Genomic DNA, 109,922 nt, shown 5'->3' on the forward strand with positions numbered 1-109,922 from the left:
GCCGACCGACCGCTAATCGGCACGAGCGCGCCCTTCGTGCGGCAGTAGCGGGCGCATGAAGGGCCGGAGAGGTCTACTCGCCCTCGGCCCACGCCGCGACCGGCAGCGAGAGGTAGACCCCAATCTCACAGGTGTCGGAAGTGGCCCGATGGAGCAACTACCGCGGCGTTGTTGTCACTGCCAAGGTGGTCGACCACCCAGACAGTCACCACAACACCCCGGCAGTCCTTCGCCACTCGACCCGGGGATCGCCGATCCCTCAGACAAACCGGACCTTGGCTGGGTCCGGTCTTCAGCATTCGGACCGTGAGCCCGCCTCCCGACGCCTAGGCGGGCAGGGGGTGCTCCCGCAGCAGGCGATCGAGGACGTCGGCGACGGTGTGGCGAGCCAGGGCCTCGGCGACGGCCCCCTCGACGTCCTCGTAGACCTCGGCCAGGGTCGGGGGGATCCCGAAGCCGACCGGGCAGTCCTGCTTCGGGGGATGCGGGTGCAGCGCGAAGAGCTGGTCGTCCCCGAGGAGGTCGTTCACCTCGCGGAGACTGATCTCCTCGGCGGGCCGGGCGAGTCGCCAACCCGTTCCGGGGCCGCGACCGACGACCTCGAGGAGCCCCGCATCGCGGAGCGGGGCGAGCGTCCGCCGCAGCAGGACCGGGTGCGACAACAGGCTGTCGGCGATCTCGGCCGACGTCAGCGTCGGGTTCCCGCGGCGCCGGGACAGCTCCAGCCAGCACAGGGCGTGGACGGCGATCGTCAGCCGGCTGTTGCTGCTCATCGACCTCTCCTGGACGGGGAAGCTCCTCACGCAGATTCTGCCTCACCCGCGGTATGTCCGCAGACCGGACTAGTCCCGGTCCCTCGTCCAGGTCATCACCCAGTTGGTCTCCCAGGTGGCTCCGTCGTCCGTCGAGAACGCCTGCTCCCACACCGCGGAATGGGGCGCGATCGAGTGCCACAGGTAGCGCGCGCGGATCTCCGTCCCGTCGTACACGTCAGGACCGGTCGCCACGAAGCGCTGTCCGTCCTCCTCCCACCGACCGAACACCGGCGGCTGCAGGTGACCGGTATCGCTGTTGACCCAGTAGATGGTCCACCGGTCGTCGTGCGGGGTGTGCACGCGGATCGAGGAGCCGGCGAACCCGAGCTCGGGGTACCACATCTCGTCGATGCTGATGGCGCCGTTGTGCAGGGTCCCGGACGTTGCGGTGGCGTGGGTCTCGTACCACTCGTCCGACCCGGTGAGCGGCGAGCGGAGCCGCCTGTTCGCCACGTTCCACCGCCCCACCAGGAAGTCGAAGCCGGACGTCCGCTTGGGGAGCCCGATCGGCTCGCGTGCGTCCAGGATCATCGCGTCGCCGCCTCGGTCCGGGCCGGCGCGGGCGCCGGGTGCTGGGAGCGGGCGGTCGGCTGGAGCCGCAGGTACTGGCGGGCACTGACGCTACTCGCCAGCCGGGGTGCGATGTCGTCCTGCCACGCCCGGCTCGCCTGGAGCCTGGCGCGCGCCGCGTCGTACTCGTCCTCGGTGCCGAAGGAGGCCGTCCACACGAAGACGTTGTCCGAGCGGACCGGAAGGGCGGGGAAGTCGTTCTCGGCGGACTCGGTGCGATAGGTGGCGACGGCGGCGCCGAGCTGGTCCTGGACGGCTTGGTGGAAGTCGGTCGCCAGCCAGGCCTCCAGGCCTGCGTCCGGGGGATACGCGTAGACCGTCACCGTCACCCACTCGTCGGTCGGCCGGGTCGGCCCGGTCGCCGAGGCCGGCGCCCGCTCGCCCGCTGGGTCCGGAGCGGGGTGGGCGGGCTCGGTGGGTCGGAGAAGGAGTACGTCGTCGCTGTCGATCATCGTGGCGTTGGCGGCGTCGCGGAACTCCTTCCAGACGGGGCCGTAGTAGAACGCCTCGAGCGCGCGCCGCCGTGCGTCCATGTCGGCGAATCCGCGGAACCACACGAACCGATCGGGGTCGTCCCGGTCGAGGAAGATGCCGCCGACGCGCATGCCGACGGCTTCCTGGGGCTCGATGAGCTCGCGCTCGAAGAGGCGGACCAGGTCGGACCGGGCTCCTGGGTGAAGCGTGTACTGGCGCAGCTCGACGACGTCGGCGGCGGACATGGTGACCGGGAGAGCCATGGGTGCTCCTTGTGGCGATGGGATATGTAACTCGAATGGTTACACACTCGCTCGGCGTCCGCTTACCGGGTGAGCGGCGGAATAAGTGGACGAAGCGTCCAGTTATGCGTGCACCTACGACACAGGAGGTCACGCATGCATCTTCTCCACCTGGACTCGAGTGCCCGGCGCGACTCGATCTCCCGGCGTCTCGGCGAGGAGTTCCGGTCCACCTTCGTGGCGGCCGAGCCTCGAGCCGCGGTCACCTACCGCGACCTGTGCGCGCCGCCGATCCCGCCCATCACGGAGGCGTGGACCCGGATCTGCGACAACCTGCTCCGGGACCAGATCGCCGATCTCGACGACCTGCACCGCGGGGCGCGGACTGCGGAGGAGAAGGTCGCGTGGGCCGTCGTCGCGCCCCTCCTCGCCGAGCTGGTCGCCGCCGACGTCGTCCTCCTCACGGCCCCGATGTACAACTTCGGCATCCCCGCCGCGCTCAAGGCCTGGATCGACCAGGTCACCTTCCCTCGCATGAACCTGGGCCACCGGCGGTTCGTGGTCGTTGGCGCGCAGGGCGGCAGCTACGCCCCCGGCCGTCCGCGCGCGCCGATGGAGCACCATCTCCGCTACCTGTCCGACTTCATCTTCGGTCACTACTCGGTTCCCGAGCCCCTCACCGTCGTGGCCGAGCTGAGCAATGCCCGGGTGGACCCGGTGCTCGCGCAGTTCAAGGGCGCCCACGAGGACTCGGTCGCCGCAGCGCTCGCGTCCGTCCGGAGCGCGGCGCGTGAGGTCGCGTCTCTCGTCGAGGCACGGTGATGGTGGGCCCGTGGGTGTGGCTGCTCGCTGCCGGACTGGTGGAGGTGGCCTGGACGCAGAGCATCAAGCCGACCGAAGGGTTCACCAGGCCGGTGCCCACGCTCGTGTGCTTCCTGCTCGGCGTCTCGTCGGTCTACCTGCTGACGCGCGCGATGGACGGACTTCCCGTCGGGACCGCCTATTGCGTCTTCACGGGCATCGGCGCGCTGGGCGCGGTCGCTCTCGGTGTCCTCTGGAGCGGTGACCGGGTCTCAGCCCTGAGGATGGCCGGCCTGGCGCTGCTCGTCGCCGGGCTGCTGGTCGTGCGGCTGGACGAGCAATGAGCCGGGAGGACGCAGAGGGGCGTGCCAGCAGCCGTCATGCTCGTCATGGCAGGAGGCCCTCGATCGTGCGGCGCAGGGTCTCGAGAGCGTCCTGGTCCCCGCGACGCAACGCGATGTTCACCGCGCACAAGGTCGCGTCGAGCTGGAAGGCGGCCAGCTCCACGTCGAGGTCCGACGACGTCTGACCGGCCTCCTTGGCGCGGCCGAGCTCCTTCGCCAGGACCCGCACCCAGTCCCGCTGGTCCCGGAAGAGTGCGTCCCGGACGGCGCCGGGCCGGCCGTCGAACCGCGCCATGTTCGCGACGCGGAAGCAGCCACCTGCGAACAGGGGGGTGGTGGCGTACGCCACCCACCGGTCCAGCAGGGCGTGCAGGCGCTCGGCGCCGTGCGGCTCGTGCCGGACGGGGTCCAGCACGAAGGCGATGAACATCTCCCGCGCGTGCTCGACCACCGCCAGCTGCAGTGCCTCCTTGTGCTTGAACTGAGCCTGCACCCCGGCCTTGGTGAGGCCCACCGCGCTGGCGAGGCGGCCGAAGGTCACCTGGTCGAGGTCGTCCTCCGACGCGATGTCGACCGCGACGTCCAGCACGGCGCGCCTGGTCCTGGCGCCGCGGAGCAGCCGCTTGTCCGTCACCGTCGTGTCCGTCATCGCGAGACCGCCCGATGGTCCCTGATCAGTGCGGCGAGGCTCTTGACGTACTCCGCAGCGAGGACCGCCTGGCCCGACGAGCTGAAGTGGATGCCATCGGCGCTCACCAGGTTCGGCCGGTCGTTGATCGGGTGGTCCCACATCTCGACGACGACAGCCCCGCGGGTGGAAGCGACCGAGCGGACGATGTCGTTCAGGCGGCGGATGCGGTCCGTCCAGTCGGCGAAGGTGGGTACGACGAAGGCCCGTCCCAGCGTGAAGGTCATCAGCTGCGCGCCGGTGTCCGCCGCCTGGGCGTACAGCCGGTCGAGGTTCCTCTCGATCGCCGGGTAGTCGGGCGTCCGCGTCAGCAGGTCGTTGGGCCCGCTCGGGACGTGCAGGAGATGAGGAGCGAATGCGCGGATGCGGTCGACCTGGTCCCTCAGTGCGTCGACCGTGGTGGCGCCGACGCGGGCGATGTTGGAGTACTCCAGGTCGGGAGCGACCAGGCGCAGGGTGGTGGCGACGCGCTCCGGCCAGCCTTCGGGCGCGTAGCCGGGGCTCGGGTCCCCGACGCCGGCGGACAGGCTGTCCCCGATGACGCCGAAGCGGCGCCAGGGCGCCCCGGCGAGCAACCCGCCGGCACCGCCCGGGGAGAGGCAGTAGGGATCGGTGGCTTCGGTGAGATCTGAATGCGGCACCAGTTCAGTATACGGTCGACCGTATTGTCGAACCACGTTGCCAGAAGAGAAGAGGTCTCGGATGAACAACACCCCACCGCCCGACGCCCGGCCGGAGCCGGAGATCCGCGAGCTTCCCGGCGAGCAGATCGACGTCGTCGAGCCGCTGTGGCTCTCGCTGGACGCCGAGCACCGGCGGCTCGGTCCCGCGTGGGCGCCGTGGTGGGACCCGGCGACGACATGGGAGATCCGACGTGAGCGCTACCGACACTGGCTGGCCGAACCCGACGCCTTCGCGCTCGCTGCGTACGACGACGGCGCGGAACCCGTGGGCTATCTCCTCGCCCACTTCCTGGCCGGCCCGGACGACACCTGGGTGACCGGGCCGCGGATCTGCTCGATCGAGTCGCTCTCCGTGGCGCCCTCGTGGCGCGGCCAGGGGGTCGGCGGCCGGCTGCTGGCGGCCGCACGAGCGCGGATGGCCTCGGTGGGCGTGCAGGACCTGTGGGTGGGCGTCGTGCACGGCAACGAGGACGCGCTGCGGTTCTACCGTCGCCACGGCCTCCGCCCGCTCATGGTGACCGTCGGGTCGATGCCGGGACCCCCGTCGTGGAATAAGTGAGACGACCGTCCAGTTAGCCCCACCTCGCCCTCGGAAGTTCCTGAGGCCCGATGAGAGAGGTCGTTCGCCATGGTCGAGCATCATCAGGTCGGCATCGTGTTCGGCAGCCTGACGCCACCCGAGGACCTTCCCGCGGGCGCCGCCCTCGCCGAGGAGCTCGGCTTCGGGGAGCTCTGGTTCTCCGAGGACTGCTTCTTCACCGGAGGCATGTCCGGGCTCACCCAGCTGCTCTCCTCCACCTCGCGCATCCCCGCCGGGCTAGGGCTGGCCAGCGCCATGACGCGGCACCCGGCTGTCCTCGCGATGGAGCTCGCGGGCATCGCCCGCCTCTACCCCGGACGAACGCGAGCGACGATCGGACTCGGCAACCGCCACTGGCTGGAGCAGATGGGGCTGCTCCCGGACCGCCCGTTGTCGACGGTGGTCGAGACCGTCGACGTCGTACGGCGTCTCTTGGCGGGCGATGCGGTCGACACCGAGACGCGCCAGCACCGGTTCCGCGACATCAGGCTGTCCTTCCCGCCCGCCGTCCCTCCGGAGCTGTGGGTCGGTGCCGTGAACGCGCGAGCCCTGGCGCGGGCAGGCGCCGTGGCCGACGGCGTCCTGCTCTCGGTGCTGTCCAGCCCGGCGTACGTCCGCTGGGCCACCTCCCTCGTCGCCAAGGGTGCCCGCGAGGCCGACCGCCCGAGGCCGAGGGTCACCGCTTTCGCGCTGGCCGCGATCGACGACGACGCCGGTCGAGCCCTGGACGCCGTCAGGGACGCGGTGGGGTTCTTCGTCGGTGCAGAAGCGCAGACCGCTCTGGTCACCCGGTCGCCCCTTGCCGAGGAGATCGCGCGCCACCTGTCCGCGGATCCCGACGCGGCAGGAGGAGTGCGGCCGGCCGACCACTGGGTCCGGGAGCTCGCAGTGACCGGCGATCCCGGCACCGTGACGGCCCGGATCGACGAGCTGCTCGACGCGGGCGCGGACAGCGTGGGGCTGTGGTTGTTCCCGCCGCAGGACCTGGGCGAGGTCATGCGTCGCCTCGCCCGCGAGATCGGACGGGTCCACTAGCCTCCGAGTGATGAAGATGCAGCGGGCGGATGCCGCACGGAACACCGAGCAGCTGCTCGCGGCCGCGGCGCGGCTCTTCGCGGAGCGGGACCCGGCCGAGGTGACCATGGAGGAGATCGCCCAGGCGGCAGGCGTCGGGAAGGCGACCCTCTACCGGCGGTTCCCGGACCGTGCCTCCATCGCTGCGGCGCTCCTGGGCGAGCACGAGACAGAGCTGCAGGAGGCGATGCTCCGGGGGGAGCCGCCACTGGGACCGGGTGCTCCTCCCGGTGAGCGCCTGGCCGCCTTCTACGGAGCCATGGTGGAGCTTCTCGAACGGCACGGCCGGCTGGTGCTCGGCACGGAGGTCGGGCACGAGCGGTTCTCCGTGGGCGCCTACGGGTTCTGGCGAGCGCACGTCCTCGCCCTGCTGCGGGAAGCGGACTGCCGGGACCCGCAGGCCATGGTCGACCTGCTCCTGGCTCCGGTGGCGCCGGAGGTCTACCTCTACCAGCGGCGGCGGCTCCGGGTCGCCAGCGCCCGGATCCGGACGAACCTGGAAGAGCTCGCGCGTCGCATGCTGGGATGACGTCGCGGCGTGACGCCGGCCCTGCGGGCCTCAGGCAGGCTTGAGGGCCGGCTGGGTGGCGCCACCGCCGCCGAGGGCGGCCGCCATGCGCGTGACGGCCTCGGTGAGGACCTCGCTCGAGCAGGCGAAGTTCAGGCGCACGTGCCCCGCGCCGCCGGGCCCGAAGTCGGCCCCGTCGCTGACGGCGACCCGGGCGGCCTGCAGGAAGAACGCGGCGGGCGGGGCGGGCAGTTCCCACTTCCGGAGGTCGAGCCAGGCGACGTAGCCGGCGTCCGGGCGTCGGAAGCGGAGCCCCGGCAGCAGGTCGGAGCTCAGGCCCTCGAGCAGGCGCGCGTTGGCCTCGACCGCATCCAGGAGGTCGTCCAGCCACGGAGCACCCTCCCGGTAGGCGGCCTCCGCCGCTCGGAGGCCGAGGTGGCCGACGCCCCACGGGAGCTCGTGGGGGAGCCCGGACGGGATCACGGCGGGGTCAGCCGCCACGATGAGCGAGCACTTGAGCCCGGCGAGGTTCCAGGCCTTCGACGGGCTGTGCAGCGCGAGGCCGGTCGCGGCGGCGTTCTCGCTGACCGAGAGGTACGGCGTGAACTCCGTCCCTCGCGCGGTCAGTGGCGCGTGGATCTCGTCCGAGATCACGAGGGCGCCGTGCTCGGCCGCGAGGTCGGCGATCCGCAGCAGGTCGGCGTGTGGTGCGACGTGCCCGGTCGGGTTGTGCGGGTGGCAGAGGAGCAGCACCTTCGCGCCGGCTTCGAAGGCGTGTCCGATGCCGTCGATGTCCAGCCGGTATGCACCGCGGTCCTGCGCCAGGGGTACGTCGACGCACTCGGCGCCGGCCGCGGCGATCCACTTGTAGAAGGGCGGGTAGACCGGCGGCGTGACGACGACCTGCTGCCCGTGTGCGAGGAGCCTCATCAGCTCGGTGCCGCCGGTGGCGACGTCCGCACAGGCCTTGAAGGCTGCACCGGACGTCTCCCAGCCCCAGCGCTCGCGGGCGAAGCCGCCGAATGCCTCCGTGAGGCGTCCGATGTCACCGGCGTAGCCGGTGTCCGACTCCGCGATGGCCCGGTGCAGCTCACGGGCGATCGGAGCGGCCAGGTGCACGTCCATCTCGGCGACCGGCAGGGGCAGCACGTCCTCCGGGTAGGAGGTCCACTTGGCGCTCCGACGTTGCTGGAGCTCCTCCAGCGGCACGTTGAACAGGCTCTGCATGCTCCTAGCCTGTCAAGTGCGGTGCAGGATGGGGCGGTGACCCTCCTCGCCGACCGCTACCGACTCGGTGACCTGCTCGGCCGCGGTGGCGTCGCCGACGTCTACCGCGCACGGGACCAGGTGCTCGACCGCGACGTCGCGGTCAAGGTGCTGCGCGAGACCGTGGACGACGTCGATCGCGACCGGTTCATGGGTGAGGCCCGGCTGCTGGCGCGGCTGTCCCACCCGGGGCTCGTCACCGTGCTCGACACCGGCGTCTGGGGGATGCAGCCGTTCCTCGTGATGGAGCTCGTCGAGGGCTCCCCGCTGTCCGCTGCCCTCAGCGAGGGCCCGCTGCCCCTCGACCGCGTCGGGGACGTCGGTGCCCAGCTCGCCGCGGTCCTTGCCTACGCCCATGCCCAGGACGTGGTCCACCGGGACGTGAAGCCGGCGAACGTGCTCCTCGGCCCGCGCGGCGAGCTGAAGCTCGCCGACTTCGGCATCGCCCGGCTCGTCGGCGACATGGTGCGCCACACGAAGACCGGGACGACCATCGGCACTCCTGCCTACGTGTCGCCCGAGCAGGCCAGGGGAGCGCCGGTCGGGCCGCCCACCGACGTCTACTCGCTCGGCCTGGTGCTGATCGAGGCCCTCACGGGTGAGCGCTGCTTCACGGGGACGCCGATCGAGTCCGCCCTCGCGCGGCTGCACCGGGCGCCCGACATCCCGGAGGACCTCCCTGCCGACTGGCGGGAGCTGCTCGCCGCCATGACCGCGATGGACCCGGCCGACCGGCCGACCGCAGCGGAGGTCGCCAGCCGGATCCAGGGCTCGGGGGCACCGCCGGCCGCCACCCGTGTCCTGGAGGTGGGTTCCGCGGTGGCTCCCGTGGGGGCGGCCGCCGTAGGCGCGGACGACGCGCCGACCGAGCGCATGGACCCGTCGTCCGGGGCTGTTCCGGGCAGGTCGCTGAAGGCCGTGGCGGCGGTGGCCGCCGCCGCCCTGGTCGTCGTCGCGCTCTCGGTCGCTGGCCTCCTCCTCGGTGACGGGGCCCAAGACGACGACGGTCCCGGGCCGCCCGCGACGTCGCCCGCCACGACGGGCGACACCGAGCCGGAAGAGCAGGACACGGGCACGGTGTCCGACGGCGTGCAGGACGAGACGAGCCCTCCCGTCGACCAGCCGGACGACGGTGACGACCGGGAGAAGGACAACAAGGACAAGGACAAGGGCGACGACAAGGACACGGACAAGGGCAAGGGTGAGGGCAACGATAAGAACAAGAACAAGGGCGGCGGCAAGGGCAAGGGCTAGCCGGGCGATCGTCCGTTGTTCGGCCCCAGGCTGGATGCATCCGCACACCACGGGTACCGGTCCCCACACGGCAAAGTCGAGGCTGCAGACTCGACCTTTCCGAGGCCCCCGGGGTTGAGCCCAACGCCCTGGGGGCCGACCCTTGTCACCCCCCGGTCAGGTTGCGCCCTCGCCGGTTGCTCGCGGCGATGAACGCGGCCTCCTCGGCGGCGTCGATCAGGTAGGTCCAGCGGATCCGGCCGCGCGGCACGTAGACGAGGTCGATGGCGAGCACGTGCCGGCCGTCGCGATGCCGAGCCGCCGCGCATGGGGCCAGTCCTCCGGCGTACCGGCTTTCCACTGCACGTAGCCGACCGCGGTCAGCAGCCGGCGACGGTGTACTCCAGCCAGCGGTCGGTCTTCGGGCCGAACACCGCCTCGAAGCTGCGGACGGAGAGCAGCGGCCAGAGACCACCGATGCCGCCGCTCCCGATGTGCGCCGTCGGCTACTTGGCCTTCCTCTTCGCGGCCTTGCGCTGGGCGCGCAGGCGGCGCTCCTCGGCGTACGCCGCAGCCGCCTCCTCGATGGTGGGCGCCGAGCCGCCGTACTTCTGGGGCAGCCACCAGGCGCCTTCGGGACGGTCCTCCTCGGCGAGGATCAGCCGCTCCAGCATGGACTCCATCCGCGAGCGCAGCTCCGCGGTCTCGGCGACCGGGTCCTCGCCGGTGGGGCGCATCGGCTCACCGACCTCGATGCCGATCCGCTGGTGCCGCGACAGGTCGACCTTGCGGCCCTTGGTGAAGATCCGGTGGGTGCCCCAGAGGACGATGGGGATCAGGGGTACGTCTGCGCGTGCTGCGATCCGCACGGCGCCTGTCTTGAGGTCCTTGATCAGGAAGCTCTGCGAGATCGTGCTCTCGGGGAAGATCCCGACGACCTCGCCCGCGCGGAGCGCGCTCTCGGCCCGCTCCATCGACTCCAGGCCGGCCGAGCGGTCGACGCTGATGTGCTTGAAGGTCCGCATCACCGGTCCGCCGACCGGGTGGTCGAAGACCTCCTTCTTCGCCATGAACCGGGTCAGCCGGCCCTGGCGCTCGCCGGGGAAGCCGGCCATCACGTAGTCGACGTACGACAGGTGGTTGATCGCGAGCAGGGCGCCGCCCTCGCGCGGGATGTTCTCCACGCCGGTCATGGTGATCTTCATGTCGCTGAGGCGGAACCACGCCTTCGCGGCGGCGATGGTGATGGGGTAGGTGATGTCCACGACGCCGTCCTACTTCTTGACCGCGCGGACCAGGAGCCGCAGCAGGACGGTCGCGATCGTCTTGGCGACGGCCTTCTCGGCCAGCGGGAGCCGCTGGTCGGCGGAGATCGACCACGCGATCTGGGTGCCCTCACCGACCGGCGAGAGCTCGACGAGGCCGCGGTAGTTCTTCAGCGGTGCCCCGGCGAGCGCCTTGTAGCCGAGCGCGGTGCCGGGATCGAACCGGGTGATCTCCTCGATGACCGCAGGCGCCGGGCCGGCCGCCGCGATCTTGCGGACCGCGCCGACGCCGTTGCGCTCGGCCACGCCTTCCTTGGTGACGGTGACGGTGACGCCCGGGCCCCAGGACGACATCGCCTCGTGGTCGGCGAGCACCGCCCAGACCTGGTCGGGTGGGACGGGAACGACGGCAGTGGCTACGGCACGCATGTCGCGCACAGTAGCGGCCTCGTCACTCGGCCGGTCTGGAGCGGTCGAGCAGCGAACGCAGCAGGTCGACCAGGCTGGTGACCGGCAGCTCGGGGTCGAAGGCGCGCTGGACGCCCAGCCCGATGCCGAGCGACAGCAGCTGGACGGCGGCATCCTCCGCAGGGAGGGGGAGCGTCAGCCCGAGGTCGGTGGCCTGCTGCTCGATCAGGTCGGCGACGGCCGCGGTGAGCTCCCGACGCCGGCCGGCGAGGGCCTGGTCGATGCCCTTCACGTGGCGGTTGCTGGTCGCGAACTCGACCTCGAGCGCGGTCCAGCCGACGTCGCCGATGTTGTCCTCGGCCCAGCGGGCGAACGCCTCGATCCGCTCCTCGGCGGTCTCGGCGTCCCTCACCGCCGCCGCGAGCGACATCGCCCGCTCCAGGTGCAGCACGTCGAGCACGGCGAGGCCGAGCTCGTGCTTGGTGGCGAAGTTCGAGTAGACGGCTCCCTTGGAGAACCCCGCCTCGGCGGCCACCTTGTCGAGCGAGGTCGCGTTGTAGCCGTCCGACAGGAACAGCCGGTGGGCGGTCTCCACCAGGCGCTCGCGCGTCTGCGCGTGCGACTCCTTGCGCGTGACCCTGCCCACGGCGACAGGATAGCGGCCTGGGGTACCGCTGGTATTCGAATACCGTTAGTATCCGAAACATGACGCAGCGACGCGCGCTCGCCATCGGCTGCGGCGGCACCCTCGGCTTCACCTGGACCGCGGTGGCCCTCCGCTGCCTCGAGGAGCAGCTCGACTGGGACGCCCGGAACGCCGACGTCCTGCTCGGCACCTCTGCCGGCGCGGAGGTCGTCGCTGCTCTCGGGTTGGGCCGCACGCCGCAGGACCTGCTCGACGCGCTCGCCTCCGAGGACGGCGCCGACCCACTCCTGGCGCGCCACCTGGCCATCCACCCCGGCCACCTGCCCCCGCTCCCGGCGCCGGGGCTGCCCGGGCTCGGACTGGTCCGCAGCGGCATCCGGCAGCGGTCGGCGTACGCCGCGCTCGCAGGTCTCCTCCCGCGCGGCCGCGGTGACGCCACCTGGCTGAGGGAGTACGGCGACGCGCTGGCCGGTCCCGACGGCTGGGCCGGTCACCCGGCGACCTGGACCGTGGCGGCGGAGGTCGCGACCGGCGAACGGGTCGCCTTCGGCTCGCCCGGCGCACCGCGGGCCGGCCTCGGCGAGGCGGTCGCCGCCTCGTGGGCGATCCCGGGCTGGTTCCCGCCGGTCGAGATCGCCGGCCGGCGGTTCATCGACGGCGGCGCCGTCTCGTCGGTCTCCGCCGACCTGCTCGCCGACCTGCCGCTGGACGAGGTGGTCGTGGTCGCCCCGATGACCTCGGAGGGCGGAGCGCCGGCGCGCGGCGTCGAGCGGGTCGAGCGGCTGCTCCGATCCGCGATGACCCGCGGCCTCGACCGCGAGGTCGCGACCCTCCGGGCCGCCGGCATCCGGGTGATCCGGGTCGAGCCCGGACCCGACGAGCTGGCCGCCATGGGCCCCAACTTCATGGACCTGTCCCGACGCGAGGCGACGCTCGCCGCCGCCCGCGCGCACGTCCCGGGCCGGGTCGCCGCCGCGATCCGGGTCTCGACAGGCTCGACCACCAGCCGCGACGAAGGAGCATCCGCATGACCCGGTCGAACGCAGGGCACCACGAGGTCGTCGTCATCGGAGCCGGGATCTCCGGCATCGCCGCAGCCATCAAGCTGCGGGAGGCCGGCCTGACCGGCACGGACGACGTGGTCATCCTCGAGAAGGCCGAGACCTACGGTGGCACGTGGCGGGCCAACACCTACCCCGGCTGCGCGTGCGACGTCCCCTCGGGCCTCTACTCGTTCTCGTTCGCGCCCAACAGCGACTGGTCGCGGGTCTACGGCACGCAGCCGGAGATCCTCGCGTACGTCGACCGGGTCGCCCGGGACCACGGGCTGGAGGAGGTCACGCGGTTCGGCGTGGAGGTGCTCGGCGCGTCGTGGGACGGCGAGCAGTGGCGCGTGGAGACGACCCACGGCGAGCTCACCGCGCGCTTCCTCGTCGCCGCGGCCGGTCCGTGGAACGAGCCCAAGATCCCCGACCTGCCGGGCCTGGCGGACTTCCCCGGCGAGGTCTGGCACTCCGCGCGCTGGAACCACGACTTCGACCTCGACGGCAAGCGGGTCGCCGTGATCGGCACCGGCGCCTCGGCCGTCCAGTTCGTGCCGGAGATCCAGGAGCAGGTCGCCGACCTGCACCTCTTCCAGCGCACCGCGCACTGGGTGCTCCCGAAGGTCGACCATCCCGTGCCGGCCGCGGAGAAGTGGGTGAAGCGCCGCATCCCGCTCCTCGACCGGACGCTGACCGCGGTCGAGTATGCCGCGATGGAGGGCGTCGGGACGGCGTTCCACCACCCGCGCCCGTTCATGCACGCGCTGCAGAAGGTCGGCGAGGCCTACCTGCGGGCCGCGGTCCGCGACAAGGCGCTGCGGGAGAAGCTGACGCCGGACTACCTGCTCGGGTGCAAGCGGATCCTGTTCTCCAACAGCTACCTGCAGTCGCTCACGCGGCCGAACGTCGAGGTCCACGCGACCGGGGTCGCCCGGGTCGAGGGCTCCACCGTAGTCGGCGCCGACGGCAGCACGGCCGAGGTCGACGCGATCATCCTCGGCACCGGCTTCCACATCCTCGACATGCCGGTGGCCGACCGGCTGCGCGGCGCCGACGGCCGCACGCTGGCCGAGCACTGGGCCGGCTCGCCCGAGGCCTACCTCGGGACGGTCGTCGCAGGGTTCCCCAACGCGTTCCTCGTGCTCGGCCCCAGCCTCGGCACCGGCCACAGCTCGGCGTTCACCATCGCCGAGGCCCAGGTCGCGATGATCGTCGACGCGGTCACGACAGCCCGCGGGCAGGGATGGGCCGCGCTCGCCATACGTCCCGAGACGCAGACGGCGTACGTCGACGAGGTGCAGGCCGCGCTCGCCGGCACCGCCTACACCGCGACGAGCTGCCACTCCTACTACATCGACGCCAACGGCCGGAACAGCTTCAGCTGGCCCTGGTCGACCGGCGCGCTCGTCCGCCGGGTCAGCCGCTTCAACCCCGCCGACTTCGAGATCACCAGGATCCCGCTCGTCGAGCCCGTCGAGACCCTGGAGGTCACCTCATGAGCCGCTACCCGAAGATCGACCTCGACGGCGCCCTCGTCGCCATCACCGGCGCCGCGCGGGGGATCGGGCTCGCCACCGCGAAGGAGTTCGTCGCCGCCGGGGCGAGGGTCGCGCTCGGTGACCTCGACGACGCCCTCGTCAAGGAGGCCGCAGGCGGGCTCGGCGCGAGGGCCAGCGGCCACCGGCTCGACGTGAGCGACAAGGAGTCGTACGCCGGCTTCCTCGCGGCCGCCGAGGCTCAGCACGGCCGTCCGGTCGACGTGCTCGTCAACAACGCCGGCGTGATGCCCAACGCGCCGTTCCTCGAGCAGGAGGACCGGATCGACCGGCTCACGATGGACGTCAACGTCTACGGCGTCATCCACGGCATGCGGCTCGTGCTGCCGGCGATGGTCGAGCGCGGTCGGGGCCACGTCGTCAACGTCGCTTCGCTGGCGGGCAAGTTCCCCCTGAAGGGACTCGCCGTCTACAACGCCAGCAAGTTCGCCGTGGTCGGCCTGACCGCGGCCACCCGGCTCGAGCTGGAGGGCACCGGCGTCTCGATCACCGCCGTGCTGCCGAGCGCCGTCCGGACGGAGCTGTCCTCGGGCATCGACTTCGGGATGCTGCCCGCGGTCGACCCGGAGGACATCGCGGAGGCAGTGGTCAAGTCGGTCCGCAGTCGGCGCGCCGAGATCGCCGTCCCGTCGTACGTCGGCGCGGCGACCAAGGCTGCGCCGCTGGTGCCGGAGGGCGTGATGCGCCGGCTCCGGAACCTGGCGCACGACGACGCCGCGATCACCCGCGTCGACGACGACGTGCGCCGGGTCTACCTCGACCGGATCGAGAACCAGCGGTGACTCAGCCCGACGCGATGTCGAGGCCGAGCGCGTCGTCGGCGGCGTAGGGGATCGACAGGACCACCCGCGACGCGAGGCCGTCGAACCGCTCGCGCACGGCCGCGCCGACCCGATCGAGCTCGCCCACGACCGCGAGCGTCGTGAGCACCTCGTCGTCCACCAGGTCGCCGAGCTCGGTCCACCGGCCGGCCTTGGTGAGCGCATGCGCCTCGCCGTGCAGCTCGCCCCACCCGTGGTGGTCGAGCACCGGCTTGTAGGCGGGCGTCGAGGCGTAGAACCCGATCTGCTTCTTGGTGCCGGCGACCGCCGCGGCGTAGGCCTCCTCGGTCCGGCCGGTCGCGACCATCGCCATCGCGGCGACGGTGATCTCGCCGGCGCCCGTGCCCGCCCGGCCCTCGGCCAGCTGCGGGCGCAGCACCTCGGCCAGGTAGCTGCGCGACAGCAGCGGGTGGCAGAGGAACCCGTCCGCCACGGCCCCGGCCACGGCGACCATCCGCGGCCCGACGCCGGCGAGCCAGATCTCCGGCGACGGGAACGGCAGCGGGCCGGGGTTGAACAGCGGCGGCATCAGGGTGTGCGTGTAGAAGTCGCCGCGGAAGTCGAGGGGCACACCGGTCTGCCAGCTGTCCCAGATGGCGCGGAGCGCGGCGACGTACTCCCGCATTCGGTCGGCCGGCCGCGACCACGGCATGGAGTAGCGCCGCTCGATGTGCGGCTTGATCTGGGAGCCGAGCCCGAGCACGAACCGGCCGCCGGACAGCCGGTGCACGTCGTAGGCGGGGTAGGCCATCGCCATCGGAGACCGGGCGAAGGCGAGCGCGATCGACGTGCCGAGCCGCAGCCGGTCGGTCTGCGTCGCCGCCAGCGTCAGGTAGACGAACGGGTCGTGCGCGCCCTCGGGCACCCACAGCGCTCCGGTGCTGCCGCGCTCCTCGATGGCTCTCGCTGCGGCGGCGATCCCCGCCGGGTCGCCGTGGTAGGTCACGTCGATGTCGACGGTCACCACACGACTCCCCGGTCGACGACGAGGTTCGCGCCGGTCACCGATGCCGCCGCGTCGGAGGCGAGGAACAGCAGCGACTCCGCGACGTCGGCGGGCGGCATGAAGCCCGGCATGACCGACTGGCTCTTGGCGACGAGGTTCCAGTCCGCCGCGGCCGGCAGCCCGGCCGCGGCCGCATGGATCATCGGGGTGTCGATGCCGCCCGGCGAGACGCAGTTGACCCGGACGCCGTGGCTGCCGAGCTCGACCGCGAGTGCGCGCATCCCGAGGAGGAGCGCCGCCTTCGATGCGCAGTACTGCGTGTTGTAGGGCTGGCCCATCACCGCCGAGATCGACGCGACGGAGACGACGTTCCCCCGGCTGGCGATGAGTGCCTCGGCGAAGGCCTGCGCGAGCAGGAGCGGGGCGAGAGCGTTGACGTCGAAGTGCCGGCGCAGGCCGGCGGCGGTCAGCGCGCCGAGCTCGGCGAACTGCTGGACCCCGGCGACGTTGCAGAGGACGTCGAGGCCGCCGAGCTCCGCGAGCGCGTCGGCGATGAACGCCTCCCGGGCCCCGTCGTCGGCGAGGTCGCACGCGACGACGCCGTCGGCCGGTGCCACGTCGGTCGCGACCACGCGCGCACCCTCGGCCCGGAACATCGCGGCCACCACCTGGCCGACTCCTCCGGCCGCGCCGGTGACGACGACGCGCCGGTCCAGGAAGCGCTGCGCGCGGGCGGGCTCGGTCATGGCGGTCTCCTCGGTCGTGGGGCGGGTGCTGCGGGTTGACACCCGGTGCCGAGCAGATTAGAACACGTTCTACCGCGGGTGCGATCGTTCCGCCGGTCACAGGAGGAAGTCGTCGTGGAGAAGATCGACCTGCTGATCTGGGAGGACGCCGCTGCCGAGGCGGCGGCGACGCTCCGGGTGCCGGGCCTGCGGGCCGTCCAGGCATCGGTCGCCGCCGACCTGCCGGGCGCGCCGCTCCTCATGGGCAAGGGCCCAGCCCTGCGGGGGCTCGCGGAGATCTGGGTCGACTCCGTCGACGTGTGGCCGGAGATCGTCGAGCAGGTTCCTGGTGACGCCTACCTGGTGACCGAGTCGGTGCCCCAGGCGGTCGCCCCCGGCGACTGGCTGACCCACTTCACCTGGTTCCCCAAGCCGGACCGGCTGTCCGAGGAGGAGTTCTTCCACGGCTGGCACGCCGTCCACACGCCGTCGTCCGCAGGGCTCCACCCGCTGCGCCAGGGCTACGTGCGCGACGCCGTCGCCCGGACACTGACCGCAGGCTCCGCGCCGATCCGCGCGATCGTCAGCGAGTTCTTCGACGAGGCCGTCTACCTCGACCCGTCGCGGCTGTTCGGATCCCGGGAGGCGCTCGACCTGACGGTCGAGGAGCTGCCGCTGTACGCCGACCAGGCCGACCTCTCCAGCTGCCCGCTGCGACGGGTCTCCACGTGAGCCTGGAGGTCGGGGTCGCCCTTCCGCAGATGGCGCGCCACTACGCGCCGGAGACCACCGTCGACTGGGCGCGGGCCATCGACGACGGACCGTTCTCCAGCCTGTCGGCCGGCGAGCGGGTGACCTTCCCCAACCCGGACATGGTCGCCTCCCTCGCCGCCGCGGCGGCGGTCACGAGCAGGGTCCGGATCATGACGAACGTCTGGGTGCTCCCGGCTCACCCGATCGCGATGGTCGCCCAACAGGTCGGCACCCTCGACCAGCTCGCCGGTGGCCGGCTCGTGCTGGGCGTCGGCATCGGCGGCCGCGACGGCGACTACGACGCGCTGGGCGCCTCCACGCACCGCCGCCACCAGAGGCTCGACGAGCAGGTGCGCGAGCTGCGGCGGCTGCTCGACGGTCAGCCGCCGTACCCGAGGGCGGACCCGGTCGGGCCGGCGCTGGCCGACGGGCGGACGCCCGAGCTGCTGGCCGGAGCCCTCGGGCCGAAGGCGCTGGCCCGCGCCGCGCGCTGGGCGGACGGCGTCACCGGGTTCAGCGTGACCGGGGCGCGTCAGGAGTTCGTCGACGTCAACACGCGCGCGGACGCGGCGTGGGCGGCCGCCGGGCGGGGGACGCCGCGGAAGGTGACGGGCTGCTTCTACGCACTCGGCGTGCCGGATCCCGAGGAGGTCCTGCGGGACTTCGCCGAGCGCTACCTCGGCTTCCTGGGCCCCGAGCTCGCCACGGCGTTCGCCGGCCGGATGACCGCGCACTCGCCGGACCGGGTCCGCCGGGTCCTCGACGATGCCGAGGCCGCCGGCTGCGACGAGGTCGTGCTCGTGCCCGCGAGCGTCGACCTGCGCTGCCTCGACGCCGCGGCGGAGCTGGTGGCCGCGCGCTGAGACGGCGACCTGCACACGATCTTCACGAGTCGTCCCGGCTTCCCGGCGCCGGTCGCTCCTACGCTCGGGGCATGACCGGACCCACCCGTCGGATCCTCGTCGTCGAGGACGAGCCCGTGATCAACGGCGCCGTCACCGACCGGCTGACGGCCGAGGGGTACGACGTCGCGCAGGCGTACGACGGACCGGCCGCGGTGCGGGCCTTCGAGGAGCAGGGGCCGGACCTCGTCGTGCTCGACGTCATGCTGCCGGGATTCGACGGGCACGAGGTGTGCCGGCGGATCCAGGCGGTGCGTCCGGTGCCGGTGCTGATGCTCACCGCCCGCGACGACGAGACCGACATCCTGGTCGGCCTCGGGGTAGGGGCCGACGACTACATGACCAAGCCGTTCCGGATGCGCGAGCTGGTGGCGCGGGTTGCGGCGCTGCTGCGCCGCGTCGACCGGGCCGCCCAGCTCGCCGGCTCCGGGACGGACGGTGTCACCGACCTCGGCGACCTGCGGATCGACGGCGGCGCCCGCCGCGTCTGGGCCGCCGGCGAGGAGGTGCACCTGACACCGACGGAGTTCGACCTGCTGGTCTGCCTGGCGGCCGAGGCCGGCACGGTGCTCACCCGCGAGCGGCTCCTCGCCGACGTGTGGGGCTGGCCGGGCGCGTCCGGCACCCGCACGGTCGACAGCCACGTCAAGGCGCTGCGCGCCAAGATCGGCTCCGATCGGGTGCGCACCGTCCACGGTGTCGGCTACGCCCTCGAGACCGGCGCCCGATGAGCCTCCGGGTCCTCGATCCGGTCCGGTCGGTCAAGGTCAAGCTCGGCCTCCTCGTCGCGGCCAGCGTCGTGGTCGCGGTGGCCGTCGCGACGATCGGCGAGGCCGGGGGAGTGCCGCTGTGGCTCAGCATCCCGGTCACCGTGGCGCTGGCCCTCGCGGTCACCCAGCTCCTCGCCGTCGGCATGACCTCGCCGTTGCGCGAGATGACGAGCGCCGCCCGCCGGATGGCGTCCGGCGACCACGACGTCCGGGTCACCGCGACGTCGCGCGACGAGGTCGGTGCGCTCGCCGCCGCGTTCAACCGGATGGCCGAGGAGCTCGCCGCCGTCGACCGCCAGCGGCGCGAGCTGGTCGCCAACGTCAGCCACGAGCTCCGCACCCCGCTGACCGCCCTCAACGCGCTCCTCGAGAACCTCGCCGACGGGGTCGCCGAACCGGACCCCGTCACCCTCCGCGCCGCGCTCGACCAGGGCGAGCGGATGGCCGGGCTCGTCGGCGACCTGCTCGACCTCTCCCGCGTCGACGCGGGCAAGGCGCCGCTCGCCCGCGAGCAGGTCGAGGTACGCCGGCTGCTGGACGCCGCGGTCGCCGAGTCCCGGGTCGCCGCCCGCGACGTGACGTACGACGTCCGCGTCGATCCTCCGGACCTGTCCGTGGAGGGAGACCCCGCCCGGCTCCGCCAGCTCGTCGCCAACCTGCTCGACAACGCCTCCCGGCACAGCCCGCCCGGCGGCACCGTCTCCGTCCGCGCTCGTGCGAGCGGCGATCGCTGGCTGCTCGAGGTCGCCGACCAGGGCCCGGGCGTCGCGCCCGAGCACCGGGAGCGCGCGTTCGAGCGGTTCGGCACCCTCAGCGAGGTGGACGGGGGAGGCGGGACCGGCCTCGGCCTGGCGATCGCACGCTGGGTCACCGACCTGCACGGCGGCACGATCCGCTTCGTCGACCCCGAGCCGTGGGGGTCCGGAGCGCGGGTCCGCGCCGACCTCCCGACCGTCCCTCCCACTTCCCCGACCCCCCGAGACGAGACCCCGATGCCCCACCCCGCCCCACCGCCCGTCGCCGTACCCCCGCAGCGGCCGCCGACCGCCGCCGCCCCCTCCCTGACCGAGGCCACCTTCGGCGACTTCTGGCCGGAGCGCGGCCTCCCCGGCAACCTCCGGGTGCTCCTCGGAGCACTCGGTGTCGGCCTCCTCGCCGGGATCGTGCTGCCCTACCGGGACCTCGGCCTCGGCGTCTTCGTCGTGCTCGTGGCCGCAGGTGGCGTGGTGCTGGCCGCCAGCCGCAACCGTCACGACCCGTTCACCCTGACCTGCGCGGCCCTGTGCCTGGCGCTGGCGTCCGTGGTCGTCGTCCGGGACGCGGAGTGGATCGCCGTCCTGTGCCTGCTCGCGGGCGGCGGCCTGTGTGCGGTGGGGCTGGTGCGGGGGCGCACGGTCCCCTCGTTCGTCGTGTCCGTGATCGCGTGGCCGCTCGCCGGCCTGCGGGGCCTGCCGTGGCTGGGGCGCACCTTCCGGATCGTCACCGGACTCGGCCACAGCGCCGCCCTGGCCCGGACGGCGGTGCTCTCGCTGGTCGGGCTCGCCGTCTTCGCGCTCCTCTTCGCGTCGGCCGACGCCCTCTTCGCCGAGTGGGTCGGTGCCCTTGTGCCCGACCGCGGCTGGGACGGCGTCGCGCTCCGCCTGTTCGTCACCTTCTTCGTCGGTGGCGTCGTGCTCGCCGGCGGCTACCTCGCGCTCAACCCGCCCGAGGTCGGCGCCGGGCCGCGCGTCCAGCGGCCGGTGGCCCACCGCTTCGAGTGGCTCGCGCCCGTGCTCGTCGTCGACGCCGTGTTCGTCCTCTTCCTCGTGGCCCAGGCGGCCGTGATCTTCGGCGGCCACGACTACCTCGAGCGCACGACCGGCCTGACCTATGCGGAGTACGTCCACCAGGGCTTCGGCCAGCTCACCGTGGCCACGGCGCTGACCCTGCTCGTCGTCTGGGCGGCCACCCGCAAGGCGCCCCGCGAGACGCCGGCCGACCGGGCGTGGATCCGCGGCTCCCTCGGCCTGCTGTGCGTCGCCACCCTGGTCGTGGTCGCGTCCGCGCTCTACCGGATGAGCGTCTACCAGGACGCCTACGGCTTCACCCGGCTCCGCCTGCTGGTCGACGTCTTCGAGGGCTGGCTCGGGCTCCTCGTGGTGGCGACCATGGCGGGTGGCGTCGCGCTCCGGGCCGCCTGGCTGCCGCGGTTCGGGCTGGTCTCCGGGGTGGCGCTGCTGCTGGGGATCGCGGCCCTCAACCCCGACGCCTGGATCGCGCGGCAGAACCTCGACCGCTACGAGGCGTCGGGCGAGGTCGACTGGGCCTACCTCGCCGGGCTCTCCGACGATGCGCTGCCGGTGCTGACCGACCTCCCCGACGACCTCGAGGAGTGCGCGATCCACCTCGCCGACCGGCCCGACGACGACTGGCTCGAGTGGAACCTCGGCCGCGCCCGCGCGGCCGACTTCGCGGCCGAGCACGAGGAGACGTGGCAGCACCGCACGGACTGTCCCGGGCAACGGTGAGATGGTTTTGCGCGTCAGATCTTGAATCATTCCAGAAAAGGAGTATGGTCGCTGTCATGACGACGGCGCCCGACTACGAGCAGATGCTCCGTGGCGCCGACCTGCGCGTGACCCGCCCGCGGGTCGCCGTGCTCAATGCCGTGCACGCACTCCCGCACGCCGACACCGACGCCATCATCGGCGCGGTCCGGACCGAGGAGGGCGACGTCTCCCACCAGGCGGTGTACGACGTGCTCCGCGCCCTCACCGCGGCCGGCCTGGTCCGGCGGATCCAGCCCTCCGGGTCCGTCGCACGCTACGAGTCACGCGTCGGCGACAACCACCACCACGTCGTGTGCCGCTCCTGCGGCGCGATCGCCGACGTGGACTGTGCCATCGGTGAGGCCCCTTGCCTCAGCGCTTCCGACGACAACGGCTTCGTCATCGACGAGGCCGAGGTCATCTACTGGGGCACCTGCCCCGACTGCTCCACCGCACGACCCTGACCCGACCAGATCCGTCCCCCGAAAGGTGTTGTCCCCAATGACCGACCAGTGTCCTGTCGACCACGGCGTGACCAGCCAGGGCAGCGAGAGCGAGAACCCGGCCCTCGACTCGCCCACCCCCAAGGCCCACAGCCCGCGCTCCAACAAGGACTGGTGGCCGAACCAGCTGGACCTGTCCGTGCTGCACCAGCACGGCCCGGCATCCAACCCGCTCGGCGCGGACTTCGACTACGCGGCGGAGTTCGCGAAGCTCGACGTCGAGGCTGTCAAGCGGGACATCGTCGAGGTGCTCAACACGTCGCAGGACTGGTGGCCCGCTGACTTCGGCCACTACGGCGGCCTGATGATCCGCCTCAGCTGGCACGCGGCCGGCACCTACCGGATCTACGACGGCCGCGGCGGCGCCGGGTCGGGCGACCAGCGGTTCGCCCCGCTCAACAGCTGGCCCGACAACGGCAACCTCGACAAGGCCCGGCGGCTGCTCTGGCCGGTCAAGAAGAAGTACGGCCAGAAGATCTCGTGGGCCGACCTGCTCGTGCTCGCCGGCAACGTCGCGCTCGAGGACATGGGCTTCGAGACCTTCGGCTTCGGCTTCGGCCGCGAGGACGTGTGGGAGCCCGAGGAGATCTTCTGGGGCCCCGAGGACGCCTGGCTGGGCGACGAGCGCTACAGCGATGAGCGCGAGCTCGCCGAGCCGCTCGGCGCGGTCCAGATGGGCCTGATCTACGTCAACCCCGAGGGCCCCAACGGCAACCCGGACCCGATCGCCGCGGGCCGCGACATCCGCGAGACGTTCCGCCGGATGGCGATGAACGACGAGGAGACCGTCGCCCTGATCGCCGGTGGCCACACCTTCGGCAAGACCCACGGCGCGGGCGACCCCGACCTGGTCGGTCCGGAGCCGGAGGCCGCCCCGATCGAGGAGCAGGGCTTCGGCTGGAAGAGCGCCTACGGCAGCGGCAAGGGCGCCGACACGATCACCAGCGGCCTCGAGGTCACCTGGACCACGACGCCCACCAAGTGGGGCAACGGCTTCTTCGAGATCCTCTTCGGCCACGAGTGGGAGCTCTCGAAGAGCCCGGCCGGTGCCCACCAGTGGGTCGCGAAGGACGCCGAGGCGATCATCCCCGGTCCGACCCCGGACTCCCCGAAGCGCCTGCCCACGATGCTGACGACCGACCTCGCGCTCCGGTTCGACCCGATCTACGAGCCCATCTCGCGCCGGTTCCTCGAGAACCCCGAGGAGTTCCGGCTGGCGTTCGCCAAGGCCTGGTACAAGCTGCTCCACCGTGACATGGGCCCGGTCGAGCGCTACCTCGGCCCGTGGGTCCCGGAGCCGCAGATCTGGCAGGACCCGGTGCCGGCCGTCGAGGGCCCGCTGGTGTCCGACGAGGACGTCGCCGCGCTCAAGGCGAAGGTGCTCGACAGCGGCCTGAGCGTCCAGCAGCTGGTCTCCGTGGCATGGGCCTCGGCCGCCACCTTCCGCACCACCGACAAGCGCGGCGGCGCCAACGGTGCGCGGATCCGGCTGGCTCCCCAGAAGGACTGGGACGTCAACAACCCGGCCGAGCTCGCCACCGTGCTCAAGACCCTGGAGCAGATCCAGGGCGAGTTCAACGGTGCCGGTGGTGCGCAGGTCTCGCTCGCGGACCTGATCGTGCTGGCCGGTGGCGCAGCGATCGAGAAGGCCGCCGAGGACGGCGGCGTCGACGTCACCGTGCCGTTCCGGCCCGGTCGCACCGACGCCTCGCAGGAGCAGACCGACGTCGAGTCGTTCGCGGTGCTCGAGCCGCGGGCCGACGGGTTCCGCAACTACGTGCGCGACGGCGAGAAGATGCCGCCGGAGACCCTGCTGGTCGACCGTGCCTACATGCTCGGCCTGTCGGCGCCCGAGATGACGGCGCTGGTCGGCGGCATGCGGGCCATCGGCACCAACTACGGCCAGACCGCGCACGGTGTCTTCACGGACCGGCCCGGCGTGCTGACCACCGACTTCTTCACCAACCTGCTCGACATGAGCGTGGAGTGGAAGGCGTCGGAGTCGGCCGAGAACGTCTACGAGGGCCGCGACCGCGCCACGGGTGAGGTCACACGTACGGCGACCGCCGTCGACCTCGTCTTCGGCTCGAACTCGCAGCTGCGGGCGCTCGCCGAGGTCTACGCCAGCGACGACGCGACGGAGAAGTTCGTCGGCGACTTCGTGGCCGCCTGGACCAAGGTGATGGAGGCCGACCGCTTCGACGCCTGACCTGGTCCGACCCAGGTTCGACCAGTCGACGGCCCGCCCCGGCACATCCACGCCGGGCGGGCCGTCGCGTTTTTTCGGTCGACCCCGGCCGGCCGCGGCGAACCCGGAACCCGAGGACGCGGATGGTGGTGCAGATGTCTAGACCGCGCTATGGTCAGGAGAAGTGGCAGGTTTGACCGGCTTTCAGCCGGGGTATCTGCCGACCAGACGCAGTTTGCGTGGCCCAGCCAACCGCCACGCCTCGCTCCCGACCTCGGAGTGTGTGAACGTGTCTACTTCAACCCTTTCGGAGCCCGCTCATCCCCTGACCAAGACAGAGCCGGAGCCGGTTCCCCCGGACGAGCGCAAGCGTCGTACCGCGGAGCTGATCGCCCTGGCTGCTGAGTGTGAAGGAGAGGAGCGGCAGCGGATTCTCGATCAGGTCATCGTCCTGAACATCCCGGTGGCCCATGCATTGGCGTCCCGCTACCGCAACCGCGGACAGGCGCGGGACGAGCTCGAGCAAGTCGCGTGCCTGGCCCTCACCAAGGCCGTGCACGCGTACGACCCCGCGCGGGGCGACGACCTCCTGGTCTTCGCCGTGCCGAGCATCCTCGGCGAGCTGAAGCGCTACTTCCGTGACGTCACCTGGACCGTGCGGCCACCCCGCCGGATCCAGGAGCTCCGCCCTCGCCTGACCGAGGCGGAGGAGGCGCTCACGCAGCAGCTCGGACGCCCGCCGCGGCCCAGCGAGATCGCTGACGCCGTCGGGTGCACGGTCGACGACGTGCTCGAGGCACATGAGTGCGCGACCTGCGCGTCCCCCGACTCGCTCGACGAGTCGCCGCCGGGAGAGTCCGGCTTCGCCTGGATCGACCGGCTGCCCGCCGCGGAGTTCGGCTTCGGCCGTGCCGAGGCGGTTGCCGTGCTCGCACCGGCCTGCCGGCGCCTGAAGGCGCGGGACCGGCGGATCCTGCACATGCGCTTCTACGAGCAGAAGACGCAGCAGCAGATCGCCGACGAGCTCGGTGTCACCCAGGTGCAGGTCTCTCGCCTGCTGCAGCGGATCCTGACGGATCTGCGGCGCGCCATCACCGGGCGCAACACCACCCCGGCCAAGGCGGCCTGAGCCACGGTCGAGTTCCGGCCCTGACCGCCTCGCGCAGCGCGGTCAGGGCCGGAGCACGTCCGGGTCAGGGTCGGAACACGACCTTGACCATGCCTTCCTTCTTGTCCCGGAAGTCCCGGTAGGCCTCCGGCGCGGCGTCCAGCGGCAGGTGGTGGGTCGCGAAGTCCTCGACGCCCAGCACATCCTCGTCCTGGAGCAGCAGGTCGAGGATGTCGTCCGACCAGCGCCGGACGTTGGCCTGCCCCATCCGAAGCTGGACCTGCTTGTCGAACATCTCCATCAGGGGCATCGGGTCCATCGCGCCGCCGTACACGCCGACGACGGAGACCGTCCCGCCCCGGCGCACGGCGTCGAGGGCCAGGTGGAGGGCGGCGAGGCGGTCGACTCCCGCCTTCCTGAGCATGGGCTCGCCGAGTCGGTCGGGGAGCAGCCCGATCGCCTTCGTGAGGCCCTCGATGATCGGCGAGCCGTGGGCCTCCATGCCGACCGCGTCGATCACCGCGTCGGCGCCCCGGCCGGACGTGGCACCGCGGACGACGTCGAGCACCTGGTCGTCGGGGCCGAGCATCGGCAGCGTCTCGGCGCCGTACGACGCCACCCGGCCCAGCCGGTCGGGGACCGGATCGGCGACGAGGACCCGGCAGCCGCGCTGGAGCGCGATCCGCGCCGCCATGTCCCCGATCGGGCCGGCCCCGAGGACGAGCAGGGTGTCGCCCTTGTCGACGTCGGCGTACTCCACCGCCTGCCAGGCGGTCGGCAGCACGTCGGAGAGGAACAGGAACCGGTCGTCGGGCGGGCCGTCCGGCACCTTGATCGGCAGCGTGTCGGCGAACGGGACCCGCAGGTACTCCGCCTGGGCGCCGGGCACCGCGCCGTAGAGCTTGCTGTAGCCGAAGAGGCTGGCGCCCGTGCCCTGGTCGACGTTCTGGGTGGTCTCGCACTGGCTCTGGAGCCCTTGCTCGCACATCCAGCAGGTCCCGCAGCTGACGTTGAACGGGACGACGACCCGGTCCCCCTTCGCGAGGGTCTGCACGTCCGGGCCGACCTCGAGGACGACGCCCATCGGCTCGTGCCCCACGATGTCGCCCGGCTCCATGAAGGGTGTCAGCGGGTCGTAGAGGTGCAGGTCCGAGCCGCAGAGCCCGGTGGAGGTGATCGCGATGATCGCGTCGTCGTTGCGCTGGAGTGTCGGGTCGGGGACCTCCTCGACGCTCATCTTGCGGCGTCCTTGCCAGGTCACTGCCTTCATCGTGCCTCCTGTCGCTATTGGGGCGCCCTGATCAGGGGTCGGGAGCGGGACGCGGCGCCTTGTGGGAGCTGTCGCACCAGGGCAGCCGGTCGGAGCGGTGGCACCGGCACAGCGCGACGACCGGGCGCTCGACCGGGTGGAGGTTTCCGTCCTCGTCGCGGACCTCGGTGGCACCGCGCAGCAGCATCGGCCCGCCGGGGCAGAGGGTCACCTCGAGCCGGGCGCCGTCGGCCGCGGTCACGACGCGATCCGGTCCGGCTGCTCGCGGAGCCGTGCCAGGAGCCGGTCGGCGGCCAGCGTGTCGATGGTGAGGCACGCGGCCGCGCCCAGGATCACGTCCGCAGCCAGGTCCGGCTCGGCGTCGACCAGGTTGCCGCACAGCCCGGTGATCGCCACCTGCTCGTGCACGGAGTCCGCCTCGACGTGCTCGACGTAGTAGTCCACGACCGAGGCCGGGAGCGCGAGCCGCTCGGCGCCGTCGGCGATCAGCCGGCACGGGATCGAGCTGGTCGCCTCGAACGCCGCCAGGTGCCCGGCGGCGGCCCCGCGGAGCCGGCGGTGCAGGTTGAACAGCGTCGTCACGTTGACCGACGCCAGGGTGAGCGCGTCCGCGTCGTCGACGTACGACGCCAGCCCGGTCGGCATCCCGAGGTCGGCCAGGGCGCGGGCGAAGATGTCGGCGTGCAGGCGGTCCGGCCGGCCAGCCCCGAACTCGTCGTACAGGATCTCGGCGAGCGCGGTCTTGGCCCCTCCGCCGATCCGCGGCAGCAGGAAGCACTGGGCGTCCGACTCGCGCAGGTGATAGACCGCGCGCTCCGCGAGGTAGTCGAGGAACTGGTCGTGGCTCGCCTCCCGCGCGAGGAACGCCGGGAGCTCGGGCTCGGTGCCGCTGATCGTCATCCGGCGGAGCTCGGTGGCGACCTCGGACGAAGTGGTCGGCATCGGGTCGGGGAGCTCGACCAGGTCCCGGACTGCGGTCTCGAACACCGTCTCGAGCCGGCGCCGGGCGCCGAGGAGATCGGGATCCCACTCGAGGGTGTCGTCCACCCCGGCGAGGCCCCGGTGATGAAGCTCGTAGAGGACCCACAGCGCGAGCTGGAAGTCCCGGTCGTGCACCGGGTCCGTCACCGCGCGCACGTCGGAGTCAGTCGGGAACGACCGTCGTCCGGCCGACGCGGTCAGGCCGGAGACGACGGACTCGGACAGGGTTCCGCACGGGGTCGGAAGGGTCATCGGGCCGTTCGGCGGGGCCTGCTTGCCCTCGCTGTCTGCGGACCGCGATAATTGACGGCGCAGGGTGTGGCGGCTGCTCATCGGTCGGCCTCCTCTGGTGCGGTTCCCGATACCCGGGGGGATCCGACCGCATACGGTGGCTCGGGGCGATGAAGGAGGTCGGGGTTGGAGCGTCAGAACACGCCTGCAGCGCGTCGCGAGCAGAGCCTGGAGGCGGTGCCGGAGACGATCGTGCACCCCTACGAGGACGAGGACGTCCGGCAGACCGGCCGGTTCGCCTACGACGTGCGCCACGACCGGTGGGAGTGGGACGACGACGTCTTCGCCATCCACGGCTACCAGCCGGGGGAGGTCGAGCCGACGACCGAGCTCTTCTTGAAGCACAAGCACGACGGCGACCGCGACCGGGTGGAGCAGACGTTCAAGCATGCAATCGCGACCGGGGAGCCGTTCAACCTCTACTACCGGATAAGAGCCAGCGACGCCGAGCGCCGCGTGGTCGTCGTGGGGGAGGGCCTGCGCGACGCGGACGGCCTCGTCGAGAAGCTTGTCGGCTACTACCTGGACCTCACTCCGGAGTTCGCTGCTGAGAACGCCGCTGCAGCGGACGCGGCGGTGGCCGCCGCGGCGGCCGCTCGCGACACGATCGAGCAGGCCAAGGGCGTGCTCATGCTCGGCTACGGGCTCGACGCGGACGCTGCGTTCGCGATGCTGCGGTGGTGGTCACGCAACCGCAACGTGAAGGTGCGGGAGATCGCGGAACGGCTGATCGAGGTGGCCCGGCAGGGCCACTTCAGCCATCCAGGTCTCCGCGGGCTGCTCGACGGCCTCATCCACGACCTGACGACAGCACGTCAGAGGCCGGCCGACCGCCCAGGTACCAACCACGACTGAGGCGGGAAAAGCCTCGTCGGCCAGGGCGGTCGACCGGCGTCTCTGGGTGTCCCCCGGGGAGGGGACGGTGGGAACCGCGCACCACGGGGGGTGCACCGGGTTCTACGTCAGCGCGGTCCCCACCAGCAACAGTGCGCCGAGCACGACCACCAGGACGATCACGAAACCCACGACCATCAGGGGACGGTTGCTGGACCGGATCGTCGTCATGCGTTCAACCTCTCGCGCAGCAGCTCCTTGGCGAGCTCTGCGCCTTTCTTGCTGTCGGTCTGAGCCTTGGTGAACAGCTCGACCAGCTTGTCGTCGCCGTCGGCCTCGGCGTCGGCGATGTACTGCTCGAGCCGCAGCGCGTTGGACAGGCAGGCCTGGAGGAACCACACCAGGTCGTAGTCACGATCCCGGGTGCCGGTCACCTTTCCTGCGTCGACCAGGCCGGCGTCGGTGACATCCGGATCGAAGGTCGTCATCAGGAGCTCTCCTCTCCGTTGTTCCTCGAGCGTCGTTTCTCTCGTCAGGGCGGTACCCCGCGGTGCGGGCGGCATCCGGTGCAGCGCGGGAGCCGTCCCCCGAGGGGGACCCGATGCGAGTGAGAACATCGCGCACGGGTACCGGCGATCTCATGAGCGACGTCCAATTCCCAGCCCAGCAGCAGGAGCCGCCCGGCCTCACCGGCGAGATGCGACCGGAGCCGGACCACGGCGAGCAGAGCTACGTCGGTCACGGCCGGCTCGAGGGTCGGATCGCCCTGGTCACCGGGGGTGACTCCGGGATCGGACGGGCAGTCGCGATCGCCTACGCCCGCGAGGGCGCGGACGTCGCGTTCACCTACCTGCCCGAGGAGCAGGAGGACGCCGACTCGACCGCGACCCTCGTGCGCAACGCCGGGCGGACGCCCCTGCAGCTGCCGCTCGACCTCTGCGAGCGCGCAGCCTGCGACGAGGCCGTCGAGCGCACCGTCAGCGAGCTCGGCGGGCTCGACATCCTCGTCAACAACGCCGGCTACCAGATGGCGCGCGACCACGCGATCGAGGAGTACGACGACGAGCGGATCGACCGCACGTTCAAGACCAACCTCTACGCCCTGCTCTGGCTGTGCCGGGCGGCCGTGCCGCACCTGCGGAAGGGCCCGGGGTGCATCATCAACAACACCTCGATCCAGGCGTTCGAGCCGTCGCCGAGCCTGTTGGACTACGCCGCGACGAAGGCCGCGATCAACAACTTCACGGTGAACCTCGCGGCCCAGCTCGGCTCGGACGGGATCCGCGTCAACGCGGTCGCTCCCGGTCCGATCTGGACGCCGCTGCAACCCGCGACGCAGGAGCCGGAGAAGATCGAGAAGTTCGGCGCCGACACCCCGCTCGGGCGTGCCGGGCAGCCGTCGGAGGTCGCGCCGGCGTTCGTCTTCCTCGCCTCGCCCACCGACGCGTCGTACGTCTCGGGCACGGTCCTCGGCGTCACGGGGGGCAAGCCCGTCTTCTGATGGCATGCGCGCCCGGGGAGTGGGTACCTCGGGGCCATGACCACGCTGGACGTGTCGACCGAGGTCGCCCAATTCGGCGAGCTTCGGATCCTCTGGGACCGGAGGGTGCTGCGGCCGCGGCCGTGGACGACGGCACAGAGTCACTGGGCAGCGGCGCTGTCGCCGTACTGCCCGGACGGTCCCATCCTCGAGCTGTGCTGCGGGGCGGGCCAGATCGGCCTCCTCGCGGCATCCCTGACCGGTCGATCGCTGATCCAGGTCGACCGTGACCCCGTGGCTGCTGCGTACGTACGCCGGAACGCGGCAGCCACGGGGATCGCTTCCGATGTGCGCACGGCTGCGCTCACCGACGCCCTGGGCGACGACGAGCGCTTCGGGCTCGTCATCCTCGACCCGCCCTGGGTCCCCTCCGCGCAGGTCGAGGAGCACCCGGAGGACCCGGTCGGCGCCATCGACGGCGGCATCGACGGGACCGACCAGCTGGTGCTCGGTCTCGGGGTCGCGCTGCGCCACCTCGAGCCCGGGGGCCATGCGATCGTGCAGGTCGGGACCGAGGAGCAGGTAGAGATCGTCCGCGCGCTGCTCGACGGTGTGGACGGCCGCGAGGCGCGCTGGGCGGTGCTGGAGGTGCGCGACTACCGGCCCGGCGGCCTGCTGCTGGACATCGGACACCGGACGTGAGCCTCGACGAGTCCGAGAAGTCCGCGGACCCCGACGAGCGGCCTTCCGAGCAGATCACCCGCAACTGGAACGAGCTCCTCCAGGAGCTGCGCGTGCTCCAGACCGGCGTCCAGATCCTCACCGGCTTCCTGCTGACCGTCCCGTTCACGGACCGGTTCGCCGATCTCGATGACCGGCAGCGCACGATCTACCTCGGCCTGCTGGTCGGGTCGGTCATCACCACCTGCCTGATCGTCGCGCCGGTCTCGTTCCATCGCGTCCTCTTCCGGCAGCGCCAGCGGCCGTGGCTGGTCTACGCCGCCCACCTGTGCGCGCGCGGCGGGCTGACCGCAATGGCCCTGGTCTCCGCAGCCGTCGTCCTGCTCGTCTTCGACGTCGTGGTCGGCACAACCGCGGCGACCATCGCGGCGATCGCTGTGCTGGCGCTGTACGTCGGCCTGTGGCTGGTCGTGCCACTCTTCGCGCGGAACTGAGCGGTCGTCCGGCGGGGGAGGTCGTTGGCGGCTCCCGGTGGTGGGTACTGCTCACGGGTCGTCGAGACGAGGAGGCGCACCATGCCCCGGAGCAAGCACGGACCCAGCATCAAGGACAACGAGACCTACGAGGCGCTCCGCCGCGACGGGGCGAGCAAGGAGAAGGCGGCGCGGATCGCCAACGCGCAGGCGGCCGAGGGGGAGAAGACCGTCGGGCGGCGGGGTGGCAAGGCCGGGTCCTACGAGGACTGGTCGGTCGAGAAGCTGCGGAAGCGGGCGGGCGAGATCGGGATCGAGGGCCGGTCCAAGATGCGCAAGGGCGAGCTGATCGACGCGCTCCGCAACCACTAGGCACCAGAGGTGACCAGCTAGGAGCAGTGCTCGGCCAACCACGCGCCGAACGGCGCGTCACCGGCGTCGTGGCCGTGCTCCTCATCGCCGTGCTCCTCGTGGCCGTGCTCGTCGTCCTCGCCCTCGGGAGCGACGTCCGCAGGCTCCGACGGCGCCACCGAAGGGGTGAACGACGCGTCGACGCTGGCCTGGATGTCGTCGAGGACGGCGTTGAGCTCGGTGTAGCCGGACGGGTCCAGGCTCTCCGGGACGCCGAGGGCCCGGAGCGCCTCGACGGCCTCGATGACGGTGGCGGAGGATGCCGGGCCCGGGTCGGCGACGTACTGCCCCTGCACGGCGACCACGTGCATCCAGCCGGCACACCACGCCACGTCCGACACGACGGGAGGCGCGGACGCCGTGGGTTCGGGGTCGGCGCCACTCGGCGTCGCCCCGTCGTCCCCGCCGCGCGCCAGGAGCAGCGCAACCACCACGACGACCAGCGCCCCAGCGACCACGACCAGGGCCACCCTGTGTCTCGACATCGTCACACCCATCGTGAGAACCAGATCCGATCGAGCCACTCGCTGCTGGTCAGGAGCCCGTTGGTCCAGATGGGCCAGAACCAGGCGTAGTTCACCAGCACGAGTACGACGAACGCCCCGCTGACGATCACCCCGATCGTGCGACGGGTCGACGGCAGGCGCGACGGCCCGATCAGCGTCCCGATCGACAGCGTCAGCGCCATCACGATGAAGGGGAGGATCGCGATGGCGTAGAAGTAGAAGATCGGCCGGTCGTCGTACTGCATCCACGGCAGCCAGCTGGAGAGGGTGCCGACGATGGCGACCCCGTATCTCCAGTCACGCGCGCCGAGCCACATCACCAGCGAGAACAGCAGGGCGATGCAGCCGCCCCACCAGATCATCGGCGTGCCGATCAGGAGCACCTGCCGGATGCAGTCGCTCCCCGCCGGGGCATCGCAGTCCTCGTCGCGGACCGGGTCCGGGTTGTCCTCGGGCGCCGGCGCATCCGGCGGGAGGATGTCGTTGGTCACCGCCACGCCCACCGGACGGTTGATGAGCAGCCAGCTCGACGGCTTCGACGCGTAGGTGTGCTCGGAGCAGTTCAGGAAGTGGGTGTGGAACGTGTAGACGTCCTGGTGGTAGTACCAGAGCGACCGCAACGACTGCCACGCCTCACCGATCCCGCTGGCGTCGTTCTCGGTCGCGGTCGGCCACCGCTTGCTGTCGTCGAGGTCGGTGGCCACGAACGAGTCGTCGTCCTCCGCGCAGTGGCCGTGGCCCGTGAACTGGCGGTACTGGGTCGAGCTCAGGTGCTCCTCGTACTCGCCCGCGTTGGCCAGCCAGCCGCCCCACGTCGCGATGTAGGCCAGGATCGCGATGACGACCAGGTGCAGGAACGCCGGCACCCCGTCGACGAGCGCGGACCTCAGGACGGGCCACCGGATCCCGAAGCTGCGGCGCCCGCCGGCCGACCAGAACCACACGACCAGGCCGAACGCCGCCAGCGGGTAGACCGCTGCCCACTTCGTGCCGATCGCGAGCCCGAACGCGACACCGCCGGCGAGCAGCCACGGCCGGAACAGCACGGACCGCACCGGGCCCCAGCGCCATTCGGCGGTCGAGCCTGTCGAGACCTCGTTCTCGGCGCGCGCGGCCAGCCGCCGCCGGAAGTAGTCCCGGTCGGCGACCACGCAGTGCACCGCGCAGAGCAGGAAGAACGCCAGGAAGATGTCGAGGAGCGCCAGCCGCGACAGCACGAAGTGCAGGCCGTCGAACATCAGGAGCAGCCCGGCGATGCAGCCGAGCACCGTCGAGCCCGTCATCCGCCGCAGCAGGCGGCACATCACGAGCACCATCAGCGCGCCGACGACGGCCGACGCGATCCGCCACCCGAACGGGTCCATCCCGAAGGCCTGCTCGCCCAGCGCGATCAGCCACTTGCCGACCTCGGGGTGGACGGCCATGGACGGGTCGCCGGTCCACACGTCCTGGACGTGCCCGGCGAGGATGTCGTCGTCGATCTTGTTCTTCTCGTTGCCGTCGACGTCGGTGAGGTAGGTCTGCGCGTAGCCGTTGTTGAGCAGCGACCAGGCGTCCTTGGCGTAGTACGTCTCGTCGAACGCGAAGCGGTCCGGCGTGCCCAGCTTGTACATCCGCAGCGCGAACGCCAGCACCGCGACCGCGATCGGCGCCAGCCAGCCGAGCGCCCGGTCGCTGAGCCGGAGGCCGCTGAAGGTGTTGCGCGCCCGCTCGACCGCGGGCGGCACCGGCCATCCCGCCGCGGTCCGCGACAGCCCGGCCCACCAGCGGGTGGGCTCCTGGTCGGTCGCGGTCACGAGCGTGAACTCTACGGTCCTGTGCACGCCGCTGGTTGAGGTGCGAGCGCAGCGAGCCTCGAAACCAAGGCGCGGGGTGGGGTTGTCGGCCGCTGGTTGAGGTGCGAGCGCAGCGAGCCTCGAAACCAAGGCGCCGTTCGGTGGAGACGGCTCAGTCGCTGAGCCGATCCTGTCCGTCGAGAATCCGGCGTCGGGCGGCCGGACGCTTCGCGAGCAACGGCAGCGCGTCCCACTCGCCGCGGATCAAGGCTTCGCGCTTCTTGCGGCTCCACCCTTGTACCTGCTTCTCGAACCAGTACGCGTCGTCAATCCGCTCGTACCACCCGCTCCAGGCGAGCTCGACCGGCCGTCGCCGGCGGGTGTAGACGGGGCCGAGATCGTCGCTGCTGTGCTCCGACAAGCGACGGTCGAGATCGACAGTGCTGCCGACGTAGTAGGAGCCGTCCGAGCAGCGCAGGATATAGGTCCAGGGCATGCGGTCAGGGTTGGCAGCGCAGCTGGGCTCGAAACGGCGCATGTGCAGGCCTGTGGACGACCACGGGTCAGGTGGTTTCGAGGCTCGTCGCTGGCGAGCGCAGCGAGCCTCGAAACCGAGGCGCGGGGTGGTTTCGAGGCTCGTCGCTAGCGCTCCTCGCACCTCAACCACCGGGTAGGCACCTGCAATGATCGGGACGTGACCTGTTCGGGCGTGCTGGTGCTGGCGGCGACGCCGATCGGGCGGGTGACCGATGCGCCGCCGCGGCTGGCGGAGGAGCTCGCGGGTGCGGACGTGGTGGCGGCGGAGGACACCCGGCGGCTCCGGCGGCTCACCACGGAGCTCGGCGTGGAGATCGGCGGGCGGGTGGTGTCGTACTTCGAGGGCAACGAGTCCGCCCGGACGCCGCAGCTCCTCGAGGCGCTCGAGAACGGCGACCGGGTGGTGCTGGTGACCGACGCCGGCATGCCGTCGGTGTCGGACCCGGGCTACCGGCTGGTGGTGGCGGCCGTCGAGGCGGACATCCAGGTGACCGCGGTACCCGGCCCGAGCGCCGTACTCATGGCCCTCGCGGTGTCGGGCCTGCCCGTGGACCGCTTCTGCTTCGAGGGGTTCCTGCCGCGGAAGGGCGGTGAGCGCTCGCGGCGGCTCGCCGAGCTCGCAGCCGAGCCGCGGACGATGGTGTTCTTCGAGGCGCCGCACCGCACCGGCGCGGCGCTGTCGGCGATGGCCGGCACCTTCGGCGACGACCGGCCGGGGGCGGTCTGCCGTGAGCTGACCAAGACCTACGAGGAGGTACGACGCGGGCCGGTTGGCGAGCTCGCCGAGTGGGCAGCAGACGGGGTGCGCGGGGAGGTCACGATCGTGGTCGCCGGTGCCCCACCGGCGACCGGTGGCGACACCGACCCGGCTAGCCTGCGGTCCGCCGTCGACGCACTGGTCGACGACGGGCTCAGCCGCAAGGATGCGATCGCCGCGGTCGCGAAGCAGACCGGAGTGCCGAAACGGGAGGTCTACCAGGTGGTGCACAGTGAGGACTGAGCGACGGATCAGCACGGTCGAGCGCGACGGGCTGGTGTTCGACGTGCTCGACGAGGGGCCGCTCGACGGCGAGCCGATCGTCCTCCTGCACGGATGGCCCGATCGCCCGACGACCTGGCGAGAGGTCACGCCGATCCTCAACGCGGCCGGCTACCGCACGTTGGCGAAGGACCGACGCGGGTTCGCGCCCGGTGCCCGCCCGAGGCGGCGACGTGACTACCGGCTGCCGGAGCTCGCCGCCGACGTGGCCACGCTGATCGACGAGGTCGGCGGGAGCGCCCACGTGGTGGGCCACGACTGGGGCGCCGCCACCGCGTGGGCGGTCGCCGGCCTCCACCCCGACCACGTCCGGACGCTGACCGCTGTCTCGGTGGCTCACCCGGCGGTCTTCATGGAGTCGATGCTGCGGTCCAACCAGCTGCTCAAGTCGTGGTACATGGCGCTGTTCAACCTCCCCGTCCTCCCCGAGCTCCTCGTCCGGACCCTTCCGGAGTGGTTCGACCGACAGCTGGTCAAGGGCGGCATGCGCCCCGAGGACGTCGCCCGGTTCCGTCACGAGATCATCGAGGAGGGCGCGCTGGCCTCGTCCCTCGGCTGCTACCGCGCGGTGCTGCTCACCGACCCTCGCGTCACCCGGTTCCGGGTGTCCGCTCCCACCACGATGGTGTGGAGCACCGATGACGTCGCCCTCGGCCGCTGGGGCGCCGAGCACAGCGAGGAGTGGGTCGACGGGCCGTTCGAGCTGGTCGTGCTGGACGGCGTGTCCCACTGGATCCCGACCGAGGACCCGGAAGCCCTGGCCGACGCGATCCTCGCTCGGGTGGCCCGGTGACCGCAGCCGACGAGCACGACCTCCCGCCGGTCCCGGAGCCGCTCCCGCACCCGGTCGTCGACAGCCACTGCCACCTCGACATCGGTCGCGGTGGCGAGCCCTGGGAGGCAGTGAAGGCGATCGAGGCGGCAGCCGCCGTCGGCGTACGACGGATCGTGCAGATCGGGTGCGACCTGCGGAGGGCGACCTGGGCGATCGAGGCCGCGCGGAAGCACCCCGAGATCGTCGCCGGAGTGGCATTGCACCCCAACGAGGCGCCGCGGCTGGCAGCGGTCGACGGCCTCGACGCCGCGCTCCAGGCGATCGGCGAGCTGGCGGCCGCGCACCCGCGGGTCCGGGCGGTGGGGGAGACCGGGCTCGACCACTTCCGCACCGGTCCGGAGGGGCGGGCCGCGCAGGTCGCCTCCTTCGCCTGGCACATCGACCTCGCCAAGCGGCTCGACAAGACCCTCGTCATCCACGACCGCGACGCGCATCGGGAGGTGCTCGACGTCCTCGACGCCGAGGGAGCGCCCGACCGGTGGGTGATGCACTGCTTCTCCGGCGACGCGGCGTTCGCCCGCGCCTGCCTCGACCGCGGCGCCTACCTGTCCTTCGCCGGCACCGTGACGTTCAAGAACGCAGCGCCGCTCCGCAACGCGCTCGTCGTCACGCCGCAGGACCGGCTGCTCGTCGAGACCGACGCGCCGTACCTCACGCCGCACCCCTACCGCGGCCGCACCAACGCGTCGTACCTCGTCCCGATGACGGTCCGGACCATGGCCGACGTGCGGGCTGACGACCTCGGCGAGCTCTGCGCGGCGATCGACGCCAACACCGAGGCGGCGTTCGGCGGCGCCTGGTAGCAGCCTGCTAACTGTAGTTAGCAAACGCCTGTGGTTCCTGGGGTGAAAGTGACCTGATCCGGGTGACTCGAGTCACCACGTGAGCGTGGAACGGGCGCCGCGGAGTTGCATTTGCCTGCTTGCTCTTGTTCTCGTAGATGCCAGACAGCCGGGATCGGGTGCACCACCGGCCAGCATCGGCACCGTCCGCCGTACGTATGAGGTACGACGGGGAGCCGCCTCGCTCGGGGGATGAACGCTGGCCAGCCCGAGGCCCGGGGAGTACGAAGTTCGGAGAATCGTGCCCGTTCACGAGCACCAGTCCCAGCACCTCCCGTCCGCAACCCCTGACTCGCCTCAGCCCTCGCTGAGGGCCCGCGCCGCCGCCGTCCTCGGCAGGGCAGCGCGTAGCCGGGTCGCCCTGATCGCCACCATCGCCGTCGTCCTGCTCGCCGTCGGCGGCGCGACCTACGGCTACACGACGATGAGCACGTCCGTCACCTTGTCGGTGGACGGCGAGGAGCGCGAGGTGCGCGCTCTCGGCGACACCGTCGGCGACGTCCTCGAGGCCGAGGGCATCGAGCTCACCGAGCACGACCTCGTCCAGCCGGACGTCGACGAGAGCATCTCCGAGGGCACTCGCATCGCCGTCCGCTACGGCCGCGAGGTCGAGCTGACCGTCGACGGCAAGACGACCAGCCACTGGGTGACCGCGACGTCGGTCGACGAGGCGCTCGGCCAGATCGGCGCCCTCTACCGCGGCGCCCGGCTGTCGACCAGCCGCGGCACCACCATCGACCGTGGCGGTCTCGAGCTCGAGGTCGTCACCCCGAAGAAGCTGACCGTCACGCTCGCCGGCAAGAAGGCGAAGAAGGTCTCGGTCCCGGCGCTCACCACGGCTGCCGCGCTGCGCGCGCTGGACGTGAAGGTCGACAAGCACGACCAGGTCTTCCCGAAGCTGGACAAGAGGCTGAAGGACGGCGACAAGGTCCGCTGGGTCGACATCGAGATCAAGACCAAGCGCGTCAAGGGCGAGTCCTTCTCGGCCGAGACGATCGTGCGTGAGGACGACTCCTCGCCCGAGGGCACCGAGACCGTCGTCCGCTCCGGTGAGTCCGGCATGCGCGACGTGGTCTACCGGATCCGCTACCGCAACGGTGTCGAGGTCAAGCGCACCACCGTCTCCGTCGACGTGACCGACAAGGCGGTCGCCGAGATCGTCGAGGTCGGCACCCAGGAGGAGGTCGCCACGACCAACTTCGCCAGCGGCGGCACCGTCTGGGACGCCCTGGCGCAGTGCGAGTCGGGCGGCAACTGGGCCATCAACACCGGCAACGGCTACTACGGCGGCCTGCAGTTCTCGCTGTCCACGTGGCAGGCGTACGGCGGCCCCGGCTACCCGCACCAGCAGAGCCGTGAGACCCAGATCGCGATCGCGGAGAAGCTCCGCGCCGCGACGGGCGGCTACGGATCCTGGCCGCACTGCTCGGCGCAGCTCGGCCTGCCCCAGTAGTGGGGTGCAGCAGTCGAGTGCAGTGATGCGGTTCTGAAGCGAGGCACTAGCCTCCCCTGCATGAACACCTCCGCCGGTCCGAGACTCCTCGGGCCGGCGGAGGTGCGTTCGCTCGCGGCGAGCCTCGACCTCCGGCCGACCAAGCAGCGCGGCCAGAACTTCGTGATCGACGCCAACACGGTGCGCCGGATCGTGCGCGAGTCCGGCGTCACCGGTGGCGACGTGGTGCTCGAGGTCGGGCCGGGACTGGGATCACTGACCCTGGCGCTGCTCGAGACCGGCGCGTCGGTGACCGCGATCGAGATCGACCCGGTGCTCGCGGGGGCGCTGCCGGGCACGATCGCCGAGTTCGCTCCCCAGCAGGCCGACCGGGTGCGCGTCGTACTCGCGGACGCGCTGCAGGTCGCCGACCTCCCCGGCCCGGCGCCGACCGCGCTCGTTGCCAACCTGCCCTACAACGTCTCCGTGCCGGTGCTGCTGCACCTGATGGCCCTGCTGCCGTCGCTGGAGCGCGGCTTGGTGATGGTGCAGTCCGAGGTGGCCGACCGGCTGGCGGCGCCGCCCGGCTCCAAGACGTACGGCGTCCCGTCGGTCAAGGCCGCGTGGTTCGCCGACGTACGCCGTGCCGGCGCGATCGGGCGCAACGTCTTCTGGCCGGCCCCCAACGTCGACTCCGGGCTGGTGGCCTGGACCCGGCGCGACCCGCCGACCACCGAGGTCACCCGTGAGCAGGTCTTCGCGGTCATCGACGCCGCGTTCGCGCAGCGCCGAAAGGCTCTCCGGGGCGTGCTGCGGGGTCTCGCCGGGTCGGCCGCGGCGTCCGAGGCGGCGCTGGTGGCCGCCGGCATCGACCCCCTCGCGCGCGGGGAGTCGCTGGGTATCTCGGATTTCGTGCGGATCGCCGAGGAATTGGCAGGATCGCCCCTGTGAGCGCCGCGCTGCTGCCCGACCCGATCTCGGTGACCGTCCGCGCGCCCGCGAAGATCAACGTCTACCTCGGCGTGGGGAAGGTGCGCGACGACGGGTTCCACCCGCTGGAGACCGTCTACCAGGCCGTCTCGCTCTACGACGACGTCACCGTGACCGACGCGGACGAGTGGTCGGTCACCACTCTGGCCGACGGAGTCCACGTCGACAGTGGAGCGATCCCCGACGACGACACCAACATCGCGATCGTCGCAGGCAAGGCACTCGTCGCGCACCACCGCATCGACCGCTGCGCCGAGATCGAGATCCGCAAGAGCATCCCGGTGGCCGGCGGCATGGCCGGCGGGTCTGCCGACGCCGCCGCGACGCTGGTCGCGCTCGACCGGCTGTGGAACCTCAACACCTCCGACGACGACCTCCTCGCGATCGGCGCGGAGCTGGGCTCCGACGTGCCGTTCGCGCTGGTCGGCGGAACGGCAACTGGCACCGGTCGTGGCGAGGTCGTGACGCCGGTGGAGGACAACGGCACCTGGTGGTGGGTGGTCGTCTTCAACGACGAGGGCCTGTCGACGCCGTCGGTGTACGGCGCCTACGACCTGCTCGAGGGCGGCGACCACGACTACCGGATCAAGCCGGCGATGCTCGACGCGCTCCGGGAGGGCGGCCACTCCGACTCGCTCGGCGTCTTCATCTACAACGACCTCGAGGACGCCGCCTTCCACCTGCGGCCGGATCTCGAGCGCACGGCCGAGGCAGTGCTGGAGTGCGGTGCCACGATGACCGTCCTGTCGGGGTCCGGGCCGACGATGCTCGGCATCGCCACCGACGCCGACGACGCGCGCACCATCGCGAGCCGGCTCGCGGCCCGCGGCTACGAGCGGACCGCCGTCGTCCACGGGCCGGTGGCCGGCGCTCACGTGGTGGCCTACTCGTGAGCAACCTCCTCAACCTGGAGCGCGTCTCCAAGTCGTACGGCGTCCGCCCGCTCCTCACCGACGTCTCCCTCGGCGTCGGGGCGGGCGAGCGGATCGGCATCGTGGGGCGCAACGGCGACGGCAAGACCACGCTGCTGCGGATCATGACGGGGGAGGAGGAGCCCGACGCGGGCCGGGTGTCGCGGCAGCGCGGGCTGCCGATCGGCTACCTGCGGCAGACCGACGACTTCTCCGACACCCACACGGTCCGCGAGATCGTCCTCGGCGGACGGTCCGACCACGAGTGGGCGGCGGACTCCCGGCTGCGGGAGATCGTCACTGTCCTGCTGGCCGGCGTCGAGCTCGACCGCGCGGTGGCCGGGCTCTCCGGTGGCGAGCGGCGCCGCTGCGGGCTGGCGGGGCTCCTCATCGGCGAGCACGACCTGATCGTCCTCGACGAGCCCACCAACCACCTCGACGTCGAGGCCGTGGCCTGGCTGGCAAGTCATCTCGCCGGGCGCTCGTCGGCGCTCGTCGTCGTCACCCACGACCGGTGGTTCCTCGACGCGGTCTGCCAGCAGACGTGGGAGGTGCACGACGGCGTGGTCGACGCCTACGAGGGCGGCTACGCGGCGTTCGTGCTCGCGAAGGCGGAGCGGCAGCGGCAGGCGGCCTCCTCGGAGGTACGCCGGCAGAACCTCGTGCGCAAGGAGCTCGCGTGGCTGCGGCGCGGTGCGCCCGCCCGCACCTCCAAGCCGAAGTTCCGGATCGACGCCGCCAACGCGCTGATCGAGGACGTGCCTCCGCCGCGGGACCGGCTCGAGCTGCAGCGGTTCGCGACCCAGCGGCTCGGCAAGGACGTCCTCGACGTCGAGGACGTTGATCTGCGGCGCGGTGACCGGGTCCTGCTCGAGCACGCGACCTGGCGGCTCGGGCCCGGCGACCGGGTGGGAATCGTGGGCGTGAACGGCGCCGGGAAGACGTCGGTGCTGTCGCTGCTCTCCGGCGAGCTCGCGCCCCAGCACGGCAAGGTGCGGCAGGGGCGCACCGTCGTACTCCAGCACCTGACGCAGGCCCTCGAGTTCGACAACCCCGAGGGGCGGGTGCTCGACACCGTCGAGTCGATGCGCCGGGTGGCGCGGACCCTCGACGGCGAGGTCTCCGCGAGCGTCCTGCTCGAGCGGTTCGGCTTCACCGGCGACAAGCTCACCGCCCGCCTCGGCGACCTGTCCGGTGGCGAGCGCCGGCGCTTCCAGCTGCTGCGGCTGCTGCTCACCGAGCCCAACGTGCTGCTCCTCGACGAGCCCACCAACGACCTCGACATCGAGACCCTCAACGTCCTCGAGGACTTCCTCGACGGCTGGCCTGGCACCCTCGTCGTCGTCTCCCACGACCGCTACTTCCTCGAGCGCGTCACCGACTCCGTCTGGGCCCTCCTGGGCGACGGCCAGATCTCGATGCTCCCCCGCGGAGTGGAGGAGTACCTCGAGCGTCGCGCCTCCTCCGTTGAATCGGGACCTGTGGCCCACCACCAGACCGGATTCGGCCCACCACAAGACCCGATTCAATTGAAGGCGCGGGCGGGCTCCGCCGAGGAGCGTACGGCGCGCAAGGCCCTGGCGCGGCTCGACAAACAGCTCGAGCGGCTGGCCGACCGCGAGGCGGAGCTGGCCGAGGCGATCGCGACCCACGCAACGGACCCCGAGCGGCTCAGTGCGCTGGCGGCGGAGATGACCGCGCTCCTGACCGAGAAGGAGACGGTCGAGACGGAGTGGCTCGAGGCCGCTGCGGTGCTGGAGTGACCGGCTACCACTCGCGTCGGTCGGTCAAGGAACGGACCAATCGTGGGCTCCCGCGACCGAGCGCCGCCTCGTAGGTCCCACAGATCCCATCAGCACCGAACGGTCCGTTCGTCGACCGGCGTTACGGCTACTCCCCGGCGAAGGGCACCAGCAGACGCCGCAGCAGTCCGGCCAGCACCTTCTGGTCGGCAGCGGACAGGTCCGCGAGAAGGTCCCGCTCGGCGTCGAGCAGCGCGCTGAACGCCCCGTCCACGGCCTCCTTGCCCTCCGGCGTGAGCCGGACCAGCACTCCGCGGCGGTCGGAGGGGTCCGGGTGGCGCTCGACCAGCCCGCGGGTGGCCAGCCGGTCGACCCGGTTGGTCATCGTGCCGCTGGTCACCAGCGTCTCCCGAAGCAGTCGCCCCGGCGACAGCTCGTACGGCGCACCGGCCCGCCGCAGCGCCGCCAGCACGTCGAACTCCCACGGCTCGATGTCGTGCGCGGTGAACGCCGCGCGGCGTGCCCGGTCGACGTGGTGGCCGAGCCGGGAGATGCGGCTGAAGACCGCGACCGGCCCGAGGTCCAGGTCGCCCCGCTCGCGCGCCCATGCGTCGAGCAGCGCGTCGACCTCGTCCCGTCCCACCATGGCGGTAGGTTACCGGACCAGTCGAGAATCTTGACGTCAAGATAATGCGGACGTAGGGTCACCACCGTGGACCAGCTCACCATCGACCTCGACCAGCTCCGGATGGCGTCGCTCGCCTGGGGCCCGGTCGCCGATCGCGAGGCGCCGCTGGCGGTGCTGCTGCACGGCTTCCCCGACACCGCCCACACCTGGCGGTACCTCGGTCCCGCGCTGGCCGACGCCGGCTACCGCGTGGTCGCCCCGTTCACCCGCGGCTACGCGCCGAGCGGCCTGCCCGCCGACGGCAGCTACCACGTGCCGGCCCTGATGAGCGACGTCCTCGAGCTGCACGCCGCGCTCGACGGCGACGCGCGCGCCGTACTCATCGGGCACGACTGGGGTGCTATCACCGCCAACGGGCTCGCCGCCGCGGAGGACAGCCCCTTCCGCCGGGTCGTCTCGCTGGCGGTGCCGCCGTTCCCCGCGATGAACCCCTCCCGCGACGACGTCGGCCGCTGGGTCGCGACGATGGCGCGGCAGGCGAGGCTGAGCTGGTACACCCTCTTCAACCAGCTCCCGGCCCTCCCCGAGGCCACCTTCGACCGGCTGGTGGCACACCTGTGGCGCCAGTGGTCGCCCGGGTACGACGCCACGGCCGACCTCGCCCACCTCGCCGCCTCGGTCTCGACGAAGGAGCGCAAGGCCGCGGCGCTCGGGTACTACCGCGCCCAGCCCCGCCAGTGGCGGCTGCCGGGTCGCTATCGGCACCTCGCCCAGGCGTGGGTCGGCTCGCCGCGGGTGCCGCTGCTCTACCTCCACGGCGCCGACGACGGGTGCCTCGACATCCGCTGGGCCGCGCGGGTCTCCGCCCGGCTTCCCAGCGGCGGGCGGAGCGCGGTCATCACCGGCGCCGGGCACTTCCTCCAGCTGGAGCGGCCCGACGTCGTCAACGCCCGGATCCTCGAGTTCCTCGCAGAGGAGACGCCATGACCCACACCTGGGACCCCGACCGCTACCTGACCTACGCCGACGAGCGCGGTCGTCCCTTCGTCGACCTGATCACCCGGATCGCGGCCACGGATCCCCGGACCGTGGTCGACCTCGGCTGCGGGCCCGGCAACCTGACCTCCCTCCTCGCCGAGCGGTGGCCGCAGGCGCAGGTCGCCGGCGTCGACAGCAGCGCCGCGATGATCGAGCGCGCCCGGCGCGACGTCCGTGGCATCGACTTCGAGGTCGGCGACGTCCGCGAATGGACCGCGCCCGACGGCGTCGACGTCCTCGTCTCCAACGCCACCCTCCAGTGGCTGCCGGACCACCTCGAGCTGCTGCCGCGGCTGGTCGAGCAGGTCCGCCCCGGCGGCTGGCTCGCCTTCCAGGTCCCCGGCAACTTCGACGAGTCGAGCCACACGATCCGCACCGAGCTCGCGGCGGAGTCGGCCTACGCACCTCACGTCGCGGACGTCGCCGTGCCGTCGTCGTACGACGCCGCAACCTATCTGCGAGCACTCCACGCGCTCGGCTGCGAGGTCGACGCGTGGGAGACGACGTACCTCCACGTCCTGCACGGCGAGGACCCGGTCTTCACCTGGGTCTCCGGCACCGGCGCCCGCCCGACGCTGCAGGCCTTGCCCGACGACCTGCGGCCGCGGTTCGAGGACGAGTTCAAGCGCCGCCTCCGCGACGCCTACCCGGACGACGGCCACGGCGTCGTGCTGCCGTTCCGCCGGATCTTCGTCGTCGCGCGGCGGAGCGCATGATCCTCCACCACGTCCAGGCGGCCTGCCCGCCCGGCGGTGAGCCCGCCGCCCGCCGCTTCTCCCCGCGGCCCGGCTGCAGTCGCTGGGGTTCGACGGCGCCGGAAACCGGGTCGAGGTGATGGTGCCCGACAGTGACTAGGCACGGCGGAACCGTGAGCACCCGCCCGCCGGGCACAGGGCGCAGTCGGTGCCGCGCCGCAGGTGCTCATGCGCCTTCCGAGGATGCCCGCACACGCACAGATCGTCCGGATGGCGCCGCGGGACCATGCGACCCAGCAAAGACGTGTAGACCAAGGCGCGACCGAGTTCCTGGTCGCTTGTGGGGCTCGCCACCGCTCCATCTCCCTCCGTGGCACCGGTCCACCACGGGCGTGCGGGTAACGCGCTCCCCCACGCTCCGGCGCCGCATCTCCGGATCCCCGCCCGAAGACCCCACGGCGTCGCTCCATGGAACACCGGATGGGGCAGTCTTGCACGATCCCGAGCGGGTACGGGCAAACTTGTCCCGCTATCGGCCGTCTAGTTGCAGTGTGGCGTCTAGGCGGGCCGCGTCGGCAGACCAGATCAGCGTGCGACAGGAAGCGGGTGCGAAGCCATGGGGATGCGACACGCGCGCTGGTGCCGGGCCGTTCCGATCTTGGCCTGTGCGGGCCTGCTCCTCGGCTGCTCGTCGGCTCTCGACGGGGACGGTGAGGAGTCCTCCGCGGGATCGCCGCCGCCGGGTGAGGCCGTGGCCCCGTCCGGGCCGGTGAAGAGCCTCCCCATCGGGGGGTCGGTGGAGTGGCAGGGCGCCCGGACGAGCGTGACCGCTGTGCGCCGCCCGTTCGGCGGAGCCTCCAGAGCGCCGGAGGGCGCCGGCCAGGAATGGCTGGGTGTGCGCGCGGTGACGTGTGCAGGTGACGACCCCGTCGAGGCGGGGTGGTACCTGTTCGCCGCCCACGGTCCTTCGTCCGAGCGCTATCCGGCTCCGGTGTGGGAGGAACCGTCGTGGCCCCGGCCGCAGTACCCGCAGCGGATGGTCGATCCCGACCAGTGCGTCGACGGCTGGCTGGTGATTCCGATCGTCGTCGCGGCGCCGGTCGCAACAGTTCGCCTCTCCGACCCGGACGGCATTCCCCTCGGCGAGTGGCGGCTCCCGGAGGAGGTCAGCGGGTGAGATCGCTCAGACGCGGCATTCGTCCGCTCCTCGCCGTCACCGCGGTTGCTGTCGCCGTCAGCGCTGCGTCCTGTGACGCCGACGCGCCGGGGGAGTCGGACGGACCGGGAGGAGGGAGCGGGTCCTCGTTCGACCCGCAGCTGGGCGTGGACCCGACCGCGCCGGTCGAGGAGGGCGAGCTGCCCGAGCCCGGGCCGACCGACCTCGCGCAGCTCGACGACGATGCCCGCGGGCTGGCGCTCGGCGACGAGCACGTCGTCGGTGGCAACCATGCGACGCTGCTGGAGGTACGACGACCGCTCCCGTCATCTGTCGACGCTCCTCGCCCGGGCCCGGGTCACGAGTGGGCGGGCGCTCGGGTGAGGACGTGCTTCGAGTCCGACCTCGATCGACAGCTGGAGATCGGGTCGTACCTGTTCTCCGCGGTCAGTGAGGACTCGATCTCCTACCCCGGCGTCCAGCCAGAAGCAGCGGGATGGCCGGTGCCGCAGTACCCGGGCTACGGACGGCTGGCGCCCGGGCAGTGCACGAGCGGCTGGATCGCGATCCCGGTGCCGGTCGACGCGACACTGACCTCGATCGTGCAGAGCGCGGTCACCACGGACCCGGTCTCGGAGTGGACCATCCCTGGCGACGCGTGGTGAGGCGGGCGTCTCAGCGAGGGGCGAACACCCACACCTCGTCGTTCGCGTAGGCGACCGTCCACTCTGACGAGGACTCCAGCGCTGCGGCCAGGTCGAGGATCGCGTCCCCGGGCAGCGCGCCGTAGTAGCGCGTCTCGTCCTCCATCGACCGCGAGAGCACGAGGAAGACGCGATCACCGAACTCCGCCACAACCTCGTCGCGGAGATCTGCCGTGGAGAGGTTGAGGAGCCGACCCCGCTCGAACTGGGGATAGTCGATGATGGCCGGGTCGTTGATGGTGTGGAGCGGGTTGCGGCGGGAGTAGCCCGCAGAGATGCGTCCCGGGAACGTCCGGGTCAGATGCACGATCGTCGACCCGGGTGGCGTCCGCTCGGAAAGCCAGCGGGACGCGGCGACCTCGTCGTCGGAGATGCTGAGGAACGGGTACATCCCGAACGACGACGCCTGGGCGCTGGCGAGGAACGTACCGACGGTGAGCGCGCCCACCATCGCGACGGCGGCTGCGCGGTGCTCCGCCAGGTCGGCCACCCGCTTGGCGATCAGCGCGCAGAACCACGGGGAGGCGAACAGCCACACGCGGTACGGCGCCTCGCCGCCGTAGTTCCCGGCGAGCAGGACGAACGCGGGCATCACTGCGAACATGACAGGTACGAGCACCGTCCCGAACCGACGGAGGTAGGAGAGGGCGGCCAGAGTGCCGCCGCCGAGCACCAGTGCGGCCACGACGCGTGCTGCCGTCGCAGCGAGCTCCTGCGCGTCGGAGGAGGGCCCGGTGACCAGGCTCTGCGCATTGGCGAAGCTGAAGCCGGTCAGCGCCGTGTTGGTGCCGAGGACCTCGTTGTGGAGATAGAGCCAGACGAACGGCAGCATCGCCAGCACGGCGTACCCCCAGCGCCACCGTCCGAACAGCCATCCCGCGAGAGCCGCAGGCGCTAGCTGGAGCACCAGGACGTACGGCGTGATCTGGTGCGAGACCACGACCAGCAGGTAGGTGGCCACGACCGTCGCGGCCAGCACACCACGCGCAGCGGGTTCCAGTGGCTGCGGCGGGGACAGGTCGCGCAGGGCCCAGCTGCAGGAGCGGCCGAACCACCCCGTGCGTAGGCGGTCCTGGGGAAGCGACCGCAGGAGGGTGACCACGTGCGCGAGGCAGAGCAGCACGAGCGCGAAGCAGAACGTCTGGGGCGAGAAGTAGAACTGCCCGGCCCACATGGTGCAGAGGAAGAGCAAGGTTGCGACCATCGGCGTGACGAGATCGCCGAACAGCCGGTGGACGGCCACGCCGAGACCGACGGCTGCCATCCCGACGAAGAGCGGCTGGGCGAAGTTGGCGTAGGTCAGCAGATCCGCCCCGGAGACCGCCTGGACCTGTGCGGCGACCGCGAAGAACCCCGGCCACTGCTGGTAGAGGTCGCGAGGGTCCTGCAGCGGCTGCTGCTGGACGATGAGATCGACGACGCCGAGATGCTTGTACGCCCACCCCGCGAGCAGGTTGTGGTCGAAGAGGACCCGCGGTGGCGTGAACAGGAAGGCCACCGCGATCAGCCCGGCGGTACCCAGCCGGACCGAAACGGGACGTATCAGCACGGCGACGACGACGGCTGCGACGGCGAGCGTCACGGCCGCCGCGAACCACGGTCCGAGCGCGGGGAGGAGGCCGTATTCGCCGACGGGCTCCCGCCTGCTCCCGATCAGGCAGACGACGTACGCCGCCGCGCTCGCGAGGAGCAGCAGGCAGCCTGCCCGGACACTGGTGCGGACGCCCGACCGTGGTCGCGGGGTGGTCGGGGAGACGAACCGGTAGGGGGATGTCCGGCTTCGCCGGATGGCCACCGCCGCGCCCGTCAGTGCCGGGGCCACGAGGGCCCCGTACTGGACCAACGGCAGCTGGTAGGTCGTCCATGCGGCCAACAAGGCCACCACGCCGGCCCAACACACGCTCAGGAGGATCGTGGTCACGCCGCGATCCGGGCCGGCCGCCCGACCGAGCGCCAGCACGATGCCGAGACCAGGCCCCACTGCCGACACGGCCACCACCGCGACCACGGCGAGCGGACCGCCTTGGCCCGCGACGATCAGGGCGGTGCTGACGACGATCCCGGCGACGAGCGTCCAGGCGACGCGAGCTGAGGCCGCTTCGGCAGGACGGCGGGCGACCGCGGCCGAGGACTCCGCTGCCCGCTCCCGAGCCAGGGCGACGATGCGCGACGCCTCGGCCTGCGCCGCCGCCACGATGACGCGAGCATCCTCATCGGCGGCAGCGAGCCTGCGGCTGACCCGTGCATGGCTGGAACGTCGGACCGCGGCGGCTTCGTCACGTGCCGAGGCCATGCAAGCGGCGGCATCCGCCGCGGCGGCGTCACGCGTGGCGCGCGCCCGTCGTCGGAGGGCCTCGGACCTGCGGCGGGCGCGCAAGGCCTGGATGCGATCGGACGCGTGGTCGTCCGCATCCGGTCCGGCGTTGTCGGTCGAGGTCACCCCGCAGTCACCGAGCCCTTCGCTCGCCGGCGATCTCAGGTCCGCGTCTTGCGGAGCAGGCCGCGCCGGCTCCCGGCGTCGCCCCGCCGGTGCTTCGACCCCCTCATCGCCTCGTCAGGGTCCGTCGACGCCGGGTCGGCCACCTGGGCGGGGACCTGGTGCGGCCACTGCAGGACCACCGAGGGGGAGACGACGCTCGAGGTGTCGACGTCACCGGGCAGCTGGGCGAGGTTGCGTCTCGCGGACGCGACTTCGGCGCGGACCCTCTCGAGCTCGTCGTCGAGGGTCACGGCGACGCGTTCGAGAGCCTCGATCATCCGGACCGCCTCCGCCCGGGTGGCGAGCAGCTGCCGCTCACGCTCCGCCTCCCCGCTGCGCACCCGCTCCAGCTCCCTCTCCGCCGCCTCGACTGTCTCCTTTGCGCTGGACCGCAGGTCGGCGGCGTCGTGGCGGAGGGCGGCGACCTCCGCGTGGGCCTCCCTCGTGATCCGGGCGGCCTGGTCCTGGGCCTCGAGGAGGAGTCGGTCCGCCTCCTCGCGGGCGGTCGCGATCCGCTGTGCCGCCGCCGTCGCCGCCTCCTCCTCGGCTCGAGCCGCGGCGTGCTCCGCCTCGCGCACGAGGGTTTCGGCGCGCTCGAGGGCCGAGCGCTTCGTCTCGAGTGCCTCGGCGACCAGCGCGTCGGCCTCCTGTTGCAGAACGAGCGCGGCGCGCAGGTCCTCGATGCTCGCAGCGTCCGTGGCGGGTGGGTCGGGCACGATCGGCACGACGCCAGGAGTGGGGTTCAGCGGGGAGTCGGTCATCGTCTTTCGCCTTCGGATCCGGGGGCTGATGGGGGTCGGGCGTCGACAGCGCCGGGCGGGGGTTCGTGGAGAAGGGACCTGAGCCAGCGCACCGTGACGGGCAGGACGGCGAGTCCGCCCACGGTCTGGGTGGCGCAGTACACCGCGCCCACGCCGGCGAGACCGAGGGTCTCGCCGTACGCGACCACGGCGGCGAGGACGCACCCTGCGGTGGCGACGTTGGCCAGCAGGACCGGCCACGGGCGCTGGAGGATCAGGCAGAGTGCCCAGAACAGGAGGAGGGCCGCCGTTCCCGGCAGCGCGAGGCCGAGCCAACGCAGGAGTCCTTCGGCCTCGTGTGCGAAGTCGCCGCCGAGGAGCGCGAGGGGGACCTGGGGCAGCAGTGCGCAGCCGGCCGTTCCAGCCGCCACCAACGCGGCCTCCAGCCGGAGCTGGCCCCGGAGAACCGTGGGCGCCGCAGCTGGGTCGGCGACCGCCTCCCGCACGGCCGTGATGAGGACATTGCTCAGGAGCAGCGTGCCGATGGCGATCAGCATCCACGGCACGTAGAAGTAGCCGCCGGCCCGAGGCCCCATCGTGAACGTCACGACCGCTGGGAGAAAGGTTGCCACGGCTGTGACGACGGCGGTGTTCGCCGACTCGACGGCGACGAAACGGCGGAGCTCGTGCGGCTCCGGCAGTCGCGGACGTCCGTGTGCGCGAGGAGCCAGTCTGCCGAGCACGATGGCGTTGAGAACGACCACCGCAGTCCCCATGGCGATGCCCCAGGCGAGCACGGCGTACCCGGAGGTCGCCGCCACCAGTCCACAGAGGGGAAGCAGTGCGAGGCGCGCGACACCCATGGTCACGTTCTCCAGGGGGACCCACGCTGCCTTGCCGAGCCCGATCAACCCCCCGTCCTGGATCAGGAAGATCGCACTCAGGACGACGAGAACGGCGAAGCCGACCGCCCCGATACCGGTCGACGCCGCCGATCCCCAGGGGGTTGCGAGGAAGGCCAGGGCGGCCAGGGCTGCCGCGCACCCAGCAGCCAGGTAGCTGCGGCCGATCAGTCGTCCGGTGAGCTCGCCCGCGCCCGGAAGGAACCGCGCGAGCACGTCGGTGAGGTTCAGGCTGGCGGCGCTCCCCAGGAAGGTGATCGTGGCGATCTGGGCGGCGGCCGCGCCGACCACGTCTGCGCCGTCGCGCCGGGCGACGACCACCCAGAACAGGTAGGTCGTCGCTGCGGTGCCGACGGCCGACGCGATCAGCGCGAACGACGACGTCGCCGCCGCTCGGCGCGCTTCGGTGTGACGATCCGGGTTTCCGCCTGGCTCGCGGCTGCCCCGACCGCTGTCGAGGACGGTCATCCGGGCCGTCCTCGCTGGATCGTGCATCGTGCCCAGGCGTACATGACGGGCCCGGCCGCGAGGGCGGCTGCCCGGCGGACCCGCGGGACCTCCGGTGGGGTGTCGCCAGGGCCCGATCCTCGCCTCGCGCGATCTCGCAGGGACCTGCGGGCGACCTGGAGGAGAGCTGCGGTGAGTGGCCGGATCCGTGCCGGATCCCGCGCGAGGAGCGCGGTGTAGTAGGCGCCGAGCCCCCGTGAGTATCCGGTCAGCTGGTCGGCGAGCGAGGCCTCGTCCGTGCGATGGAAGTGCCACGTGATCGCCTGGGGGGTGTAGACGAGCGTGTGGCCGGCCAGCATCACCTCGGTGAGTGCCAGCGTGTCCTCGCCACCTCGGGTGGGGGTCCCGGCGCCCAGGCAGGGGTCGAACCCTCCGATCGCAGTCAGCGCGTCGAGCCGGAAGGCCATGTTCGCGCCCGCACCGAAGGTCGGCCGGGGATAGACCGCGGGTTGCACCGAGCGCTGGTACGACGGATCCACGGCCGTGCGCACGAAGCCTCGTCCCTTGGAGTGGCCGCCCCACCGCTCGAACCGCACTTGCGGCATCGCCGACAGGTCCGCCGGGAGGACCAGACCGGTGACCGCCGCCACCTCGGGATCAGCGGTGAATTCCTCGACGAGAGCCGACAGCCAGTGCCGGTCGACGACCTCGTCGTCGTCGACGAACGCGACGAGCTCGCGGTTGATCTCCCTCAGCGCTCGGTTGCGCGCGCGGGAAAGTCCTGGAGCCGCCTCACGCACATAGTCCACGGGTCTCGAACCCACGGGTCGGTCGCGACAGACCTTCTCCGTGGCGCTGTCCACGGGTGCGTTGTCGACCACCAGCACGTGGACGTCGCGGTAGTCCAGCCGGTCGAGGCTGTCGAGGCAGCGGCGGAGCTGGGTCGGACGGTTGCGCGTGCACACCACCACGGTGATCCCGGGTCCCTCCAGGGCGAGGCTCTCCCGGCGGGCCGCGACCGGGCATCGCCCGTGAGGCAACCCGTCTGCCGTCACGGTGCCTACGGTGAGCCCGTGGGTCGACGCCTCTGCCCGCAGGAGCGCTCCGATCTCGGTCTTGATCCGCGTGGCGAGGACGCCGGCGGTCGCCGAAGCCGGCACCGACAGCATGCCCAACGGACGGCCGCACAGGGCGACGAGGACGACAGCGTCGTCCGGCTCGCCTGGTTGCGGGTCCGGCAGGTCACGAAGCGCGGTGGCGAGGTCGACGGTGAGGACCCGCGCGGGGCGCGTGAAGGACGGTACACCGGGCGTGCCCTGCGGACGTCGGCCGGACGCGTGGTCGGTCCTCGTGCGCTGGCGACGTCCGGTTCGCAGCAGGCTTCCGGCGAAGCCCAGAGCGGCGGCCACCAGCCCGAGCACGATCACAGCCGCCCTCAACGGGCCCCCGATCCGCCCGCGGAGAGGATCGAGGAAGCCGGACAGCACCCCCTGCGGCAACACCTTCAGCAGGTAGTGACGCTCGGTGGCCAGTCCCCGTCCGGGCCCGGCGATCCGGGCCAGCTCGGCCTTCCCGGCGCCCTCGGCGCGACACCTCCTCCAGAGGAAGCGCAGGGTGGTGCGGTCGAGGGGGACATAGTGGCGGACCACGGCTGCGGGTTCGATCCACCATCGTCCCCCCGGGCGGAGCTCCGCCATCCGCAGGCAGAGCTCGGTGTCCTCGGGGCGTGAGGCGTCGTCGACCTTCCCGAAGCCCTCGCGGAAGCCGCCGGCGAGCCAGAAGTCGGCAGCGCGCACGGCCATGTTCTCGCTCCACCCGTTCCGAACCTCGCCCGGGAGCTGCGGCAGCCCCGTGTAGCTGGCGCCGACCACCCAGCCCAGCTCCATCGGGAACCAGACCGGGCGACCGTCCGCCCAGTTCGGCTCGACCCAGCCACCGACCCCGACTACCGAGGGATCGGCGTGGAGCGGGGCGACCAACCGCCGCAGCCACCCCGGCGTCGCCTCCGCGTCGTCGTCGAGGAACGCGAGGATCTCCCCGGTCGCCGCCCGCGCGCCGGCGTTCCTGGTGGCCGATGCGCCGCGAGGGCCTTCATTGAGCACGACGCGCACGTGGGAGAAGCGCCGGCACGCGATCCGGTGCAGACGGTGGTCGTTGTCGATGGCAACCACCACCTCGACGTCCGGCGCCTGCGTGACTGCCGACGCCACAGCCCGCGCGAGGAGCGGCATTCTCCCCTCGTCGAAGGCCGCGATCACCACGGAGCAGCTCGTCATCGCCCCACCCTCGAGCCCTGCTTCAGGAGGCGACGACGTCGGTCGGGCGGGAGTGCCCCATCTCCGGCAAGCGGGGGGCGGTTCGGCCCTCCACCCGTCGGGTCAGCGTCCGCGCCCTTGCGGCCTCGGCGTACAAGGTGCGCAGCACCCGACACCCGTCGGTGAGGGCGTTGAGGTTGCTGGTGCCGTGGATCCTGGCGAGCTCGACGCTGGGGACCTCGACGATGCGCAGACCGGCGGCCGCGATCCGGCAGTTGATCATGGTCTCCACCTCGAAGCCGTCACCCCACCGCATGGCGCCATTGGTGAGCGGCGGGAGCGCGGGGTCCGGGAGGTCGAGGATGTCGACGATGTCGGTCCAGAACGCGTTGTAGCCGTAACAAAGGTCGGTGTAGCTGGTGCCGAACAACAGGTTCGCGGTGCGGTTCAGACCAGCGTTGCCGAGCCGCCGGGTGGGGGTGATGTCGGCACTGCCGCCGCAGCTGAGGAAGCGCGATCCCTTGGCGAAGTCGGCCCCGTCGACCAGCGCATCCACGAAGAGAGGGATCTCTCGGGGGTCCGCACTGCCGTCCGCGTCGAACATGACGACGACGTCGCCGGTGACGTCCGCGAAACCGACGGCCAACGCGTTGCCCTTCCCGCGCCGGGTCTGGCGGCGCACCCGGATGTCGGGTCGGAGTCGGCGGGCGACGGCAACCGTGTCGTCGACCGACCCGCCGTCGACGAGGATCGCCTCGTGCACGGGTGGCAGACGAGGGAGGACCTCAGCGAGGTTCCGTGCTTCGTTCAGTGCCGGAATGACCAGGCTGATGCGGGGTCGGGATGGGCGGGAGCGTCGTGTCAGGTCGTGCCGGCGACGTCGTGCGGGCGTGGTTGTAGGCATCATCGGAGTCCCCTGGTGGGAATTCAGTTGGGAGCAGTGACGCCGGCGAGCACGACGCCGAGTCGCCGGTGCGGGCCAGCAAAAAGGTCGTCCCAGGAGCAGGCGCGATCTTTGTAAAGCCATCGGGTACCCGCAGCGCGCCGGAACATGCCCGGAATAGACAAATCTTGTCAAAATCCTCGGGCAGATCGAGTCAGCCGGCTCAGGGGGAGGTTGTCTGCCGTTCGAAGGCGCCGGCGTCGGCGGCGGCGCGCCCGTCGCCATTGCCGTCGACGGGTGCGGGAGCGTTCCAGATGTCGCTCGACCAGGACGGGCCGCCGATGTCGACGGCGGGGGAGCCCGGCGGCAACCGGAGGCCCCCCTCGGAGAGGTCGAACGAAACGGCCGCTCGTACGTCCGTCCGGACCGTGCGAAGTCCGTACCAGCCGTCGCCGAGGAGGTCGTCGTAGACGTTGTGGCCGATGCTGATCGACGCGAGCGAGCCGTCCGGCGCCTCGGCGTATCCCACGTCGGAAGCCTGGATCACGTTGCTGCCGATCTGCAGGATGCTCGCCGTGCAGTTGGGGTGGCAGGAGATGCCCTTCGCGCCCGGGCCGGTCAGCCTGACCGAGTTGTGGGTCGCCACCGTGTCGTGGACCGGGCCGAACGTCGACGCGCCCCGGGTGATGAGGAACGACGCTGTGGGATGTTCCGAGCTGACGGAGTTGTAGTGGATGCGGGTCCCTGTCGTGCTCGAATGTCCGAGCTCGATGAAGGCAAGGTTGTCCCGCGCCACGTTGCGGTGCACGCGCGTGCCTGTTGCGCCGTACACCTCGATCGCCGTGCCGTCGTGACCGTAGTCCGGCGACAGGGCACGGTGTCCCTCGATGAGGTTGTCGACGATGAGGGCGCCGGCTCCGCTCACGACGACGCCGCTGGCGCCGTAGTCGTCGTCGGCACCCGGTGTGTTGGACGCCATCCGGTTGTTGTGGTGGAGGTGGCTGGACCGCACCACGGTGTTCGCCGACCCGGGCTCGATCGCGACGCCCACGATGTTGCCGGTGGCCTCGATGTCGCGCAGCTCCACGTTGTTGCCCTGGACGCGGAAGCCGGAGAAGACGCAGTCTTTCGCGAGGATCGAGGAGATCCGCCAGTAGCTGCCTTCGACCTGGACGCAGTCCGCTCCCTGCACGACCGGGCGCCCCCCGGCGCCGTAAGAGTCGATGACGATGGGCTGCCGGGAGGTGCCGCTCTGTCGGACGATGAGCGTGCCGTGGTGGACCACCCCGGCGCGCAGCCGCACCCGGTCGCCCGGCCGGAGGTCCAGCAGCGCGACCTGCGACAGCGTGCGCAGAGGCGCCAGCGTCGATCGTCCCGACGCTGTGTCGTCGCCCCTGAGCGGGTCGACGTAGAACACTCTCGCGACGGTGAGCTGCTGGCCGGCGACCCCGTCCGGCGCAGCGATCGCGGCGCCCGCCGCGCACCACAGGACGGCGGCCAGGATGACCACCGTTGCAGCGCGCACGAACCCAACCACGTCTTCTCCACCCGGGACCGATCGATCGTCGGGCGGGATGCGCGACGCCTCAATTTGCAGCTGGATACATCGTGACGGCGCGGCGACCGGAAAACCGGGGAAAACCGAGGACGTGACCGAAGGATCTCCGGACGTGGTCCCAACGGGCCAGTCCGGCCCGCCCCAGCGGACGAGAGCGGCACCACCGCGGTTGCCGACGTGAGTTACTCATGAGTAATATCACCGCATGAGCCAGGTCCACAGCCTCTGGAAGACCGCGTCCGGCCTGCCGGTCGTCGGTGGTGTCGTCGGCAAGCGGGCGTTCTCGCTCGCGTTCGCCCAGAAGGCGCCGTACTTCGCCTCCATCCACCCGCGGTTCACGGTCGTCGAGCCCAACCACGTGGAGCTGGTGATCCCGAAGCGTCGCAGCGTGCAGAACCACATCGGCACCGTGCACGCGATCGCCCTCTGCAACGGCCTCGAGGCCGCCATGGGAGCGCTCGCCGAGGTGACGATCCCCAAGGACAAGCGCTGGATCCCCAAGGGGATGGAGGTCTCCTACACCGCCAAGGCGACCAGCGACATCACGTGCGTCGCGGAGACCGACCAGGAGCAGTGGGACACCGCCGACGGTGACCTGCCGGTCCGGGTCAAGGGGGTACGCGACGACGGCACCGTCGTGATCGAGGGCGAGATCCGGCTCTGGGTCACCCCGAAGAGCAGGTAGCGCGCGCCGTCACGTCCGCTGGGTCACGTGGGCCTCGCCGACCATGGGCACCTCGAGGACCTTCTTCTCGCCGACGTAACGCTTCTGCAGCCAGTTCGCGAGCAGCGTCAGGAGGAGGTTGACCGCGATATAGGCGGCCGCCAGCACGATTGCTGTCGGCACCTGGTTGACCCGGAACTCGATATAGATCTGCTCGCCGATGTAGGTGAGGCCAGGGGCACCGATCGCATAGCCGAGGCTGGTGTCCTTGAGCGCGACGATGCACTGGCTGACCAGTACCGGCAGCATGATCTTGACCGCCTGCGGCAGCTGGATGGTCGTCATCACCTGGGTCTTGCGCATCCCCAGGGCGTACGCCGCCTCCACCTGCCCAACCGGCACGGCGAGGATGCCGGCGCGGAACGCCTCCGCGAGAACCGCGCCGTTGTAGAGCGTCAGGGCGATGATCACGCATTGGAGCGGACTGAGCGGGCCGTCGCCGAGCGACAGCAGCATCCACCAGAAGATCATGGACAGTAGGACCGGAACGGCTCGCCAGAACTCCACGACCAGCCAGCAGGGCCAACGCACCCATGGGTGGTCGGAGAGCTTCCCGACGCCGAAGAGGACGCCGAAGACCACAGCGCCGAGGATCGCCCCGAACGCCATCAGCAGGGTGTTGAGCAGCCCGTCGACCAAGAGCGCCTCGATGTACTCGGGCGTGAGGAACGGCTCCCAGAGCGCGTACTCGAACTGTCCCTTCTCCTCCAGCTTCAGCACCACGAGGGCGGCGAGACCGGCGAGTGCCAGCACGGAGAGCACCGAGTAGATGCGGTGCCGGGCGATGGTGCGGGGCCCCGGCGCGTCGAACAGGACGGATCCAGCCATGTCAGGCCACCTTCGCCCTGCGCTCGAGCATGTGCGAACCGAACGAGATGATCTCCACGATCACGATGTAGCCGAGCGCGAACAACAGGAAGATCTGCACCCGCTGGTCGGCGTAGTTGTTGTTGAACGCCCGCATGGTCGCCGTTGCTTCGGCCATCCCGAAGACAGCCGCGACGGAGGTGTTCTTGGCGAGCGCGATCTGGACGCTGGCCAGCGGCGGGATCACCGCTCGGCCGGCCTGGGGGAGGATGACGTGCCGCATCGACTGCAGGAAGGTCATCCCGACCGCCCGGGCAGCCTCTGCTTGACCGAGCTGCACCGAGTTCACCCCGGACCGGATGCCCTCGCAGACGAAGGCAGAGGTGTAGAGCGTCAGCGCGATGCACGCCCTGGTGAAGTACGCCGACACGTTCCAGCCGGCGATCTCGACATCCTCGACGAACCGGAACGTGTAGCCGAGCTTGGGCGCCGCCACCGCCATGAAGATGAAGATCACGAGCAACGGGGTGTTGCGGAAGACCGTCACGTACAGCCCGGCCGCGCCCCGGAGGACGCTGACCGGGCCGACGCGCATCGTGGCGAGGACCAGTCCTAGGACCATCGAGGCCAGTCCGGAGACCGCGAACAGGGCGAGCGTCACGCCGAAGGCGTCGAGATACTCACCGAAGTTCGAGAAGACTGCTTCCATCGGGTGGCGGCGCCCCGGCTCGTCAGGACGCGGGGCAGGGGTCGAGCTCGGGCTGCTCGGGCGTCTCGACGCCCGCCTCGCCGAGGGTCAGGTTGAACGCCTCTTCCCACTGACCGTTCTCGAAAGACTCCTCGATGGTCTCGTTGATCCACTCGCACATCTCGGGGTGGTCGAGCGAGTAGCCGACGCCGTAGCGCTCCTCGGAGAACGGCTCCACGACCACCTTCAGGTCATCGGGCTGCTCCGCGGCGTATCCCAGGAGGATGGCTCCGTCCGTGGTCATCGCGTCGACGGCCCCGTCCAGCACCTGGCTCACGCACTCGCTGTAGGTGTCGAACCCGCGGGGTGTGGCGCCCTCGGCCTTGATGTTCTCCAGGGATGTCGAGCCGGTGACCGAGCAGACCTCCGTGCCCCTGATGTCGTCGAGGCTGTCGATGTCACTGTCGGCGCGCACCAAGAGCTGCTGGCCGGTCACGTAGTAGGGACCAGCCTGGCCCACGACGGCACGGCGCTCGGGCGTGATCGAGTACGTCGCCAGCACGAGGTCGACCTCACCCGCCTCGAGGAACGGCTCGCGGTTGTCGGAGATCGTTTCCTTCCACTCGATGTTCTCGGGGTCGATGCCCAGGTCAGCAGCGAGGATCTTGCCCATCTCGACGTCGAAGCCCGACGGGGCGTCGTCGGTCGCGCCCTTGAACCCCAGGCCGGGCTGGTCGAACTTCACGCCGATCGTGACCTTGCCCTCCTCGGCGAGCTCGCGCATCCGGGTGCCTTCGTCGAAGTCCTCGGCGGCGTCTTCCTTGACGTCGACGTCCACGCCTTCGTTGTCGTCGTCGCCTGCCTCGCCGCACGCGGTGAGTGATCCGGCCAGGAGTACCGCAACTGCGGCCATCCCGAGCTTCATCCTGCGCATTCCCTACTCCTTAGTGTTTGAGGATCTTGCCGAGGAAGTCCTTGGCTCGATCGCTCTCGGGGTTGGTGAAGAACTTCTCGGGGTTCGTGGTCTCGACGATCGCGCCGTCGGCCATGAAGACGACCCGGTTGGCCGCCGTACGCGCGAAGCCCATCTCGTGGGTGACGACGATCATCGTCATGCCGCGCTCGGCGAGGTCGACCATGACGTCGAGGACCTCCTTGATCATCTCGGGGTCCAGGGCCGAGGTCGGCTCGTCGAAGAGCATCACCTTGGGGTCCATCGCCAGCGCACGCGCGATCGCGACCCGCTGCTGCTGGCCGCCGGAGAGCTGGGCGGGGTACTTCGCCGCCTGGTGGGCGACGCCGACCCGCTCGAGCAGCTCCTTGGCGCGCGCCTCGGCCTCGGCCTTCGACTTCTTGCGCACCTTGATCGGCCCCAGCGTGACGTTCTCGAGCACGGTCTTGTGGGCGAACAGGTTGAAGCTCTGGAAGACCATGCCGACGTCGGCGCGCAGCCGCGCGAGGCCCTTGCCCTCCTGCGGCAACGGCTGGCCGTCGAGGAGGATCTCGCCCTCGTCGATCGTCTCGAGCCGGTTGATCGCCCGGCAGAGCGTCGACTTCCCGGCGCCCGACGGGCCGATGACCACGACCACCTCGCCGCGAGCGACGTCGAGATCGATGTCCTTGAGCACGTGCAGGTTGCCGTAGTGCTTCTGAACGCCGGCAAGTCGCACCAGCGGCTGCCCGGATCCACCTGCAGGCGTGGCAGCGTGTTCCTCCTGCACCGTCATGGCCGCGACGCTAGCCGCGCCCAGACCGTTCGGCTAGACCACGCGCGGCGTCGAGGCCGATTCGTTGCACTCGCCGCTTAGGAGACCGGCACCGCTGCGCCGTACCCTTTTGAGCGTCATGACCAGTGCCCGCACCTACGAGGTCCGCACCTACGGGTGCCAGATGAACGTCCACGACTCCGAGCGACTCTCGGGGCTGCTGGAGGACGCGGGCTACGTCCGGCATCAAGCGGGGGCCGACGGCGACCAGGCGGCCTGTGCTGATGTGGTCGTCTTCAACACCTGCGCCGTGCGGGAGAACGCCGACAACAAGCTCTACGGCAACCTCTCCCACCTGGCGCCGATCAAGGCCGCCAACCCGCAGATGCAGATTGCTGTCGGCGGCTGCCTCGCCCAGAAGGACCGCTCGACCATCACGGCCAAGGCGCCCTACGTCGACGTGGTCTTCGGGACCCACAACATCGGCTCGCTGCCGGTCCTGCTCGAGCGCGCGCGGGTGCAGGAGGAGGCTCAGGTCGAGATCCTCGAGTCGCTCGAGGTCTTCCCGTCGACGCTGCCGACCAAGCGGGAGAGCGCCTACGCCGCGTGGGTGTCGGTGTCGGTCGGCTGCAACAACACCTGCACGTTCTGCATCGTCCCGAGCCTGCGTGGCAAGGAGAAGGACCGCCGGCCGGGGGAGATCCTCGCCGAGATCGAGGCCCTGGTCGCCGAGGGCGTCTCCGAGATCACCCTGCTGGGCCAGAACGTCAACAGCTACGGCGTCGAGTTCGGCGACCGGCAGGCGTTCTCCAAGCTGCTGCGCGCGTGCGGCGGCATCGAGGGACTGGAGCGGGTGCGCTTCACCTCGCCGCACCCCGCCGAGTTCACCGACGACGTCATCGAGGCGATGGCCGAGACGCCGAACGTGATGCCGCAGCTCCACATGCCACTGCAGTCCGGCTCCGACCGGATGCTGAAGGCGATGCGCCGGTCCTACCGGCAGTCGAAGTACCTCGGCATCATCGAGCGGGTCCGGGCTGCGATGCCGGACGCCGCCATCACGACCGACATCATCGTGGGCTTCCCGGGCGAGACCGAGGAGGACTTCCAGGCCACGCTCGACGTGGTCCGGCAGGCGCGGTTCTCCGGCGCGTTCACGTTCCAGTACTCCAAGCGCCCTGGCACGCCGGCGGCCGTCCTCGACGACCAGGTCCCGCCCGAGGTCGTGAAGGACCGCTACAACCGGCTCGTCGACCTCGTCAACCAGATCGCGTGGGACGAGAACAAGCTCCTCGTCGGGCGCGAGGTCGAGCTCATGGTCGCCGAGGGCGAGGGACGCAAGGACGCCGCCACCCACCGGCTCTCCGGCCGCGGCCCCGACAACCGGCTCGTCCACTTCGAGGCGGACTTCTCCGCGGTTGAGGGCGAGGCCCGGCCCGGCGACCTGGTCACGGTCGGCATCACGTACGCCGCCCCGCACCACCTGGTGGCGGACGGACCCGTGCGCGCGCTGCGTCGTACCCGCTCGGGCGACGCCTGGGCCCCCCGGCAGGGCCGGGCCGCACCGGTCGGTGTCGGCCTCGGCATGCCGACCGTCGGCGTACCCGCACCGCTGCCCGACGCGCCTGCCTGCGGCTGACCTGCCTACGATCGGCAGGTGCCTGCCGACGCTCCGACGATCCTCGCCACCTCAGGTGGCGCCGTGCCCGCCGACCGGATCCGGTGGTCGGTCGGCCCGCTGACCCGCTACGCGGTCGAGCTCTCGGGCGTGACCGGTCGTGCCCCGCGGGTGTGCTTCCTGCCGACGGCCAGTGGGGACAACCCGCAGCTCGTCCGCGACTTCTACGACATGGCGCAGGAGGCGGGGTTCCGCGGCTCGCACCTGCAGCTCTTCACCATGCCGAACGTCGAGGACATGCGGGAGCTGCTGCTCGGCCAGGACGTGATCTGGGTGTGGGGCGGCAGCGTCGCCGGCCTGCTCGCGATGTGGGAGCTGCACGGCGTCGGTGACCTGATGCGCGAGGCGTGGCAGGCGGGCGTCGTGCTGACCGGGGTGTCGGCGGGCTCGATCTGTTGGCACGTCGGCGGCACGACCGACTCGTTCGGTCCGGACCTGCGGCCGGTCACCAACGGGCTCGGGCTGGTCCCCTACTCCAACGGCGTGCACTACGACTCCGAGGAGCAGCGACGCCCGGTCTTCCAGTCGCTGATCGCCGACGGCACGCTGCCGAACGGCTACGCGACCGACGACGGCGTCGGCGTGCTCTACCGCGGCACCGAGTTCGTCGAGGCGCTGACGGAGAAGGAGGACAAGGCGGCCTACTTCGTCGAGCGGGGGCCGGACGGCGCGGTCGAGACGCGGCTCCCGACCCGGCTGCTGCGCTGATGGATCCCTTCTCGGCCGCGGGCGTGTCGCTGACCCCGCTCGAGGGAGGCTGGTCGGGCGAGACGTTCCTCGCCGAGGCGGGCGGCGAGCGGACCGTCGTGCGCATCTATGCGGACCCGCGGCACCCGGAGCACGCGGCCGAGATCGCCGCCTCGCTGCTGCGGCTCGTACGCGGCCTGCTGCCGGTGCCGCAGGTGCGGGAGGTACGACGACCCGACCCTGCTGCCGGCATGCCCGCGCTCCTGGTGACCGAGCTCCTCCCGGGGGAGCGGGCCGACCTGCTGGTCCCGGCGCTCGACGCCGACGGGCTGGGCCGGGTCGGCGCCGCGCTGGGCGAGGTGGCCGCGGTGCTGGCCGGGATGCCGACCTTGCGTGGCGGGATGTTCGTCGACCGCGACCTCCGCATCGAGCCGTTCGACATGGACCTCGTCGGCTGGGTCGAGCGGCATCGCGACGACCTGGAGCGGATGGACTGGCACCGTGGCGAGGTCGAGGACCTGCTGCGGATCGCGGAGCGTGCGCAGGCGCGGCTCGACACGGTCGACCGCACGAGCCTGGTCCACTCCGACCTCAACCCGAAGAACGTGCTCCTCGATCCCGGGACGCTGGCGGTGACCGGGGTGCTCGACTGGGAGTTCACGCACAGCGGCCACCCGTTCACGGACCTCGGGAACCTGCTGCGCTTCGAGCGCGCGCCGTCGTACGTCGCGGGCGTGCTCTCCGCCTGGGAGTCCCGGCACGGCACCCCTGCCGACGACGCGCTGGACCTCGCCCGGGCAGCGGACCTGGTGGCGCTCGTCGACCTCGCCGCCCGCAGCGGCTCGAACCCGGTCGCGACCCGCGCCGAGACCCATCTGCGCGCGATCGTCGACCAGGCCGACTGGCACGCCGTCCCGGACTGAGGTTGTTCTAGAACCCGTGGTGGGTCAGCGGTGGCACCGCGCCGGCGCGGAGCGCCTCGAGCACGACGAGCTCGTGCGGCACGACCGGCTCGGGGAGAGCGTCGAGCGGGAACCACCGCAGGTCGGCGCACTTGGCGGGCTCGACGATCCGCGGCTCGCCCGACCATGAGCGGGAAGCGAAGAAGAAGTCGATCCGCTCGTCGATGGGCAGGTCGTGCGCCGTACGCTGCATCGCGGTCAGGAACTCCAGGCCGAGGTCGGCGACGTCGACCTCCTCCTGTGCCTCGCGCCGGGCGGCTGCCTCAGCGGTCTCGCCGCGCTCGACGTGGCCGGCGGCGGCAGCCGCCCAGTGCTCGTCCATGTAGCCGGTGCCGCGCCGCAGCTGGAGCAGCACCTCGGTGACCGCGCGGTCGATCTCCCGCAGGAAGAAGACGTACGACGCGGGGACGACCACGAAGCGTTCCGCGCCTGTGGCCGGGTCCTGAACAGTCACCGGCCAACCGTAGACGACCTTGGCAGACTGCCCTCATGGAGCCGGTGATCCCGATCGTGGCCATCGTCGGCCCCACCGCGGCGGGCAAGACAGGCCTCTCGCTCGACCTCGCGGAGCGGCTCGGTGGCGAGGTCGTCAACACCGACGCGATGCAGCTCTACCGCGGCATGGACATCGGTACGGCGAAGCTCCCGGTCGCCGAGCGCCGCGGCATCCCGCACCACCTGCTCGATCTGCTGACCGTGCGCGACCCGGCGACGGTCGCGGAGTTCCAGGGCTGGGCGCGCACCGTGATCGCGGACCTGCGTGCCGGGGGCAGGCCGCCGGTCCTGGTCGGCGGCTCGGCGCTCTACACGCGAGCGGTGCTTGACCGGTTCGAGTTCCCCGGCACCGACCCGGAGCTGCGCGCGAAGTGGGAGGCCGAGCTCGCCGTACGCGGTGCCGCTGAGCTGCACGCCCTTCTCGTCGAGCGCGACCCCGAGGCGGCCGCGCGGATCCTCCCCGACAACGGCCGCCGGATCGTCCGCGCGCTGGAGGTGATCGAGCTGACCGGCCGGCCGTTCTCGGCGACCCTGCCGCAGCGGGAGTACGTCGACCCCGCGACCGTGCAGATCGGCGTCCGGATCGACCGCGAGCTCTTGGAACAGCGGATCGAGCAGCGGGTGGCGGAGATGTTCGACGCCGGCCTCGTCGACGAGGTCCGTCGGCTGCTCGACGAGGGCCTCGCCGAGGGGCGTACGGCGTCCCGCGCGATCGGCTACCAGCAGGTGATCGCCCACCTGGCCGGTGACCTCACCCTCGACGAGGCCCGGGAGCGCACCGTCATCGCCACCCGCCAGTTCGCCCGCCGCCAGCTCGCCTGGTGGAAGGACGACCCCCGCATCACGTGGATCGAGCACGACGCCCCGGACCGGGTCGAGCAGGCGCTCGCGGCAGTGCGGTCGTCCTTGCCAGAGTGACCCAGGGACCACGCTGGCAATGACGACCGCTGGCTGCGCAAGAACGATCAGGCGCGCAACGCTCGCGCGGGGTGAGACTGGTCGGCATGAAGGACACCCCGCGCGACCGATTGCGCGAGCTGCTCGACGCCGTGCTCGACGAGGACAACCGCACCCTGGGCGACATGGCGGGTGACGCCTACGCGTCGCCGTACCACTTCAACCGGCTGCTCTCCCGCAGCGCCTACGAGGCGCCCGTCGCGATGCGGCGCCGGGTGATGCTCGAGCGGGCCGCGTGGCAGCTCCGCAAGGGGTCGAGCGTGACCGATGCCGCGTGGGACGCGGGGTACGAGTCGGTCGAGGGCTTCAGCCGCGCGTTCACCCGCGCGTTCGGCCATCCGCCGAGCACGCCCGCCGGGAGCCACTGGCTGCCGGCGCCCAACGGGATCCACTTCCACCCGCCCATGTCGCTGTGGGTGCACACCACGGAGCAGCCGATGAATCCCCTGACCGAACAGCTCATCGAGCACGACCTCGACGACACCCGCCACCTGATCGAGGTCGCCAAAGGCCTGCCGGAGGAGGAGTACCGCAAGGAGCGGTTCCCCGGCCAGACCGTCCTGCGCTGGGACGGCGAGGACTCCTCGATCGCGAAGGTCCTCGAGCACCACGTGTTCACGAAGGAAGTGTGGCTGGCCGCGATCGAGGGAGGCGACCTCCCGACCGACCGCGGCGACACCCCGGCGGCACTGCTCGAGCGGCACGACGACGCCGCGGCACGCTGGCTGAGCGTCGTACGCGACATCGACAGCAAGGGCGCCTGGGACGACCGGCTCATCGACGCGCTGTGCGACCCGCCCGAGAGCTTCCAGATGGGCAGCGTCGTGGCACACGTGCTGACCTTCGCCGCCCACCGCCGCCAGCTCACCCGACAGATGCTGCGCGGCGCCGGCGTCGACCCTTCGTCGGTCGGCCACGGCGACCCGATCAACTGGCTGCGCGCCCGGCGCGGCGAGACCGAAGGAACGGACGCATGACAACGCACACCCCGAAGCTGACCTACTACACCGCCACCACGCTCGACGGCTACATCGCTGACCCCGACGACTCGCTCGAGTGGCTCTTCCGGCAGGACCAGGACGGGAAGGGGCCGCTCAACTACGACGACTTCATCAAGGACATCGGCGCGATCGTGATGGGCGCGACGACGTACGAGTGGGTCCGCGCCCACGACCCCGACCAGTGGTTCTACTCGATGCCGTCGTGGGTGATGACCCACCGCGACCTCAAGCCGCCGGTCATCGACGGAGTCGAGGCCGACGTGCGGTTCGCGCAGGGCAGTGTCCGCGAGGTGTACGACGCCATGGTGGCTGCCGCGGGCGGCAAGGACCTCTGGGTGGTCGGTGGGGGAGACCTGGTGGGCCAGTTCGCCGACGAGGGGCTGCTCGACGAGGTGATCGCCTACATCGCGCCGGTCACGCTCGGCGCGGGTCGGCCGATCCTGCCGCGACGGCTCGACCTCGAGCTGCTCGAGGCCACCCAGAACAAGTCGTTCATCGCCGCGCGGTACCGGTTCGTCGGTCCGCTGAAGGAGGACCGGGCCGGCTGAGGCCATCGCGACACGCGGTCGTCGGGCTCCCTCGACAACCCGCGGCCGCGCAGGCAAGGTGAGGGGAGGTCCAGACTCTCGGGAGGTCCCCCATGCCCCGTCCGACCGCGCTCGTCGCGTCGTTCGCTCTCGCCCTCGCCCTGCTCGGCACGTCCCCCGGCCTCGACGGGGCCGGCGCGGCGCCGCAGCCCTCGGCCGACCGGTCCGGAGCTCCGCCCAAGGCACCGACCGCGGTCGGCCGTGGCGGCGCCGTGAGCTCGGTGGACCCCTATGCCTCGCGGATCGGCCGCAACGTGCTGGCCCGCGGCGGCAATGCGGTCGACGCCGCGGTCGCGACGGCCGCGGCGCTCGGCGTCACCGAGCCCTACAGCGCCGGGATCGGCGGAGGCGGCTACTTCGTCTTCTACAACGCGAAGACCGGCAAGGTGAGCACCATCGACGGCCGCGAGACCGCGCCCGCGGCGATGCAGCCCGACGCGTTCATCGACCCGGCCACCGGCCAGCCCTACCCGTTCTCCCCGGACCTGGTCACCAGCGGTGTCTCCGTCGGCGTGCCCGGGACGCCCGCGACCTGGGCGAAGGCGCTGCGCAGGTGGGGCAGCCTGTCGCTGCGCTCGGCGCTGAAGCCGGCTGCGAGGCTGGCCCGCGACGGCTTCGTCGTCGACAAGACCTTCCGCCTCCAGACGAAGGAGAACGCCCACCGGTTCCGCACCTTCGAGCCGACGTTCGACCTGTTCCTCGACGACGGCCTGCCGGTGGTCGGCAGCCTGTTCCGCAACCCCGACCTGGCCCGCACCTACGAGCGGCTCGGAAGGCGCGGCACGGACTGGTTCTACGACGGGCGGCTCGCGGCCCAGATCGCGGCGACGGTCCAGGAGCCGCCGCTGAGCGGCCGGACCGACCTGCCGGCACCGCCGGGAAGCATGACGAAGGCCGACCTCGCTGACTACCGAGCGCTGCTGCAGGCGCCGACGCGGGTCGGCTACCGCGGCTACGACGTCTACGGCATGGCGCCGTCGTCGTCCGGTGGCACCACGGTCGGCGAGTCGCTCAACATCCTCGAGCAGTTCGACCTCGGCGCGATGCCGCGGCGGGACGTGCTGCACCACTACCTGGAGGCGAGCGCCCTCGCGTTCGCCGACCGCGGCGAGTACGTCGGCGACCCGGCGTACGTCGACGTCCCGACCGAGCACCTCCTCGACGACACCTTCGCCAAGGAGCGCGCCTGCCTCATCGATCCCGACACCGCAGCCACCAAGCCGGTCCCGCCCGGCGACGTATCGTCGTACGACGGCGTCTGCGGCACCGCTGCCGACGGCGTGGCCGAGCCCGACACCGAAGGTCGATCGACGACCCACCTCACGACGGCCGACCGCTGGGGCAACGTGGTGGCCTACACGTTGACGATCGAGCAGACCGGCGGCTCGGGGATCGTGGTGCCGGACCGCGGCTTCATCCTCAACAACGAGCTGACCGACTTCTCGACGGTCTACGACGAGGACGACCCCAACCGGATCCAGCCCGGCAAGCGGCCGCGCAGCTCGATGTCGCCGACGATCGTGCTGCGCGACGGGAAACCGGTGCTCGCGCTCGGCTCCCCGGGCGGATCGACCATCATCACCACCGTGCTGCAGGTGCTCGTCAACCGGCTCGACCTCGGGATGAGGCTGCCGCGGGCCGTCGCGGCGCCGCGCGCCACGCAGCGCAACCGCGAGGCCGTGACCGCGGAGCAGGCCTTCATCGACAGGTGGGGAGCGGTGCTCGAGGGCTACGGCCACGAGCTCGTCGTCGCGGGTCCGCCCGGCACCAGCGCCGCGGAGATCGGCGCGGTGGCCGCGATCGAGCTCGGGCCGCGCCTGAGGATGACGGCCGTCGCCGAGCCGACGCGGCGGGGCGGTGGATCGGCGTACGTCGTCACCCCCACCTACCCTTGAGGGGTGACCGCACCCGTCTGGACCGAGATCGCCGACGCCGCCGCGCTCACCGCGCTCCTGGGTGAGCCCGGCGACGCGGCGCGCGGCAAGGAGCGGACGGCGTTGGCCGACGTGGACCGCGACTGGCTGGCGGCATCGCCGTTCTGCTTCGTCGCGACGTCCGACGCCGACGGCAACCTCGACGTCTCGCCCAAGGGCGACCCCGCGGGGCGGCTGGCGCACGTCATCGACGACACGACGATCGCGATCGCCGAGCGGCCGGGCAACCGCCGCGCCGACGGCTACCGCAACATCCTGCAGAACCCCCGGGTGGGACTGAACTTCGTCATCCCCGGCCGCAGTGACACGCTCCGCATCAACGGCCGCGCGCGGCTGGTCAGCGACGCGCCGTTCTTCGACGCGATGGTCGTCAAGGGGCACCGGCCGTTGCTCGCGGTCGTCGTCGAGATCGACACGATCTTCTTCCACTGCGGGAAGGCGTTCCTCCGGTCGCAGCTGTGGGACCCGGACACCTGGGACCCCGACGGTGTCGTCCCGCGACGCGCCGTGATCTCGCACCGGATGGAGAAGCCGGACCAGAGCGTCGCCGAGCTCGACGCCTACTACGGCGAGAGCTACCTGAGGAGGCTCTATGAGTGACTCCTACGCCTTCCTCAAGGGGCACGGCACCGAGAACGACTTCGTGCTGCTGCCCGACGACGACGGCTCGGTCCACGGCGACCTGGACGCCGGCCGGGTTCGGGCGCTCTGCGACCGGCGCGCCGGCATCGGCGGTGACGGCGTTCTCCGGGTGATCCGCACGACGGCGCTCGAGGCCGGGCGCGGGCAGCCGGCCGAGTGGTTCATGGACTACCGCAACGCCGACGGGTCGCTGTCGGAGATGTGCGGCAACGGAATCCGGGTCTTCGGGCGCCACCTCGCGCTGGCCGGCCTGGTCGACCCGACCGGCCCGGTCCCGGTCGCCACCCGCGACGGGGTCAAGACGCTGACGTTCGCAGGAGGCGCTGCCGACGGCGAGATCACCGTCGACATGGGCGTGCCCAAGGTCCTGGAGGAGACCGAGGTCGCGGTCGGCGCCGGCTCCTGGCCGGCCCTCCACGTCGACATGGGCAACCCGCACGCGGTCGCCTGGGTCGAGGACCTGGCGGACGCCGGACCGCTGCTGGACGCGCCGACCTACGACACGAGGGTCTACCCCGACGGCGTCAACGTGGAGTTCGTCGTACGACGCGGACCCGCTCACGTCGCCATGCGCGTGCACGAGCGCGGGTCCGGGGAGACCCGCTCGTGCGGCACCGGCGCGTGCGCCGTGATGGTCGCAGCGGCGCTCGCCGACGACGCGCCGCGCGACACCGACTACCGGATCGACCTCCCCGGCGGCACTCTCCGGATCCGCTGGACCGCCGACGACCGGGTCCTGATGACCGGTCCGGCCGTGCTGGTCGCGGAGGGCACGACCTCCCTCTGATCCGGCCTGCACGCGGCACGGATGAAGCGCCCTGTGATGGATACCACTCCGTTGAGCAATTGGAGGGAGCAGCACGTGTCCGAGGAGACGAAGGATCCGCCGCGCAGGCCCGAGCCGGTCGCCGAGCCGCCGCCGCCACCGCCCGGGGGGCCGCACGCCGTGCCGACCGTCGGTGGGGTCGGGCCCTACACCCGGATCGCCCGCGACCCGGACCCCAAGCACAACCCGGAGACCGACAACGAGCTCCCGGAGGAGACGACCGAGCCGGAGGAGACCGGGACGGAGGCCACCAAGGGCGGTCCCGAGACGCCCTCGGAGAGCGAGCCGCCGGAGTAGTCATGGTCCTCGGTGGGTGGTGTGGAACTCGTTCTCGCTAGAGTCCGCGGCATGGAACTCACCGGATCATCCGCCATCGTCACGGGCGGCGCTTCGGGCATCGGCGCCGCGTGCGCCCGCCAGCTCGCCGCCCGCGGTGCGACCGTCGTCGTCGCCGACCTCCAGGCCGACAAGGGCGAGGCCCTTGCCGAGGAGATCAAGGGCGTCTTCGCCCAGGTCGACGTCACCAACACCGAGCAGATCGCCGCAGCGGTCAAGGCCGCTGCCGACATCGCGCCGCTCCGTGCCGTCGTCAACTCCGCCGGCATCGGCTGGGCCCAGCGCACGATCGGCCGCGACGGCACGGTCGAGTCGGCCCACTCGCTCGAGGCCTTCCAGAAGGTGATCGCCATCAACCTGGTCGGCACCTTCGACATGGTCCGCCAGGCCGCCACCGCGATGAGCCTCAACGAGCCCGACGAGGACGGCTGCCGCGGCGCCATCGTCAACATGGCGAGCGTGGCCGCGTTCGACGGGCAGATCGGCCAGGCGTCGTACTCCGCCTCCAAGGGCGGCGTCGTCGGCATGACCCTCCCGGTCGCGCGCGACCTGTCGGCGGCCGGCATCCGGCTCAACACCGTGGCCCCCGGCCTGATCGACACCCCGATCTACGGCGAGGGTCCGGACTCGGAGGCGTTCAAGGCCAAGCTGGGCGAGAGCGTGCTCTTCCCGAAGCGGCTGGGCGTGCCGGACGAGCTTGCGTCGATGGTGATGGAGTGCCTCACCAACTCCTACATGAACGGCGAGGTCATCCGCGTCGACGGCGGCATCCGGATGCCCCCCAAGTAGCTCCCGCCCAATAGTCGCCCAGCGTCCGCCGGCTTTCCGCCGAGGCACGCCGCCACGTCGCCGTGCGCCGAGAGCGCACGGCGACGTGACGCTTCTGTGAGACGTGACGTTTCTGTGAGACGACCAGCCCAGGCTCGGCGAGCTGCGCGTCGGACGGCGGCCCGACCGGCGTACGGGCCGGGGGTTGTCCGCCGTTCCCACGGGTTGTCCGCTTCTGCAGTGGCCGACAACCCGTGGAATACCCGGTCGACCGGGTATTCCACGCCCCCGCCGCGCCCCGATCAGTCCTCCAGCCCGGCCCGCTCCTCCGCGGTGTAGGCCTCCATCATCGGCGCGGGAGCACCAGCAGGCGCGGCCATCCGGGCGGCGCGCATCTTCGACAGCTTGGCGGCGCTGACCTTCATCGCCTCGCTGGTCTTGCTGCGGCCGTAGGTGACCGACGCGTCGGCGGAGACGCCCAGGGAGGCGCCGACCTCGATCGCGTCCTGGTCGGCCCCCATGTAGAGGAACTGCCAGGCGTAGTCGCTGGTCTGCTGCTCCACCAGCGCCTTGATCGCGGGGTGGGTCCACTCCTGGCTGGCGTTCTCGTAGCCGTCGGTCATGATCGCGACGATGACCGTGCCGGGTCGCTGGTCCTCGGGCATCGCGGCGAGCTCGGCGCCGGCGGTGGTGACCAACCGACCCATCGCGTCGAGGAGCGCGGTCGAGCCGCGCGGCTGCAGGTCGAGGGGCGGGACGTCGGCGAGCGGCTTGCCGGAGTAGACGACGTCGTACTCGTTGTCGAACTGCGCCAGCGTCACCCGGCACTCGCCGGCGGTCTTGCGCTGCTCGTCGACGAACGCCGCGAAGCCGCCCTCGGTGTCGGTCTTGATGGACTGCATCGAGCCGCTGCGGTCGAGCAGGAAGTACAGGTGGGTGAGGTCCGCTCGGGTCATGGTCACTCCGTCCCGGGAGCGATCCCCGACCGCTCCCTACTGTGTGGGTCGACGCGGCTTGAACCGCATCGGGGCGGGCGCCGCCGCCGGTTGCCGTGGCACCCCTGACTCCAGGTCGTACTTCGCCCGTTCGACACCCGCCGCCGTCACCCGGCCGCGTTCGTCGGCGTAGGCGCCGAGGGTGACGGTCCGGGCCAGCCGCGGACCGACGGCGTTCTCCGTCAGTCCGGCCTGAGCCCCGGCGCTCCGGAGAGACGCCTGGCCGGTCAGCACGGCGCCCGCCATCGACTCGTCGATCAGCTCGGTCAGCCGGTCGGCCGCTTCCCGAAGGTAGGGGAGGGCTCCGACGGAATCCTTGCCCTCGGCTTCGTCGAGAGCACGGCGTACGGCGGCCAGCCCCTCCCTGTCGGGCCCCTGGCCCTGCTTCGGGTCGACCGGTCGATCCTGGGTCATGCGGTGCACATTACCGCATAAACTGCGGCACCGCAAGAAATGCGCCACCGCACTTGATGCGGTCGCGACCGGGCGGCGGATAATCGGGAAGCCTTCGGGGCACTGCGTGGTTACGCTGGACAGACATATGACGAACCACGCAGAAGACTTCACCCTCGACACCGAGCTTGCGCAGACCGCCGCTTGGGACACCGACGACGACTTCGAGTCGGGCTACGCGGACCCCGACGACACAGACCCGGAGGAGGTCACCACCGGTGACCTCGACCTCGCGGCGCGCCACGAGCTGCGCCGGGTCGCGGGCCTCCGCACCGAGCTCGAGGACATCACCGAGGTCGAGTACCGCCAGCTCCGGCTCGAGCGCGTCGTCCTGGTCGGTGTCTGGACCGACGGCACGATCGAGGACGCCGAGAACTCCATGGCCGAGCTCGCGCTGCTCGCCGAGACCGCCGGCTCGGAGGTGCTCGACGCGATCTACCAGCGCCGGCAGAACCCCGACCCCGCGACGTACGTCGGACGCGGCAAGGTCGAGGGTCTCGGCGAGATCGTGCAGGCGACCGGTGCCGACACCGTCATCTGCGACGGTGAGCTGGCTCCCTCGCAGCTGAGGAACCTCGAGGACCGGCTCAAGGTCAAGGTCGTCGACCGCACCGCGCTGATCCTCGACATCTTCGCGCAGCACGCGAAGTCCAAGGAAGGCAAGGCGCAGGTCGAGCTGGCCCAGCTCAACTACATGAAGCAGCGGCTCCGTGGTTGGGGTGGCAACCTGTCCCGCCAGGTCGGTGGTCGGGTCGCGGGCGGTGCCGGCATCGGTGGCCGCGGCCCCGGTGAGACCAAGATCGAGACCGACCGGCGCCGGATCAACGACCGGATCGCCAAGCTCCGCCGCGAGCTGAAGGCGATGGCCGGCACCCGGACCACGATGCGCCAGGAGCGGCGACGCAACGCCGTACCCTCCGTCGCGATCGCGGGCTACACCAACGCGGGCAAGTCGTCGCTGCTCAACCGGCTCACCGGAGCGGGTGTGCTCGTCGAGAACGCCCTGTTCGCGACGCTCGACCCGACGACGCGTCGCACGCAGGCGACCGACGGCCGGGTCTACACGATGAGCGACACCGTCGGCTTCGTGCGCCACCTGCCCCACCAGCTCGTCGAGGCGTTCCGCTCGACGCTGGAGGAGGTCGCCGACTCCGACCTGATCGTCCACGTCGTCGACGGCTCGCACGCCGACCCCGAGGGCCAGATCAACGCCGTCCGCGAGGTGCTCGCCGAGATCGGCGCGGCGGACATCCCCGAGCTCATCGTCATCAACAAGACCGATGTCGCGGACCCCCTCGTCGTCGCCCGGCTCAAGCAGCGAGAGCCCCACTCGGTCGCCGTCTCGGCCCGCACCGGGGAGGGCATCGCCGACGCTCTCGCCGCCATCGAGGCCGAGCTGCCGCGGCCGCAGGTGGAGTTCGACGCGCTGGTGCCCTACGCCCGCGGTGACCTGGTCGACCAGATCCACCGGCTCGGCGAGATCGACTCCCTCGAGCACACCGCCGACGGCACCCGGATCGCCGGCCGTGCCACCGAAGCGCTCGCCGGAGAGCTCGCGGCCTACGCCGTCTGACTGACGGGGCATCCACCGCAAGACCGATGCGGGGACGGCTCGACGGGGTGACGATGAGTCATGCGCTTCCTCGTCCTGACGTTGGTCTCGGTCTCACTCGGGGTGGTCCCGGTCCAGCTGCACAGCCCCGCGGCGGCGTACGGCGGCGCCACCTGCGCCGGCCTCCCCGTCACGATCGACCTCAACGACCCGGACCACCCGCGCGTGCACCGGCCGCGGTCCGACGTCGTGCTCGGGACACCGGAGGGAGAGTGGATCGGTGCCGGTCGCGGCGACGACGTGGTCTGCGCCGGGGGTGGCAACGACTTCCTGATCGGCAGCAGGGGTGACGACGTCCTTCGCGGCGGACCAGGGACGGACGGGGTGAGCTATCGCCAGTCCGTCCGCCCGGTCCGCGTCGACCTCGCCGTCACCAGGCCCCAGCGCACCGGGGTCGGAGTGGACACGCTGGTCGGGGTCGAGGAGGTCAGCGGCTCGCGGACCCAGCCGAACGACATCCGTGGCAACGCCGAGCGGAACCGCATCACCGGTGGCGACGCCGCCGACGTCCTCGTCGGCAGAGGGGAGGACGACTACGTCAGCGACTGGGAGCAGGCCGATGCCGGCAACGATGACGACGACGACCTGCTCCGCGGTGGTGACGGGGACGACTACCTCTATGCCGGCGGCGGCGACGACCTGATGTACGGCGGTGCGGGCTCCGACCTGCTGATCGCCGATTTCGGCATCGACGTCCTGTACGGCGGTTCGGGCGTGGACATCCTCGAAGCCTGGGGCCGTGCGACCGACAGCGAGCCGGACCGGATCGATGGCGGCGCGGAGCCGGACTTCCTGGCGGCTGCCTCGGGCCCCCAGCTCTACGACGGGGGACCTGGGTCCGACATCATCGACTTCGCGGGGTTCGGGTTCGCCGGCGCAACGATCGACCTGGCCGTGGACGGGCCCCAGGACACCAACGTCGCCGGGATCGACGAGTTCGTCTCCGTCGAGGGCGTGTACGGGAGCTCGGGCCCCGACACCATCCTCGGTGACGACGGGCCGAACTTCCTGAGCGGCGAGGGCGGCGCCGACGAGATCGACGGACGCGGTGGCACGGACCAGTGCGAGGTCGAGCCGACGGACTCGGTCGCCGGCTGCGAGGAATTCCTGTGAGCGGGGGTCGGACAGCTCCATCGCCTCCGTTCTGACAACGGTTTCGGCGTTCGCCGGACAGGGTCGGCTCCGACGCCGCACCATCTGCTGGTGCGCATTCGGGGAGCATGGTTCGTGGCCGTCGGCGTGGTCGTCGCCGTCGTGGCGACCGCCCTCCTCCTGGTGACCCGGGCCGGTGCCGACACCGACCGCTGCACCCGCTTCCGGGACGCAGCCGACGACCGGGCCGGGCTGGTCACCGGAGTCGGCGCGGATCTGCTCGTGATCGGCGACTCCTATTCCGTCGGCCTCGGCGTCGGCGCCGCGGAGAGCTGGCCGACGCGGCTGCCGGGGCGGGTCCGCGTGGGCGGGTTCTCCGGGTCCGGCTTCAGCCGGGGCGCGAGTCCCTGCGGTGACGTGTCGTACGCCGCCCGGGCGGCCCGCGACCTCCCCGAATCCGAGATCGTGGTGGTCGAGGGTGGGCTCAACGACTTCGACCAGCCGGCGGCCGCGGTGGAGGACGGGTTCGAGCGGCTGCTGGCCCGGCTGGACGACCGGCGGGTGCTGGTCGTGGGGCCGGCTCCCGCGCCCGAGCGGGCGGCCGCCGTACCGGCTGTCGATGCGTTGCTCGCCGACCTCGCGCGTGAGCACGGAGTGGGCTACCTCTCGATGGCCGAGGCCGACCTGCCCTACCTCGACGACGGTCTCCACCTCACGGTCGAGGGACACCGGCAGTTCGGGGACCTGGTCGCCGGGGCGCTGTCCACAGCGCGGCAGCCCGGGCGGTAGTCCTGTCGCACCTGCGGTCTAGGGTTCCGGGCATGTCCGGGGTCGACCACGACGCTCTGCGCGCGACGCTCGCCGCGGCCGTCGAGGCGCTCGGCGGCAGCGAGCGGGCGGGCCAGATCGCGATGGCCGAGGCCGTCGCCGAGTCCATGGCCGGGTCGTCGGGGCTCCGGCACCTCCTCGTCCAGGCCGGCACCGGCACCGGCAAGTCGCTCGGCTACCTCGTCCCCGCCCTGCACCACGACAAGCGGGTCGTCATCGCCACCGCGACCCTCGCGCTGCAGCACCAGCTGGTCGAGCGCGACCTGCCGCGCCTGACCAAGGCGGTCGGCGGCCGCGCCGGCGTCGACACCAGCTATGCCGTCCTCAAGGGCCGCTCCAACTACGCCTGCCTCCACCGGATCCGCGAGGGAGTGCCGGACGACCAGGGCGTGCTCGTCGAGGTGCCGGAGGGCTCGCTGGGCAAGAAGGTCCTCGAGCTGCGGGAGTGGGCCGAGGAGGAGACGAAGGCCGGCGGCAGTGGGGAGAAGGACGCCGCTCCGCGCCACACCGACCGCGAGTGGCGGCAGGTCAGCGTCACCGCGCGCGAGTGCCTCGGCGCGGCCAGGTGCCCGTTCGGCGAGGAGTGCTTCGCCGAACGCGCCCGGGAGAAGGCGCAACGCTCCCACCTGGTCGTCACCAACCACAGCCTGCTCGCGATCGACGCGATCGAGGGCGTCCCGATGATCCCCGACTACGACGTCGTGGTGATCGACGAGGCCCACGAGCTCACGGCCCGGGTCACCCAGGCGGCGACCGACGAGCTGTGGGCGTCGGAGGTGGAGCGCGCGGCCCGCCGCTCGGCCCGCCACGTCCGCTCCGACTCCGGCGACCCGGCCGGCGACCTGGAGGACGCCGCCGACGCGCTGCGGTCGGCGCTCGGGGAGGCGCGGCCCGGCCGCATCGAGGCGCTGCCCGCGGATCTGGCCGACGCGCTCGTGCTGGTGCGCGACGCCGCCCGAGCGCTCGTCAGCGCCTTCCCCAAGTCCGACGCCGGCGACGAGCCGGACGCCGGGTTCACCCAGGCCAAGGGCAATGTGCAGGAGCTCTTCGCGACCGCCGACCGGATGGCCGCCAACGCCGACACCGACGTCCTCTGGTTGTCGGAGGGCACCGAGCGGCTCCCACCCCGGCTGTGCGTCGCCCCGCTCCAGGTCTGGGGACCACTGCGGGACAAGCTGCTGTCGGAGAAGACCGTGATCATGACCTCGGCGACCCTGATGCTCGGCGGCGACTTCACCTCGGTCGCCACCTCGGTCGGTCTCAAGCCCTCCGAGCGGGTCGCGGTCGGCGCGGAGTCGCCTGACGAGGTCGAGGACGGCGTCGAGCCCTGGGTCGGTCTCGACGTCGGCAGCCCGTTCGACTACGGCAAGCAGGCGATCCTCTACGTCGCCCGCCACCTCCCGCAGCCGGGCCGCGACGGGCTCGGCCCGGCCCAGCTCGACGAGATCACCGAGCTCGTCGACGCGGCCAACGGCCGCACCCTCGGGCTGTTCTCGAGCCGGCGTGCCGCCGAGACCGCGGCCGATCACGTCCGCGGCAAGCTGCCCCACCTCACCACGCTCGCCCAGGGCGACGCGCAGCTGCCGGAGCTGGCGCGGCAGTTCGTCGAGGACCCCCACACGTGCCTGTTCGGCACCCTCGGTCTCTGGCAGGGGCTCGACGTCCCCGGCGACACCTGCCAGCTGGTGCTCATCGACCGGATCCCGTTCCCGCGGCCCGACGACCCGCTGATGAGCGCGCGCCAGCGAGCCGCCGACCAGGCCGGCGGCAACGGCTTCATGCAGGTCGCGGCCACCCACGCCGCGCTGCTGCTGGCGCAGGGGGCGGGCCGCCTGATCCGCACCCACAGCGACAAGGGCGTGGTCGCCGTGCTCGACCCGCGGCTGGTCACCGCCCGCTACGGCAGCTTCCTCAAGGCGAGCCTGCCGCCGATGTGGACGACCACCGATCCGGCCGTGGTGCGCACGGCGCTGAGCCGGTTGTCCTCGGCCTAGGCCGGCTGCTGGGCCCTGGCCACGATCGACTGGGTGAGGTCCTGGTCGAGCGGGCGGCCGTGACAGGTCCACCGCGTGCCGATCTCGCAGTTGTAGCGGGAGCTCCCGTTGACGACGGTCAGCTCGACCGCCTTGACGTCCGTCGCGGAGAAGGGGACGGTGCCGTCGTAGTTGCCCGTGCCGGCGAGGTCGAGCACGGTGGTCTCCACGTCGCCCGAGTGGAAGAACACCCGCGCGAGCGCCCGGCTCCCGCGCACCTTCGGAGCCAGGTCGAGGATCAGGCGCAGCTGCCAGTCACTCGCGCTCAACCCGTCCGCGGGCTCGATCAGGTAGGACGCCGACGTCAGGTGGTCCAGCTCGATCGCGGCCACGCGCTCCCGGCTGGTCGGGGTGATGACGAAGGCGCGTTCCAGCGGTGCGGTGGGATAGCGGCTGCCCTCGTCGTACCACCGCCGCGGATGGAGGTTGGCCGCCGCCATCTGGAGGTACTCCGCAGCGATGTCGGTGCCCTGCTCGGCGAGGGCCTCCTCGACCGCCTGGAGCGAGTACAGATCGGGCGCACTCGTGCCGGCCTTGCGCCACATGGTGCGCACGATCACGGGCAGTCCGGCCTGGGACGTCCGGAACCGCTCGGAGACGTACCGGAAGAAGATCCAGGCGCCGTACCAGTAGCGGTCGCGGTGCCAGTCGAGGGACAGTCCCGGCTCGCCCATCGGACCGTTGCTGAGGTAGCCCCGGTTGTCGTCGATGCGGTCGTAGACCTCGTCCTCGGCCCACGTGGCCGTGGCCTCCATGAACCAGGTGTCCTCCCCGATGTCGTAGCCGAACTGCACCGCGTGGAAGTACTCGTGCGCCGCGGTCACCTTCATGTTCTTGATCGGTGTGTACAGCGGGAACTCCCGCTTGCGGTAGTCGTTGTCGAGCACGCAGTAGGCCCAGGTGCGACCGTGGTCCGGCGCCGTCGCGGGGTCGGTCGTGCAGTAGCCGTACAGGCCCCAGTCGCCGATCTGGGCGAGGTAGATGTCGGTCCGCGCGTCGCCTCCGCGGCGGCCGTCACGGGCCGGAGGGCGGTAGCCGGCGTCGACGTACTTCCGGTGCACGTGGGTGACGCTGGTGAGGACCTTCTCGACGTAGTCGGGACGCCCGTCGCCGTCCTGGTCGCGCCGCGGGACCCCGTTGACGCGGTCGTCGGACTTGCGCACGTAGTGCACGCACACGACCACCGAGCACGCGCGGCGCACGCGCTTGGTGCGGTAGCAGGAGGCGTCGGGGCAGCGCCCGGGGCTGGCGGTGGGTCGGGCGAGGTACGACGCCGCGCGCTCGCGCTGCTCCGGCGCGAGGTCGTCGCTCAGCAGTGCCAGGTCGCGGAGCGCCATCGTGGCCGAGCGGTCGGGAGCGTTGGGGCTCGTCGCGGTGCCGGCGGTCAGGGCCTGGGACTCGAAAAGCCCCTCGACCTTGGCGAGCGCGACCTCCGCCTGCGTCGCGCGAGTGGGCTCCGTGGTCTGCGCCGTCGCGGCGTGAGGAGGCGCTGCGAGCAGCGCAGAGGCGAGGAGGAGGGCGAGGAGCACGCCCGGACGGAGCATGGGGCGAACTGTATGCCCAACCGTCCGTCGAGGAGGCCGGTCTGGTGAGACCTACACGCGCCGCAGGACCGCGGTGACCTTGCCCAGGATCGTGGCGTTCGTGCCGTCGATCGGCTCGAAGGCGTCGTTGTGGGGGAGCAGCCAGACCTTGCCGTCCTTGCGCTGGAAGGTCTTGACGGTGGCCTCGCCCTCGATCATCGCGGCGACGATCTCGCCGTTCTCGGCGGTCGGCTGCTGGCGGATGACGACGTAGTCGCCGTGGCAGATCGCCGCGTCGATCATGGACTCGCCGCTGACCTCGAGCAGGAACAGCTGGCCGTCGCCGACGAGCTGGCGCGGGAGCGGGAACACGTCCTCGATCCGCTCCTCGGCGAGGATCGGGCCGCCGGCCGCGATCCGGCCGACGACCGGCACGTTGGTGGGGAGCGGGGCGGCGTCGCCGATCCCGGTCTCGTCGTACGTCGTCTCGGTCGCCGGGCCGACGGAGCGCCGCGGCCGCATCGACTCGGGGAGGACGACCTGGAGGGCGCGCGGCAGGTTGGGGTCGCGCTTGAGGAAGCCCTTCTCCTCCAGGACCTTCAGCTGGTGGGTGACGCTCGAGGTGCTGGTGAGGCCGACGGCCTTGCCGATCTCGCGCATGCTCGGCGGATAGCCGCGCTGGTCGATGCTGTCCTTGATGTGCTGCAGCACGCGCTGCTGCCGCGGGGTGAGCCCCGATGCGTCGGGAGGCCCGTCGGGCAGTTCGCTGACCTTCTTGTCCGCCATGACCTCGACGGTAACGCCGATCACGCCCTGGTTTCAAACATCTGTTCGAAGCGGCGTGTCGCGACACGCCGTCGAACATTCTTTCGAACGGTCCTTGATCCGTTCGAACACCTGATCTACTCTCGATCATGTGTTCGATCGAACTGTTGATCGAACGGCCTTTGGATCCATCTGTCGGAGGTCGTCGATAGACATCGGTCACCAACCAGATCGCCAGGACTCCGATCGTCGGAGTCACTTCCCCCGGAGGTCACTCAGATGAGCACCATCACCTTTGCCCCGCAGGTCAGCTACCACCCGCGCTCGGTCCGTCTGACGCGCCGCGGCCGGCTCGTGGTCTTCGCCTTCGGCGTGCTGCTGGCCTTCGCGCTGGGTGTGTGGTTCGCCGCCGGCTCGGTCGCCACCGACGAGGGCGGCGTCGAGCAGGTCGAGGTCGTGACCGTTGCTCCGGGCGAGACCCTGTGGGACATCGCCGCCGACGCGGCTGCCGCGACCGGCGAGGGCGACGTGGCCGACATGGTCGACCGCATCCAGGACATGAACAGCCTCGACTCGAGCATGGTCCTTGCAGGCCAGGAGCTCCGGATCCCGACCGAGTAGTCGACGACTTCGTCCGCGACCTCGACCCCCGCGGACGTGAGGGCCCACCTGTCCGGGCCCCAAGGGGAAGACGAAGGGCGGACCCACGACCCCGGGTCCGCCCTTCGCACTTTTCAGCGGCCGATCATGCTGCCGACGGTCCCGGCCGCTGCGCCCGGCCTGGGCAGGAGGAACACCAGCTGGCGGACCGGCGCACGCTCCGAGGGGTCGACCACGAACCGGAGCGAGATCTCGTCCCGCGGCCGCGCGACCGTGATGTCGGCCGCGACCGTCACCGTCTCGCCCGACTGCTCCGTCACCATCGCTCGATCCACGCGCCACTGCCCGCCGTGGTGCACCCGCTCCGTGCCGGCGAGCACGTCCTGGCACGTCTCGCACGATGCGGCGAGCGCGGAAGCCGCAGTCGCGTCGCCGGTCCTGAGCGCGTCGTTGCGTGCGGCGATCCACGCGCGGACGGTGCCGACGGCCGACCCGGCGGAGGCCGCGGTCGTCGGAGCGCCCGACGGATCGGCCTCGGACGGGTCGTCCGCGGCACACCCGGCGACGAAGATGCTGAGCAGTGCTGCGGTCGCGATCGCAGATCCGACGCTGCGTGATGACTCCATGGCAGGCCTCCCGAGAAGTGTCCCCGCCCCAGGTCCGGCGGCGGTGCCCGTAGTCAACCGGCTCGGCAACGGCCTGCGCACCGCTCGCTTCTGAACCTGTGGACAACCGTCGCTGGAGCGTCAGCCGTCGTAGCCGACGAGGGTCGGCCGGGCCTCGATTGCCTTCAGGTCGGCAGGCTCGCCGGCGATGGTGACGCTGCCCGGCACCGGCTGCCACTGCCCGCCGTTGACGCGGTAGTCCGCCACCCAGGTGATGTCGAGCGCGGGCCGGTAGTCCCCGGTCTGCAGGTAGTCGTGGGTGATCTCCAGCCGCGGGTACGGCGCTCCCGGCTTGTCGGTCGTGATCGACTCCCCGTCGTCGAAGTGCCAGGTGTAGGAGTGCGCCTCGATCCGCAGGTCCACGCGTTGTCCCAGCAGACGTACGGTCCGGTCCAGGGTGCGCTCCTCGGTGAAGAAGTTGGTCGCGAAGTTCACCAGGGTCCGCCCACCCGGAGGCTGGATGGTGAAGGTCGACGGCGGCAGTGGGATGCGCTGGAAGGCGACCGCGACGAGGTCGTCGGTGACGGCTGGAGCGCGCTCTTCCGACGGGCACCACCACGACTCATTTACTCGGCTGCCGTCTGGCAACTCAAGCCATGAATGGGTCTTGAAGGTTCCGTCCGGGCAGGTCAGGTTTCCTGTGCATACACCCACACAAGCGGGCTCAGAGTGGTACTGCCCGATGAGGCCGGGCTGACCTGTCGACGAAACATCGTCGCCGGGCAAGTTCTGAATCACTGAGGTGCCGAAGCCTCCGTCGCCTGGGATCACGTCCACATCTGCGTTGCCGTCATCGGCATTCGCCAGACCGGAGGATGCGAACGTCAACAGCGCCGCCAGACACGCGATCGGACGGAGCATCACGCACCCTCCAAAGTGGTCACACTCCAAGCGCCCCTGATCCAGCTGACTGCAACCAACCACTTGGCGTGACCACCCGGATACTTCCTATTGAGGTCGCCGGCGTCGACCACTCTCTGAAGCCCGAGAGTTGTATGCGTTGTGATCGCCCAATCGCCACTTGGAGACTGAGCTGGCTCGAGCTTCGTGATTCGGTAATCGCCGCCGACCACGCGGCCCCCGCTTTCGTAGACGCCCTCGATGAACTGAATGCCGCCCGCGCAACCCACGCAGGACGGCTGGTCAAGTTGTTTGAGCACCTGAACGTCACCGGACTTCGTCGCGTAGTTGACGACATCCCAGTAGTACTTCACGAAGGCCTCAGCACCAGCCTGGGTGTTGGCGTTCGCCGCCGGTGGCAACGCGGGCTCGACCGGCGCAGCGTCCGTCGGCGTCGGCTCGCTCGGCGACGCAGGAGCGGACTGGCTCGTCTCGCTCGGCGAGGTGACGGGATCGGACGGATCCTCTTCCTCGCACCCCGCGCCGAGTAGCGCAACTGACAGTGTGGCGACCCCGATCAGTGATCGGCGTAGCAGCAACGAGCTCATGCAGGCCCTCCCGAGAATGGTGCCTCGCCCAGACCCGGGGGCGAGGACCCGAAGGTACTCCTGAGCCGACGAATGCCGGTACCCCTCGTCCACCGCTGTGGACAGTCGCGGCGACCTCACCGAGCGGCGCGCTTGCCACCCTTCGGCACGCTGGGGTCCCGCTTCGGCTTGGGGTCCGGGGCGGTGGTGAACCCGATGGCGCGGGAGAAGCGGGCGACGAGCATGAACCCCAGGAACAGGCAGGCGACGGCGCCGACGGCGGCGACACCCAGGTAGCCCCACGCCGCGTCGTCGCCGTCGTGGCGGGCGGCGGAGCCGAAGTCGATGGCGGCGTAGACGAGGTAGCCCCAGGCGACGACGCAGAGGGTGATGCCGAACGCGAGGACCAGCAGCATGGGACGGAAGCCCCGCTTCTCGCGCAGTCCCGCGCGCTTGCCACCGCTCACGGCGGTCATTCTGTCCGATCTACCAAGGCCGCGATGGCAAGACCCGCCAACCCGTCCGAGCCGCTCAGCGTCCCCACGATGCTGAGCGGCCCGGACCGGAGATCGGTGGCCTACTTCGGCGAGACGAGATAGGTGACGGTGACGCCGTTCGAGTCGGTGACCGCGAGCTCCACGGCGTACGACGCCGAGGTGTACTGCCCGCTGATCGAGGTGCCGTTGTCGACCTTCTCGCGGGTGGTCTCGAGACCGGCGCCAGTGAGCTGGGACTCGGCGGCGTCGTACGCCCCGGTCTTGTCGCCGCCGGCCTCGTCGACCTTGATGGTGACGTTCCAGGTCTCGGGGTTCTTGGTGTAGGTCCCGCCGAGGATCTCGCCCTCGACGACGGGCACCTCGTCGGTCGGGAAGCCGTTCGGCAGCTCGCCGACGCTCGCCCCACCGTCGGTGGTGTCGACCTTGACGTCGCCGTCGTCGATGTCCAGGTCGACGCCCTCGCTCTTGGCGGCGTCCTCGGCCCGCTTCTCAGCCTGGTCCTGAAGCAGGTCGCCGCAGCCGACGAGGGAGAGGGCCAGCAGGGCGGCGGGGACGGCGACGAGCAGGCGGGTACGACGGAGCTGGTGCATGACGGCCTCCGGGTTCGAGAGCTGGCACGAACGCTAGTGACGCACGCGCGCCCGCGAATCAGCCGAACGAACGAAATGGGCTCCTCTGAGACTTTGGTGAGACGCCGACACACCCGGGCAACACGCCGTACTTCAGGGCCCGAAGGAGGGCCTGACCTGCGCAAACGTGACCCGCCCGACATTCTCCGCAAGGAGTTCCCGAACTCCGCTTGCACCCCTGGTGGCAGAGGCGTACGGTTACCACTACATCTAGTACTTACAACGATGTAGTTCTCCACATCTAGTTCACAGAAGACGCGGAGAAGTACACAGCTAGAGCCCCACTTATGCACAGGAACGGCCCGTTCGAGGGCCTATTTCGTCATGCCCGGAACCCGATCAAGGGAAGGAGGACCGTCCCGTGCACTGCCCCTACTGCAAGCATCAGGACACCAAGGTCCTCGACTCGCGGGTGTCCGACGACGGCTGCTCGATCCGGCGTCGGCGGGTGTGCCAGGACTGCGAGAAGCGGTTCACCACCGTCGAGCTGATGCAGCTGACCGTGCTCAAGCGCTCCGGCGCGACCGAGCCGTTCAACCGCGAGAAGGCCGTCGCCGGTGTCCGCAAGGCGTGCAACGGCCGTCCGGTGAGCGAGGACGACCTCGCCCGCCTCGGCCAGGAGGTCGAGGACCAGCTGCGGCTGGCCGGGAGCCCCGAGATCGCTGCCCACGAGGTGGGCCTGGCGATCCTGGCTCCGCTGCGGCGGCTCGATGAGGTCGCCTACCTCCGGTTCGCGAGCGTCTACCGCGGCTTCGAGTCGGCCGCGGACTTCGAGAACGAGATCGCTCTCATGCGGATGGAGCGGGCCGACGTAGGTGTTGAACCTAGAGCGGCCGAACCAGCCCCCTCGGGCTGACACAGACCGCCCGGGCAGGTAGTGGGGAAGCTGTCTGCCCGGGCACCAATCTCCGGCACCGAACTGTCGGTGCCAAGAGCAACACTGGAACACAAGGATCCCGGCGCGGGGGGAACAGGAGAGTCATGACGGAGACGGCCAGCACTGGCACGACGAGCAGCAGGGGGACCGGACTGACCATCGAGCGGGTGTTCAGCACCGAGGGTGTCCACCCCTACGACGAGATCACCTGGGAGCGGCGCGACGTCGTCCAGACCAACTGGAAGACCGGTGAGACCGTCTTCGAGCAGCGCGGCGTGGAGTTCCCCGACTTCTGGTCGGTCAACGCGAGCACCATCGTCACGACCAAGTACTTCCGCGGCGCTGTCGGCACCCCCGAGCGCGAGACCGGCCTCAAGCAGCTCGTCGACCGGGTCGTGAAGACCTACACCAAGGCCGGCATCGAGCACGGCTACTTCGCGACCGCGGCCGACGCCGAGGTCTTCGAGCACGAGCTCACCTGGCTGCTCGTCCACCAGTACTTCTCGTTCAACTCCCCGGTCTGGTTCAACGTCGGCACGAAGTCGCCGCAGCAGGTCTCGGCCTGCTTCATCCTGTCCGTCGACGACTCGATGGACTCGATCCTGAACTGGTACAAGGAAGAGGGCTTCATCTTCAAGGGCGGCTCCGGCGCCGGCCTCAACCTCTCCCGGATCCGCTCGTCGAAGGAGCTGCTCTCCAGCGGTGGTACGGCGTCCGGCCCGGTCTCCTTCATGCGCGGTGCCGACGCCTCGGCCGGCACGATCAAGTCGGGTGGCGCCACGCGTCGCGCGGCGAAGATGGTCGTGCTCGACGTCGACCACCCCGACATCGAGGAGTTCGTCGAGACGAAGTGGCGCGAGGAGGACAAGATCCGCGCCCTCCGCGACGCCGGCTTCGACATGGACCTGGGCGGCAAGGACATCACGTCCGTGCAGTACCAGAACGCCAACAACTCCGTCCGCGTCACCGACGAGTTCATGCGGGCGGTCGAGGACGGCACCGAGTTCGGCCTGCGGGCCCGCAAGACCGGTGAGGTCATCGAGACCGTCGACGCGCGGTCGCTGTTCCGCAAGATCAGCGAGGCCGCGTGGGCGTGCGCCGACCCGGGCCTGCAGTACGACGACACGATCAACGACTGGCACACCAACCCGGAGACGGGCCGGATCACGGCGTCGAACCCCTGCTCGGAGTACATGTCGCTCGACAACTCCTCCTGCAACCTGGCGTCGCTCAACCTGCTGAAGTTCCTCAAGGACGACGACACCTTCGACTCAGCCCTGTTCGCCAAGGCGGTCGAGCTGATCATCACCGCGATGGACATCTCGATCTGCTTCGCGGACTTCCCGACCGACCCGATCGGCCAGACCACGCGTGACTACCGCCAGCTCGGCATCGGCTACGCCAACCTCGGCGCGTTGCTGATGGCGATGGGCCTCGGCTACGACTCCGACGGCGGTCGGGCGATGGCGGCCACGATCACGAGCCTGATGACCGGCACGTCGTACCGTCGCTCGGCGGAGCTCGCCGCCATCGTCGGCCCCTACGCCGGCTACGCCCGCAACGCGGAGGCGCACCAGCGGGTGATGCGCAAGCACCAGGCGGCCAACGACACCGTGCGCACGCTCCACGTCGCCGACTCGGCCGTGCACAAGCTGGCGACCGAGGAGTGGGCGCAGGTCGTCGAGCTCGGCAAGACCAACGGGTTCCGCAACGCGCAGGCCTCGGTGCTCGCGCCGACCGGCACCATCGGCTTCATGATGGACTGCGACACGACCGGCATCGAGCCGGACTTCTCGCTGGTCAAGTTCAAGAAGCTCGTCGGCGGTGGCTCGATGCAGATCGTCAACCAGACGATCCCGCGGGCGCTGAAGAAGATGGGCTACGACGAGGAGAAGATCGAGGCGATCGTCGCCTACATCGCCGAGCACGGCCACGTGGTCGACGCTCCTGGCCTGAAGACGGAGCACTACGAGGTCTTCGACACGGCGATGGGGGAGCGGTCCCTCAAGCCGATGGGCCACGTGAAGATGATGGCGGCCTGCCAGCCGTTCCTCTCCGGGGCGATCTCCAAGACGGTCAACCTGCCGGAGTCGGCGACGGTCGAGGAGATCGAGGACATCTACCTCCAGTCGTGGAAGCTCGGCCTCAAGGCCACCGCGATCTACCGCGACAACTGCAAGGTCGGCCAGCCGCTCAGCGACGGTGGCGGCAAGGCCAAGAAGGACGCCGCCGACGCTGCCGCCTCCTCGTCGGTCGAGCCTGTCGAGACCAAGGTTGTCGAGAAGGTCGTCTACGCCCCGACCCGCAAGCGGCTGCCGAAGTCCCGCACCTCGCGGACGACGTCCTTCACGGTCGGCGGCGCCGAGGGCTACATGATCTCCGGCGCCCACGACGACGGCCAGCTCGGCGAGATCTTCCTCAAGCTCGGCAAGCAGGGCTCGACCCTCGCCGGCGTGATGGACGCCTTCTCGATCGCGGTGTCGATCGGCCTGCAGTACGGCGTCCCGCTCGAGACCTACGTTTCGAAGTTCACCAACCTGCGCTTCGAGCCTGCCGGTCTGACCGACGACCCGGACGTCCGGATGAGCCAGTCGATCATGGACTACATCTTCCGTCGCCTGGCGCTGGACTACCTCACCTTCGAGGAGCGGTCCATGCTCGGCATCTACTCCGCCGAGGAGCGCCAGCGCCACCTCGAGACGGGCTCTTACGAGCCCGTCGAGGAGACCGGCTCTGCCGCCGAGCTGATCGAGACGCCCGCCCGCTCGGTGGTCGAGCCTGTCGAGACCGCGGATGAGACCGAGGACGCATCGGTGGTCGAGCTTGTCGAGACCGACGAGGACCCCCTCGCCGGCGCCCCCAAGGTCGCGCACACCTCCGCCGAGCTGCTCGAGCAGATCACCGGCCACGCCGTCGACAGCCCGCTCTGCATGACCTGCGGCACCAAGATGCGGCCGGCTGGATCGTGCTACGTCTGCGAGGGCTGCGGGAGCACCAGCGGCTGCAGCTGATCGTGTAGCTGGAAGTACGCCGAAGGGCGGTCACCTCGGTGACCGCCCTTCGGCGTTGTCAGCGATCGTCGTTTCACAAAGGATCGTCGGTCCAACTGCTCGCCGGGGACAGTTTTCGTCCCCTTCCCATTGAGTCATTTCGCCGCGACGAGGCCGGTAGACCGTCAGCGCTGCGCCCTTGTCGGTTCGGGCAACTACCTACGTCAGCGTCGGCTCGAAGAGCCAATCGGGGTTGGCCGCGGACCTCGTCTAGCGACCACCACAAAGAGCCTTAAAGCCCGGGGCGTCCGCCCGGTGGTCGTAAGTGGGATGAGATTAAAGGCCGCTGGCTGCGCGGTGGTACTGGATGTGCGCCAGATCAATGAGGTGCTGCGGCTTTCGCGTCAGCACGCTCACGTAGTTCCCGTGGTGGTCGTGGACATCGAACGTGTCAGAGATGAAGATGGCGCCCTTGTCCAACAGGAGGTGATGAGTAGGACAGAGGCACAGCATGTTGTCGACGGTGTCAGGTCCGTCGTGGGGAGTGCCGAGCGCCCGGATGTGCGCTCCTTCGGCGTACTTCCCTACAGGGAGATCCAGGACGTAGTCGCAGACCTGACAGGCATAATGATAGAGATTCTTGACCCAGTTCGAGACGGCGGTGTCGCGGATCACTCGCACGGTGACGCCGGCGCTGTGACCGGGGTTCAGCGTGCCGGCCGGCGGGCCGTTTGACTTCCGTCCGGGGTCGACGCCCGAGCGAGCGCCGGTCGCACCACCGGTAGCCGCACTACCCGATCCCAGAGTGCCGTTGGACGTCCGATCGATCGAGTACGGGGCCGCTTCGGCGTCAGTCAGCCTCAGGAGTCGGTATCGACATACGCGAAAGCCGCTCTTGCCCGTTTCGTACCAATGCGAGTCGACGCGGTAGAGACCGTCGTAGCGGAAACCTCTCGCAGGAGAGTGCGCGGGATCGCCCTCGCTGCCGCGAATAACGCGCACTGGGAGACCATGTTCCTCGCTGACGACGAGTCCTGCGTTGGCGAACTGATCGAAGCTCTGATCGGCGATCTGCTTTTTGGTCCGAGGGTCGTTGCCCCCCGCTCCGGTGTAGATGATGACGTCACCGAAGTCCTCGTCATCCTCGTAGCCGCCGTTCACCACGATGCTGTTTGCGCCGACCTCACGGTTGCCGCTGATGCCCTGCATGTTGAGCTGGTGGACACCCGCCTTCATGGCCGCGTCACGATCGACGTAGATCGTGTACTCCGGATTGCCGGCGACTTCCCCGAAGAAGTAGTCCGCCATCAGATGCGCATCCACGAGGCGCCGGGCGCAGACAACTGTTTCGAAATCGGCACACCAGAAGCTTCGGCGATACAACCTTCCGCCGTCCCGGATATGAACATTTTCCTGGCGACGGGACATCCGGTGCGCCCTGATTCTCAGAATCCACTGTTTCCGCGCACATGAGTTCCTACTCTTCGTGCGGGAGGTCGACGAAGGTCGGCTTGGAGGGAACGTGATGGCCGGAGAATCGGCAGGCCGCGCTGCGCGCCGGATGAGGGAGAAAGCGGAGCGACTCGACCGCGCCGCTGAGATGTGGGAGCGCGGCGCGGAAGGGGAGCGACGTACGGCGTTTGCGCTCGCGGAGTTGCCGCGCGCCGAGTGGACCGTGCTGCACGACTTCCCTTGGCCCGGCCGACCCCGCGCGAACATCGACCACGTCGCCATCGGGCCGCCCGGGGTCTTCGTGATCGACTCGAAGAACTGGACGGGCAGCATCACCGTCACGGATGGGATCCTTCGGCAGAACGGTCGGCGGCGCGGCGCGACTGCTGCCGCTTCAGGAGAGGCGGCGGTCGCGATCCGCCACTTGCTCCACACCCCGCCGGCTGTGCCGGTTCATGGGGTGCTCTGCTTCGTGCGAGACGCGGAGATCGTCGGTCGTGTAGATGACACTCTTCTGTGCTCTACCACCAACGTCGGGACGATGTTGCAGACACGACAGCCCGTCCTCGACCCAGCAGCCCGGGATCTGATCGTGAGTCGCCTCGCGGCGAGGCTCAACAGGGCGCCGGCGCCGACGGCCGGAAAGCTCACGTTCGGTGACCGGAAGACCATCGCACGGACCAATCGAGAGCGCTTCGAAACGACTCGCTCCTCCCGGCGCCGGAAGGGCAAGTCGAGCGTTGTGTCGTCGCTCCTGGGCGCGGCCGTGGCCATCGGTTTCGTCGGAGTCGTCACGGCTCAGCCGCAGATGCTCAGCAATATCAGCGAGGTGTTCGTCGGGTTCATGACCGACGACCTTGGCTCCGATCAGCCGAAGGATCAAATATCGAAGGAGCCGAAGGACCAGTCGCGCAAGGACAAGCCCGCCAACGAACGGCGGAGCGAGTAGGCCGCGGCCGACGTACAGACGGTGATCTTCGAGCCAGGGTCACGCCGTATTCCTCACTCGCAGGCGATCCCATCGCCATCCGCGTCGAGGTCGTAGGGGTCGTAGCCGGTCACGCGGACAAACCCGGTGTACTTCGGTCCGTCGCCCGATCCGCCTGCGCAGTCGTAGTCTGACGCGGGCGCGAGGCACGGGTCGTATCCGGCCGTGCAGTTCTGCGGCGGGGCCACCGGGCGGATGACGGAGGAGATCACGATCGTGATCGAAGAGCCCGGCTTCGCGCGGGCATCGCCGGCGGGAGTCTGACGGAGAACGACGCCGTCCTTGCCGGATGTGCGCGACTCAGTGATGACACTGACCTTGAACCCGGCTTCTCGGAGACGTTCGACGGCAGCGGCTTTAAGTCGTCCAACAACGCCGGGCACCTGCGGATAGGGCTTAGCCACGACGAGTATTACCTCGATGCCCGTGAGGACCGACGTTCCGACCTTCTTGCTCTGGCTCAGCACGGTGCCGGGAGCCTTCGGGGAGAAGACTTGCCGTACCTCGCTCACTCCCAGCCCGGCGGTGGTCAAGCGCGCCTCGGCCTCCTCACGGCTCAGTCCCTTGAGCCGCGGCACCGTCGACCTCGGCGGCTCGGTCTCCGTCGGCGTGGGTGGCGCGCTAGGCGACGTCGTCGTCAGGGCTTCCGACGGCGTCGAGGGTTCGGATTCCGCGGTGTTGGTGTTCGAGGTGGCGCCGGCGGCGCTCGGCGCGGGCTCCGGCGCCGTCACCACCCCGCCGATGACAGCAAGGGTGGCGATGCCGACGAACACGACCAGCGCGACGACGGCCCACACCGGCAAGCCCGACCTGCTTGATCGCGTGTTGTCTGCGCGCCCGCCTCCTGACCGCTGCGGGTACGCCTGCCACTGCTGGCCGGCCCAGCCTCCGGGACGAGGTGAGGTATGCCCGGTCCACTGGCGCCCGTCCCAGTACCGCAGCAGCGCGGGGTTGTGGGGGTCCGGGTACCAGTCGGCGCGCGGGTTCGGCGCAGAACTCGAGATTGTCACGACGGCGTGCTCCCTATTTCGATCTTCACGAATATCAAGGGATGTAGGCCGTCGTCTGGGAATCCCGATAAGTCAGCGAGGAGCAACTTGCCCGGTGATAATCCGGGCCCCGCCGCCCGTAGAACAGCTCCCGCCGTTGCCCGGTCTCGCTTGCCACCTCAGACCGGAATAGTGCGGGTGGGGTGACAAGAGGGTCACACTCACCCGCACGACTGGTTCTTGCCCGTCAGCCCTTCACGCACATCAGGGTGGTGAGCCGGGCGACGACCTCGACGAGGTCGGTCTGGGCCTCGATGACGGACTCGAGGTCCTTGTAGGCACCCGGGATCTCGTCGATCACGCCGGCGTCCTTGCGGCACTCCACGCCGGCCGTTTGCGCCGCGAGGTCCTCCACGGTGAAGGTCTTCTTGGCCTTCGTCCGCGACATCCGGCGGCCGGCGCCGTGGGACGCAGAGCAGTACGACGCCTCGTTGCCCAGGCCGCGTACGACGTACGAGCCCGTGCCCATCGAGCCCGGGATCAGGCCGTACTCACCCGCACTCGCCCGGATCGCGCCCTTGCGGGTCACGACCAGGTCGACGCCGTCGTAGGTCTCCTGCGCCACGTAGTTGTGGTGGGCGGAGATCTGCTCGCCGAACTCGACCTCCAGGCCACGCTCGGCGAACTCGCGACCGACCACCTCGCAGAACAGCGCCATCATGACGGCGCGGTTGCGGGCGGCGTACTCCTGTGCCCAGTAGAGGTCGCGGAGGTACGCGTCCATCTCCTTGGAGCCGGCCAGGAACACCGCCAGGTCGCGGTCGGGCAGGCCCAGGTTGTGCTCCAGGCGCTTGGCGCCGTTGATGTGCCGCTCGGCGATCTCCTTGCCGATGTTGCGGCTGCCGGAGTGCAGCATCAGCCACACCTGGCCCGTGTCGTCCGACGTCAGCTCGATGAAGTGGTTGCCGCCGCCGAGCGAGCCCATCTGCTCCTTCGCCTTGCGCTCGCGGTCCTGCACGCCGGGGTGCAGCGCGCCGAAGCCCTCCCAGAACCGGTCCCAACCGGCGAAGCGACCGTGGTCGAGGCCGAGGCGGCGTACGTCGGGCATCGACTTGTGAGCCGAGAAGCCGACCGGGATCGCCCGCTCGACGGCGAGCCGCAGCGACCGCAGGTCGTCGGGCAGGTCGGCGGTCGTCAGCGACGTACGCACCGCCTGCATGCCGCAGCCGATGTCGACGCCGACCGCCGCCGGCGACACCGCGTTGCGCATCGCCACGACCGAGCCGACCGTCGCACCCTTGCCGAGGTGGACGTCGGGCATCACCCGGAGGCCGTGGACCCACGGCAGCCGCGAGATGTTGCGCAGCTGGTCGAGCGCCTGCGGCTCGACGTCCTCGACCCGCGCCCACATCAGGGTGTCGGCCTTCGCGCCGGGCAGGCGCACGGGCAGCGTCTCGGTCTCCATGGTCTCCATCCTCCTTCGATTGCGTCTTGGTTTCGAGGCTCGCTTCGCTCGCACCTCAACCAGCGACGAAGCACCCCTTGCAGGAGTCGAACCTGCGGCCTCCGCGTTCGTAGCGCGGCACTCTGTCCACCTGAGCTAAAGGGGTCGGGCGAGTGGCGACGACCGTACGGCGCGCGATCCGGCTCGACCTAACGACTTCGGTGCCCGATTCGCCGGAACGGGCAAGGAATAGCCGGTTCCGCGGTCACGGGGCTCCACGCCTGTTACACAGGTTGGACATACCTGTCCCTGGGGGATCCTTGCTGAACGCACACCTGGTCCGCGCCTCGCTCGGGGCCGCGACCACCGCCCTGCTCGCGCTGGGGGCGACGTCGGTCGTCGCGCCGGCCGGCGCCGACGACACCGATCCGAACGGCGCGACGAGGACCAAGATCGCCCGGACCGCGGGCAACTGCGACACCCCGCTGTTGAGGACGGACCGGCGAGCAGGCCAGGTCGCGCGGCAACGACCCCAGGCCATGCGCCAGGCCGCGCGCGTCAACCACCTCTCCCCGAGGCGGCTCAACGAGCTCGCCGAGGACGAGACCTTCTGGCTCGACGAGTGCGGCAAGGGCTACTACGTCGAGGAAGCCGGCCCGGAGCGCGCTCGGACAGCGGTGGCGGCCGCCAGCCCGGAGCTCCCGACGAGCCAGACCTTCCAGCTCGAGTCGCGTCCCGGCTCCCAGCGCACGATCTACCTCGACTTCAACGGGGGCACGCTCACCGGCACGGCGTGGAACGCCTCGACCGGGATCGACCCGATCGCGGTGGCGGCGTACTCCATCGACGCCGACCCCGCGTTCTCCGCCGCCGAGCACGCCGAGATCCAGGCGACCTGGCGGATCGTCGCCGAGGACTTCGCCGCGTTCGACGTCAACGTCACCACGATGGACCCCGGGCTGGCGGCGATCGACCGCACCTCGACGGCCGACCTCAACTACGGGACGGTCGCCATGGTCACCGACGGCGGCCCGGCCTGGGACGCGTGCAGCCAGCAGTGCTCGGGGCGCGCCTACCTCGACGTGTTCGCGACGACCTACCAGCACCAGTACTACCAACCGGCGTTGATGTTCACCAACGGCGCGGTGCCGTACGCGCGAGCGATGGGGCAGACGATCTCCCACGAGGTCGGCCACAACTTCGGCCTCGGTCACGACGGCATCGACCTGCCGGGCAACCAGCACGAGTACTACGCGGGCGTCGACCCCTGGGGGCCGCTGATGGGCAGCCCGTGGTTCCAGGCGGTGACCCACTGGTCGAGCGGTGAGTACCCCGGAGCGACGAACCGCGAGGACGACGTCGACAAGATCGCCCGCTACGCCCCGCGCATCCCCGACGACCATGGCAACAACGTCGCGACCGTGACGCCGCTGGCGCCGGGAGCCCCGCTCCGCGGCACGATCAGCACCCGCCTCGACGTGGACGCGTTCACGTTCACCGGGTCCGGGGCCACGACGGTCACCCTCAGCCCGAGCACGTACGCCGACCTCGACACCCAGCTGGTCGTCAAGAACGCCAGCGGCGCCACGGTGGCGACGGTCAACCCACCCGTCGCCCGGATCGACTACGAGCGTGCGTCGGGGATGGGTGCCGTCTGGAGCGCGGACCTGCCGTCCGGCGGTGCGACGTACCGTCTGTACGTCGACGGCATCGGGTCAGGCGCGCCGAGCACGGAGGGCAAGTACAGCGACTACGCCTCGCTCGGCGACTACCAGATCGAGGTCACGACCACGCCGGCCCCGCTGGCGACCAGGTTCACCGGTGCCAACAACGGTGCCGTCAACCGTGCCTTCGTGGCGACCCCGGTCTCGGCCACGAACGGAACCGCGCCCTACACCTTCAGCGCTGTCGGTCTGCCTCCCGGGCTGGCGATCAGTGCGGCCACCGGACGGATCGCCGGTACGCCGACGACGGCCGGCTCGTACTCGACCGTCGTCAGGGTCACCGACGCCACCGGCGCGTTCCTCAACCGGTCGGTGCCGATCGTGATCCGTCCCGTCGGCGGCCTGACCGCGATCAACGGGGCGACGCCGCGCGCCACCGTGGGCACGAGGTACTCCGTCACCCCCGCGACCGGCGTGGGTGGGACGGCGCCGTATTCCTACAGCGCGACGGGGCTTCCGGCCGGGGTGAGCATCGACTCCTCGACCGGCAGGCTGACGGGCATCCCGACCACGGCGGCCGCTGCGGCCTGGACGATCACCGTCACGGACAACGCCGGAGCGACGGTGCAGCGCAAGGGCACGCTCGGCGTCGCGAGCGCCGTGCGGGTCTCCGCGATCACGGTGGCCGTCGCCCCGCGCGCCACAGCGACGACGGCGTACGCCGCTGCTCCGATCCAGGGTGTCGACGGCTACCAGCCCTACACCTACAGCGCGACGGGTCTCCCCGCCGGCCTCACCATCGACGCCGGCACCGGCGAGATCAACGGCACGCCGACCACACCGGGCACCAGGACGGTGACGGTCAGGGTGACCGACGCCCGGGGCATCAGCGCGACCAGGAGCCTCGCACTGACGGTCGATCCGGCGCCGTTCTCGATCAGCTACCGTCACTTCACGCCCGGCCGGGTCGGCGTCGCCTACAGCGACCGTCCGGTGATGGCGAGCGGCGGCGTCAAGCCGTACGTCTACTCGGCCAGCGGGCTGCCGCCAGGCCTGTCGATCAACGCCGGCACCGGGTTCGTCACCGGTACGCCGACGCAGGCCGGGACCTCCTCGGTCACGGTGACGGTGGCCGACCAGCGGGGCTACTCGATCTGGGTGACGGTGTCGCTCCGGATCGATCCCTAGGGCGCCGTCGTCGCCAGGGCGAACGGGTGCCCCGGCTCAGTCCGGGGCCGGTAGGGGGACGAAGCTCGCAGAGACGACGAAACGATCGATGTCGATCCGCAGGGCTACGCGCGAGGGGTTCGGCCGCGGGATCTTGTAGCGCGCGGCGTACCGCTCCTCCGCTCGTACGACGGAATCTCGATCCGCCTTGACCACGGCTGTTCCCTCGATGGTGGACCACCGTCGACCGTCCACCTGGCACGCCGCGACCCGACCGTCAGCGGCGACGTGCACGGTCTTGAGTGACTGCCTCGACGTGATGACCCATCCGCACTGTCGCTCCAGGTCGAGCGCGACTCCGACCGGAGTGACGTGGGGCCGCCCGTCGGCGCGGAGCGTGGTCAGGGTGCAGAGATGCCGTTCGCTCCAGAACTCGAGGAGGTCCGACGGAAAGCTGTCCCATCCGGGAGTCCACGAGGTCACCCCGCCATCCTCACACCCCCGCACGTCGAAAGTCCGCCCACCTTCGTGAACGCGGGGCCCGCCAGCGGAGGGCGAAACGTCAGCCGCAGCTGTCGCACACGCCGGTGGGCAGCAGCGCCATGTTGCAGCTCGGGCACACCTTGGCAGCGGGCGGATTGGCCTTGGCCTTGCGGGCGGTCGACGCTGCGAGCTTGGGTGCGAGCGCGGCCCGGCCGCCGTCTGCCGGGAGGTCCGGGGCCGACGCCCACTGGTAGCACTCGAGCCGGGACTGTGCGGCGTGGCGCTCGCGCTGCATCGGGTCGTCGAGCGGGGTGGATCCCAGAGCGGTCAGGACCGCGGCGTACCCGTCGCCGACCATGCCCGTGTCCTTGCGGACGACGAGCGACGTCAGCGGCGGGACGCCCTCGCTGACGCATCGGTGAGCCACCAGCTCGAGGACGCCGGGGATCCAGTTCCGGACGGCCATGCGGGTTTCCACTCCGCTGCGCTGCTGGATCTCCTCGCCGAGCTGGGTGTACTCGACGACGGCGTGGTAGCGCCCAGCGACCCCGACCAGGATGTCGTAAGCACTTTCGGCCCAAGTTTCGCGATCGGTCATGGTGGGTGCGTTGTCCTTTGATGGTGCTCTGGTCGCGGTACGGGGCTGCGCCGGAGGCTCGATGTCGTACGGCGGGCGGACGATGGGGTCCGAGCCGCCACTGCCAGTGTCTCCCATCAGCAGCAGTCCGAGGCATCGCGGGCTACTTCCGCCTCGCACCTCATCGACCGGCGGCGGCCTCGAGGGTCGCCACGAGCGGCCTGTTGGGCCGCGCAGGCGCGGTGGCAATAGGCCGAGTGGACGATTCCCGCCCCTGACGTTCGGGGGTTTAATGGGCGCGTGGACCGCGGGCTCCGCGCGGTCCAAGAGGAGGTCTGCTGGTGACCAGACGGCTGCTGCATCTCATCGCCACGCCGCGTGGGCTTGCCTCGAACACAGGACGGATCTCGAGCGTCCTCCTCGAAGCGCTGCACGACCGGTACGACGACCTCGAGGTCCAGGCGCTGGACCTGTTCAGCGCCGACCTTCCCGCGGTCGCGGGCACCAACATCAAGTCGAAGTACGCGCTGATGACGGGCCAGGCCCTCGACGACGAAGCGCGCAGCTCGTGGCGCGAGATCGAGCGGACGATCGAGACCTTCCTCGCCGCGGACCTCTATCTCGTGACCGCGCCCATGTGGAACTTCGGCGTCCCGTACGCCTTGAAGTACTACATCGACGCGATCATCCAGCCCGGCTACCTCTTCGAGTACGACGAGGACGGGCAGCCTCGTGGGATGGTGCACGACCGGCGGATGGTCTGCGTGACGTCGCGCGGCGGTGACTACTCGCAGGGGCCGATGATGCAGTTCGACTTCCTCGAGAGCTATCTGCGGGCGATCTTCGGCTTCGTCGGCATCGCCGACATCACGTTCTTCAACGTGCAGCCGATGGATGTCACCAGTGAGCTGCGAAGGTCGGCCAGCAGAGCCGCGATCAGGGATGTCCGGTCGTGGGTCGCCCAGGGCGCCTGGGACGGCAGCCCCACCGAGGTGTCGGACCTTCTTCCCGCCGACGTGAAGCCCCAGGTCATCGTCGAGTAGTTCGCCGGGTCCGGCGCACGCCGACGGTCCGACCGGCCGGGCCTGACGCGCGCGACCCGCCCCACCAGCGGGGGATTAGGGTGGGCCGGATGAGCGAGCAGGACCGACCGTTCGACGTACGCCGGGCGGGCGTGCTGCTGCACGTGACGTCGCTTCCTGGCGCTGGGGACCTTGGCGACGAGGCCTACCGGTTCGTCGACTTCCTGGCCGCCGCCGGGTGCTCGGTCTGGCAGGTGCTGCCGCTGGTGCCGACGCACGACGACGACGGGTCGCCGTACAACGCTCCCTCGGCGATGGCCGGCAACCCCGACCTCCTCTCCAAGGACCGGCGAGAGACGGCGGACGACGGGGCGGTCACGGCGTGGTGCGCCCAGCAGAGCGCCTGGCTGGAGCCGTACGTCGAGTACACCGCGCTCCGCGAGCTCCACCGCACGCCGTGGCACACCTGGGAGCCGGCGCTTCGCGACCGCGACCCGCAGGCCGTCGCCGCCGCGCTCTCACCGCTCTCCGAGCGCGTGCAGGAGCTGAAGGTCGAGCAGTGGGACTTCGCCCAGCAGTGGGGTCGGCTGCGGGAGTACGCCGCGTCGAAGGGCGTGCTGCTCTTCGGTGACCTCCCGATCTTCGTCTCGCTCGACAGCGCGGACGTGTGGGCGCACCGCGAGCTGTTCGAGCTCGACGAGGCCGGCCGGCCGGTCACGGTCACCGGTTGCCCGCCCGACTACTTCGCCGAGGACGGGCAGCGCTGGAACAACCCTCACTACGACTGGGCGGCGATGGCCGCTGATGGCTTTGCCTGGTGGCGCCGCCGGATCGCGCGGCAGCGGGAGCTCTTCGACCTGGTGCGGATCGACCACTTCCGTGGGTTCGAGGCGGCCTGGCACGTGCCCGTGGAGTCACCGACCGCCCGCGACGGCAGGTGGGTCACGGCCCCGGGTGAGCAGGTCCTCGCGGCGCTCGTCGAGACCGCAGGCCCGGGCACGCTGGTGGCCGAGGACCTCGGCGTCATCACGCCGGAGGTCGACGCGCTTCGCCACCGGTTCGGGCTGCCCGGGATGAAGGTGCTGCAGTTCGCCTTCGACGGCAAGCGCGACAACCCCTACCTCCCGGCCCACCACGACGAGCTGAGCGTCGTCTACACCGGCACCCACGACAACGACACCACCGCCGGTTGGTGGGCGAGCGTCGACGAGCGCACGCGCGCCCAGGTCAAGTCGCACCTGGTCGACCCCGACGAGCCGATGCCCGGCGCGTTGGTCAGGCTGGCGATGGAGTCGACCGCGCGGCTCGCCGTCGTGCCTGCCCAGGACCTGCTCGCCCTCGGCAGCGACAGCCGGATGAACACGCCCGGCACGGACGAGGGCAACTGGACCTGGCAGGCACCGGTTGGCGCCTTCGACGACGAGCTCGCGTCGCGCCTGCGCGCCGTCGTGGAGCGCGCTGGTCGCGCCTAGCGACCTCGGAGACTCACCGGGGCATCATCCGGTTGCCGGCCCTGATGGTGCCGCGCCTGACCCGCTCGGCCAGCCGGCCGACGGAGCCGGCAACGGCACCCGGGGTCGCCGGCGGGTCGAAGTCGACCGCGGCGCCGACCTCCAGGGTGCCGGCGGAGGCGACGTCGGCGTACACGCCGAAGCAGCGGTCGCCGTGGCGGGACACGGTCTTCATGACCTGCGGGTCGGCCGTCACTCCCGCCTGCTCCCGCAGCGGGATCGTGCACCGGATGGTGGGGATCTCGACGTTCATGGTCACGTCGCCGGACCGGAGCACGCCGCCGAGCCACTCCTGCTCGGCCAGCCCCTCCAGCTCGCTGTCGATGACGATGTTGGGGCGGAACCGTCGGACGTCGAAGTCGCCGCCCAGCGCGGCCATCGTGCGCAGGCTCGACGTCGTCACGACGTGGAGCGGGTAGGCGTCGGCGAAGATGCCGATCGGCGTCGCGAAGACCGCGAGCTCGGCGAGCTTGCGCACCGGGAACATCGTGAAGTCGGGGAGCGGTTCGTCGTCACGCAGCCCGAACTGCTTGCGGATGTCCTTCTTCGACGCGAGCACGCCGCGGTAGGAGGCCTTGTCGTCCAGAGGCGGCAGCGGGACGAGGGCGACTCGCTTGCCGACGAGCTCGCTGAGCCGGGCGTCCATCTCCTCCGAGTCGCTGCTCGCGACCTCCCTGCCGTCCGGGAGCGTGACGACGACGGGGACGACGTCGCCGGGGCCGACACCTACAGGTGGCTCGTCGACGAACCGAGCGGTGCAACCCAGGAGCGCCGGCAGCCGGCGCGCCGTCGTCACCGCGCCCAGCTCGAGGTCGCGGACGGCCCACATCCGGTCGGCGTGCAGGGCACGCTGGTCCACGGCCGACGAGCCGAGCTGCTCGCCGCCCATCGACTTCACCGGGTAGCGCCACAGCTCGGTGACGGTGCCGACTCTCATGTGGGGAGCTCCACGAGGATCGACGGTACGACGCCGAGTGCCTATCCGTCCCGGGAAACCGCAGCCAGCACGCGCCACCTGCCCGGCACGCCCTTGAGCTCTCGCTCTCCGCGGTCCTCGAACCGGAGCCCGGACCCGGCGACCAGGTCGCGCACCGTCGAGGACGTCAGCACCTCGCCTGCCTCCGCGAGCGCGGAGATCCTGGCAGCGATGTGCACCCCGAGACCCCCGATGTCGTCCCCGATCTGCTCGACCTCCCCGGTGTGCACACCCGCCCGGATCGGCAGCCCGAGCGGCTCGAGGAGCTCACCGAGCGTGCGCAGGCACTCCACGGCGCGTGCAGGCCCTTCGAAGGTCGCCAGCAGGCCGTCGCCGGTGAACTTCACGACATGTCCACCGGCCGTGTCGACCTCGCGGCTCGCGATCGACTCGTGCACCTCGAGCAGCCCGCGCCACTTGGCGTCGCCGAGCTCTGCGGCCCGCTTCGTCGAGTCGACGATGTCGGTGAAGGCAACGGTCATCAGACGGCGGCCGTTCGCGTCCGCACGCTTGGTGCCGGCCAGGAACTCCCCGATCAGGTCGATGATCCGGTCGGACTCGCGCGAGATGAACGGCGTGTGGTCGGCCCCCGGGAGCTCGACGTAACGGGCGCCGGCGATGTTGTCGACGAGGTAGTGCGCGTGTCCGGCCCTGACGTAGGGGTCGTCGCTGTTCTGGACCACGAGGGTCGGTGAGCCGATGCTCGGCAAGGCCGCGCGGACGTCGACCTCGAAGACGTTGGTCTGCTTCCGTGCTGCGGCTCGCGGCGCGGCACTCGACCGCTCGACCCGGCCCAGCCACTCGATCGCGCGCGGGCCCTCGGACATCCCGGGGTTGAAGGACCCGAGCACCCGCCCGGTCCCCCACGTCTCTCGCATGAAGTCCAACAGGCCGGCCTCGGCCGACGGCGGGTAGCCCCACGGGTAGTCGGACGCCCGGCGCAGGCGGGCGAAGCCGTTGATCGTCACGAGCGCTGCGGTGCGCTCCGGGTGGATGGCGGCGAAGAGCAGGCACGGCTGCGCCGCGTGTCCGTGCCCGATCAGAGCCGCCCGCTCCGACCCGACGGCCACCATCACCGAGCCGATGTCCTCGACCCACTCCTCGAGCGGCGGCAGGCGGTCGACGCGCTCGGAGAGGCCGGTGCCCCGGATGTCGAAGCGGATCAGACGGCCGATGCCGGCGAGCCCGCGCAGGAACCGCTGTGACAGCGGGTTTTCCCACTGGAGGTCGAGGCTGCTGCCGAACTCGAAGACGCAGACGATGTCGAGCGGGCCGTCACCGAGCACCTCGTAGGCGATCTGGTAGCCACCGCTGTCCGCGTAGCGCACCTCGCGCTCGGGCCTCATGGGCGGAGTTTAGGACGCGCCGCGCCTGGGGTTGGCCGGTTCAGGCCCCGAACGGCCAGGTCTCCAGCTCGTCGGTCCGCCCCTCGGTCCCGGCCAGCGGCGCGAGGGCGGTCGTCCGGTCGACCCAGAGGAAGGCGTCGTACCTTCTGCCGAGGACGGTGGGGACGTAATTGCCCCAGCGTTCGGCAGTCGGCCGGTAGACGACGCCGATGGCGCGGTGGTCGCGGCGCTCGGCGGCCCACTCGGGGAGGGTGGGGCCGAAGACGAACAGTGCGGCGTCGTACGGCACTGATGCGTGGAGGAGCTCCTCGGTGCTGCCGGCCCGCGCCGGCGGGACCTGCATCACCGCGTGCGGTCGGCCCCACCCCTCGGCGGCGACCACCGTGCCGCGGTGCGACCCGAAGCCGACCAGGACGCAGTCGGACTCGCCGTGCCGCTCGCGCACGAGCTGGCCGACGTTCACCAGGCCGGCCCGCCGCATGTCGGTGTGCCGGGCGTCGCCGACATGGGTGTTGTGCTCCCACACGACCGCCTTCGACCGGCGACCGGTCCGCCTGCCGTCGTGGTGGGCCAGCAGCTGGTCCAGCGTGTCGGCCATGTGGGTGTCGCGGATGTTCCACGAGTCCGGACCGCCGCGGACCATGGCCCGGTAGTACGCCTCGGCGTCGACGACGGCGCGGGCGTTCTGCTCGGCGGCGAACGCCGCCTCGGGGTCTCCGTCCGCATCGGGTACGGCGCCGCGGCGCCGGTCGACGAGGGCGCTCAGCAGGTCGATCACCTCCGCCTCGCAGGTGTCGGGGACGAACCGGGTGGCGGCGGCATAGGTCTGCGGGTCCTCGGCGTACGGCTCGAAGCAGCGGCATGCCGTGAGCGCGGACTCCATCTCCGCGGGGTGGTGCTCGGCCAGGTAGTCGAGGACCTCCCGGAGCGACTCCCACAGGGAGTAGACGTCGAGCCCGTAGAACCGCACCCGCTCGTCCTCGGGGCGGGTCTGGTTCGCTTCCCGCAGCCACCGGGTGAAGTCGAGCACGTCCTGGTTGGCCCACATCCAGGTCGGCCAGCGCACGAAGTTGGCCAGGCTCTCCTCGGGGGTGGGCCGGCTGTCGCCCGACGCGACCACCGAGCGGTTCACCTCGTAGCAGTCCGGCCAGTCGCCCTCGACGGCGACGAGGTCGAAGCCCTTCTCCTGGATCAGGCGCTTCGTGAGCGTGGCTCTCCAGGCGTAGTACTCGTGGGTGCCGTGCGACGCCTCACCGATGCACACGATCCGTGCGTCCCCGACCCGCGTGAGCAGGGGATCGAGGTCGTCCGCGTGCCGCAGCGGCAGCGCGATGTCTCCGGGCTCGTCACGTGTCATGTCGGACCACCTGCGCTCCAGCGATTTCGGGGGCGGTACCCGCGTGGGTGGGCCGCATGCGGAGACCGCCGGCCCGTCAGCAGTAGCCGAGCATCTCCTCGAGCGCCCGAACCTCGCTGGGGTCCACGGTGAGGTCGTAGTGGTGCTTCACGCGGATCCAGCGACGCGCGTAGGCGCACTGGTAGTCCTTCCGCGGGCGCCAGGCCGCGGGGTCGTCGGCGCCCTTGCCGGCGTTGGTCGGGCCGTCGACGGCGAGCAGGACCGTGAGGTCGTTGGCGTACGTGCGCCGCTGCTCGTCGGTCCACGCGGCGGCGCCGGAGTACCAGGCCTCGGCGAGGGGGACGACGTGGTCGATCTGGATCGCCTGGGCCTGGGAGAGGTCCTTGAGGTCGTCGAAGACCAGGGTCGTGCCGGTGTAGGGGTCGATCCAGGTGCCGGCGAGGACGTCGTGGTCGCACGCGTCCTGCTCGCCGACGGTGACGGTGCCGGGGACGGCGTCGCGGAGGAGTACGTCGTCGCGCTGGTTGCAGCCGTTGCCGTCGGTGTCGGACCAGGGAGATCCGAACGTGTCGCGGTCGTAGGTGTCGGGCTGCTCCCGGTCGGCGAGCCGGAGCTCGGCGAGCAGCCGCCGGGCGTCGGTCGGAGCCGGCGGGCTCTCGCTCGGCTCGGGAGCCGACGGAGCAGTGTCGGTGGGCGCGCACCCGGAGAGCGCGAGGACAACGGTCGCCACTGCGGCGCCGTACGTCCTGCTCACCATGCCCATCCGTCCTCCGCGCCCATCATCGGGGCCACCTCCGACGGTTGGGGGAGGAATCCGGACAGGAACGGCGTACTGTCGAGGGACGGGGCCATTCAGGCTTCCTCTCAGAGAGAACCCACCATGAGCGACAAGTCGCCGCGACAGTCCATGTCGAAGAAGTCCGGGAAGTCCATCAAGGAGAAACGCGCGGAGAAGCGCGACAAGGGGTCTCAGGAGACCACCTTCTCCGAGCAGATGCACCCGACGAAGAAGAAGTGACGTTGCTCAGTCTCGGGGTCATCGGGTCCTCCGCGAAGGAGAACGAGCACCGTCTGCCGCTCCACCCGGAGCACATCCCGCACCTGGACGCCGACGTGCGGGCGAGGATCACCCTCGAGCACGGGTACGGCGCGCGGTTCGGCGTGTCCGACGAGGCGCTCGGCGAGCACGTGGCCGGGTTCGCGTCGCGCGCGGAGATCCTGGCGCACGCCGACGTGGTGCTGCTGCCGAAGCCGCAGCACTCCGACGTCGCCGCAATGGGGTCGGGGCAGGTGCTGTGGGGCTGGCAGCACTGCGTCCAGGACGCCGAGCTCACCCAGCTCGCGATCGACCAGGACCTGACACTGATCGCCTTCGAGGCCATGAACCACTGGACCCGCGACGGCGCCGTCGGGCTGCACGTGTTCCACAAGAACAACGAGCTCGCCGGCTACTGCTCGGTGATCCACGCGCTCGAGCTCGCGGGCCTGACCGGTGACTACGGCCGCCGGCTGACGGCGGTGGTGATCGGCTTCGGCGCGACCGCACGCGGGGCCGTGACCGCGCTCAACGCGCACGGCGTGCACGAGGTCACCGTGCTGACCAACCGGGCCGTCGCGGCGGTCGGCTCGCCGATCCACTCGGTGCGGATCCGGCAGTTCGAGCACGACGTGGCGGGCGGACAGCCGAGCCACGTGATCACCGAGCGCGGCCGCGAGCCGCTGCCGGCGTACCTCGCCCAGGCCGACCTCGTCGTCAACTGCACGTTCCAGGACACCGCCCACCCGTTGGTCTACCTCCAGACCGAGGACCTGGGCCAGTTCCGGCCGGGCAGCGTCATCGTCGACGTGTCGTGCGACCTGGGCATGGGCTTCAGCTGGGCCCGACCGACGTCGTTCGAGGAGCCGGCCTTCGTGGTGGGCGACAACGTGCTCTACTACGCGGTCGACCACAGCCCGTCGTACCTCTGGAACTCGGCGACCTGGGAGAACAGCAACGCGCTGATCCCGTTCCTCCGCCCGGTCCTCGAGGGCGGTCCGTCGTGGGACGCCGACGACACCCTGAGCGGCGCGATCGAGATCCGTGAGGGCCGGGTGATCAACCCGGCGATCCTGGCGTTCCAGAACCGTGAGGCGGAGCCGCCGTACCGGATCCTCGAGGACGAACCAGCGCTCGTCTAGCGGCGCCCGCAACCTGGGAGCGTCAGAGGTCGTAGACGGCGCGGGCGTTGTCGCGGAACACCTTCCGGAGCAGGTCGGCGCCGCGCGGCGCGAGGAGGTCGACGAGAGCTCCGACGACCGTGCCGTAGGACGCGATCGCCTTGTCCATCGGGAAGTTGGACCCGAACACGAGCCGGTCCTCGCCGAAGACGTCGGTGGTGTGCTCGACCAGCACGGCCACCTGCTCGACCACCTGCGCGCGGGTGGTGCCGGGCTCGCGGAGGCCGAGCATGGGGAAGGCGAGGCCGGAGTGCTTGGCGACGACGTTGGGGTGGTCGGCCAGCTCGGCCAGGTCGTCCTTCCACCGGGCGACGAGCGAGGCGCGGTCGGCCGCCGTACGGCCGGTGGACCTGCCCATCGGGCCGCACATCCCCACCGGCGGGGCGTAGTGGTCGAGCACGATCGTCGTGTCGGGGTACTCCTTCGCGAGCACGCGGACGTCGGGCAGCTGGTGGGAGTAGAGGTAGGCGTCGAACGTCAGGCCGCGCTCCGCGAGCGCGGCGAACCCCCGCAGGAAGTCCGGCGACCGGAGCACGCCCTCCTCGTCGACCCAGCTCAGCACGCCGCGGTCTGGGTGCCACGCGGTGATGAACCTGATGCCGCGGAACCGGTCGCTCGCGCGGGCGTGCGCGTCGAGGACCGCGGCGAAGTCGGGCTCGCGCGGGTCGGCGTTGCCGACGATCGCGGCCAGGCCGGGGTTGCCGGCTGACCCGAACGGCAGCGCGTCGAGCCAGGAGGTCTCGTCGGACTGGTCCGGTCGGTGCCAGCCGCACTGCACGTGCACCGCCGTCTCGACCGGGACACCCACCACGTCGACCGCCCCGGCCACGTCGGCGGCGTAGTCCGCCGGGAGGTACGGCGCCGCGGCGTACTGCGCCGTGCGGACCATCTCCCGCTTGCCCTGGTCGAGGAGGACCGGCATCAACCGCTCCAGCAGCCGGGGAGCCCGTCGGTAGAGCGGCGCGAGCCGGGACGCCTCGCGCGGTGTGGTGAACGGGTCCCACTGGTGGATGTGGGCGTCGATGATGCCGGGGACGATCCCGGCCAGGCTCTGCGTCATGCATCCATCGTCCCCGAGACCACAGGCGACATGGCAAGCCGCCTGGGAGAGCTAGTCCATCAGCGCCCGCAGCGCGGGGAGCGCCTGCAGGTCCGACGGCAGCCAGTCGACGGAGGTGAGCTCGTCGGCCGTGAGCCGGCGCAGCTCGTCGTGGTCCTCGCTGCGGTGCAGCTCGCCCGCGGTGACGGTGGCGAGGAAGAGCCGCAGCTCGTAGGTCTCCGAGATCGGCCACGGGCCCGCGAGCTCGGTGCCCACCGCGATCTCCACGCCCAGCTCCTCCCGGACCTCCCGCGCCAGCGCACCCTCCGGCGTCTCGCTGTCCTCGACCTTCCCGCCCGGGAACTCCCACTTCCCGGCCAGTGCGGTCGGTTTCGTACGACGGGCCGCGACGACGTACGACGGCCGCTCGGGCTGGTCGACGATGATCGCGCCGACGACGGTCCGGGTCACGGGCACGACGCTAGTCGTCCCTCGCCACAGTGACCCATCGGTCACCCTGGCGATGACGACCTCGTGGTCAGGCGGCTCTTGAGCCAGAGCACCGGGAAGACCATCATCACCAGGCCGAGGCCGAGCAGCACGAGCGGCAGCGAGAGGGACCGGCTGTAGAGCTCGTCGCCGCGCTTCGTGGCGGTGACCGTCTCGCCGACCTCCTGGCTGCCGGAGCCCTGGATGGGGCCGGTCTTCTCGACGCCGTCCTCGGTCCAGCGGGCGAGGCAGTGCTGGGACGCGGTCTTGTAACCGACGTCGATGTCGCAGCTGATGACCTCGGCCTCGACCCGCTCACCGAGCTGGCGCTGGGCGAGCAGCCAGATGCCGCCGCCCACGAGCACGAACGGCAGGATCATGATCGCGGTCACCAGGACGGTGACGACGACCCGCATCGTCATCGACTCCTGCGGAGGCGCGTCGGTCATGGACCGATGGTGGACCCGGAGGGCTCCCGCGCGCCATCGTCCGGCGGCTGAATCAGCCGCAGTTGTCGCAGATCCCGGTGGCCGGGAGTGCCATGAAGCAGGTCGGGCACACCTTGGTGACGGGCTCGGGCTTGCGTGCGGTAGCCGGCTTCGGGGCGGCGGTGCGGACCCGCTTCGGCTTCGGCGCGGCGACGGGGGCGACCGGGACCGGCGGCGGGGGAGGCGGCTCCCAGCCCGGCGGCTCGGGAGCCTCGATGCCGAGGCCGGCCAGGACCTCGCGGGCGGCGTCGGTCGGCCGGTGCTTCGGCGTGGTCACGATGTCGTGGGGCGACGCGCCACCCTCGAGGAACGTCTGGGCGTCGGGGCGCATCGCCGGCGGGATCCGCCGGTGCCGCCACCGCTGCAGCCGCCCGCGCTGGTTGATCGTCACCAGGTCAGGCCGCTTCCAGCCGACCAGGGTCCAGTCGTTCTCGCGGCTGACGGCCCACACGGCGAGGGCGGTGTCGCCGGCCTCGCCCGCCGCACGCAGCGCGATCCGCTCCGGGTTGAGGAAGCGGCCCTCCACCTGCAGGGTGCCGGGCAGAGGCTGCTTCACGTCGTACCCCTCGCTGCGGAGGGTTTCGATCACGTCGGAGAGATCCATGACGACTGGGACGTTATCGCTGCGCGGCAAACCCGGGAGCGGCGGGTCAGGTCAGCGTGCCCGGATCGTCGGGTACGTCGACCGAGTGCTCCCGCAGCGCCTCGATCGGGATCACCTCGAGCGCCCGCTCGTTGGTCGCGGCGAGCACGACGGGCGCGGGCACGCCGTCGGCGTACGCCTGCAGCCAGCGCAGCGCGACCACGCACCACCGGTCGCCGGGCTTGAGGCCCGGGAAGCTCCACTCCGGGCGCGGCGTCGACAGGTCGTTGCCGACCGCCTGCTGGTGGGCGAGGAACTCGTCGGTCATCACCGCGCAGACAGCGTGCCGGCCCTGGTCCTCCGGGCCGCAGGAGCAGCTCCCGTCGCGGTAGAAGCCGGTCATCGGGTCGGTCCCGCACGGCTCGAGCTCGCCGCCGAGGACGTTGCGTTCGGGCATGGCCCGAGCCTCCCACGTCCGGGACCCCCTCTGCTCCCGGCCGGGGGATGCGGCCTGCGACGGCGGGGTACTGCCGGCCCCATGAACAGCGCCATCGACCTCGGACGCCCGGTTGCGGGCGACGTCATCGACCTCATCCTCGACGACCACCGCCTCTTCGAGCGGCTCCTGGCCCAGCTGCGCGACACCACGCAGGACCGCGACGCCGTGCGGGTGGCGTTCGCCGACGTGCTCATCGCGCACGGCGAGGCCGAGGAGGAGCTGGTCTACCCTGCGCTCCGGCGCGCCTCGGGGCAGGTCGACAAGGAGGACGTCGAGCACGGTCACGAGGAGCACGCCGAGGGCAACCAGGCGCTGCTCGCGCTGCTCGAGCTCAAGGGCACGAAGACGCAGGCGTTCGACGACGCGGTGGAGAAGCTCAGCAACCTGATCGCCCACCACATCGCCGAGGAGGAGCTCACCATCCTCAGCCCGGCCCGCGAGGAGGTCAACGAGCGGCTCCGCCGCGAGCTCGGCGCGAAGTGGGCAGCCCGGCGCAACGAGCTGATCGACCGGGGCTGCGGCGCGATCACCAACGTACGGCGCATCGTCGCGCAGGCCGAGCGCGAAGGCGTCCTGTCCGACGCCTGACCGCGTCAGTGCTCGGTGATCTGCACCTTGTCGGGGTAGAACGCGAGCCGGCCGGCGATGTCGGGCACGGCGTCGTGCGGGGCCTCGTAGGACCACACCGCGTCGCTGAGCCGGCCCTCGTCGGTGACGATGTCGAAGTACGACGCCTGGCCCTTGTAGGGGCAGTAGGTGTGCGACTCGGTCGGCTCGAGGGCCGTCATGTCGGTGTCCTCGCGGGGGAGGTACAGGACGGCCGGATAGCTGGCCTCCTGCAGCGTGACCGCGCGGGTGGTGTCGACGATCGTCCGGCCGTTCGCGGTGACGGTCACCCGTCGCGGGCTCGGCGTGACGGTGATCGGGTGGCTCGGGCCGGGTTTGAGGATGGGGCGCTCCATGCCTCCGAACCTAGCGCGGGGTTTCGAGGCTCGGCGCTGGCGCGCCTCGCACCTCAACCGCCGGGGGCTCGGCGCTGGCGCGCCTCGCACCTCAACCGCCGGGGACCACCATGGTCGAGCCGCCCTCGACGACGTCGCGGCCGAGCAGGCGTCGTACCCGGGTGCGGTAGCGCCAGATCTGCACCGCGCCGAGCGCCCACAGGACGTACTGCACGCTCATCGCCGCCCGGAACGCACCGTCGGTGTAGTCCGTCGACGAGCCCGGGGTCGCGAGGTCGAGCACGGCGCCGACCGCGGACACCGCGAGGACCGCGGCGGCGAACCCGCCGACGTTGATGATCCCGGTCGCGCTGGCCATCCGGTCGACGGGGTTGGACGTGCGGCCGACGTCGAAGCCGATCATCGACGCCGGTCCGCCGCAGCCGCACGCCACGACCAGCACGACCAGCAGCCACAGCGGCGCCTCGCCCGGCCACGCCAGCACGGCGGTCCAGGCCGCCACCATCGCCGCGATCGTCGCCAGTGCCACCGTCGAGCGGTGCCACGGGTGGTTCCCGACCAGCCAGCCGAGCACCGGCCCCGAGGCGACGACGGCGACGATGATGAGGCTCAGCAGGGCGCCGGCCACGGTCTCGGACACGCCCTCGCTCAGCACCAGGAACGGGAAGCCCCACAGCATCACCAGCAGGTGCGCGCTGAACGGCGTCGCGAAGTGCACCCAGAAGCCGAGCCGGGTGCCGGGCTGTGCCCACGACGCCCGCAGGCTCGCCAGCAGCGTCAGCCGCGACATCGGGTGCCCGCGCACGTGCCGCGCGCCGGGCGCGTCGCTGACGAGCAGCAGGAGTGCGACCAGGAGCACCGGCCCGGCGGCCGCGGAGATGAGGTACGCCGTGGTCCAGCCGAGCTCCGACAGCGCCCACGTCATCGGGA

The 109,922-nt window shown here is 71.1% G+C and carries 114 protein-coding genes, 1 tRNA gene and 1 pseudogene (1 of these 116 running past the window's edge); 58 read left to right on the forward strand and 58 right to left on the reverse strand.

Annotated elements, in window-relative coordinates:
- Window positions 1-326: 326 nt before the first annotated feature.
- From F0U47_RS15620 to F0U47_RS15630, 3 genes are all read right to left on the reverse strand, one after another.
- The gene (locus F0U47_RS15620; RefSeq protein WP_149751414.1) at window positions 327-773 is read right to left on the reverse strand and encodes an Rrf2 family transcriptional regulator; all 447 of its coding nucleotides are present in this window, start codon (window positions 771-773) and stop codon (window positions 327-329) included.
- Window positions 774-842: 69 nt separating this feature from the next.
- Window positions 843-1,346, reverse strand: a complete 504-nt coding sequence (locus F0U47_RS15625) for a hypothetical protein (protein ID WP_149751415.1) — start codon at window positions 1,344-1,346, stop codon at window positions 843-845.
- The gene (locus F0U47_RS15630) at window positions 1,343-2,122 is read right to left on the reverse strand and encodes an NIPSNAP family protein (protein WP_149751416.1); all 780 of its coding nucleotides are present in this window, start codon (window positions 2,120-2,122) and stop codon (window positions 1,343-1,345) included. Before F0U47_RS15630 ends, F0U47_RS15625 begins: the two co-directional genes overlap by 4 nt.
- A gap of 135 nt (window positions 2,123-2,257) precedes the next feature.
- Here F0U47_RS15630 and F0U47_RS15635 point away from each other — a divergent pair, with 135 nt between their 5' ends.
- Together F0U47_RS15635 and F0U47_RS15640 are read left to right on the forward strand one after the other, a co-directional pair.
- The gene (locus F0U47_RS15635) at window positions 2,258-2,923 is read left to right on the forward strand and encodes an FMN-dependent NADH-azoreductase (RefSeq protein ID WP_149751417.1); all 666 of its coding nucleotides are present in this window, start codon (window positions 2,258-2,260) and stop codon (window positions 2,921-2,923) included.
- Window positions 2,923-3,246: a DMT family transporter gene (locus F0U47_RS15640; RefSeq protein ID WP_149751418.1), complete on the forward strand. Its 324-nt coding sequence runs from the start codon at window positions 2,923-2,925 to the stop codon at window positions 3,244-3,246. Before F0U47_RS15635 ends, F0U47_RS15640 begins: the two co-directional genes overlap by 1 nt.
- A 43-nt stretch (window positions 3,247-3,289) precedes the next feature.
- On the opposite strand, the gene F0U47_RS15645 is transcribed toward F0U47_RS15640, so the two are convergent.
- A complete protein-coding gene (locus tag F0U47_RS15645) occupies window positions 3,290-3,895 on the reverse strand; it encodes a TetR family transcriptional regulator C-terminal domain-containing protein (RefSeq protein ID WP_149751419.1) in 606 nt (201 codons plus the stop codon).
- The gene (locus tag F0U47_RS15650; RefSeq protein ID WP_223162801.1) at window positions 3,892-4,575 is read right to left on the reverse strand and encodes an SGNH/GDSL hydrolase family protein; all 684 of its coding nucleotides are present in this window, start codon (window positions 4,573-4,575) and stop codon (window positions 3,892-3,894) included. The genes F0U47_RS15645 and F0U47_RS15650 overlap by 4 nt, the downstream gene beginning before the upstream one ends.
- A 61-nt stretch (window positions 4,576-4,636) precedes the next feature.
- On the opposite strand from F0U47_RS15650, the gene F0U47_RS15655 reads away from it, so the two are divergent.
- From F0U47_RS15655 to F0U47_RS15665, 3 genes are all read left to right on the forward strand, one after another.
- Window positions 4,637-5,176 carry a GNAT family N-acetyltransferase gene (locus F0U47_RS15655; RefSeq protein ID WP_149751420.1) on the forward strand — a complete coding sequence of 180 codons (540 nt, stop codon included), beginning with the start codon at window positions 4,637-4,639 and terminating at the stop codon, window positions 5,174-5,176.
- Window positions 5,177-5,245: 69 nt separating this feature from the next.
- On the forward strand, window positions 5,246-6,232 hold the full coding sequence (locus tag F0U47_RS15660) for an LLM class flavin-dependent oxidoreductase (RefSeq protein ID WP_149751421.1): 987 nt from the start codon (window positions 5,246-5,248) through the stop codon (window positions 6,230-6,232).
- Window positions 6,233-6,242: 10 nt separating this feature from the next.
- Window positions 6,243-6,800, forward strand: coding sequence for a TetR/AcrR family transcriptional regulator (locus F0U47_RS15665; RefSeq protein WP_223162802.1), 558 nt, complete (start codon window positions 6,243-6,245; stop codon window positions 6,798-6,800).
- Window positions 6,801-6,830: 30 nt separating this feature from the next.
- On the opposite strand, the gene F0U47_RS15670 is transcribed toward F0U47_RS15665, so the two are convergent.
- On the reverse strand, window positions 6,831-8,006 hold the full coding sequence (locus tag F0U47_RS15670; protein ID WP_149751422.1) for a MalY/PatB family protein: 1,176 nt from the start codon (window positions 8,004-8,006) through the stop codon (window positions 6,831-6,833).
- A 36-nt stretch (window positions 8,007-8,042) separates the two neighbouring features.
- On the opposite strand from F0U47_RS15670, the gene F0U47_RS15675 reads away from it, so the two are divergent.
- The gene (locus tag F0U47_RS15675) at window positions 8,043-9,299 is read left to right on the forward strand and encodes a serine/threonine-protein kinase (protein ID WP_223162803.1); all 1,257 of its coding nucleotides are present in this window, start codon (window positions 8,043-8,045) and stop codon (window positions 9,297-9,299) included.
- A gap of 145 nt (window positions 9,300-9,444) precedes the next feature.
- Here F0U47_RS15675 and F0U47_RS22050 read toward each other — a convergent pair whose 3' ends face one another.
- The 4 genes from F0U47_RS22050 to F0U47_RS15695 all read right to left on the reverse strand — a co-directional run bounded on the left by F0U47_RS22050 (window position 9,445) and on the right by F0U47_RS15695 (window position 11,597).
- Window positions 9,445-9,573: a hypothetical protein gene (locus F0U47_RS22050; protein WP_281291004.1), complete on the reverse strand. Its 129-nt coding sequence runs from the start codon at window positions 9,571-9,573 to the stop codon at window positions 9,445-9,447.
- Window positions 9,574-9,784: 211 nt separating this feature from the next.
- Window positions 9,785-10,543 carry a lysophospholipid acyltransferase family protein gene (locus F0U47_RS15685; protein ID WP_246159656.1) on the reverse strand — a complete coding sequence of 253 codons (759 nt, stop codon included), beginning with the start codon at window positions 10,541-10,543 and terminating at the stop codon, window positions 9,785-9,787.
- A gap of 9 nt (window positions 10,544-10,552) precedes the next feature.
- Complete coding sequence (locus F0U47_RS15690; protein ID WP_149751423.1) at window positions 10,553-10,972, reverse strand: SRPBCC family protein; 420 nt, start codon at window positions 10,970-10,972, stop codon at window positions 10,553-10,555.
- A 22-nt stretch (window positions 10,973-10,994) separates the two neighbouring features.
- On the reverse strand, window positions 10,995-11,597 hold the full coding sequence (locus F0U47_RS15695) for a TetR/AcrR family transcriptional regulator (protein ID WP_149751424.1): 603 nt from the start codon (window positions 11,595-11,597) through the stop codon (window positions 10,995-10,997).
- A 59-nt stretch (window positions 11,598-11,656) separates the two neighbouring features.
- Here F0U47_RS15695 and F0U47_RS15700 point away from each other — a divergent pair, with 59 nt between their 5' ends.
- From F0U47_RS15700 to F0U47_RS15710, 3 genes are read left to right on the forward strand one after another with little or no spacing between them, the layout of a single operon-like run.
- Window positions 11,657-12,628 (forward strand): patatin-like phospholipase family protein, encoded by a 972-nt coding sequence (locus tag F0U47_RS15700; RefSeq protein ID WP_149751425.1) that lies wholly within the window; start codon window positions 11,657-11,659, stop codon window positions 12,626-12,628.
- On the forward strand, window positions 12,625-14,139 hold the full coding sequence (locus F0U47_RS15705) for a flavin-containing monooxygenase (protein WP_149751426.1): 1,515 nt from the start codon (window positions 12,625-12,627) through the stop codon (window positions 14,137-14,139). Before F0U47_RS15700 ends, F0U47_RS15705 begins: the two co-directional genes overlap by 4 nt.
- The gene (locus F0U47_RS15710; protein WP_149751427.1) at window positions 14,136-14,978 is read left to right on the forward strand and encodes an SDR family oxidoreductase; all 843 of its coding nucleotides are present in this window, start codon (window positions 14,136-14,138) and stop codon (window positions 14,976-14,978) included. The genes F0U47_RS15705 and F0U47_RS15710 overlap by 4 nt, the downstream gene beginning before the upstream one ends.
- 1 nt (window position 14,979) lies before the next feature.
- Here the strand turns inward: F0U47_RS15710 and F0U47_RS15715 are convergent, their stop codons facing one another.
- Window positions 14,980-15,981, reverse strand: a complete 1,002-nt coding sequence (locus F0U47_RS15715; protein WP_188111385.1) for a TIGR03617 family F420-dependent LLM class oxidoreductase — start codon at window positions 15,979-15,981, stop codon at window positions 14,980-14,982.
- Window positions 15,978-16,709 carry an SDR family NAD(P)-dependent oxidoreductase gene (locus tag F0U47_RS15720; RefSeq protein ID WP_149751429.1) on the reverse strand — a complete coding sequence of 244 codons (732 nt, stop codon included), beginning with the start codon at window positions 16,707-16,709 and terminating at the stop codon, window positions 15,978-15,980. Before F0U47_RS15720 ends, F0U47_RS15715 begins: the two co-directional genes overlap by 4 nt.
- A gap of 114 nt (window positions 16,710-16,823) precedes the next feature.
- Here F0U47_RS15720 and F0U47_RS15725 point away from each other — a divergent pair, with 114 nt between their 5' ends.
- From F0U47_RS15725 to F0U47_RS15755, 7 genes are all read left to right on the forward strand, one after another.
- A complete protein-coding gene (locus F0U47_RS15725; RefSeq protein ID WP_149751430.1) occupies window positions 16,824-17,420 on the forward strand; it encodes a hypothetical protein in 597 nt (198 codons plus the stop codon).
- On the forward strand, window positions 17,417-18,304 hold the full coding sequence (locus F0U47_RS15730; protein ID WP_246159657.1) for an LLM class flavin-dependent oxidoreductase: 888 nt from the start codon (window positions 17,417-17,419) through the stop codon (window positions 18,302-18,304). The genes F0U47_RS15725 and F0U47_RS15730 overlap by 4 nt, the downstream gene beginning before the upstream one ends.
- Before the next feature lie 71 nt (window positions 18,305-18,375).
- Window positions 18,376-19,074, forward strand: a complete 699-nt coding sequence (locus tag F0U47_RS15735) for a response regulator transcription factor (protein ID WP_149751431.1) — start codon at window positions 18,376-18,378, stop codon at window positions 19,072-19,074.
- A complete protein-coding gene (locus tag F0U47_RS15740) occupies window positions 19,071-21,620 on the forward strand; it encodes a DUF4153 domain-containing protein (RefSeq protein WP_149751432.1) in 2,550 nt (849 codons plus the stop codon). The genes F0U47_RS15735 and F0U47_RS15740 overlap by 4 nt, the downstream gene beginning before the upstream one ends.
- 56 nt (window positions 21,621-21,676) lie before the next feature.
- Window positions 21,677-22,105: a Fur family transcriptional regulator gene (locus tag F0U47_RS15745; protein ID WP_149751433.1), complete on the forward strand. Its 429-nt coding sequence runs from the start codon at window positions 21,677-21,679 to the stop codon at window positions 22,103-22,105.
- A gap of 37 nt (window positions 22,106-22,142) precedes the next feature.
- A complete protein-coding gene (gene katG, locus F0U47_RS15750) occupies window positions 22,143-24,353 on the forward strand; it encodes a catalase/peroxidase HPI (protein ID WP_149751434.1) in 2,211 nt (736 codons plus the stop codon).
- Between the two features lie 268 nt (window positions 24,354-24,621).
- Complete coding sequence (locus F0U47_RS15755; protein WP_188111386.1) at window positions 24,622-25,461, forward strand: sigma-70 family RNA polymerase sigma factor; 840 nt, start codon at window positions 24,622-24,624, stop codon at window positions 25,459-25,461.
- 64 nt (window positions 25,462-25,525) lie between these two features.
- On the opposite strand, the gene F0U47_RS15760 is transcribed toward F0U47_RS15755, so the two are convergent.
- From F0U47_RS15760 to F0U47_RS15770, 3 genes are read right to left on the reverse strand one after another with little or no spacing between them, the layout of a single operon-like run.
- On the reverse strand, window positions 25,526-26,710 hold the full coding sequence (locus F0U47_RS15760) for an alcohol dehydrogenase catalytic domain-containing protein (protein WP_149751436.1): 1,185 nt from the start codon (window positions 26,708-26,710) through the stop codon (window positions 25,526-25,528).
- Window positions 26,711-26,741: 31 nt separating this feature from the next.
- Window positions 26,742-26,951, reverse strand: coding sequence for a CDGSH iron-sulfur domain-containing protein (locus tag F0U47_RS15765; protein ID WP_246159658.1), 210 nt, complete (start codon window positions 26,949-26,951; stop codon window positions 26,742-26,744).
- A complete protein-coding gene (locus F0U47_RS15770) occupies window positions 26,948-28,024 on the reverse strand; it encodes an iron-containing redox enzyme family protein (protein ID WP_149751437.1) in 1,077 nt (358 codons plus the stop codon). Before F0U47_RS15770 ends, F0U47_RS15765 begins: the two co-directional genes overlap by 4 nt.
- 84 nt (window positions 28,025-28,108) lie before the next feature.
- Here F0U47_RS15770 and F0U47_RS15775 point away from each other — a divergent pair, with 84 nt between their 5' ends.
- A complete protein-coding gene (locus F0U47_RS15775; RefSeq protein ID WP_149751438.1) occupies window positions 28,109-28,837 on the forward strand; it encodes a PAS and ANTAR domain-containing protein in 729 nt (242 codons plus the stop codon).
- Window positions 28,838-29,043: 206 nt separating this feature from the next.
- On the opposite strand, the gene F0U47_RS15780 is transcribed toward F0U47_RS15775, so the two are convergent.
- Complete coding sequence (locus tag F0U47_RS15780) at window positions 29,044-29,304, reverse strand: hypothetical protein (protein WP_149751439.1); 261 nt, start codon at window positions 29,302-29,304, stop codon at window positions 29,044-29,046.
- A 152-nt stretch (window positions 29,305-29,456) separates the two neighbouring features.
- Between F0U47_RS15780 and F0U47_RS15785 the strand changes: the two genes are divergently transcribed.
- From F0U47_RS15785 to F0U47_RS15800, 4 genes are all read left to right on the forward strand, one after another.
- Window positions 29,457-30,317 carry an SDR family oxidoreductase gene (locus F0U47_RS15785; RefSeq protein ID WP_149751440.1) on the forward strand — a complete coding sequence of 287 codons (861 nt, stop codon included), beginning with the start codon at window positions 29,457-29,459 and terminating at the stop codon, window positions 30,315-30,317.
- Window positions 30,318-30,353: 36 nt separating this feature from the next.
- Window positions 30,354-30,998 carry an RsmD family RNA methyltransferase gene (locus F0U47_RS15790; protein WP_149751441.1) on the forward strand — a complete coding sequence of 215 codons (645 nt, stop codon included), beginning with the start codon at window positions 30,354-30,356 and terminating at the stop codon, window positions 30,996-30,998.
- On the forward strand, window positions 30,995-31,471 hold the full coding sequence (locus F0U47_RS15795; RefSeq protein ID WP_149751442.1) for a DUF6328 family protein: 477 nt from the start codon (window positions 30,995-30,997) through the stop codon (window positions 31,469-31,471). The genes F0U47_RS15790 and F0U47_RS15795 overlap by 4 nt, the downstream gene beginning before the upstream one ends.
- An 81-nt stretch (window positions 31,472-31,552) precedes the next feature.
- The gene (locus tag F0U47_RS15800) at window positions 31,553-31,822 is read left to right on the forward strand and encodes a DUF7218 family protein (protein ID WP_149751443.1); all 270 of its coding nucleotides are present in this window, start codon (window positions 31,553-31,555) and stop codon (window positions 31,820-31,822) included.
- Window positions 31,823-31,839: 17 nt separating this feature from the next.
- On the opposite strand, the gene F0U47_RS15805 is transcribed toward F0U47_RS15800, so the two are convergent.
- The 3 genes from F0U47_RS15805 to F0U47_RS15815 form a co-directional block, all read right to left on the reverse strand.
- On the reverse strand, window positions 31,840-32,346 hold the full coding sequence (locus tag F0U47_RS15805) for a hypothetical protein (RefSeq protein WP_149751444.1): 507 nt from the start codon (window positions 32,344-32,346) through the stop codon (window positions 31,840-31,842).
- 2 nt (window positions 32,347-32,348) lie between these two features.
- On the reverse strand, window positions 32,349-34,163 hold the full coding sequence (locus F0U47_RS15810) for a dolichyl-phosphate-mannose--protein mannosyltransferase (protein WP_149751445.1): 1,815 nt from the start codon (window positions 34,161-34,163) through the stop codon (window positions 32,349-32,351).
- 151 nt (window positions 34,164-34,314) lie between these two features.
- Complete coding sequence (locus F0U47_RS15815; protein WP_149751446.1) at window positions 34,315-34,638, reverse strand: GIY-YIG nuclease family protein; 324 nt, start codon at window positions 34,636-34,638, stop codon at window positions 34,315-34,317.
- A 198-nt stretch (window positions 34,639-34,836) separates the two neighbouring features.
- Between F0U47_RS15815 and rsmI the strand changes: the two genes are divergently transcribed.
- The 7 genes from rsmI (at window position 34,837) to F0U47_RS15850 (ending at window position 42,491) form a co-directional block, all read left to right on the forward strand.
- Window positions 34,837-35,679, forward strand: coding sequence for a 16S rRNA (cytidine(1402)-2'-O)-methyltransferase (gene rsmI, locus F0U47_RS15820; RefSeq protein WP_246159659.1), 843 nt, complete (start codon window positions 34,837-34,839; stop codon window positions 35,677-35,679).
- Complete coding sequence (locus tag F0U47_RS15825) at window positions 35,669-36,511, forward strand: alpha/beta fold hydrolase (RefSeq protein ID WP_246159660.1); 843 nt, start codon at window positions 35,669-35,671, stop codon at window positions 36,509-36,511. Before rsmI ends, F0U47_RS15825 begins: the two co-directional genes overlap by 11 nt.
- Window positions 36,508-37,356 (forward strand): TatD family hydrolase, encoded by an 849-nt coding sequence (locus F0U47_RS15830; protein ID WP_149751448.1) that lies wholly within the window; start codon window positions 36,508-36,510, stop codon window positions 37,354-37,356. The genes F0U47_RS15825 and F0U47_RS15830 overlap by 4 nt, the downstream gene beginning before the upstream one ends.
- A gap of 280 nt (window positions 37,357-37,636) precedes the next feature.
- On the forward strand, window positions 37,637-38,848 hold the full coding sequence (locus F0U47_RS22055) for a resuscitation-promoting factor (RefSeq protein WP_281291005.1): 1,212 nt from the start codon (window positions 37,637-37,639) through the stop codon (window positions 38,846-38,848).
- Window positions 38,849-38,908: 60 nt separating this feature from the next.
- On the forward strand, window positions 38,909-39,778 hold the full coding sequence (rsmA, locus tag F0U47_RS15840) for a 16S rRNA (adenine(1518)-N(6)/adenine(1519)-N(6))-dimethyltransferase RsmA (protein ID WP_149751449.1): 870 nt from the start codon (window positions 38,909-38,911) through the stop codon (window positions 39,776-39,778).
- The gene (locus F0U47_RS15845) at window positions 39,775-40,710 is read left to right on the forward strand and encodes a 4-(cytidine 5'-diphospho)-2-C-methyl-D-erythritol kinase (protein ID WP_246159661.1); all 936 of its coding nucleotides are present in this window, start codon (window positions 39,775-39,777) and stop codon (window positions 40,708-40,710) included. Before rsmA ends, F0U47_RS15845 begins: the two co-directional genes overlap by 4 nt.
- Entirely contained in the window at window positions 40,707-42,491 is a 1,785-nt protein-coding gene (locus F0U47_RS15850; RefSeq protein WP_149751450.1) for an ABC-F family ATP-binding cassette domain-containing protein, read from the forward strand. The genes F0U47_RS15845 and F0U47_RS15850 overlap by 4 nt, the downstream gene beginning before the upstream one ends.
- 127 nt (window positions 42,492-42,618) lie before the next feature.
- Here the strand turns inward: F0U47_RS15850 and F0U47_RS15855 are convergent, their stop codons facing one another.
- Complete coding sequence (locus F0U47_RS15855; protein ID WP_149751451.1) at window positions 42,619-43,116, reverse strand: MarR family winged helix-turn-helix transcriptional regulator; 498 nt, start codon at window positions 43,114-43,116, stop codon at window positions 42,619-42,621.
- Window positions 43,117-43,182: 66 nt separating this feature from the next.
- Here F0U47_RS15855 and F0U47_RS15860 point away from each other — a divergent pair, with 66 nt between their 5' ends.
- From F0U47_RS15860 to F0U47_RS15880, 4 genes are all read left to right on the forward strand, one after another.
- The gene (locus tag F0U47_RS15860) at window positions 43,183-44,085 is read left to right on the forward strand and encodes an alpha/beta fold hydrolase (protein ID WP_223162804.1); all 903 of its coding nucleotides are present in this window, start codon (window positions 43,183-43,185) and stop codon (window positions 44,083-44,085) included.
- Window positions 44,082-44,852, forward strand: a complete 771-nt coding sequence (locus F0U47_RS15865; RefSeq protein ID WP_149751452.1) for a trans-aconitate 2-methyltransferase — start codon at window positions 44,082-44,084, stop codon at window positions 44,850-44,852. Before F0U47_RS15860 ends, F0U47_RS15865 begins: the two co-directional genes overlap by 4 nt.
- Before the next feature lie 595 nt (window positions 44,853-45,447).
- Window positions 45,448-46,008 (forward strand): hypothetical protein, encoded by a 561-nt coding sequence (locus F0U47_RS15875; protein ID WP_149751454.1) that lies wholly within the window; start codon window positions 45,448-45,450, stop codon window positions 46,006-46,008.
- Window positions 46,005-46,652, forward strand: coding sequence for a hypothetical protein (locus tag F0U47_RS15880; RefSeq protein ID WP_149751455.1), 648 nt, complete (start codon window positions 46,005-46,007; stop codon window positions 46,650-46,652). Before F0U47_RS15875 ends, F0U47_RS15880 begins: the two co-directional genes overlap by 4 nt.
- A gap of 10 nt (window positions 46,653-46,662) precedes the next feature.
- On the opposite strand, the gene F0U47_RS15885 is transcribed toward F0U47_RS15880, so the two are convergent.
- The 6 genes from F0U47_RS15885 to F0U47_RS15910 form a co-directional block, all read right to left on the reverse strand.
- Entirely contained in the window at window positions 46,663-49,131 is a 2,469-nt protein-coding gene (locus F0U47_RS15885; protein WP_149751456.1) for a hypothetical protein, read from the reverse strand.
- Window positions 49,132-49,166: 35 nt separating this feature from the next.
- Complete coding sequence (locus F0U47_RS15890) at window positions 49,167-49,931, reverse strand: hypothetical protein (RefSeq protein WP_149751457.1); 765 nt, start codon at window positions 49,929-49,931, stop codon at window positions 49,167-49,169.
- A complete protein-coding gene (locus F0U47_RS15895; protein ID WP_149751458.1) occupies window positions 49,928-51,280 on the reverse strand; it encodes a polysaccharide biosynthesis protein in 1,353 nt (450 codons plus the stop codon). Before F0U47_RS15895 ends, F0U47_RS15890 begins: the two co-directional genes overlap by 4 nt.
- Window positions 51,277-53,535: a glycosyltransferase gene (locus F0U47_RS15900; protein ID WP_149751459.1), complete on the reverse strand. Its 2,259-nt coding sequence runs from the start codon at window positions 53,533-53,535 to the stop codon at window positions 51,277-51,279. The genes F0U47_RS15895 and F0U47_RS15900 overlap by 4 nt, the downstream gene beginning before the upstream one ends.
- A 22-nt stretch (window positions 53,536-53,557) precedes the next feature.
- Complete coding sequence (locus F0U47_RS15905) at window positions 53,558-54,379, reverse strand: glycosyltransferase family 2 protein (RefSeq protein WP_306439307.1); 822 nt, start codon at window positions 54,377-54,379, stop codon at window positions 53,558-53,560.
- Window positions 54,380-54,620: 241 nt separating this feature from the next.
- Window positions 54,621-55,922 carry a chondroitinase-B domain-containing protein gene (locus F0U47_RS15910; RefSeq protein WP_149751461.1) on the reverse strand — a complete coding sequence of 434 codons (1,302 nt, stop codon included), beginning with the start codon at window positions 55,920-55,922 and terminating at the stop codon, window positions 54,621-54,623.
- 238 nt (window positions 55,923-56,160) lie between these two features.
- On the opposite strand from F0U47_RS15910, the gene F0U47_RS15915 reads away from it, so the two are divergent.
- Window positions 56,161-56,640 carry a hotdog fold domain-containing protein gene (locus F0U47_RS15915; protein WP_149751462.1) on the forward strand — a complete coding sequence of 160 codons (480 nt, stop codon included), beginning with the start codon at window positions 56,161-56,163 and terminating at the stop codon, window positions 56,638-56,640.
- Between the two features lie 9 nt (window positions 56,641-56,649).
- Here the strand turns inward: F0U47_RS15915 and F0U47_RS15920 are convergent, their stop codons facing one another.
- Genes F0U47_RS15920 through F0U47_RS15935 form a run of 4 tightly spaced genes read right to left on the reverse strand, consistent with a single transcriptional unit; the run spans window position 56,650 to window position 59,901 of the window.
- On the reverse strand, window positions 56,650-57,507 hold the full coding sequence (locus tag F0U47_RS15920; RefSeq protein ID WP_149751463.1) for an amino acid ABC transporter permease: 858 nt from the start codon (window positions 57,505-57,507) through the stop codon (window positions 56,650-56,652).
- A 1-nt stretch (window position 57,508) separates the two neighbouring features.
- Window positions 57,509-58,195, reverse strand: coding sequence for an amino acid ABC transporter permease (locus F0U47_RS15925; protein ID WP_149751464.1), 687 nt, complete (start codon window positions 58,193-58,195; stop codon window positions 57,509-57,511).
- Window positions 58,196-58,217: 22 nt separating this feature from the next.
- The gene (locus F0U47_RS15930; protein ID WP_149751465.1) at window positions 58,218-59,108 is read right to left on the reverse strand and encodes a glutamate ABC transporter substrate-binding protein; all 891 of its coding nucleotides are present in this window, start codon (window positions 59,106-59,108) and stop codon (window positions 58,218-58,220) included.
- A gap of 10 nt (window positions 59,109-59,118) precedes the next feature.
- Window positions 59,119-59,901 (reverse strand): amino acid ABC transporter ATP-binding protein, encoded by a 783-nt coding sequence (locus F0U47_RS15935; protein ID WP_438362080.1) that lies wholly within the window; start codon window positions 59,899-59,901, stop codon window positions 59,119-59,121.
- Between the two features lie 118 nt (window positions 59,902-60,019).
- On the opposite strand from F0U47_RS15935, the gene miaB reads away from it, so the two are divergent.
- The 3 genes from miaB to F0U47_RS15950 are packed head-to-tail and all read left to right on the forward strand — an operon-like array spanning window position 60,020 to window position 63,168.
- Complete coding sequence (gene miaB, locus F0U47_RS15940) at window positions 60,020-61,519, forward strand: tRNA (N6-isopentenyl adenosine(37)-C2)-methylthiotransferase MiaB (protein WP_149751466.1); 1,500 nt, start codon at window positions 60,020-60,022, stop codon at window positions 61,517-61,519.
- 18 nt (window positions 61,520-61,537) lie between these two features.
- Entirely contained in the window at window positions 61,538-62,266 is a 729-nt protein-coding gene (locus F0U47_RS15945; protein ID WP_149751467.1) for a Type 1 glutamine amidotransferase-like domain-containing protein, read from the forward strand.
- On the forward strand, window positions 62,266-63,168 hold the full coding sequence (locus F0U47_RS15950; RefSeq protein ID WP_149751468.1) for a phosphotransferase family protein: 903 nt from the start codon (window positions 62,266-62,268) through the stop codon (window positions 63,166-63,168). The genes F0U47_RS15945 and F0U47_RS15950 overlap by 1 nt, the downstream gene beginning before the upstream one ends.
- A gap of 7 nt (window positions 63,169-63,175) precedes the next feature.
- On the opposite strand, the gene F0U47_RS15955 is transcribed toward F0U47_RS15950, so the two are convergent.
- Complete coding sequence (locus F0U47_RS15955; RefSeq protein ID WP_149751469.1) at window positions 63,176-63,661, reverse strand: NUDIX domain-containing protein; 486 nt, start codon at window positions 63,659-63,661, stop codon at window positions 63,176-63,178.
- A gap of 35 nt (window positions 63,662-63,696) precedes the next feature.
- On the opposite strand from F0U47_RS15955, the gene miaA reads away from it, so the two are divergent.
- The 8 genes from miaA (at window position 63,697) to F0U47_RS15995 (ending at window position 70,774) form a co-directional block, all read left to right on the forward strand.
- Window positions 63,697-64,620, forward strand: coding sequence for a tRNA (adenosine(37)-N6)-dimethylallyltransferase MiaA (gene miaA, locus F0U47_RS15960; RefSeq protein ID WP_149751470.1), 924 nt, complete (start codon window positions 63,697-63,699; stop codon window positions 64,618-64,620).
- A gap of 86 nt (window positions 64,621-64,706) precedes the next feature.
- Entirely contained in the window at window positions 64,707-65,636 is a 930-nt protein-coding gene (locus F0U47_RS15965) for a helix-turn-helix domain-containing protein (protein ID WP_149751471.1), read from the forward strand.
- The gene (locus tag F0U47_RS15970; RefSeq protein ID WP_149751472.1) at window positions 65,633-66,208 is read left to right on the forward strand and encodes a dihydrofolate reductase family protein; all 576 of its coding nucleotides are present in this window, start codon (window positions 65,633-65,635) and stop codon (window positions 66,206-66,208) included. The genes F0U47_RS15965 and F0U47_RS15970 overlap by 4 nt, the downstream gene beginning before the upstream one ends.
- A gap of 92 nt (window positions 66,209-66,300) precedes the next feature.
- Window positions 66,301-68,142 (forward strand): gamma-glutamyltransferase, encoded by a 1,842-nt coding sequence (gene ggt, locus F0U47_RS15975; protein WP_149751473.1) that lies wholly within the window; start codon window positions 66,301-66,303, stop codon window positions 68,140-68,142.
- A 3-nt stretch (window positions 68,143-68,145) separates the two neighbouring features.
- Window positions 68,146-68,781, forward strand: coding sequence for an MSMEG_1061 family FMN-dependent PPOX-type flavoprotein (locus F0U47_RS15980; RefSeq protein WP_149751474.1), 636 nt, complete (start codon window positions 68,146-68,148; stop codon window positions 68,779-68,781).
- Window positions 68,774-69,610 carry a diaminopimelate epimerase gene (gene dapF / locus F0U47_RS15985; RefSeq protein WP_149751475.1) on the forward strand — a complete coding sequence of 279 codons (837 nt, stop codon included), beginning with the start codon at window positions 68,774-68,776 and terminating at the stop codon, window positions 69,608-69,610. Before F0U47_RS15980 ends, dapF begins: the two co-directional genes overlap by 8 nt.
- A gap of 75 nt (window positions 69,611-69,685) precedes the next feature.
- Window positions 69,686-69,946 (forward strand): hypothetical protein, encoded by a 261-nt coding sequence (locus tag F0U47_RS15990; protein WP_149751476.1) that lies wholly within the window; start codon window positions 69,686-69,688, stop codon window positions 69,944-69,946.
- Window positions 69,947-69,997: 51 nt separating this feature from the next.
- A complete protein-coding gene (locus tag F0U47_RS15995) occupies window positions 69,998-70,774 on the forward strand; it encodes an SDR family NAD(P)-dependent oxidoreductase (protein WP_149751477.1) in 777 nt (258 codons plus the stop codon).
- A gap of 281 nt (window positions 70,775-71,055) precedes the next feature.
- Here F0U47_RS15995 and F0U47_RS16000 read toward each other — a convergent pair whose 3' ends face one another.
- The gene (locus tag F0U47_RS16000; protein WP_149751478.1) at window positions 71,056-71,709 is read right to left on the reverse strand and encodes a vWA domain-containing protein; all 654 of its coding nucleotides are present in this window, start codon (window positions 71,707-71,709) and stop codon (window positions 71,056-71,058) included.
- A gap of 36 nt (window positions 71,710-71,745) precedes the next feature.
- Window positions 71,746-72,162 carry a hypothetical protein gene (locus F0U47_RS16005; RefSeq protein ID WP_223162805.1) on the reverse strand — a complete coding sequence of 139 codons (417 nt, stop codon included), beginning with the start codon at window positions 72,160-72,162 and terminating at the stop codon, window positions 71,746-71,748.
- 127 nt (window positions 72,163-72,289) lie between these two features.
- On the opposite strand from F0U47_RS16005, the gene hflX reads away from it, so the two are divergent.
- The 4 genes from hflX (at window position 72,290) to F0U47_RS16025 (ending at window position 77,727) form a co-directional block, all read left to right on the forward strand.
- The gene (hflX, locus tag F0U47_RS16010) at window positions 72,290-73,774 is read left to right on the forward strand and encodes a GTPase HflX (protein ID WP_149751479.1); all 1,485 of its coding nucleotides are present in this window, start codon (window positions 72,290-72,292) and stop codon (window positions 73,772-73,774) included.
- A gap of 60 nt (window positions 73,775-73,834) precedes the next feature.
- Window positions 73,835-74,926 carry a calcium-binding protein gene (locus F0U47_RS16015; protein ID WP_149751480.1) on the forward strand — a complete coding sequence of 364 codons (1,092 nt, stop codon included), beginning with the start codon at window positions 73,835-73,837 and terminating at the stop codon, window positions 74,924-74,926.
- A 90-nt stretch (window positions 74,927-75,016) separates the two neighbouring features.
- Window positions 75,017-75,694, forward strand: coding sequence for an SGNH/GDSL hydrolase family protein (locus F0U47_RS16020; protein WP_188111387.1), 678 nt, complete (start codon window positions 75,017-75,019; stop codon window positions 75,692-75,694).
- A 32-nt stretch (window positions 75,695-75,726) separates the two neighbouring features.
- On the forward strand, window positions 75,727-77,727 hold the full coding sequence (locus F0U47_RS16025) for an ATP-dependent DNA helicase (protein ID WP_149751482.1): 2,001 nt from the start codon (window positions 75,727-75,729) through the stop codon (window positions 77,725-77,727).
- On the opposite strand, the gene F0U47_RS16030 is transcribed toward F0U47_RS16025, so the two are convergent.
- Both F0U47_RS16030 and lexA read right to left on the reverse strand, forming a co-directional pair.
- Window positions 77,724-79,310, reverse strand: coding sequence for an MXAN_6640 family putative metalloprotease (locus F0U47_RS16030; RefSeq protein ID WP_149751483.1), 1,587 nt, complete (start codon window positions 79,308-79,310; stop codon window positions 77,724-77,726). The genes F0U47_RS16025 and F0U47_RS16030 overlap by 4 nt on opposite strands.
- 51 nt (window positions 79,311-79,361) lie before the next feature.
- Window positions 79,362-80,075, reverse strand: a complete 714-nt coding sequence (gene lexA, locus F0U47_RS16035; RefSeq protein WP_149751484.1) for a transcriptional repressor LexA — start codon at window positions 80,073-80,075, stop codon at window positions 79,362-79,364.
- A 258-nt stretch (window positions 80,076-80,333) separates the two neighbouring features.
- Here lexA and F0U47_RS16040 point away from each other — a divergent pair, with 258 nt between their 5' ends.
- Window positions 80,334-80,675 (forward strand): LysM peptidoglycan-binding domain-containing protein, encoded by a 342-nt coding sequence (locus F0U47_RS16040; RefSeq protein ID WP_149751485.1) that lies wholly within the window; start codon window positions 80,334-80,336, stop codon window positions 80,673-80,675.
- A 113-nt stretch (window positions 80,676-80,788) separates the two neighbouring features.
- Here the strand turns inward: F0U47_RS16040 and F0U47_RS16045 are convergent, their stop codons facing one another.
- The 5 genes from F0U47_RS16045 to F0U47_RS16065 form a co-directional block, all read right to left on the reverse strand.
- The gene (locus tag F0U47_RS16045) at window positions 80,789-81,280 is read right to left on the reverse strand and encodes a DUF6318 family protein (RefSeq protein ID WP_149751486.1); all 492 of its coding nucleotides are present in this window, start codon (window positions 81,278-81,280) and stop codon (window positions 80,789-80,791) included.
- A gap of 120 nt (window positions 81,281-81,400) precedes the next feature.
- On the reverse strand, window positions 81,401-82,180 hold the full coding sequence (locus tag F0U47_RS16050; protein ID WP_149751487.1) for a hypothetical protein: 780 nt from the start codon (window positions 82,178-82,180) through the stop codon (window positions 81,401-81,403).
- Window positions 82,180-82,767, reverse strand: coding sequence for a DUF6318 family protein (locus F0U47_RS16055; protein WP_149751488.1), 588 nt, complete (start codon window positions 82,765-82,767; stop codon window positions 82,180-82,182). The genes F0U47_RS16050 and F0U47_RS16055 overlap by 1 nt, the downstream gene beginning before the upstream one ends.
- Before the next feature lie 116 nt (window positions 82,768-82,883).
- A complete protein-coding gene (locus tag F0U47_RS16060; RefSeq protein WP_149751489.1) occupies window positions 82,884-83,213 on the reverse strand; it encodes a hypothetical protein in 330 nt (109 codons plus the stop codon).
- Between the two features lie 110 nt (window positions 83,214-83,323).
- The gene (locus F0U47_RS16065) at window positions 83,324-83,833 is read right to left on the reverse strand and encodes a hypothetical protein (RefSeq protein WP_149751490.1); all 510 of its coding nucleotides are present in this window, start codon (window positions 83,831-83,833) and stop codon (window positions 83,324-83,326) included.
- A gap of 400 nt (window positions 83,834-84,233) precedes the next feature.
- Between F0U47_RS16065 and nrdR the strand changes: the two genes are divergently transcribed.
- A complete protein-coding gene (nrdR, locus tag F0U47_RS16070) occupies window positions 84,234-84,728 on the forward strand; it encodes a transcriptional regulator NrdR (protein WP_149751491.1) in 495 nt (164 codons plus the stop codon).
- A 125-nt stretch (window positions 84,729-84,853) separates the two neighbouring features.
- Complete coding sequence (locus F0U47_RS16075; protein WP_149751492.1) at window positions 84,854-87,760, forward strand: vitamin B12-dependent ribonucleotide reductase; 2,907 nt, start codon at window positions 84,854-84,856, stop codon at window positions 87,758-87,760.
- Between the two features lie 315 nt (window positions 87,761-88,075).
- Here F0U47_RS16075 and F0U47_RS21635 read toward each other — a convergent pair whose 3' ends face one another.
- Window positions 88,076-89,167 (reverse strand): YDG/SRA domain-containing protein, encoded by a 1,092-nt coding sequence (locus F0U47_RS21635; protein WP_223162806.1) that lies wholly within the window; start codon window positions 89,165-89,167, stop codon window positions 88,076-88,078.
- Between the two features lie 58 nt (window positions 89,168-89,225).
- Between F0U47_RS21635 and F0U47_RS16085 the strand changes: the two genes are divergently transcribed.
- Window positions 89,226-90,140, forward strand: a complete 915-nt coding sequence (locus F0U47_RS16085; protein WP_149751493.1) for an NERD domain-containing protein — start codon at window positions 89,226-89,228, stop codon at window positions 90,138-90,140.
- 53 nt (window positions 90,141-90,193) lie between these two features.
- Here F0U47_RS16085 and F0U47_RS16090 read toward each other — a convergent pair whose 3' ends face one another.
- The 4 genes and pseudogenes from F0U47_RS16090 to F0U47_RS16100 form a co-directional block, all read right to left on the reverse strand.
- The gene (locus F0U47_RS16090) at window positions 90,194-90,976 is read right to left on the reverse strand and encodes an excalibur calcium-binding domain-containing protein (protein WP_246159677.1); all 783 of its coding nucleotides are present in this window, start codon (window positions 90,974-90,976) and stop codon (window positions 90,194-90,196) included.
- Between the two features lie 105 nt (window positions 90,977-91,081).
- Window positions 91,082-91,189: pseudogene (locus tag F0U47_RS22140) on the reverse strand (DUF2510 domain-containing protein); the annotation flags it as partial.
- A 226-nt stretch (window positions 91,190-91,415) separates the two neighbouring features.
- Window positions 91,416-92,633, reverse strand: a complete 1,218-nt coding sequence (locus tag F0U47_RS16095; protein ID WP_149751495.1) for an RtcB family protein — start codon at window positions 92,631-92,633, stop codon at window positions 91,416-91,418.
- 71 nt (window positions 92,634-92,704) lie between these two features.
- Window positions 92,705-92,778, reverse strand: a tRNA-Arg gene (locus tag F0U47_RS16100).
- Window positions 92,779-92,932: 154 nt separating this feature from the next.
- On the opposite strand from F0U47_RS16100, the gene F0U47_RS16105 reads away from it, so the two are divergent.
- Window positions 92,933-95,464: a putative Ig domain-containing protein gene (locus tag F0U47_RS16105; protein WP_149751496.1), complete on the forward strand. Its 2,532-nt coding sequence runs from the start codon at window positions 92,933-92,935 to the stop codon at window positions 95,462-95,464.
- A gap of 36 nt (window positions 95,465-95,500) precedes the next feature.
- On the opposite strand, the gene F0U47_RS16110 is transcribed toward F0U47_RS16105, so the two are convergent.
- Both F0U47_RS16110 and F0U47_RS16115 read right to left on the reverse strand, forming a co-directional pair.
- A complete protein-coding gene (locus tag F0U47_RS16110) occupies window positions 95,501-95,926 on the reverse strand; it encodes a pyridoxamine 5'-phosphate oxidase family protein (RefSeq protein ID WP_149751497.1) in 426 nt (141 codons plus the stop codon).
- Between the two features lie 79 nt (window positions 95,927-96,005).
- Entirely contained in the window at window positions 96,006-96,524 is a 519-nt protein-coding gene (locus F0U47_RS16115) for a hypothetical protein (protein ID WP_149751498.1), read from the reverse strand.
- A gap of 320 nt (window positions 96,525-96,844) precedes the next feature.
- Here F0U47_RS16115 and F0U47_RS16120 point away from each other — a divergent pair, with 320 nt between their 5' ends.
- Together F0U47_RS16120 and malQ are read left to right on the forward strand one after the other, a co-directional pair.
- Window positions 96,845-97,546, forward strand: coding sequence for an FMN-dependent NADH-azoreductase (locus tag F0U47_RS16120; protein WP_188111388.1), 702 nt, complete (start codon window positions 96,845-96,847; stop codon window positions 97,544-97,546).
- Between the two features lie 89 nt (window positions 97,547-97,635).
- Entirely contained in the window at window positions 97,636-98,997 is a 1,362-nt protein-coding gene (gene malQ / locus F0U47_RS16125) for a 4-alpha-glucanotransferase (protein ID WP_149751500.1), read from the forward strand.
- 13 nt (window positions 98,998-99,010) lie between these two features.
- On the opposite strand, the gene F0U47_RS16130 is transcribed toward malQ, so the two are convergent.
- The 4 genes from F0U47_RS16130 to F0U47_RS16145 form a co-directional block, all read right to left on the reverse strand.
- On the reverse strand, window positions 99,011-99,973 hold the full coding sequence (locus tag F0U47_RS16130) for an MOSC domain-containing protein (RefSeq protein WP_149751501.1): 963 nt from the start codon (window positions 99,971-99,973) through the stop codon (window positions 99,011-99,013).
- 41 nt (window positions 99,974-100,014) lie between these two features.
- The gene (locus F0U47_RS16135; protein ID WP_149751502.1) at window positions 100,015-101,358 is read right to left on the reverse strand and encodes an adenylate/guanylate cyclase domain-containing protein; all 1,344 of its coding nucleotides are present in this window, start codon (window positions 101,356-101,358) and stop codon (window positions 100,015-100,017) included.
- A gap of 40 nt (window positions 101,359-101,398) precedes the next feature.
- Window positions 101,399-102,715 carry an erythromycin esterase family protein gene (locus F0U47_RS16140; RefSeq protein ID WP_149751503.1) on the reverse strand — a complete coding sequence of 439 codons (1,317 nt, stop codon included), beginning with the start codon at window positions 102,713-102,715 and terminating at the stop codon, window positions 101,399-101,401.
- A 76-nt stretch (window positions 102,716-102,791) separates the two neighbouring features.
- A complete protein-coding gene (locus F0U47_RS16145; protein WP_149751504.1) occupies window positions 102,792-103,472 on the reverse strand; it encodes an HNH endonuclease family protein in 681 nt (226 codons plus the stop codon).
- Window positions 103,473-103,595: 123 nt separating this feature from the next.
- Between F0U47_RS16145 and F0U47_RS21310 the strand changes: the two genes are divergently transcribed.
- On the forward strand, window positions 103,596-103,733 hold the full coding sequence (locus F0U47_RS21310) for a hypothetical protein (protein WP_188111389.1): 138 nt from the start codon (window positions 103,596-103,598) through the stop codon (window positions 103,731-103,733).
- The gene (locus F0U47_RS16150) at window positions 103,730-104,893 is read left to right on the forward strand and encodes a N(5)-(carboxyethyl)ornithine synthase (protein WP_149751505.1); all 1,164 of its coding nucleotides are present in this window, start codon (window positions 103,730-103,732) and stop codon (window positions 104,891-104,893) included. Before F0U47_RS21310 ends, F0U47_RS16150 begins: the two co-directional genes overlap by 4 nt.
- A 22-nt stretch (window positions 104,894-104,915) precedes the next feature.
- Here the strand turns inward: F0U47_RS16150 and F0U47_RS16155 are convergent, their stop codons facing one another.
- From F0U47_RS16155 to F0U47_RS16175, 5 genes are read right to left on the reverse strand one after another with little or no spacing between them, the layout of a single operon-like run.
- Window positions 104,916-105,992 carry an amidohydrolase family protein gene (locus F0U47_RS16155; RefSeq protein ID WP_149751506.1) on the reverse strand — a complete coding sequence of 359 codons (1,077 nt, stop codon included), beginning with the start codon at window positions 105,990-105,992 and terminating at the stop codon, window positions 104,916-104,918.
- 51 nt (window positions 105,993-106,043) lie between these two features.
- Window positions 106,044-106,442, reverse strand: a complete 399-nt coding sequence (locus F0U47_RS16160) for a (deoxy)nucleoside triphosphate pyrophosphohydrolase (RefSeq protein ID WP_246159662.1) — start codon at window positions 106,440-106,442, stop codon at window positions 106,044-106,046.
- A gap of 41 nt (window positions 106,443-106,483) precedes the next feature.
- Window positions 106,484-106,909, reverse strand: coding sequence for a hypothetical protein (locus tag F0U47_RS16165; protein WP_149751508.1), 426 nt, complete (start codon window positions 106,907-106,909; stop codon window positions 106,484-106,486).
- Window positions 106,910-106,961: 52 nt separating this feature from the next.
- Window positions 106,962-107,552 (reverse strand): hypothetical protein, encoded by a 591-nt coding sequence (locus F0U47_RS16170; protein WP_149751509.1) that lies wholly within the window; start codon window positions 107,550-107,552, stop codon window positions 106,962-106,964.
- Between the two features lie 46 nt (window positions 107,553-107,598).
- Complete coding sequence (locus F0U47_RS16175; protein WP_149751510.1) at window positions 107,599-107,988, reverse strand: DUF2237 family protein; 390 nt, start codon at window positions 107,986-107,988, stop codon at window positions 107,599-107,601.
- Window positions 107,989-108,069: 81 nt separating this feature from the next.
- Between F0U47_RS16175 and F0U47_RS16180 the strand changes: the two genes are divergently transcribed.
- On the forward strand, window positions 108,070-108,618 hold the full coding sequence (locus F0U47_RS16180; protein WP_149751511.1) for a hemerythrin domain-containing protein: 549 nt from the start codon (window positions 108,070-108,072) through the stop codon (window positions 108,616-108,618).
- A 5-nt stretch (window positions 108,619-108,623) separates the two neighbouring features.
- Here the strand turns inward: F0U47_RS16180 and F0U47_RS16185 are convergent, their stop codons facing one another.
- Together F0U47_RS16185 and F0U47_RS16190 are read right to left on the reverse strand one after the other, a co-directional pair.
- Entirely contained in the window at window positions 108,624-108,992 is a 369-nt protein-coding gene (locus F0U47_RS16185; RefSeq protein WP_223162807.1) for a DUF427 domain-containing protein, read from the reverse strand.
- A 91-nt stretch (window positions 108,993-109,083) separates the two neighbouring features.
- Window positions 109,084-109,922 carry the 3' portion of an MFS transporter gene (locus tag F0U47_RS16190; RefSeq protein WP_149751512.1) on the reverse strand. The gene runs 454 nt beyond the window's last position, so the window shows 839 of its 1,293 coding nt (coding positions 455-1,293); its start codon lies beyond the right edge, outside the window — the gene reads right to left on this strand; it ends in the stop codon at window positions 109,084-109,086.

The sequence above is a fragment of the Nocardioides antri genome (assembly GCF_008373765.1).
Classification (GTDB): Bacteria; Actinomycetota; Actinomycetes; order Propionibacteriales; family Nocardioidaceae; genus Nocardioides; species Nocardioides antri.

Excerpts from the sequence above, each read along its gene's own strand:
- F0U47_RS16045 (WP_149751486.1), bottom strand. The coding sequence starts at position 81,280 with ATGGAGTCATCACGCAGCGTCGGATCTGCGATCGCGACCGCAGCACTG.
- F0U47_RS15760 (WP_149751436.1), bottom strand. The coding sequence starts at position 26,710 with ATGAAGGCAGTGACCTGGCAAGGACGCCGCAAGATGAGCGTCGAGGAG.
- F0U47_RS15805 (WP_149751444.1), bottom strand. The coding sequence starts at position 32,346 with ATGTCGAGACACAGGGTGGCCCTGGTCGTGGTCGCTGGGGCGCTGGTC.
- F0U47_RS15705 (WP_149751426.1), top strand. The coding sequence starts at position 12,625 with ATGACCCGGTCGAACGCAGGGCACCACGAGGTCGTCGTCATCGGAGCC.
- F0U47_RS15785 (WP_149751440.1), top strand. The coding sequence starts at position 29,457 with ATGAGCGACGTCCAATTCCCAGCCCAGCAGCAGGAGCCGCCCGGCCTC.
- F0U47_RS16015 (WP_149751480.1), top strand. The coding sequence starts at position 73,835 with ATGCGCTTCCTCGTCCTGACGTTGGTCTCGGTCTCACTCGGGGTGGTC.
- F0U47_RS15655 (WP_149751420.1), top strand. The coding sequence starts at position 4,637 with ATGAACAACACCCCACCGCCCGACGCCCGGCCGGAGCCGGAGATCCGC.
- F0U47_RS16130 (WP_149751501.1), bottom strand. The coding sequence starts at position 99,973 with ATGAGAGTCGGCACCGTCACCGAGCTGTGGCGCTACCCGGTGAAGTCG.
- ggt (WP_149751473.1), top strand. The coding sequence starts at position 66,301 with ATGCCCCGTCCGACCGCGCTCGTCGCGTCGTTCGCTCTCGCCCTCGCC.
- F0U47_RS16185 (WP_223162807.1), bottom strand. The coding sequence starts at position 108,992 with ATGGAGCGCCCCATCCTCAAACCCGGCCCGAGCCACCCGATCACCGTC.
- F0U47_RS15900 (WP_149751459.1), bottom strand. The coding sequence starts at position 53,535 with ATGACGAGCTGCTCCGTGGTGATCGCGGCCTTCGACGAGGGGAGAATG.
- F0U47_RS15690 (WP_149751423.1), bottom strand. The coding sequence starts at position 10,972 with ATGCGTGCCGTAGCCACTGCCGTCGTTCCCGTCCCACCCGACCAGGTC.
- F0U47_RS15670 (WP_149751422.1), bottom strand. The coding sequence starts at position 8,006 with ATGCAGAGCCTGTTCAACGTGCCGCTGGAGGAGCTCCAGCAACGTCGG.
- F0U47_RS15640 (WP_149751418.1), top strand. The coding sequence starts at position 2,923 with ATGGTGGGCCCGTGGGTGTGGCTGCTCGCTGCCGGACTGGTGGAGGTG.
- F0U47_RS16040 (WP_149751485.1), top strand. The coding sequence starts at position 80,334 with ATGAGCACCATCACCTTTGCCCCGCAGGTCAGCTACCACCCGCGCTCG.
- F0U47_RS15865 (WP_149751452.1), top strand. The coding sequence starts at position 44,082 with ATGACCCACACCTGGGACCCCGACCGCTACCTGACCTACGCCGACGAG.
- F0U47_RS15920 (WP_149751463.1), bottom strand. The coding sequence starts at position 57,507 with ATGGCTGGATCCGTCCTGTTCGACGCGCCGGGGCCCCGCACCATCGCC.
- F0U47_RS15700 (WP_149751425.1), top strand. The coding sequence starts at position 11,657 with ATGACGCAGCGACGCGCGCTCGCCATCGGCTGCGGCGGCACCCTCGGC.
- F0U47_RS16135 (WP_149751502.1), bottom strand. The coding sequence starts at position 101,358 with ATGAGGCCCGAGCGCGAGGTGCGCTACGCGGACAGCGGTGGCTACCAG.
- F0U47_RS15815 (WP_149751446.1), bottom strand. The coding sequence starts at position 34,638 with ATGCCCTGGACCTATATCCTGCGCTGCTCGGACGGCTCCTACTACGTC.
- F0U47_RS15660 (WP_149751421.1), top strand. The coding sequence starts at position 5,246 with ATGGTCGAGCATCATCAGGTCGGCATCGTGTTCGGCAGCCTGACGCCA.
- F0U47_RS15710 (WP_149751427.1), top strand. The coding sequence starts at position 14,136 with ATGAGCCGCTACCCGAAGATCGACCTCGACGGCGCCCTCGTCGCCATC.
- F0U47_RS15995 (WP_149751477.1), top strand. The coding sequence starts at position 69,998 with ATGGAACTCACCGGATCATCCGCCATCGTCACGGGCGGCGCTTCGGGC.
- F0U47_RS15645 (WP_149751419.1), bottom strand. The coding sequence starts at position 3,895 with ATGACGGACACGACGGTGACGGACAAGCGGCTGCTCCGCGGCGCCAGG.
- katG (WP_149751434.1), top strand. The coding sequence starts at position 22,143 with ATGACCGACCAGTGTCCTGTCGACCACGGCGTGACCAGCCAGGGCAGC.
- F0U47_RS15950 (WP_149751468.1), top strand. The coding sequence starts at position 62,266 with ATGGATCCCTTCTCGGCCGCGGGCGTGTCGCTGACCCCGCTCGAGGGA.
- F0U47_RS15735 (WP_149751431.1), top strand. The coding sequence starts at position 18,376 with ATGACCGGACCCACCCGTCGGATCCTCGTCGTCGAGGACGAGCCCGTG.
- miaB (WP_149751466.1), top strand. The coding sequence starts at position 60,020 with ATGACCAGTGCCCGCACCTACGAGGTCCGCACCTACGGGTGCCAGATG.
- rsmA (WP_149751449.1), top strand. The coding sequence starts at position 38,909 with ATGAACACCTCCGCCGGTCCGAGACTCCTCGGGCCGGCGGAGGTGCGT.
- F0U47_RS16055 (WP_149751488.1), bottom strand. The coding sequence starts at position 82,767 with ATGAGCTCGTTGCTGCTACGCCGATCACTGATCGGGGTCGCCACACTG.
- F0U47_RS15620 (WP_149751414.1), bottom strand. The coding sequence starts at position 773 with ATGAGCAGCAACAGCCGGCTGACGATCGCCGTCCACGCCCTGTGCTGG.
- F0U47_RS15800 (WP_149751443.1), top strand. The coding sequence starts at position 31,553 with ATGCCCCGGAGCAAGCACGGACCCAGCATCAAGGACAACGAGACCTAC.
- F0U47_RS16165 (WP_149751508.1), bottom strand. The coding sequence starts at position 106,909 with ATGACCGACGCGCCTCCGCAGGAGTCGATGACGATGCGGGTCGTCGTC.
- F0U47_RS15665 (WP_223162802.1), top strand. The coding sequence starts at position 6,243 with ATGAAGATGCAGCGGGCGGATGCCGCACGGAACACCGAGCAGCTGCTC.
- F0U47_RS15890 (WP_149751457.1), bottom strand. The coding sequence starts at position 49,931 with ATGACCGACTCCCCGCTGAACCCCACTCCTGGCGTCGTGCCGATCGTG.
- F0U47_RS16025 (WP_149751482.1), top strand. The coding sequence starts at position 75,727 with ATGTCCGGGGTCGACCACGACGCTCTGCGCGCGACGCTCGCCGCGGCC.
- F0U47_RS15915 (WP_149751462.1), top strand. The coding sequence starts at position 56,161 with ATGAGCCAGGTCCACAGCCTCTGGAAGACCGCGTCCGGCCTGCCGGTC.
- F0U47_RS21310 (WP_188111389.1), top strand. The coding sequence starts at position 103,596 with ATGAGCGACAAGTCGCCGCGACAGTCCATGTCGAAGAAGTCCGGGAAG.
- F0U47_RS15635 (WP_149751417.1), top strand. The coding sequence starts at position 2,258 with ATGCATCTTCTCCACCTGGACTCGAGTGCCCGGCGCGACTCGATCTCC.
- F0U47_RS16180 (WP_149751511.1), top strand. The coding sequence starts at position 108,070 with ATGAACAGCGCCATCGACCTCGGACGCCCGGTTGCGGGCGACGTCATC.
- F0U47_RS16030 (WP_149751483.1), bottom strand. The coding sequence starts at position 79,310 with ATGCTCCGTCCGGGCGTGCTCCTCGCCCTCCTCCTCGCCTCTGCGCTG.
- F0U47_RS16000 (WP_149751478.1), bottom strand. The coding sequence starts at position 71,709 with ATGACCCGAGCGGACCTCACCCACCTGTACTTCCTGCTCGACCGCAGC.
- F0U47_RS15745 (WP_149751433.1), top strand. The coding sequence starts at position 21,677 with ATGACGACGGCGCCCGACTACGAGCAGATGCTCCGTGGCGCCGACCTG.
- F0U47_RS16005 (WP_223162805.1), bottom strand. The coding sequence starts at position 72,162 with ATGACCCAGGATCGACCGGTCGACCCGAAGCAGGGCCAGGGGCCCGAC.
- F0U47_RS15770 (WP_149751437.1), bottom strand. The coding sequence starts at position 28,024 with ATGAGCAGCCGCCACACCCTGCGCCGTCAATTATCGCGGTCCGCAGAC.
- F0U47_RS16075 (WP_149751492.1), top strand. The coding sequence starts at position 84,854 with ATGACGGAGACGGCCAGCACTGGCACGACGAGCAGCAGGGGGACCGGA.
- F0U47_RS15720 (WP_149751429.1), bottom strand. The coding sequence starts at position 16,709 with ATGACCGAGCCCGCCCGCGCGCAGCGCTTCCTGGACCGGCGCGTCGTC.
- F0U47_RS15925 (WP_149751464.1), bottom strand. The coding sequence starts at position 58,195 with ATGGAAGCAGTCTTCTCGAACTTCGGTGAGTATCTCGACGCCTTCGGC.
- F0U47_RS16170 (WP_149751509.1), bottom strand. The coding sequence starts at position 107,552 with ATGGATCTCTCCGACGTGATCGAAACCCTCCGCAGCGAGGGGTACGAC.
- F0U47_RS16175 (WP_149751510.1), bottom strand. The coding sequence starts at position 107,988 with ATGCCCGAACGCAACGTCCTCGGCGGCGAGCTCGAGCCGTGCGGGACC.
- F0U47_RS16140 (WP_149751503.1), bottom strand. The coding sequence starts at position 102,715 with ATGACACGTGACGAGCCCGGAGACATCGCGCTGCCGCTGCGGCACGCG.
- F0U47_RS16065 (WP_149751490.1), bottom strand. The coding sequence starts at position 83,833 with ATGCACCAGCTCCGTCGTACCCGCCTGCTCGTCGCCGTCCCCGCCGCC.
- F0U47_RS15780 (WP_149751439.1), bottom strand. The coding sequence starts at position 29,304 with ATGACGACCTTCGATCCGGATGTCACCGACGCCGGCCTGGTCGACGCA.
- dapF (WP_149751475.1), top strand. The coding sequence starts at position 68,774 with ATGAGTGACTCCTACGCCTTCCTCAAGGGGCACGGCACCGAGAACGAC.
- F0U47_RS16095 (WP_149751495.1), bottom strand. The coding sequence starts at position 92,633 with ATGGAGACCGAGACGCTGCCCGTGCGCCTGCCCGGCGCGAAGGCCGAC.
- miaA (WP_149751470.1), top strand. The coding sequence starts at position 63,697 with ATGGAGCCGGTGATCCCGATCGTGGCCATCGTCGGCCCCACCGCGGCG.
- F0U47_RS16145 (WP_149751504.1), bottom strand. The coding sequence starts at position 103,472 with ATGGTGAGCAGGACGTACGGCGCCGCAGTGGCGACCGTTGTCCTCGCG.
- F0U47_RS15625 (WP_149751415.1), bottom strand. The coding sequence starts at position 1,346 with ATGATCCTGGACGCACGCGAGCCGATCGGGCTCCCCAAGCGGACGTCC.
- F0U47_RS16050 (WP_149751487.1), bottom strand. The coding sequence starts at position 82,180 with ATGCTCCGTCCGATCGCGTGTCTGGCGGCGCTGTTGACGTTCGCATCC.
- F0U47_RS15935 (WP_438362080.1), bottom strand. The coding sequence starts at position 59,901 with ATGACGGTGCAGGAGGAACACGCTGCCACGCCTGCAGGTGGATCCGGG.
- F0U47_RS15930 (WP_149751465.1), bottom strand. The coding sequence starts at position 59,108 with ATGCGCAGGATGAAGCTCGGGATGGCCGCAGTTGCGGTACTCCTGGCC.
- F0U47_RS15630 (WP_149751416.1), bottom strand. The coding sequence starts at position 2,122 with ATGGCTCTCCCGGTCACCATGTCCGCCGCCGACGTCGTCGAGCTGCGC.
- malQ (WP_149751500.1), top strand. The coding sequence starts at position 97,636 with ATGAGCGAGCAGGACCGACCGTTCGACGTACGCCGGGCGGGCGTGCTG.
- F0U47_RS15740 (WP_149751432.1), top strand. The coding sequence starts at position 19,071 with ATGAGCCTCCGGGTCCTCGATCCGGTCCGGTCGGTCAAGGTCAAGCTC.
- F0U47_RS15875 (WP_149751454.1), top strand. The coding sequence starts at position 45,448 with ATGGGGATGCGACACGCGCGCTGGTGCCGGGCCGTTCCGATCTTGGCC.
- F0U47_RS16115 (WP_149751498.1), bottom strand. The coding sequence starts at position 96,524 with ATGACCGATCGCGAAACTTGGGCCGAAAGTGCTTACGACATCCTGGTC.
- F0U47_RS15855 (WP_149751451.1), bottom strand. The coding sequence starts at position 43,116 with ATGGTGGGACGGGACGAGGTCGACGCGCTGCTCGACGCATGGGCGCGC.
- F0U47_RS15970 (WP_149751472.1), top strand. The coding sequence starts at position 65,633 with ATGACAACGCACACCCCGAAGCTGACCTACTACACCGCCACCACGCTC.
- F0U47_RS15965 (WP_149751471.1), top strand. The coding sequence starts at position 64,707 with ATGAAGGACACCCCGCGCGACCGATTGCGCGAGCTGCTCGACGCCGTG.
- F0U47_RS21635 (WP_223162806.1), bottom strand. The coding sequence starts at position 89,167 with ATGTCCCGTCGCCAGGAAAATGTTCATATCCGGGACGGCGGAAGGTTG.
- F0U47_RS15790 (WP_149751441.1), top strand. The coding sequence starts at position 30,354 with ATGACCACGCTGGACGTGTCGACCGAGGTCGCCCAATTCGGCGAGCTT.
- F0U47_RS16155 (WP_149751506.1), bottom strand. The coding sequence starts at position 105,992 with ATGACGCAGAGCCTGGCCGGGATCGTCCCCGGCATCATCGACGCCCAC.
- F0U47_RS15895 (WP_149751458.1), bottom strand. The coding sequence starts at position 51,280 with ATGACCGTCCTCGACAGCGGTCGGGGCAGCCGCGAGCCAGGCGGAAAC.
- lexA (WP_149751484.1), bottom strand. The coding sequence starts at position 80,075 with ATGGCGGACAAGAAGGTCAGCGAACTGCCCGACGGGCCTCCCGACGCA.
- hflX (WP_149751479.1), top strand. The coding sequence starts at position 72,290 with ATGACGAACCACGCAGAAGACTTCACCCTCGACACCGAGCTTGCGCAG.